We start from the raw sequence: 115,343 nt of genomic DNA, 5'->3' as shown, positions 1-115,343 counted from the left end.
TTTTCTTCCTACTTTCCATAGAGAATACTCCTTTAATATGTCTTAGCTTTTTAATTCCCTCCAAGATTTTTTTCGTCTCATCTTTATGAATCACAGCACTTATTTTTGGTGGAACATTTCCCCATCCTAGGACGACATAGTGACTTTTTTTAAGTTGCTTCCTTATATGGCGTTGATTCGTATTTAGTAATTGTGCAATACCATTAACTTTCTTTATTACCTCACCTAAAGACTTTGAGGAAGGTTCATAAAAAGGAAACAAATTTAAAACAACCACTTCATGAACCTTTTCAAATCGAGCGTCTTCCTTAATTAGTCGATCTACAAAGATTAACATGCTATTTACTGTGTCATCCGACTGTAGTGTGTCGGCCAAGCTAGGATTCATTAGGATAAATGAGAGCACTTCACCATTTGTTTTCTCAGAAAGTGACAAAACAAGATTATGCCTAACACGAATACCATTTTGCAATTTGTACTTACCCATATTCTCAATTTTTACCTTATTTATAAAAATTGGATATCTTCTCATAATACCACCTCTTACCTTTCAGATCCCGATAAAATTTCAGCGATAATTTTCGGTTTCCATACTCGCCCGATTTCGATACCGTCCCCAATTCAGTCAGAGTAAATTCCCAGAAACCTAGTTACCATCGGAACACCAATCAAGTGCATTCCATTTGATTGACAGTAACCACTTGATATTCTAAGGTAAACCGGTGACCTCTGGTGGTAGCATCGATTAAAAAACCTTTTTAAAGTCAAGCGGGAATAGATTTATGTCTTTGCTTGGAGTAATAGGAATAGCAACAACATCTATCTCACTTCCTTGATAAGCTTGATGGATCAATGTCACTAATATAACTATTAACTCCCTCATTCATGGATTTCCCTCCTGTTTGTACAGAGCAAACTTACTAATTATACAATATCTTCATCTAGTTTTTTTAATCACCTATAAATATCGATCGTTATAACCGATCGCCCTCCTGCTGTATTGAAACAATGTTCCCGTTAGTTGAATCTTACGCCCATATATGTATTTTTCTAACCTTTAGGTACTCATCTCGGGCTAAAAAGATTTTATTTATGAAAAGCTCTACCCACTACGAGCTACCTTCATTGTTCTCCAACATAAGATCTGTTACGCTGATATGTTTATTCATAAGAATAGGTAATTTCTCCCCTTGACTCGAAACCAAATATAATTCGTTCTGGTCAAAGATCATTTTAGAGAATCCCCCTTTGTGATAATGAACAAAGGAGTGGTGGTACGAACAAAGACACAAGGCATTGGAATAGTGATCGAGCGTTTCAATATCGGATTTCGTTTCAGCTGTACCAAGTGGTGTAATATGGTGCACTTCGCAATAGAATGTGCCGTCGTTTTTTTCAATCCGTGGTATTTGTGGCTTCTCTTCACCACAAATTTGGCAATGATATTCGTATAGCTTTTTAAGCAATACCACCATTTTTCTGTTTCGGGCAATGCATTCCGCCCAATCCGCTTCATTTTGATTTACGGCCTGTAATTCTTTCAGCTTATCGAGAAGGGCACCACCGAGACCAAGCCGGGACTGATATTCTTCCTTATCCAACCGCTCAAGTCCTAACCTGTTCAAGAACGTTTGGATGGATTCACTTCGGCTCCGTAAAAAGTAGTACAAAGAGCGATACAATGTTCCGTCCGTCGCCAAGTAGACATATCCTCCAAAGGATTGTTCTAAAATCGACTCTTCATACATTGCAAGGCGCTTTTGGTGTTCAGAAGCATAATCGCGGCGTCTCCATTGGAAACCCAACATTTCAGCATATTCTTGTGCGTTCATTCCGAATTCTCGCGCTCGGCGAGATAATCCCGTTTGATCACTGGAACCATGGGGAACACGAAGAACACCATCATCATCAACATGTGCCAATAGTCGTTCGAACCACTCTTCATCCGTAATGGTTTTCCGATCGGTAAGAGGATACACTTCTATCTGTTTTAGATAATTTTCATAATCAAGACTGCGTATTCTACAGTATTGTTTAACATTTAAGGTTTCTACCTTTTTAGGCTTTGTACGGAAATAGGTTTGTCCACCAATGGTTACCTTCTCATACATACGTCGATGGGCATAATTCTTAGAATCCATTCGATCGCGATTCTTAGATCGTAACCATGAAAGTGTCTCATCATCAAAAGTAAAATGAAACCGAACGGATTCTTCATTTCGGTGCAAAAATACTGGCCCTTCTGAAGATCCTGTTAAGAATGCTTTGTTACCATCATCCTCATAATAAAAGAGTTCCCCCTCAACCATAATTTTCATAATAAAACGTTCTTCTTCAGTTAATCGCGTTACCTTCCAGTCTGCCCCACCCGCTGTAGCTTCTTGAAGACGCTGAGACACACGCCCCCTAGACATTCCTAACAATTTCCCCAAGTCGCTTCGATTGATATCATCATAATGTTCGACAAGGTAATGGGCGGAAGAATAATCAAACTCCCCCAATACTGTAAACTGTCTCCCCACATAATCAAATCCCAGGGATCGTATGTACTGCTCCATGGATTGTTCTGGAAAATTTTCCTGTATGTACCCGTAAATCATTCCATAATATGATCGATCTTTTGTGCTGAGCCCTTTTACTACCTTGTTTGGAAATAGGTACATCAGACGATCGTGTACAATCTGAGAATCCCGGTCCATTATAAGTCACCTCATGATTAATTATATCATGTGGTTGATATATTTCAGATTTCATCCTACCTCTATTTTATCCTCTCCATTTCGTGGGAAGAAACAATGACGACTCCCTGTAATGAAAAATTCATCAGTTAATCATAAAGGAACTATTAGTATTAAATCAAAACCTCTCGCTCCAGAGATCATTTGGACAGTACCTATAAAAAGCTCCAAACAGAAGCTATTTATAGAATTGACTAGTGATACGACTGAGTTTATCGAAATAAAATATAGAAAAATATTATATATACTAACTTCTAAAAAACTAGGGCGTGTCTGAAAACTAAAGAAGTTTGTGGTATGATTTGAGGAAAAGGATTGGAGCATCCACTTAGTTGAGTATTTTTTCAATAAAATCAAACACTTTCGTCGCGTAGCTACTCGTTACGACAAGCTACCTAAGTCATTTTTATCGTTTGTATATGTCGCTGCCGTTTTTAAATTGACTCAGTGACGAGTTTTCAGACACATCCTAGTTGATAGCCTTAAAAAGGATAATAAAGTGCAGGCCTGTCGCTGCTGTTCTAGAAAATGAAGTATCAGGCTGTTGATTCTATGCAGTTTTTGAATTATCTTCTCATCAGACTTCGTAAATTAAGCCTTGCTCCGAATGAAATACGGCTTCCGAAACGTCTCTTTTTCGTGTCCACTGCTTCACCGCATCCAGAACCAGGCTTACATCGTTACGATTGGAAATTTGCCAGGCGACAATCTCATTATTTAAAAGATCCTGAATCGCAGACAGGTAGTAAAAATGGGTGCCATCTGAGATATAGGTAATATCGGCGACGAGCTTTTGTTGAGGGGAAGTCGCATGAAACCGGCGCTTCAGTCGGTTAGGATACACCACGGAAGGTGTATCGTTGGAGCGATTTCTCTTCTTTGGATCACAGATTGGATCGACAATTCTTTCATGAGCCGCCATACTTTTTATGGTTACGAGATAACCCGCTTCCCACAAGGTTGTCCGCATTCGGGGGTACCCAAAAATAGGGATATGCCAAGTGGATGGCTACCATATGCTCTTTAATCTCATGCTCTCGCGAGTGTACTTCCCCTAGTCGTGACTGTGTGGCTTACCACTTGTAATAACTGGATCTGGAACTAGTAATAGGCTTGTAATACCGTGTAGGTCGCGCAGCTCCACAATGGCCTGATAATGATCCCGAGGTCTTAATTTCAATAATTTTCTATATTTGGATACCGATTTTTTAGATAGTCCACCTGCGCTTTCAAGTAATCCCGCTCTTCTTCAATGCTGGAAAATGTCGTACGGGATTATCCTTTCATGGGATTGGACAGGCCCTTGCGTGTACCGAACGCTTCTCCATCACGATGCTTCCTTACCCACGCTTTCAGTTGGGTACTGCTACGAATACCCAACATTTCTGCCACTACATTATGGCTGGAAGATCCCTTAAAATATCCCTTGACTGCCTTCATCTTGAAATCTTCGGCATACTGTTGAAATACTTGTCCTTTTCTAGTCATAAAAATACCCCCTCCAAGTTGACTCGTTCCTAATGATAACATTAGGCTTTTTACGAGTGTTTACTTGAAGGGGATAATACCTCTCTCCTCTTATGCAAAAGACGGATTGTAATATGAAGTGCGACAGATAAAGAACACCCATGGAAGATTCGTGTAAAATGGAGTCACCACAACAACCATTACACAGGAGAATCAAACCATGGGCTACTCACATCTTAACATAACTGAACGCAGTCAGCTAGAAATCTTACTTCGCTTGGGATGGTCCAATCGAGAGATTGGCAAGGAACTAGGCAGACATCACTCCACCATTGCTAGAGAGCGAAACAGAGGAAGTCGCAGTAAGACGTACGCCGCAGAAATTGCAGAGGCTAGTTACACGGAGCGGCGAGCATCGCATAAACCAAAGGGGCGCTTTACCCTTGAGTTAGCCAGCGAACTGGTAACGAACCTACAGCAGACTTGGTCACCTGAGCAAATTGCCAAGCATAGGAGAATCAACGGTAAAACGTTCGTTTGTTTCAAGACGATCTACCGTTGGCTATATGCTGGACGCCTTGCGGCAGGTGAAGTAAACGTACTGAGACATAAAGGTAAACGGCGTAAGCCCATGGAGACACGTGGACGCTTTCTCATTGGGAAATCCATTAACCAGCGCCCTAAAGAGGTTCGTAAACGAGAGGCTTTCGGACACTGGTAACTAGATGCGGTTGTATCCAGCCGTGGAAAAAGCCGCGCCTGTGCCGCAACATTCATCGAGCGCAAGACACGGATGTATCTAGCCCTAAAAAGCCAGATCGTACGACTCATTCGATGGAGGTCGCTTTCGGAGTGATCGCTAGCCAGTACCCTCACAACACCTTTCTAACCGCTACAGCAGATCGAGGGAAAGAATTCGCCTGCTACGCTGCCCTAGAGACCTTTCATAAAGTGGATCTCTACTTTGCCGACCCCTATTCGTCCTGGCAACGAGGATCTAACGAAAACGGGAATGGACTTCTTCGGGAGTTCTTTCCAGAAGGTCATGACTTTGGACAGGTTACCGACGAGGAACTCGCTCATGCCATCCATCTCATTAACAACCGTCCTCGAAAATGTCTAGGATGGAAATCTGCTCACGAATCTTTTATGGAACAGGTGTCGCACTTAGCTTGACAAACCGTCGTATATAATCATTTCACATCGCCTTTTTTATTAAAGAAGTATATTTCATCAGTCTTTACATCTTTCAAAATAGCCTTTGCAACTTTCTCTCCTTCTATTTTAGAGACTATTTCAGATGAAATTACATTATAGCGAAATTTTATACTCTTTATTTTCAATTTAGTTTTATTTATGTCGTAAATATAGGCATTTTCAAATTTATAAACATGTTCCAGATTCTCCGCTTCTTCAATAGTCGGTAATTCATTTTGAAGATCATAGTAAGTTTTAATAGCGTTATCATCACCATCATAAATTATAACTTGATCAGCCATTCCTCCTAACATAATTCTATCCCCTTCTCTGTATCTAGTATTTTCTAGTATCCAGCCAGAGTCGTAGTTAGGTTCTTCATGAGTTATTTTCTTGAAAAGAAAAGTTCCTCTGATTTCAAAATCTCTTATTAATCCTTCCCAATCCTTGTCTTCAGGGAACCTCATTTCTTTTAAAGAAATACCATAATATTCTCCGAATTTTTTTGCACCGCTTTGGTATCCAACCTTTGTCACAAAAATCCCTTTGGTATTATTGCCCAGATCATGTACCACTCCAAAAAAATCTCTTATTTTACCAATAGAAACTTCTCTAGTGTAATTTTTACATTCCACTGCAATTCTATGAATTTCTCCAACCATCTCAAATTCCCAATACACATCAATTTGATGTTCACAACCAGATTTCCCAGGAACTTTTACATTATGCTGAATGCTTATTGTCCTGACACCTTCTTCATTATGAAGGGTTTCATAAATTTCCTTTGCAAGTAATTCGTATTGCAAGTGAGGGTTTGGAATCAAAATATAAACACCTTTCTTTCATAATATTTTCTTTTTATTGTAACACCTTCAATACTAGGAAACATTACATGTATAATAACTCCATACAAATATAAATTAATAAAACTGCACAATGTTTCTTGGTCAAGATTTTTTGTGTTCCTGTTGATTCAATTTCCGAGCAGTATGCTTATTTCATTTCCAGAACCCTTGCCCTACTTGACTTTCTTACGCAAATCCCTTTCTACTCAGGAGCGTCGTTTCATCTTGACAGGGTAGGGGTCATGGGTTCGAACCCCATCCGTCCTATATTGAATCATTAGAGAAAACTCTTATCTTATACGGGGTTTCTCTTTTTTGTTATCTTTACCGGTTACTCAAATTCAAAATTATATTGATTTGAGGACGAATTGGGAACGGAATTTCCGTGTTAAAAACCCTGACAGTATCAGCGCTGTACAATAAGATGTTCCAATACTTTTAAACGAAAAGACCTCGTCAGCATAATCACTGACGGGGATTTTATTATTCAATAGTATACGTAGAAATAGTTACTTTATCCGATAGACTTCTAGTTTGCAAATTATGATCATATTTAGGGGAAACGATATGAACAAAAAGGCTAAGACTTTCCCGGGGACTATCAGTCCCGTGCGGTCGCTATAGACTCAATCAGCAAAAAGTTAAACGTTGACGAAGGTCCTCTGCAAGATACCATTCAGGACATGTTCAATGACCACATCGGTCTGATTGAATCAGTGAACAAAGTAGACGGATCGCTCGAGATGTTATGTTAATTGGACACGGTGACAGCACTGCTGCATCAGGCTCTAATTTAATGCTTCTATCGGATCGCCAATTTTGGCTGTAAATCCTGATCCGCCATCCACTGCGGTCGGAAGTGTGCTTACCAAGCTTCGTATTCTAGACGACGGGGTTGACTTCGCAAGTATTGATGCGGCCACTGTTAGAAATGGAATACGATACCGTACCATGGGATCTGATGTGTTTGGCCTAATGTTCACCGCCGGTGACGCCACCGGCAAATAAAGAAACCTTGGAAAGATACCATTATGTAATGAATGAACCCCGTAGCCATTTTAGCTACAGGGTTCTAGGAACTTACTCAAACGGGAACTAGCTATCCATAAATACTACACCATCAATCTCTTCATTTCATTATAACCACCGCTTTGCAATCACAGGACACTTTTTGCTAAAGTACACAAGATTCTTTCTGTATCCATTAAATTCTTGCTTTGGTCTAATCTATCTTTCCACATATTCCCCTGTAATCTCAATCAAATTCCCATCGGGATCTTGGAGCATAAAGCAGCAATACGGCTGCACCACATTGATATATAGAAATTCGGTCACGGTCGCAATATTTAATGACTGAATTCGCTCATACTCTCTCTGCAAGTCAGGAACATTGAAGTTTAAAACCACATTGTTACCATATTGGGTAGTGTGATCTTGTTTATATTTCAAATACGCTTCATTAAAATGAACGGATATATCTTCACTATCCTTGATGAGCCGCTGGTCATATTCCGGATTCCACAGGGCAATGGTATTTCCGCAATGAAATTGCGCCCATCTTTCGAGATTTTTGGATATAGCTTTCATATTCAGCAATGCCTCATAAAAGGCGATAGACCGGTTCATATCCTTAACGACTAAATAGGTACATCCTAATTGCACTCCACATCATCTCCCGTACATAACTTCCAAGTATTTACTTCGAATGATAACGAACATACGATCCTATTGCAAGCTAAAAAAGCCCGACCAATGGGTCCGGCTTTAACTCACGTTTAGCTTCCTATCATAGCTACTCTCTTCTTTCATAAAATCCCCTCAAGCCAACACCCGCAGCACATCATCAATCTTCCTTCTATGCGACAGCACCCCATAATTCATCCAGCTGAGAAAATCCACCTCGTACACGTGGTTATTGCGGACCGCGGGCAGGCTTTGCCAGAGCTCCGTCTGGAGCAGTTCCCTGCCCTCTCCTTCGCCTTTATCGAAGGTAATGAACAGGTGGTCGGCATCCAGCCGGGCCAACATGTCTGGCGGGAGGTTGATGCGTCGCTCTCCCCGGGCTAGCTGCTGCACCAGCGGGTGCGGCTGGAGGCCCAAATCTTGGTGCAGTACACCTGCCGTATAGCCCAGATCTTCGCTGCCATACAGCGTAATCCCGCAAGCTGAAAGCCGAAGAAAGGCTACGGTCTGATCGCGAACGGAACGGGTAAGCAGATGTCTGGCTTCCTTGGCTTTGTGCTCATAGCTACTGATGATTTCGTCCACCTGGCCGGTTCTTCCGAACACCGAGGCCACGGTCATCAGGGTGGAGCGCCAGTCCTCACTGCTCATCATCGGCACCTTGAATAGTGGGGCTACGGTCCGGCATTGCTCCAGTCCCCAGCGTTGGTACCCTTCATCCAGCAGGATCAGCTCTGGCTCATACGGGGAGAGTGACTCCCAGTTTCCGGACGAAATCTCGAACGGCGGAACCTGGTGCAGGCCGAGATAATCTTGCATACCCCACTGGGCGTGTGCACACTGGGCAACGGGAATGATGCCAAGCGCCAGCAGGTAATCCTCCATAAATGGAGCGAACACACGAATATTGTCCTGATGGGTGCGGCGGTATTGTCCTGGCGTAACTCCTACTGCCCCTTTAAAGCGCCGGTTAAAATAATACTCGTTGCTGTAGCCCACCGTCTGGGCAATGTCGTAAAGACGGTCATTCGTCATCAACAATAGTTGTTGTGCACGATCAATGCGCAGGTCATTCAGGTGATCCAGGGGGAATTGCCCCGTGATCTCCTTGAACATTTGGGTGTAGCGGGACCGCCCGATCTTGGCTATGTCTGCCAAACGGTCTACCGTCCAGACCTCGTTATAGTGCTGTTTTAAATACTCAATAGACTGCTCTACAGCACTTCGAACGGTATGCTCATGCTTGTCCGTTGTCCTCTGCCGGTAGAGCAGCAGCAATAGCTCCATAAAGTGAATTTGACCCATAAGACGGGCAGCCTCCCCGCTGCCGGCCTGGTCTTGGTGAAGCGTCTCCAGCAGCAAAAGACACTTAGAGAACGGTTGGCAATCCACAGGTCCAGGCACCACCAGTTCTCCAGCTTCCGCCAAGCTAACCCGCCTATATCCCGCCTCGCTTTGCCTAATCACTTCAAAACCAATCTGATAATAGCGAAGTCCCTGTGCCCCGCATTCCAATCCCCCCGTCATGCCGGGAGAAAGCAGAAATCCGGTACCTTGCTTTAGAGAAAATCCCGTTCCATCTGCAACCAGCCGTCCTTGTCCCTCTACCGCCACCACTAGGGTCCATTCCTGAAAGAATTTAGGCATCTCTTTGGAATCCGCAGGTCTGTTTAGCAGTTCTATTTGGTTCAAAGCGTATAACAACGCCTCCTTGTTTGGTGGCTCCCTATGATCCACGACATTCTTCCGCTCCTTCTTAATTGAGAATGATTTTCACTAATTCAGTGTAAAACAAAAAAGAAAGCTGTTCAACCGAAGTTGAGAGCTTTCTTCTGATATTTGTCTTATTTCACCATGTATTTCAACAGATCGTCCAATTTCATGGAGTTAGCGGTGATGGCGCCTGACTGCCAGTGGGAACGCTCCATTTTGTACACCTTGCCATTTTTGATCGCCGGGATGTTTTTCCACAGGGGACCTTCCAATGTCTTGTAGGCTTCCTGATTCTCCGGGTCATCCCAGGTTCCGTTGGCCGGGAACACGATAATATGATCCGCTTCTAGCTCGGGGATAACCTCTTCTGAAATAATCGCTTGAGAATCCGTCATATTGGCTGCCATAGGAACAGGCTCAAGTCCAAATTCGCTGTAAATAACCCCGGTATACCGGTTCTTAATCCCGAACAAAGCCAGTGTCTTATCAGCAACATTCAGCCGGATCACCGCCACGGTTTCTTTTCCAACCGCCTGTTGCAGCTTAGCCTTTCCGTCTTCCTCCTTCTGTTTGTATTCGGCTAGCACACTCTCCGCTTTCTCAGGAATGCCCAGCACATCTGCAACAGCCTTCAGCGTCTCGGCAGAGTCCTGTAGAACTGCTTCCTTCAACCGGTAGGTCGGTGCTATCTTGGAATACTGATCGTACTTCTCCTTGTCCACGCCCCCATCCACGATGATCAGGTCAGGGTCCTGGTCCAGAAGTGCTTCCAAGTTGCCGCTAAAATCAAACAATGGAACATCCAAATGAAGATAATCCTGTTTGCCCCAGTTCGGATGATACCATTGAACCACCGGTGTGACGCCCAGTGCTTTTAGATAATCTTCAATATATAGACCGACTACGCGCTTCGGATGAACCGGAATTTCCACCTCTCCGAATTCATCGGTTACTTTCCGTGTTGCATTGTCTTCAGTGGTGTTTTCGGTCTTGCCAGCCGTCTCAGCACTTGACTGAGTCTTCTCTGTATTATTCGTTGCAGCTGCTTCTTTAGGCGTATTATTGGCCCCGCAAGCTGTCACCCCAAGTACTGCTACCATTAACAAAGCTGTCCATGCAGCCTTTTGACCCCATCTAAGCATCTTTCTCCACCTCAACTGTAATTGATTATCATTCTCATATGATGACAAGAACAATGGTAACCTACAGCTGATCCTTTGTTCAATGCACTTTTTCTCCCGATTTCTTATACAAACGATTGCTCCCGCTTGACGACGGCGGAGTCCATTATGTTGTAGTTGGGCTGCGCTCTCGTCTTCTGCCAGCCTCAACCACCTGTCAGAACACGAAATTCATACAGCTCCCGGCTGTATGACAGCCCACGGATACGGACACAGTTGGGGGTATACTCGCAGATCCGTCCTCCAAGCTCCAGAATATCCTCAGCTTCTCCGCCTTTGACGGCCACTGCTACAAGCGTCTCGGACAGCGCCAAGGCCAGCAGATCGATATCACTTTCCAGCACTTTATATGTAAAATCCATCTTCTTTTATTCGCTCCTTGACCTTATCGCTCATTTAATAGTAATTATTACTATTAATAATATAGCTGTATTTAATCAGTGCTGCAAGCCTTAAATTTCCTCAACTCAGCATAGCGGAATAAAACAGTTGTTGCCGGACAAGCTATTTACACGTTCATAAACTATTTATAAAGGAGTAATACGCAATGGGCATTCTAAGCGGTAATCCTAAAGACGAACCCATGCACTACGGCGAAATATTCGGGGTGTGGCAATTTTCCGCCAAAGCAAAAATGTCGTTATCCGCCCTGCAGGCCTACCATTATCATGCAGGCGATCAGGATTTGAAGAAAATTATTGATGACTTGATGGATCAGGCCCAAGGGGAGATCAAGGAATGCGACAAGCTCCTTAAAGCCAGCGGTGTCTTCCCTACTCCTACGCTGCCAGATCGGCCTTCCGCCAAGATGGCGGACATTCCAGCCGGAGCCCGATTCTCCGATCCGGAGATTGCCGCTGCGCTGTCCGCCGGGGTGGCCATGAGCCTCGTCGAATGCAGCCAGATTATGGGCATGTCTATCCGTGAGGATGTCGGCGCCCTGTTCATGAAGATTCATGCCTCCATGGCTTCCCTGGGGCTTGCGCTCCTGCGGATCAACAAGCAGAAGGGCTGGCTCATCCCGCCCCCGCTGCAGCTTAAACGGCCGGAACCCGTGCCGGTCTAATCCCCTCACTCTGATCCTGCGCAAGCAGGGTCTTTTTCCATATTGGAAGGTGTTCACTGCTTACACGGCCCCATGGTAATGGCAGGTTCATGATAAGAGTTTTTCTTCTTCCAGAAGCAATTTTTTACCAATGACAAGCATATTCATAAGACATGCCTAAATGTGGAGATGTTGAATATGAGGTCTTGGTCCAAATACGCCATCATTTTGCTGGGAAGTTTGCTTATTGCCGCAGGGACCAACTTTTTCCTTGTCCCTTATAAAGTTCTAGATGGCGGAATTATCGGCATAGCTCTCATTATCAACTATTTGTTTGGTATCAATATCGGAATTGCCATTGTGGTCTGCAGCCTTCCTGTGTTTTTAGTGGCCTGGCTCATCAACCGCAATGTCTTCCTCAATAGCCTGATTGGCCTGTTATGCTCGTCCCTACTCATTGAACTCGTGGCCCCCTTCCAGTACCACTTCCTCTATTATGTAGAACTCGGACCCATCTCAAGTGCGATTATCGGCGGGTTCCTGATGGGATTGGGCCTTGGACTGATGCTGCGTTTTGAAGCTAGCACTGGGGGCACGGATCTGTTGGCCCAATTTTTTACCCGCTATGTACCGCTGAACGTCGGGGTCATCATCTTTGTGACGGATGCCCTGATCATTGGCGCTGGCGGCCTGCTGATCTCCAAGGAGACCTTTGTTCACTCCCTCTTCACCATCACCTCCGGCGCAGTGGCTACCGGCCTGTGTACCTTACAAGACTGAAACGAATGGAAATAAATATGCATATACACGATCATATGTTCGTATTATAATAACAATCAACTATCACCCCCGTCAAAATAACGCCTCTACGTATCTGCTTCTACCGCTTTACTTGGAGAGTGACGAATATGAATAAAGAACGCATCATTATGCTGTCCGACTTAATTAGACTATTATTTCAGGTAGGTGTTAACGTTTATAACGTTAGCATCTACCTCTTTTAAGTTTAATTGTAATCTTTTTAATTGCACTAAAAAAATATAGATTCTAAAGTCTATATAGATAAGGAGGTTTGACTACTCAATAAATAGGGCACATATTCTGTTGGGGGAAAGGGAGAAGTATGAAAGTACAAGAAGTAATATTCCCTGATGTTAACGGGGAGAATAAAATCAGATACATGCTGTTAGATTCTCACGGGAATCCTATTATTCCTGCAATCAAATATCTAAAATACCTGGATGACATCGGTAGAAGGCCGAATACTCTTAAAACTTATTGTTATCATCTAAAACTGTATTTTGAATTTTTAAAGGAAGCTGAGCAGCTATATACAGATGCCAATTTTAGGCTACTTGCTCGATTCATAGGGTGGTTAAGGAATCCTTATTCTAAGGAAAACGTCTCTCCTATGATGCCAGTCACAGCTTTGAGGTCCGAGAATACTGTGAATGCTATTATGACATGTGTTAAAGGGTTCTATGATTTTTTAGAGCGAACCGACAACATAGATCAAGACATCTTGAAAGACATCACAAAAGAATCATCACAAAAAAGGATTACATTCAAACCCTTTCTTCATCACATAACAAAAGATAAAAAAATCGAGAAGAATATTTTAAAGATCAAACCACCAAAAAGGAACATAAAAACACTCACACAAGCACAAATTCAATCAATACATCAAGGGTGCAGCAATATTCGTGATCGTTTAATTCTCCATGTTCTGTACGAAGGTGGATTACGAATTGGTGAGCTACTTTCGTTGTGGATTGAAGACTTCAATATTAGTAACAACAGCATAAGAGTAAGAGAATCAAAATCAGACGCTGGAGAAGGACGGCTCGTTTATGTTTCTGAAAATACAATAAATTTATTTCAAGATTATATCATTGATATTCATACTTCAAATTTTGATACTAATTTTGTTTTTGTTAACCTTAGTGGACCTAATAAGGGAAAACCTTTGAAGTATTGGGCAGTACGTTCGTTCGTCATTCGGATAATAAATAAGTGTGGGGTTGACTTTACGCCTCATATGTTGAGGCATACATACGCAACTGAAATGCACAAATACGGAGTAGATGCTGCTATTCTACGCAAATTACTTGGTCATGCACAGGTTCAAACCACAATTGGAATGTATGTGCATCCTTCGGATGAAACAATAAGAGAAGAATATCAGGCAGCTCAAGAAAATAAACAAAGGAAAAGAAAACATGAAAAATCCAACGATTAAACTGAAACCATCTGCAGTGCATCTGCAACAAATAAATACTGCTATAACCGGATATTATGAGAACGACATCTGGGCGGTACGTGACTTTCCTTTATTGGATGAAAAAGAAATAGAGAAATGGACCCAATGCCCTAGAGTCATCAATTTTGGCTACTTCTCAAATCATGTGATTAAAAATGAAATCAAATATTATTTTTACCATAAGTTATCAAAAGGTGCTTTAACAACAACCACGGTATGGAGGAATTATAGTAGTGTACTGAAAAGCCTGGGTAAATTCTTAAATAGATATTTCCCCTACATGGAATCTATCATAGAACTACCTATTGACGAATTCTCTACACGCTTTCGAACCTTTCTACTTGAAATTGGTAAGCCCGTTTCCAAAAAAAGATATCCTGGTCTCGTAGAAAAAAAATACAATGCTTCTGATCAATCAGATAATACACGAATAACAGTATTGAGATCGATACATGCTTTTTTTGTTGAATTATATGACGAGGTTCCCGAGTTTGAGAAAGATCGATGGAATATACAGAAACTTAATACAGATTTTAATGTCACGTCTACTTCAAAATATCTCAAATTCTCTTCAATTCCAGTACCTTTCAAACAATTGTGCAAAAAGTATATCCACGAACGCGTAATCCTTAAAGAAAATTTGAAAGCTGTAACAGCAGTCGCCTCACTATTCCGTCTTAGTCTATTCCTTAACTTTATATATCAAACACATTCCGATTGGAGCACATTGAGAGATCTTGCCCGAGAAGATATTATCAAGTTTATTAAGTATATTCGTTTTATGCCTATGGGTGGAAATAGCTCAAAAGCTGGTCAAAAACCAACCGAGCATTATGTATATAGATTATTAATTGAATTACAAGTGTTCTTAAACTACATTCAAGTTTTTGAATATGAAGAAGCACCTTTAAAGAGCGTCGAATATTTGATTCTCTCTGAGGACAGGCCAAAACAAAAAAAGAGAAAAGCAGAAACATTAAACTATATTCCCGATTACATCTGGGAACAAGTTATTGAAAACATCAAATTTCTCCCTTCAACCATAGTTCCTATAATCTTGCTCATGGAAGCAACAGGATTTCGGATTTGCGATGTGTTACTGATAAAGTTGGATTGTTTATTAGAACAAGAAGATGGCTTTTGGATTCAGGGAGATCAAATCAAAACAAAGAGAGTTAATCATAAGGTTCCAATATCAAAAGAAATTGCGGATGTAGTAATGGCCCAGGTCCAATATATTAGCACGATGCTCTCTCCCTCTGAGAATCCCAATAATTATCTTTTTCCGAACGTAAAGGGTAGAAAAAAGGGAACCCCTCCTCTTGGTTCTACAGTTTCTCGAAATCTTAATAATTTGGCTTATAAACAGAACATTAGAGATAAGAATGGAGAAATCTATTGGTTTAAAAACCATGCTTTTCGTCATCGTTACGGAGTAACATTAGTCAATCATGGAATGAACATTGTCTATATCCAAAAGCTGATGGCTCATGCTTGTCCTGAAGTTACTCTACTCTATGCAGAAATTCTGGATGGAACATTGCGCAATGAATGGGAAAAAGTACAGAACCATCAAGGTTTGCGATTCAATAATACAGGTGTTCTGCAATCTGTTGAAAAAAAGCAACAAGTTAGCGAAGTTGGGCTAGAACTGAAGTGGATTAAACATAACATGGATTCCATACGATTAGAACATGGGTTTTGCATTAAGCATACAAGCCAACATTGTGATTTTCTCGATACAACCTTAGATCCTCCTTGCATAAAAAATAAGTGCCGGAGTTTTCATGTAGATACCACATTTATTGCTTATTACGAAGATCAAATCCATAAAATTAATGATGATATAAAAGTATATACAAAGGCAGGGCGGTTACGTTCAATTGAAATTATTACTCCCAAGCTAGAGAGATATAAACAAATCGTTCAAGAAATAAAATTAAATAATGGGATTATGGGCTTATCAAAAGAAAAAAGGGAATACACCCAATAATTAACAGAGGAGATATAAAGCTGAACATTCCAGAAAGTACCGTTCAAACCAACATTATTTCGTTCGAGCAGCATAGACAAATCGAAAAACACTTGAAGGGATATTATGAGTCCGATGTATGGAAACTTTGTAATTTCCCTGACCGTAAAGAGGCTTCATCGAGTTCGAGGCGTGAACTTAATTTTCAAATTTTCAAAAGTATCTCATTAAAAACAGAGATAAAGTACTTTTTTTATATTCGATTAACAAAAGATAAAAGAATATCAGTATGGACTGAAGACTCATCTGCCTTAAGGAATTTGGGAATGTTTATTAGTAGCCACTTCCCTAATATTTCATCCATTTTGGATGTGCCCCATGAGAAATTCTTATATCAATACAGATTATTTCTTTCTTCTTTAAACCTCTCAGAAATGAGTTTCTCATATCGGACACGTATCAGTGCTTACATCAAGTTGTATAAGTTTATTCATGAACTCTATGATAGCCGTCCCGAAGTAGAAAAAGATAAGTGGGATGTTCGGAAGTTGGGAATTGGATTTAATAATACCGACGCGAGATATTGTTTAGATTTTCAAAAAATCGCTACTCCCTTTAGAGAATTAGTAAAAACATATCTTTACCAACGTGTTGTTATCCAGCAATCCCTTGCTTGGAGTACTGCTTTTACATCATTCAATTCTTTAAGGTTATTTTTTGATTACGTTACTGTGAATTATCCTAGTTGGGACAGTTTAAATGAATTAAATCGAAATCATATTATAAGATATATCAGTTTCCTTCGAGAAACGCCAATGGGTTTTGGTAGTAACACCGGAAGAAATACGGGTAAGCTGGCTTCAAAAGACCATATCAACAAGTACCTAAATGCACTGGAGGCTTTTATGGCTTATATTCAGCGGCATGAGTTCAAAGAGGCTCCCAGAGCCCTTGTGAAGAGGCTTATTCTTCCCATGGATAGAGCGAAACAAAAGCGGACCCGAAGTGAAGATATAAAATATATTCCAGATCACATTTGGAACCAGGTGATCGATCACATTCATAATCTTCCTAAAGAGATTATCCCCATTATTTTCTTAATGGAAGCAACCGGATTTCGTAGTTGTGATGTCTTACTATTAAAGAAGGATTGCCTGCTACATCAAGAAGAAGGGTACTGGGTTTCTGGAGCACAACGTAAAGTTGGAATTGATAGTCATAAAGTTCCCGTATCTGCAGAAATTGCAGATGTCATTAAAGCACAAATAGAATATGTGGAAAATAGTATTCCAAATGGAAACCCAAACGAGTACCTATTTCCCATCTTATCCGGCAGAAAAAAAGGACAACCCTATCTTACAACTACGATTTCTCATCACTTAAATAAGTTAGCTTACAAATTTAATATCGTAGATGAATCTAGCTCAGTTTTTAAATTTAGAAACCACGCTTTTCGTCATCGTTATGGAATTACTCTAATCAACAATGGAATGAGTATTCTTCATGTACAAAAATTAATGGCTCACTTAAGTCCAGAAATGACACTGATTTATGCGCAAGTTCATGATCGCACAGCTAGAAAAGAATGGGAACGAGTTAAAAATCAAGGAGCCGTCAGACTTGACGTGGATGGCCATATAATCGAGGCGGATCTTGTTCAGCAAGCGGAAGAAAACAAACTTGAACTGGAGTGGATTAGGCATAATCTTGATTCTATTCGTATGGATCATGGATTCTGTATAAAAAGTCCGAAGATCACTTGCAGCTTTCTAAACGATAATATTGAACCTCCTTGTATTAAGAACAAATGCCCCAGCCTTCATGTCGATCAATCGTTCCTTTCGTATTATGAAGATCAAATTCATAAAATAAAATCAGATATAGACATATTCACAAAATCAGGTCGAACTCGTTCCAGCGAGATTATTCAACCCAAGTTGCAGATCTATCAAAAGATCGTATCATCGCTCTTAAAATCTGAAAATCTCTTTGAAGAGCCCTAAAAATAAAGCGAAAGAAAAGGCGGAATTACGATGTCTAATCCTCATCCAAATTACAAAGGACTTCTATCCCATGCTAAATTCAAAAAAGAGACAACCATAAAAAAAGTGGATTCAGCTTTGAAACTAATGATAAAAAAGCAAATGAAGATTAACTTTAACACAGTTTCAGAGGAGGCTGATGTATCAAAAGCGTTTCTCTATAAGGATGCTCAGATCAGAGAACGCATTGAAATCCTCCGCAAGCAACAATTGGGTCTTTCGTCTCCAAAGCAAGTAAAACGAAGCACCAGTGAAGCTTCAAAAGATGTAATTATCGTATCGCTACGTAATCGTATCACCCTACTGGAAAAAGAAAATAAGCAACTCAAAGAGCAGCTAAAAATTCATTTTGGATTAGTCTATAACGAAATATAAATACAAATGTCATAACTCAAAGAAATAGATTCTTTAGGTCTTTGTTCTAAATGAAGAGGTTCCTAGAAGGGATGAGCGGTCACCAGAGGTTCTGAACATCTCCACCCATGATCAATCCCAGGACCCTTCTAAGACCTTCTATGTGCCTTCTGAACACCTTCCGCTTCTCTACAAAGAATAAACCCCTTACAAGAGGGAGTACCCACGTTAGACGGCAATTGGTTGATGTCAGAAGCACATAAAGTTATACACTAAAAAATATAGTGCTAGACTCGGAATATAAAGTTTTAGACGGACACGCCGGATCTATATGCCGCCTTGTGCTTTTGAATTAAATCACTTGCTGCAATCATACCGATGACGACACCTGGTTCTGAGTCTGCTTCCGAATACCTCCCGCCGAGCAGCGATTGGTATGGTCGCCGACGGCCAGCTGAAGAATAAGCTGTAGCTCACTTCAGGTTGTCATTTCAGATACATCGCTTCAACACGATGGCAACGGCGGAGCTGCACTAAGCTTGTCCGTCTATTCCCAAAATGATGTCATTACATAGTTTTCTTCAAAATATAACAGATACCTTTTTTCCAATAGAAGAGTGCTCTGCACACACGATTCGTTGTTTAAACCAGCCCTGTTGGTCAATTACTTTAATTTTCATTTCCGCCCGCTGCTGTAAATGCTTGTCGGATTTTGCAAACAAAAAAGCAGCCACAATAGGCTGCTTTTTTATTTCAAGTCCAAATCAAGCATCTTAATCAAATCCCCAATCAACTTATGCAATGCTCTGACCTCATTGGTCGATCGCTTCTGAAGAGAACCACTAATCAATTCAATTAATCTATCTTTTTCGTTTTGCTCCGTTCGAACTGGAGCTTCAATTATTTCACTGGGCCTAACCCCCAGTGCAGAACATAACTTTTGAAGTGTTTCTAAAGAAATGTTCTTTTCTCCGCGTTCAATCCCACCAATATAGGACTGAGGCTGCTGCACTCGTTCCCCAAGTTGCTCCTGAGATAAACCCCGTTTTTTTCTAAGCGCTTTTACGTTGGAACCTACATAACCGGCTAATTTAGGCAAGTGTTTATCACCTCTTTAAAAGAGTAGGAGAATAAACACCAAAGTTGAATATACTCAAAACATATATATTTCCATTTGAAAATAGTCTTTAAAAAATCTATATTTATATATACATGACTATTTCTCGAGGAGATTTATACACCATGAACATGCTACCAAATCAAGTTGTAATAGAAAATGTACTCCAATGCAAAATGCGCGGCAGAATCGCTTATCAAAGTTACTTTCCGGCTTCGATTGGCGTGCAGTTAACCTATGTCAAGCCTTTTGATTTACCATCCGGAAAAGGCTATCAACGCCCGGTGGATTCCAAAAGATGCGATGACTTTGCAATGTATTTGTCCAAAGGACAAGATGCTTTATTTACGCCGATTTTACTTAATGCAGCTTCTCAGTGGGAGTTTTCCCCCTATGATGGCCAGCGTCCAACCTTTGGGCGGCTTCTATGTAAAGGGAAGGCTTCATTGATGGATGGTCAGCATCGGATGGGTGGAATCCAGAAGTATATTGGAGAAACCCAATCGGATCTGAATGTACCTTTTCTCGCATTTCACTCTTTGGATGAAGATGAAGAAATAAAGCTTTTCGATACGATCAATACAAAGGCAAAGGGTATTGGGCCATCCCTTAGTAAGTTTCTTCGACGGGATTCTGACGATATCAGCTGGATTTCAACGGAACTGATGGTACGAAAAGAAAGCCCCTTTTACAGCATTGGGACGATTATTGGGAAACGAAGCAAAGGTCGACACGTGACGCTGCAGAATCTGTATCGAACTCTTCATTTGTTAACTGCAGATTATCGAGTCTCCAGTCTGTCAAAAGAAGAAAAACTCATTATTGCGTTGACATATTACGAGGCAATTCAGAAGAAATTTTCTGAAGAATGGTCTAATTATAAGGAATACCGACTGACGCATATCGTTTGTCTTGATGCACTTTCATTGGCCGGCCATGATGTGCTACTTAAATGTATGAAAGAAGGAAAAAAACACGTCGATCTTGCAGCCATCCCTAAGTATATCCAAAAACTCTCTGTGGACTGGTCTGCGCAAGGAGCACTAAGATACCTAAAAGGGATGAGTGGTTCCAAAACGCTAGCCATTGATCTTAAAGAACAAATGCTTCCCCGATAAGAGCAGCATTTGTTCTTTATTACTAGGAAAAAATTTATTGATTCCTAAGATATCAACTCAACTTCTTTTTTTATTTCAATCGCTTTAATGAATTTATTTGTTTTTTTGCTTTGGTCGTATAACACAAGTGGTAAATCGGCTTTTGGCATCCAAACTCTTCCAAGTTCTATTGCAGTAGACGCAGCTGTTACCGGAAAGACGTGGATGCAATTATCCTGCCCATGAGTGAGTTTAATCTGATCAAATAGCCCTCTTAGCGTTTGCCGGAATAACATAAGCTGTTCTTTTGTTTTTATGAAGTCATTGTTTGGGGTAGCCATTGTTACAGTCCAAATGGATGTTTCCTCCCCCAGAATTTCAGTGATTCTGGAGGGATCGATAGTAGCACTCAAAGACAAGGCTAACGCGATGGTTGGGTATATTTTTTGCGGTGGATAAACAATGAACTCAAGTGGAGTTTCATCAGCCACCCATCCCCACTTTTGTTCTGGCTCTCTTTGGAGTTGGTAAACATCCGTCGGGAATATATCCGATAACATCGTCCCTAAGAAGGTTAATAATGGCTGAGGAGCAAGGGCAAAAAGGGAGGCGTGTTTGTATTGGCCGGAAGTGAGATCAGGTATGAGCTTCGATTTTACTTGCCGCTTGAGATTCTCTTGTTCCATTTCCCAAAACTTTTCTTCATGATCATAGAACGAACTGTTCTTCCAACTTAATTCAACCGCTCTTGATTCTGCTGGATACCGATGAGGCAGAAGCGCCGGAACTACTTGCTCATAGGAGATAGGGTAACTATGCTCTCCGATATTTGAACCGTACAGAACCACAAGACTCTGCCTTTCTGATTGTACATTTGTGGCCAATTCAATACGTTCCTCATGTTCTTTCTTCATTTCTTGAAGTAGCGATGCTGGGTGGCCAGCGACGTCTGTTACGTCAATCAAGCGATGATGGGCGTCGCAGAGCAACATTACGTTCTCCATTGCTTTTGCTAATTTCGGAGAAAGCTCTTCATCTCCTCTCGGTCCATTCGGACTATCGGCAATGATATGAGCAACGTAAGATCGATTCATGAGTTTTTTTGTTGTAGGGTCGATATGAAGCTGTACATTGCATCCTCTATACTGGCAACGACCTGCTGCTTTTCCCCAAAGCATTTTACAAATATGCGGAGGAACTGCGGTTTCAGACATTCGTTTTTCGCTCCTTAATATAATTTTTGTAATATAAATGACAAGCGATTAGATCAGACTGAAATTCTTCTGGAGTTTGATACTTTTGAAGCTCTAAGAGAGAAGGACCATGGCAGCTTCTTAATTTATTACTGCTTCCACATGGGCATGGTGCATGTCCACGATATCTTCGAAAAGCCAAGATAACTAAAAAATTCAAGATGGCTACTGGTTGTCTGGTTTCAAATAACCTCATATAGTAATTCATTAGACCACTTCCACCATGCGAAAGTTCACCGTACGGCATCGTTCCCTGATGAGTTGCTTGAAAAGAATAGGAATATAAATATGGGATTAGGAGTGAGTGAACAAACCCCAATAAAGTGGGATTGTTTGCAAATGTCATCTTCACTGCAAGTGGTGCTCCGAGACAAAAACTTCTGTCTTCGAACGAGTGAAATGATGGGGGAATCCGTTCCCCCAGATCTCTTGCAACGGGAGGAACGGATGGATAAGAATTGGGTATCTCAATTTCGATAAGAAATGCATCTTCTATGGATTCATGAGTCGAGTACTGGGCGCGAAAATGTATGTTTCCTCGAACAAAGTACTTATTTTCTTCAGGGATAAGTATAAGATCCGGAAAAGCATCAGACAGCTCGTAAAAGTGTTCCCATATAAGAGTGCTGTCCATTATAAAGAGCCCCATGGTCGAGTGGGATTATTCAATTGGACTGTTGGAACAACAATAGATGCAGGTGTCGTGGCAAAACCTAAAGACTTGGCAGCTGTATTAGAGATTTGGCCAAGCGTTGATTCGAAAGATTTGACGACTTTCCCAATATCATTTGTTTCTGTGATTTGGATGAGATCTTTCTTGACCCATTGAGTCCACTGAAAGAAGGTTTTTGCTTTACGGTGATCATTTTCATGCCAACGATCTGCAAAGTTCTCTTCTGGATTCACAGGATTTAAGATTGACCAGGTTCCGTCATCATTTCTTCGTATCAAGTCTTGTTCTAGAATAGCGGCGTTTTGTTTATAGCCAGGCTGCAACAATCCACCAAGTGCATCTAATTGGTCTACAATATTAGAGAGTGCAGCATAGACATTGCCTTCGCCGTTGTACAGTTGAGCAGCAAGTGTGGTAATAATCATGGAGATGGGCTTATCAAAAGAAAATTTGTGGTTGATAAAACGAACATCACGATGCCGTTTCAGGATTTGAATAGCTCGTTGCAAGGGGGTCTTTATGAGGGCATCGGGAACATCTTCAATACGTGCATATATGTCCTGATTCTTTTCGAAGATACTACGTTGTTGGACTGACTTCACTTGCTCGAACGCAGTTTTATTTTTTTCACTGAACCACTGAGCATATCCGTTAGGATTACTCGAACACCATTTATATGTTCGATCCTCATTTTTGTGGGTAATCGCAATCGCCGTTTGTTGATAATTTGGATGGACAGGAAGATTGGTTGCTAAGAACTCTTCAGGTACGGCGGGTAGAACATCTAAATGGAATCCCACTCCGTCATCTTCTGCGTAAAGTAAAGTCCAGCATCGTCTTCCTTCTTCATCGAGCATTTTGCGATACTTTTCATTTTCTTTTAATCGTTGTCCAATTGCCTGTTTAATTGCTTGAGGTGTAGTGTCTGATTTAGGGATCTGGGCTTCACACACCAAATCAATATCGTATTCCGAATCCTTTCCACCGCGGATAGGTCGGATTACTGTTCCAAATCTGAAGGATCCCTGAGGATAAAAGTGGAGCTCGCCGACGCCATCGGTTTGGCCTTCCTCAATCCAACTGCATACAGCCGTATATCGGTCAACAGCTTGTTTGTATTTGGAAGGGGATAGGTCTAATTGGGATGCAATTTCGTCTAGTAGCGATGATATGTTTAATTGTAAATGAGAGTTCATAGAATCATCCTTCTTTTATTATTTTTTGAAAAGTAGAAGGATATACATCTCTGACGACGTATCTTATATATTATAGTTTTGGAGCTATACATATATCTTGAGTTGTGATCCCCACGATCACAACTCAAACCTTCTATTTTCGGGATTTGGTTGAAGGCTTGAGCGGCTTTGATATGATAGATCCTAATTAAGTTAATTTCTCATATTACTCCTCCTTTCGCCATTTTTATTAGCACTTATATCCCTTGAGTGCTAACTATATCCATTATAAGCATTTGCTTGTCCACATTTCAATAGTTTCTGAGAGCATTTGTTCTGTTTTTTTATAATTGGAATACGCTTAGTAATATTTGTGCCAACTCCTAAGCGGATAAATGCAATTTGATCAATTAAATAGACTGCTCTATTTTTAAATGGGAGAGAATACGAGCTGCGCATTTTGTAAAGTGGACACTGATCTCCGACCGCAGTACTTCTCTGACAATACCAAACTGATCTTCATAACCACGACAAACATAACGATGATAAATAATCCCGTCATGGGTTTCATCGCTAAAAATTTTTATATTTCGTTGTCTTAATTCTCGATTGATCTTGGACAAATCCTTCGTGATGTAATTCATTATGATTTGAATGACCTGTTCGAAAAGTTGCTTAAACAAATGTGTTGAGTTCCGAAGGTCCTGTAAACTCTTGTCACACATGGTCAGCATGTAAGGGAACATAATAGCATCCCGAATCATAGTCAGTTCTTCCGTCGTTATTCTCCCGGTCTGCAGATTTTTATTCCGGTTCTCATATTGTTCCTGATGTTCGGTTAAAAGCATTTTTGATTTCCATCTCTCGTTTCCGTCAAGTTTGCTCATTTGAAATGCCCCCCAATTTGGCCTGCTCGTTCTCGCGCCACACCGGCTTCCAGCAATGAAGAGGCGCGCATAATGGCATCACTGCCGTATCGATCCTTAATATGGTCAGTGGCCCGCTCAATCGCATAAGCAGCGTTCCTGTCTTCAAACAGGGTCAATTGATAAACACTGTCGTCCGAGAGTTGCGTTAACGAAATATGTAGATGGCTAATCGGCAACCCTTTCCAGTGATCAATAAAAAGTTTTTGTGCTGCCTGGGCTACTTCATGCGTGAGGGATGTGGGTTGGTGCAAAGTCATCTGACGACCAAACGACGAAGCCCTTTCTCCATCTGTTTCTACAGCGCCTACAGACACAACCCTGCCTTGATAACCATGCCTGCGCGCCCGCCGGCAAACCTCCACAACTAATTCAAGTAAGACAACTTCAATATCCTCCAAACGCCCATATAAGCTGCTTCTTAAGGCTTTCCCATGACTTATGGATTTGAGAGCGCCTCGAATGGAGGAGACTACGGGACTGGAGTCCTTTCCGTTTGCAATCTGCCAGTAGTACTCCGACTGAATATCCGATTGCTTTCGAAACTCTCTGCGCATTCGTTGCTTAAATTCTCCTAACTCTAAACGAGCAACGTCACCTATGGTTGGCAGACCCATCCGGAGAAAATGCATTGTCATGCGAGAGCCAACCATAAACATTTGGTGGACGGGTAACGGCCATAAATCCCTCTCCATATTCTCGAATCCCAGCTTAAACACACCGTCATTTCTTTTTTTCGCAAAATTATCGGTTGCCATTTTCGCTAGAATTTTTGTAGGGCCAATCCCTACCCTAGACCATACGCCAGTAGATAATTTCACTCGCGACTGTATTAAATGAGCAATTTCATCTTCGGATCCAAAAAGAGCAGTAGAACCTGTTACGTCTAGAAATTGTTCATCAATGCTGTAGGGCTCAACTTGATCGGTTATTGATTCAAAAATCTTTGTAATTAATACGGATATCGTGATATACCGCTGCATTCTGGGGCGTATGACTATCAAATCAGGGCAGAGTACTAAGGCTTCTCCAACTCGCTGAGCTGTTGTTACTCCCTTGGCCTTGGCCATAGGACAGGCCGCTAAAATAATCCCCGATTTACGTGCAGGATCCCCAACAGCTACAGGTTTGTTTTGATATTCTGGATGAGCTGCTTTTTCGATGGAGGCATAAAATGATTGCCCATCCACCAAAAAAATAACTTTAGACATACTTATCACCAGCTTTTAGTAATGGTAATTAGTTATTACGATTATATAATGCGAACACACATTCTGTATACATATTATATACCGAACATACATTCTCTATTCAAGTGTAATTTATGGAATTCGTTCTTTAAGTCCCGACTCTGGACGTTTCATTAAATTAACGAGCAGGATTACTGTAAAGTAGAGTATTAATTTCTTTTGACAAGTGTAACTACTAAAAAATAATGTGATATAATAATATCCCGCAGAGAGTTACAAATAAACTATGTTTTAGGAGTATTCCCCCCTGAGTGACCTTACCCCTTTATTAACTATATCCGGTGCATTTGGTGCAGCTTTTGCTGGTCAATATGTAGCTCATAAACTTCCACGCAATCGTGATATTGAAAACAAAAAACCTCGAAGTAAATACTGAAGAGATGAGTCCAATAGAATGTGCCGAAAAGATATTAAGTTTTATTAAGTCCAATAAGGAATACTCGGTATTTAAGAATTAAGTATAAGAAATGTTTGTGTTTCCTAGATGGTGTATCCATCAGATAACACCATATTCAAGCATTGGCCACAAATTGCGTTTTGACCACAATGTTTACATTAGTGTATAGAGAAAAACCATCCCTAACAATGGAATGGTTTCAAGGAAAAAGGTTCCCATTTATTTGCATTTATTGATTCGCCACAAAAGCAATCTGCTAATGCTTGTGTAAATGGAACAATCATGTCTTTGTTCCAGTCAGCTAACCTGTTATCGTGTATCTCTGTCCATAATCGGTGTTTAGATACCCAGTATGTCAACTCTAAAACACCTGCATCTTCCCCTTGTTTAAGGTGGTAATGTATAGACCCTTTCAACGTTGAACGGGTTGTTTTTTGCGTTATGTTTAACCCATATGTATTTATTATTCCCTCTATTTCTTGTATGACAAAGTCAACATCAAGTGATTTTGTTTGTGGCAGTTTGAAACTTATTATTTCATATTTTATCATGTATTCTATGACCTACCATAAGTGCCAATCTCAACGCCATTGTTCAGGAAAATCTATTCCTGCTTGTTTCAATGCCACATACCATTGACCTTCATGAATGGCTTCATGTTGAATTGCAATACTACATATTTCATCTGGCTCGCCTTGCTTCCTAAACTTATACACGTATTTACGAATCTATCTTTATCTTGTATTCCATACTTCTCAGTAATTTGCCTGTACGTCCATTTATCCTCCTCATGCAAACGTACGGCCTTCTTCCTTACTTCCTCTGTATATAATTTATTTGGTTACTCTCTTTTTCTCCCCCCTAAGTATCACAGATTTCCCATATGGGTTTTTCCAATGTCTACTATAAGGGGGCCCTCACATGGGCTTATTTTTATATTCTTTAGCTAGGTTTTTGTCAGTATAGGTTGAGTGGGTGTTATAAGGTAACAAGAGCTATTTAATCTTTTATAAAGATTTTAGTGTGAATTTTTCGGACTAGATGTTTTAGATTTTCAAGAAAAAGGGTGAATCCTGGAATTTCTTTGGCTAGGAAAAGTGAATTATATACATTATAGTTAAATATAGCAATGAAAAAAATTAACCCTAACAAGTTATATTGCTCACTGAAAATGGTTTCATTACCTGTAACCGCTCCATCTTCAATGAGGAGATTTTTCATTGCAATGATAGCAGTACCTAGCCCTGTTAAGTATAAAATAAGTAAATTAATAGCTCTAAACCAACTAGTGAAGTCCGTAGATTTGCAAAAATAAATACAAAAAATATGTACTATCATAGTTATTATAAAAGCAAGGATAGAAGACATCATGGTTCCATAAACTAAAAATTCGATAGTTTGATTTGAAGAAAAAACAAATATGGATTGTACAAAATCTGTACCATACCAAAAAGAGCAGCCATAAATAAAAATAAACAAGCTAAAGAAAAACAAAGATTTTAACATTACCGAACTAAAACGTTGTGAAATCAATAGTATCCCTCTTTTTTTGTTAAGTCTAAAACAATTATACCTCAAAATATTCTTAAGTAGAGCATTATATGGTTGTCATTTCCTCTCTTACTTATTTTGTTATAATGTAATTACCAACCTTCGAAGGAGAATTTTAGATGTACTTACATAGCGTTAAAGTGTGGAATTGGAGAAAATTTGGACGAGCTGCAGATGGTGGCCCAGGAATGGAAGTTGAATTTAATGAGGGGTTAAATGTCTTAGTTGGAGAAAATGATTCAGGAAAAACATCCATAATTGATGCAATTAAAATGACCCTAAACACTAATAGTAACGATAACTTCTGGGTTACAGAACAAGATTTTTACTCTGACAGCAATGCACTAAGAGTAGAATGCATCTTCAAAAAACTCTCAAAGCAAGAAGAAGCATATTTTTATGATTGGTTAACTATAATTCCAAACGATTCAGAACTACGTGTAACTATGGAGGCAGAGATTTATGAGGATGTGAACCAGCATAAGAAAATTAAAAGGGCTGTGAAAGCAGGGCCACAGAATTTCGAGAGCGGAATGGAAGATACTGTAAGACAACTACTAAATGTAACATATTTAAAGCCGTTAAGAGATGCTTCAACTGAATTGAGCCCAGGAAAATATTCGAGAATTGCTCAGGTTGTAAAAAGCTTGAAATCGTTCTCTGGTGAGAGTGAAGGGAAGAAACAAATCGTTCAGAAGTTCTCTGATGCTTTTGATGAATTGAAAGAGGTGTTATCTCTTCCAGTCCTGAGTAAGATACAATCCACTCTTAACAATTTTTTTGAAGATAACAATCCCAAAGAACCACTAATCAAGAACAAACGTATGGAGTTTGCTGAAATTCTGAGGAAACTGGAATTGAATTTAGGAGAAATAGGTACGGGATTGGGTAGTTCCAATTTGTTGTTTATGGCAGTGGAACTTCTTCTCTTAAGCGAAACAGAGGTGGGACCAAGACTCGCTTTAATTGAAGAGATTGAGGCTCATATACATCCTCAAGCACAGCTTAGAGTAATAAAGCATTTTGAAAATAGTGCTCAAGAAACGGGAATGCAATATATTTTCACTTCGCACAGTCCTATCCTAGCGGCTTCCATGGATCTTCAGAACCTTATATTTATTTATAATGATAAAGCTTTTTCAATGCGAAAAGGTGAAACTATGTTGGAAGAGAAGGATTATGAATTTTTAGAGAGGTTCCTAGATGCGACGAAAGCTAATCTTTTCTTTGCGAGAGGGGTCATATTTGTCGAAGGTGATGCTGAGAATCTTCTTTTACCTGTTTTGGCGGAGGTCATAGATCGTCCTTTACATAAATATGGAGTATCCATTGTTAACGTGGGAAGCCTTGCCTTTAAAAGATACTCGTCCATTTTCTTAAGAACAGATGAAAATAAAAAAATGAACTTTCCCGTTTCCATAATCACGGATTTGGATTTAAAGCCGGTGGAATATTACAAGGAATCTCTTTGTTATTTTAAAATTTCCAGACAGCAGAATGAATATTTATTATCAGAATTTTTTAAGGGAAAAGATATAGTGCCTGATTTGGAGAAGACTATTTTCGTTGAAATGAATGAAACGGTAGTAAACACTGTAATCGAAACGTATGCTAAAACAGAGTTTAGAAAACTTCCGAAAGAAGAGAAAAAAAGAATTAGAAAACAAATGAGAGAATATCTTGAACGACTTGAACCTCTCCAAAAGCACATAACATTTTTTGAGGAGTATCAGGTAATTAGGGAAACCGAGATTAATAATAGATATTCGCATGGAGTGGAAGAAACCAAAGTATTTCTTTCTAAGCCATGGACTTTAGAACATTCTATTGCTAAAGGGTTTCTACGTGATCAGATAGAAAAAATTATCCTGGATATCAATTATATTGTGGAAGATAACAAGGAGAGCAAACTAGATGATTGGAATGAACTATCTAGCGAAGCAAGAGCTACCGAAGTATATTCATTCTTATCTAATAACAATAAGATTTCCAAGTCTATTGTATCACAGCAACTTTCTAAATATATAATGGATAACAAAAATGACATAAAGACTAATATTAATTCGGACCCTAACCTTGAACATTTAATAGATGCTATAAAACATGTCACTGGAGGAGAATGAGGTGAACTTTGAAGAACAAGATTATGAGTTTGTAGAGTCGTTATTATTAAACGGAGGAAAATTCAACGATCTCCAAAGAAGATTTATTTCACTTTTCGAAACTAAAACGATCGTAGCGGGCCCTGGAGCAGGGAAAACCACTTCTTTAGTAGCTAAGATAATTTTACTATTTAAGTATTTGGAGAAAACGGGAAGCAAGGAAAGTTTATGCATCATTACTTACACTAATGTGGCAGTGAATGAAATTAATACTTCCTTGTCCAAAGCGGGTCTTGGGGAAATCAAACACCCTCATTTTATCGGGACAATTCATGAATTTTTAAATCATTTTTGTGTGATCCCTTATTTTAGAATGAATCATGGTCACACTTCTTTGTTCTTTGATCAATCTCATTCTGGTAATAAAGAATTTTATAAAAGATATTTGCAAAGAACAGAGAGTTGGATGGACGCTGGGGCTATAGAAAAAATAGCTGAAAAAGTAATGGATAGTAATTTATTCTTCAACATTGAAACTAAGAAGTTTGATCTTCAAAATACAAGTGGTTGGACGGAAAAAAGTTTTTCGAAAAATAAGCATCGAATGCTAAAGGCTAAAATAGCTAGGAAAACGCAAGGCTATTTGGAGTACGATGATACTTTCCTTTTTGCCGAAGCGTTTCTATCCACTGACTATTATCAAGAAATACTAAGAAGACGATTTAAATATGTGTTTGTGGATGAGTTCCAAGATACAAAATCTTCAGGTTCTTCCTTGCTAAAACAGATATTCAATTCAGAAAGTTGTATTTTGCAATTAATTGGGGATCCTTATCAGACAATTATGTATGAACAAGATTCAATGCCAGAGATAATAGAGCAGAATACGTTTCGAATGAATTTGTCTAATCGCTTCGGTAAAGAAATATCTCAATGCTTAAATACAATTTTACCCGAAGCTAATATTCAAGTGCCTGACCACTCTGTTTCCTTGCGTCCTCTTATCTTACTTTATGAATCTGAAGAGGAGATCTACGGAGCATACAGACAATTGATCGCTTCATATGAGGAACAAAATCAAGAGTTTAAGTCTTCAAGTAATGAGGATAAGGTTTTGGTGTTGCAGACCAAGTGGACACCTTTAATAAAAAAAGGGCAAATATACTCTAAAAATAAATCTAAAAAAGCAAAATTTATTAATTCGGAATTGAAAAAATTAGTAATTGATTTCCTATTAAAGAGGCTTGGACAAACTGAAAAAAACACCCATGAGCTAAAAATGTGGTTAAAAAATCATAAGGATATGCATATTCTAAAAGGAATATTCGTTGATTTATTAAAAAAAGGGGATTTTGAGGAAAATAGGAGGAAGCTCCTTGAAGTTATTAACCACATATTACAGTCTAAAGAACAAAAGGAAATAACGATTAGAAATAATTTGTTTAAAGTGGTAGAACAATTACTTTCTTCTGAATCTGTAGTTGAGAAAGTAGATGTTGTAAATGATGATATATACACTATACATTCAGTAAAAGGTGAAACGCTACGATCTGCATTAGTTGTAAATTTTGAGGATGGTCCATTAACCAATATCCTATTTCATAGATATGGTATTACAAACGTTGAAGATTATAGGTTCATTGATCAGAATTTACTTTATGTTGCTATGAGTAGAGTTACACACTTGTTCGTTTTTGCTATACATATGGACCAGTGGAATGATAGTGTTAATGAAAAATTAAAAGATCATTGGGATACAGTTTATACCAGGAAATTAGTGGAGGCACACTGACAGAATTTCATTAAAATATGTCTAAATGTCAGAAGAAAACCAGCTAATAGTTGTCAAGCTACAGTGTGGAAAATATTTTAAAAGCTGATATACTGGTTTTTGAGTACAACAAATAATCCTTCATTGGCGTGAAGGATTATGGATAATTGTGGTAACTAAACGTTGTAGGGCTGGTCTTTATTAAGGATGGCGTACATGTGATGGAGAAGCTTGTTGGCGCAAGCAATCACAACCACCTTGTAGGGCTTGCCCTCTTTTCTTTTCATATCATAATAATCCTTTAATCTGCTATTTCTCCCCACCACGTAGTCCGCATTGTACGGCTAAATAAACAGCTCTTCGAAGTCTTTTTGAACCTCGCTTCGTTATCCGATTTCTAGAGGCCGTAAAGCCGCTCTCCACGTGCGTAATACCTTCCAATATTCCGTACGGTTCGTTCCTTCGTAGAAAAGCCTGTATTACGCTGCTTCCTGTAGCCACATCTAATCCTATAACTGGCTCCATAACACACTCCCTAATTTTAAAGTAGCCGTCACTCCCACGATGGTTCCAAACCCATAGCTTCGCTTGTGATACGAGATCGTAGTCTCAACCAGCTCAAACCTGGTCATTGGGGGCAGTGAGAGAACTGTTTTCACTACGGGGTTGTCCCCAATAAAGTATACGTTCTCTCGGCTACCGCCATCATATGACACCTAAGAAAAAAGGCCAACCAGAAATCTCTGGTTGACCTAATAATACGAAATAAAGTATTAGACTAGATTTGCTGCTCCAAGCGGCTTTTCAATTTTAAAAACCGACAGATTCCATAAAATAAGTATTAGACTGGCTCCAACAAAAAAGACAGCGGCAGCCTTAGACGAGAAAATAAAGTCTTAGACTACCAAGTTACAAATTCAACATCAAATGCTTTTAGTCGCTCATACCCCACATCAATATCATCAACATTAAAACTCAGTGTAATATTACCCGATCCCCAATATCTTGAAAAATCAAATTTCATATCTGATTCTGCAGCTTGTTTCGAATGTATCGTCAATCCAGCACCTTCCGATTGAATTATTGCATGGATATGATCCCCTTCGGCTTTTGCATGTAAAATAACTTCATAAAACTTAGATAAAGTTGTTACCTCCTCTGTAATTAGACATACATCAGAAAAAAACATAACCCATATCTCCTTTGAAAAAGTTTTAGGATCTGACTCAAAAGTTACTACCTAATAGTGTAGAATTCTCGAAGCGAATGAATTATTCCTTTAACAAGTTTCAACTATACTGCCCGTTAGCGTAATGGGGCGTTACCAGTCTAATTCTTTATTTTCTTAGTCTATAACTTTATTTTCCGAGTCTAACACTTTATTTTTCAGACTATACTTTATTTTCTGCTGACACTTGCCATTTGTTTTTGTAAAATTCTTTCAAAAAGAATCAAATATCTACATACATATATCTACAATGATAAAGTTCAACATAATCAACCATTTTTTTAAAAATAGTCTTGATAAATAGACTGTCAAAGCTTCTATGCCTCGGTGGAAAAGGCCTCCAACCCCCAATACAACGGCAAACCACTCGCTGTTGCCGGAGATCCGGCCAGACGCAGCGGTATTATTCTCGCTGCCTGCCCCCTGGCCAAGCAGCAGGGTGTAAGCACCGCAGAGACGCTGAAGGAAGCTCTGGCCAAATGCCCTGAACTCATCGTGGTCCGGCCCCGCATGCAGCATTACATTGATGTCTCCGCCCAAATTACCGGCATTCTGCGCACCTTCAGCGACCTTGTGGAGCCCTACTCCATCGATGAACAGTTTATAGATATTACAGGCAGCACTTCCCTGTTCGGCAGTCCAGAGCAGATCGCTGCCGCGATTCAGGACCAAATCTCCAAAGAAACCGGCGTATATGCGCGGATCGGCATCAGCTACTCCAAGGTCACGGCGAAGATGGCCTGCGATTTGTGGGCCAAAAAGATCAAGGGCGGCCTCTTCACCCTGGCACGACAGCAGCTCCCGGAGCTGCTCTGGCCGCAGCCTATCGGCAACCTGTTCATGGTGGGCCGCCGCATGTCAGCCCATTTTCACAGCATGGGCCTCACGACGATCGGCCATCTCGCCCAAATGCCGCTGGCCGAGCTGAAATGGCGCATGCGCGAGAAGTTCCACAAGAACTGCGATATTGACGCAGAGCTGTACTGGCGGATCGCCAGTGGGATTGACGATAGCCCAGTGCATCCGGCGACCTACGAGGTTCCGCCCAAGAGTGTCGGTCATCAGATGACACTGCCCCGCGATTATCACACGCTAGGAGATATCAAGACCGTGCTCCTGGAGCTGGCGGAGCTGGTATGCAGACGCTGCCGGCGCCTGTCAGTGAATGGCGCCGTCGTGTCCGTTGGCTGCCAAGGTGCCAGCTTCGAAGCGCCGACCGGCTTCTCCAGACAAAGCAAAATGAGTGATCCCACCAATGCCACAAGTCTTGTATACGAAGCGGCCGTCGCTCTCTTCCGGCGACATTGGGACGGCCAACCCGTGCGCCGGGTGAACCTCAGCCTCTCTGAGCTTAGCGATGAGAACCAGTACCAGCTGACCCTATTTGAGTCCCGCCCCCGGTACCGGGAGCTGGAGCGGGCCACCGACAACCTGAAGAACAAGTATGGTGATACGATTATCGGGCGGGCCGCTTCCTTCACTGATTCCGGACTGATTAAGGACCGGGCGGGTAAAATCGGCGGACATTACAAGTGAACCTGTGTATCGTCTACCAAAAACACAAAAACACCGCACTCCCCTGAAAAAAATAGCAGGGGATGCGACATTTTTGTACAATACTTTCGTTAGGACTCTTTAAACTAAGAGTTATACAAGATTGATATTCTTAAAATTAGGGATGATAATCAGTCGTCCCTTTCCTTTTTCCTTATCACTCTCGCTGCCCGGAACGAAAATCCCTATCGTTTGAATATTACCAACCTCGATTGCAAAATCGGAATGCGGTGCAACATCAGTCGTAATGGAAGATGCATTATAGCGAGTTATCACAAGCTGAAGCACTTTCTGGCCCTCGTTCTTCAACTGTACCAAAGCATCAATTCCAAAAGGAACTTCTTCTACAAAGTAACCCTGACCAACCCCAGCTTTCTGATCGATATGCAAATCTGCATGTTTCATCCTACTTGACTCCCTTCCAGTTGAGATAATACATAGTATTCGATGCACTGAAGTTGCGACTAGTTATTCAACTATTATTTAAATAAGTAGTTAAAACAACCATAACTTTAATCTATAGAGCACATATATTTACATTATCTGTACCCAAAACTAAGGAGAGATGTCATATGAACTTGCTAAATAGTCTACTAGGCAAACAAGTTGTCGCAGTGGTTGCAGGAGTTGCCCAGCCTTTAGAAGGGACATTGGTAGATACGGGAACTGATGTTATAGTTATTAGCAGTGGAGTAAAATTTCTGTACATCCCGATTGCCCACGTTAAATCCTTAATAAACAATCTAGAAGCTATCGTAGAACAGAACGATATCCCCGTATCCTTACCTACCAGTCAAGAAACAACCATCTCTCTTCAAACGCTTGTGGAGAATAGTCAGGGGAGTTTTACAGAAATTCATGTTGCCGGAGCCCATGCACTTCACGGTTATATTCAAAGAGTTCTGGCAGATTATTTACTCTTCTATTCTCCTATTTTTGATACGATACTCGTTCATATGAAACATCTTAAATATTTGGTTCCCTATCCCCCACAATTTGTTCCTTACTCCTTGAAACAAGATAAGCTGAATTCAGACCTTTCTGCTGTATCGACAGAGCCCAACTTCATTCAGCAACTAGAAAAAATGGAGGGGAGTTCCATCGTAATAGATCTGGCTGCTCCTTTTCAAAAGGCCGGATTATTAAAAAAAGTCCAAGCTCCAACGTTTGAACTTGTCACTCCAACTGGTGAAAGTATATTTGCACCGCTAGACCATATTCAGACAGTGAACTACCCAAGAAAATAAAGTCGATAAACAACCAATATATAGATGGTGAGAAGAAGTCCAGTTTCAATCGTTCATGCTGCTGTAAGAACGGTTGAAGCTCTTCATCAAGTGAACGCTACAGCGCCCGTGATCATACCCTCTTCACTATAGCCTTTAAACAAAAATCAGTTGGACCCAATAGTATAACAAAAACAAAGTTACGACAGTTGTTAATGGGACTACAATCAAGGAAACTTGTAAATAGTCCCTCCATTTAATTTTAATCTTCTTTTGTCTAAGGATATGCATCCAAATAAGAGAGGCAAGTGTTCCAATAGGGAAAAGCAAGGAACCCATATCACTTCCTATAATATTAGCAAGATAGATCGTTTTTAATGTGATAGGGTCAAGTCCCATTTCGGTTAAGGTAATGGTTCCGATCATTAAAGCAGGATGGTTATTAAAAACATTAGATAGAATCGAAACTAGTCCGCCCATGATAAAGCTCGCCTGCAGTAATCCTTGTTCTACAATGGGGGTACAAATTCTCACAAGCATGGTTGTTAGTCCGGCATTATGAAGTCCGTATATAATAACGTACATAGAGAAAGCGAAAACTAAGATGTGCCACGGTACTTTCTTTAGTATATCGACAGGATTCGTGCCCAGATGGTACCATCTCCATAGGAGTAAAATACTTGAACCAAACACCGCGACCCATTCAACCGGAATCGTAAAGTAAGATGCCACAAAGAGGAGACAACGCAGTACAAAAACAAACAGTAATACTTTCAGCATGAATATTGTCCGCTTTCTCTTGGTTTCAAGAGAAATTCTCTTCTTCAATGGATGAAAGTTGTAAGTGAAAAATCTCTCTTCTATATCATATGTTGCAGCTGGCAATACCTTCGGTAACTTTTTTTTCAATACAAAAAACATTAGGCACGACATAAAAAGTAAACCAATAGTTGCAGGTACAAACATCATTGCTGTATGCATGTACAGACTCATATGAACAATTTTCAATGCGATTAAATTAACAATATTACTTACTCCGATAGGAGCGCTGGAGGCTGTTGCGATCAAAGCACCACTTAATAGATAAGGAATCATTTGGTGGGGTTTTAACCATAGATTTTTTAGTAATAATATTAAAATAGGAGTTGTAATCAAGATGCTTCCGTCATTATTAAATAAAAGAGTCATTAAAAAGCATAGGAGCTGAATATACCAGTACAAGCGATAGCCTGAACCTTTGGACATGATCGCTAGTCGTGCAGCAGCCCAATTAAAAAAACCAAAGCTTTCCAATATGACAGCCATGACAATAGTCGCCATAATGGTAACAGACGCTCCCCCAATCTTATCGATGATGTCTACAACTTCATTGCCAGATACGATTCCAGTAAGCAATATAATCGCAGCTCCGATTGATGCTGGCCATGCTTCATTTATACCGCCTGGTCTCCAAAAAATAATTAGCATGGTCATAGTGAATACAAAGAAAGTCATTGCGATGTCGAAAGTCATGATTACACTCCTCCTTTGTGCCTTTCAAAATATAAGACAAGCGCTACACTTTCTAATCAATATATTTATATTCATTGCACGATAGACGGGACTGGTTATACAGCCAATTCAACAAATATGTATCTTTTAAATTATCTAAAAAGGTACTGTTATTTTAAAATTTTATATTAGGGTTGATATTTTCGGGCGATGAGGCGACAATCGGATATATATCATTCCAGGGGAGGATCACAGAGAGTTGGAAAGTACAGGCACCATCAGCAACAGTTCCACCCATGAAATTATCGACCTTTGTCTGTTAGCGGGCAAAATCATGCTGCAAAGCGGCGCAGAAACCTACCGTGTCGAGGATACGATGATGCGCATTGCCGATTCCCTGGGATTTCCGAATGCGCACAGTTATGTGACACCAACCGTGATCGTATTCGCGACCAGTTGGACGGAACCATCCAAGCTGTTTCGCATTGCTGAACGGACCACCGATTTGCAGAAGGTATCGGAAGTCAATGACATCTCGCGCCGCCTCTGCGAAGGGCAAATAACGGCAGAGGAAGCTCGGAGAAGACTCGGGGAAGTAGACACTGCTGCCCATGCCTATCCCATATGGATGCAGATCGTCGCCGCAGCATTGACAGGTGCGAGCTTCACAGTAATGTTCAAGGGCAGCCTCTGGGATGCACTCCCCGCACTGTTCGTCTCGGGCCTCGGTTATGCGGCAGTGATTTACCTGCACCGGCTCGTCCAGGTCAAATTCTTCGCAGAATTCGGCTCAGCCTTCCTGATCGGCCTATCCACCTTCTTTTCGGTCAAATATGGTGTGGGACGCGAAATGGACAAGATCATTATCGGTTCTGTCATGCCGCTAGTCCCGGGTCTGCTCATTACGAATGCAGTCCGCGACCTCATGGCCGGCCATCTGGTCTCCGGGCTGTCCAAGGGTGCTGACGCCTTTTTAACAGCGTTTGCGATCGGGACAGGTATCGGGCTTGTGCTGTCACTGCTATAATCACCCTGTGAAAGAGGTTAGCGACTCATGATTTTGCAACTGATTACCAGCTTTATTGCAGCCGCCACCTTCTGCATTCTGTTCAATGCGCCACGGCGTGCACTGCTGCAATGCGGAACTTCCGGTATGGTGGGCTGGCTCGTGTACTTATTATTGGATAAACAATGGGATACGGTGATTGCCACCTTCTTCGCGACCGTGGTGGTCGGCGTGGTCAGCCAGATTTTTGCCCGCTCCTTCAAAATGCCTGTCATTATCTTTAGTGTCGGAGGGGTGATCACGATGGTGCCCGGTGGCATGGCTTATGATGCGATGCGCAAATTCGTGGAGAAAGACTACATTGATGCTGTGCAAATTGCTACACAGGTTTTGATGCTCTCGGGAGCCATTGCAACAGGTCTTGTACTGAGCGAAGTGCTGGGCCAGATGTTCCGCCGCAAGAGAAAGCAAGGACTGTAAGGCAGACAATATACACCAAGAGCCGCGCGGGTTGTCCCGGCGGCTCTTGATATTTCTATATAAAGATTATAGTTTCATCAATCTAATCTTCCCAGATCGAAGCTTCCAAATGGTCTACAAAATGACGCAGCCTGCCTGCAACCTTCCGGTTAATCTCGCCCTCTTGGTACATCTGCTGTACCTTGTCACGCTGCTCCTGAATGGCTTTCAGCTTAACCTCCAGCTTCCGGGCATCCATCATACCATCCCGAGTCCATCCGCCGTCTCCATTGAGCCTTGCCACCAGTAGTTCATATCTGTCGATAACATGCTGGGAGGCTTCACGGTTCTCTTCATTCATGTGATCCCGGATTGCCGCAATGGCAGCCCGCGACATGACCGACTTAGCCTTGCAGGAAGCTTCCTTATACTGCGCGGCGGCAGCTTGCCAGCCTTCCTCCAGACCACGCTGCCCTGCAAACATGCCAGAGAACATCCGCCCTACCTCAGACAAGGACATCCGAATCTGCGAGTTCAGATGCTTGGCGAAGAAGGCTTCTGTGTAATCCAGCATCTCCGTCATCTTCTCCGCTACCGCCACCGGAACCTCCTCTTTCTCAAGTAGGATATTCAATGCCTTGCGCTCGGCATGCAGTCCGACAATTCGCGCTTCCATGCCCAGTTGGCGCATTCGTTCCGCTGCAGGATCATCCCCCTGCCCCGGCAGGCTCATTTTCTGAATCTTCTCTCTGAATTCGTTCAAAGCAGGCTGAGCCGAATCCCGGGAATCTCCATCCATCATGCTGCGCATCATCGCCATCCCGGCATCAATGACCACTGACTTCGCAGCCTGTTCCGATCCTTCTTCCGAACCAGCGCCTTCTTCTCCTTTACCCGCCAGAACCGGCAAAAAGATGCTGGCGATCAGCAGCGACATCAGAATGCAGCCTGCCGCCAGGAAGATCATCAGGTTCCGTTCGGGGAATGGCGAGCCATCACCCAGCACCAGCGGAATCGAGAAAGCACCCGCCAGCGTAACCGCCCCGCGCACTCCGGAAATCGAGGTGATCAGCACCTCTTTGAGAGATCTTTTTTCAGCCTTTTCCCCGCGATGCATCCATAACGTAAACCCATACACCCATAGGAACCGCAGAACAATGAGCAGCACAGTAATGGCAAGTACATAACCAAAGACCATCCAGTTATCCACAGCGCTGTCACGGTAGACTACGCTGATGACATCTGGAATGGACACCCCGAGAATAAGGAATACCATCCCGTTCAGAATAAACAGCAGGACAGACCAGGTACTGGCCGACACGAGCTGAAGCTTATATTGCGGCGACACCGCCCGGTCTTTCTCAATCGCATGGATAATACCGCCCGCAACAACCGCAAGGATGCCGGACAGACCCAATTCCTCACTCACGAGATAAATAATAAAAGGAGTCAAAATTTGTAGCAACGTATGTACGGTTACATCTTCCATACCAAGTTTACGAATAAACACACTCAGACGAATAAGCAGGAACGCCAGCACGGCACCCGCTATCAACCCGCCAACCGCAATCAGAATGAAGCTGAATGTCGCTTGGCGCAGGGAAAACACACCGGTCACCGCTGCCGCAATCGCAAATTTGAACGCCACCAGACCAGAAGCATCGTTCATCAGCGACTCGCCTTCAAGCACTCGGTGAATGCTCTTCGGCAGGTGAACACGTCCGGCAATAGCACTGACCGCCACCGCATCGGTAGGCGACAGAATGGCTGCCAGCGCAAAAGCCGCTGCCAGCGGAATGCTCGGGATCATCCAGTTGATCGCATAGCCCGCTACCAGGACGGTTGCAAAGACCAGGCCTAGCGCAAGCATCAATATCGGCGCCCGCAGATTCCACAGCTCAGCCCGCGGCGTGCGTCTCCCGTCATTGAACAGTAGCGGTGCAATGAATAATACAAAGAACAATTCAGGTTCCAGTTCCATATGTATCCCCGGCGGGATCAATACAACAAGTACCCCGAGGCCAATTTGTATCAGGGGAATAGGTACGAACGGTATAAACCGGTTCACAATATTGGATACTGCAATTAACCCAAGCAGCACCAGTACAGCAAGTAAAGTCTCCAAGTTGATCATCTCCTCCAGGTAATCCCATTATTATAGCGTAAACTTGACTTCTGGCAAAATCGCCGGTAGGAGCAGATCCGTTTTGAAGTGGAGCCCCTCCCCCTTACAAGATCAAATCCCCTTAAATGTTCACACTCCCCCTCGGCTGTGTAAAAATCCTTCCCATTTATGCAATGAGTACTCCTTTAATTTACATTGACAAAAATATTTATTTATGATATGATTAAATATTTACATATTGAAATCAATATTCAAAATGCTATGATATGCATTAGCCACACGGCAGCACTCTTATCCATAAACGGAGGGATACCATGCATATCGCCAACGGAATAGACATGCTGGAAATCACGGCACAGGTTATGGGCGGAAGCGATACACTCTACCCTGTCCTGCTCCATGACGAGAAAACTGCGGTTTTGATTGACACCGGATACCCGGGTTTGCTGGAGAGATTCCAAGCAGCCTTCGACAAGGCTGGTGTTTCCTGGTCCAAGCTTGGCACCATCTTAATCACCCATCAGGACCTGGATCATATCGGAAGTCTGCCCGCCATTCTGACCAGCCTCGGAGATGCACCAACTGTTCTGGCTCACGCCTTGGAAAAGCCCCATATCGAGGGTGAAAAAATGCTGCTCAAGCATACGCCGGAGGCGCTCGCTGCCGCTGAAGCTATGCTCCCGCCTCATGTGCCAGAGGAGTGGCGGCAAGCTTTTCTATCCGTGCTGAAGAATCCGCCGAAGGGGAAAGTGGACGACACTCTTGCAGATGGTGAGCAGCTTCCACTGGCGGGTGGAATTACTGTCATTCATACACCAGGGCACAGTCCCGGACATCTTTGCCTCTACCATCAGGCCAGCCGGACGCTTATTGCAGGAGATGCACTGATCGTCCGGGAGGGCGAGCTTTATGGACCAGATAACTCGTCCACCCCTGACATGGCGACAGCCTTGGCTTCCCTATCCAAGCTAGCCGATTATCCCATAGATACGGTGATCTGCTACCACGGCGGGATATATCAGGGGGAAGCCAACCGGAGAATTGCTGAATTGTCCGGAGGACAACAGTAAACACAGGATCAGCAAAAAGGCAGAACCGGAATTAGCCGGTCCTGCCTCTTTTTTTTCAAACTACTCATTCTTATTGCTTCACAATAAATTTGATCCCGATATTCCATGGGTCCTTGATCGCTGGCACGCCGTCTTGCTCTTCCACGGCATATCCTGCCTGACGAACGCGTTCTAAGGCAGCGGCCCGCTCCTCTTCGCTAGGCAGCCACAGGGTGAAATAATCAATGTTCGGTACATCTACCGGCGCTGCTGGCGCACCTTCTCCGGCCCAAATATTCAGTCCGATATGGTGGTGATAGCCTCCGGCCGATATGAACAGCGCTGCATCGCCATAGTGCGCCACCTGTTCGAATCCCAACAGATCAATATAGAATTTCCGTGCCTCATTCAGATTTCCTACGTGAAAGTGTACATGCCCAATTACTGTACCTGACGGAAGCCCACTCCAGGTCAGACCTTCCGAAGCAGCCAGCAGGCCATCCACATCAACAGCATCAGTGGTCATGATATAGTTCCCTTGCGGGTCACGTTGCCAAGTATCCCGGGGGCGATCCCGGTACAGCTCAATTCCGTTGTTGTCCGGGTCCTGGATATACAGCGCCTCGCTGACCAGATGATCTCCCTGTCCCACATGAACTTCAGATGCAATCAGGTTGCGTAGAACAAGGCCCAGGCTCGGACGGTCTGGCACCAGAATAGCAAAGTGGTACAGTCCGGCCGCTGAATTACGGCGCAGCACTTTGGCATTCTCAATCTCGCGCAGAATAACCAGCACAGTCTCCCCGTCAGCCGTCAGTTCAGCTTCGTGCGCTGTCTGCCGCAGCACCTTGAATCCGACAACATTCTGATAAAATGCCAGGGAACGCTCCAGGTTGCTGACCCTGATCTGTACTAATCCAATTTCGGTATCCCCAGGCAATATTGCGGTAGCAGTCATATCAATTCCTCCTAAAAGTACGGTACGAAGTCTATCTCCATAAGTATTGTTTCCAGTTTTCTCAGTTCGCTTACTTCTCATGTATGTTTGTAACCAACAAAGTTACACACTAACTATAATTAGTATAGTAACATTCCATAAGTTTGTCAATTACCTCCACGAAAACATGCAAGTAGCAACGGCTTTTCCGTCCTTTAAGGGACAGTATCCGTTTCAGCGAGAAATATAAGGATGATTTATAGCGCAAAACATATAGATTCTTATATTTTTTAAAAAAAGCATTCCCAGTAGCCATTTCATGACTTTAGAGAATGCAGTAAAAATCACAACGTTTTCCGCACAAATTCCATCGTATACTTTTGCTTGAAGCCAAGGCTGTCATACAGATTTTCAGCATCGTTCCCGACAACACACCAAAGGGTAATGTCTGTGTGCCCACGGCGATAGATCTCGTTGCATAAATACATCACAAACTTTCTGCCAATGCCTTGTCGATGTAAGTCTGTACGGACGGAGACACTGCTAATTTCATTACCGCAAATATGGCTATAAGCGACGATTTCCCCATTCATGATGTAGACAAAGCGATCCTCGGCATCCTCTTTCCATGCACTTCTTTCCTGTTCACTAGGCTGGGCAATCACCGAATCAGGAAATCGTCCGACACGAACGCGCATTTCATGAAAAGCTCTGGCATACAGCGACTGACTGTCCATATAGTCACTGTCCACATACTGTCTCACAGAGTGCTCGTTTAGGGGGAAGGGATCACCGGTGCGCTGCATATAAGCCGATGCAAAGTATGGATCATAGCCTAGCTTGCGTGCAAAGGCATAAGATGCTTCGTGACCGGAACGAAAGGAACTTCTAACCTTTTGGGTGCCACCCGCTCGCAATCTATTCTCCGCATACTTCACCACTTCAAAACCAATTCCCCGCCTGCGAAACTGCGGAGCAACAAATACAGTTAAATAAGACTGAACTACAGGCTCATTCACCTGGGCTAACGCAACCAGCTCATCCTCAATAAACGCGGTGATAAACAGCTCTGGTTCTTCAGCAAGCACCCGGAGGAGGTTTTCACCGGCATCGGCGTCATAGCTTAACAACTCTCTGACAGCATTATATTCTGTGTGACTGAAAGGCTCGTATCGGATATCTGATATATTCGTCAACTTTGGATCCCTCCATTTTTATTGCGGTGTTGTAGAATTATAATTGCGAGTTAAGTTCTCCCATTCCTCAAAAGATAGCTTATCGACGGATATGACCCCAGCACATTCGGACTGCCTCAGCTTAATCAGGAGATTCTTGAAATCATTTGGACAATGACTTGATACGGCAGATGGTAGACCAAAACGTTCGGATAGTACCCACACTCACTGTATTAAAAATGCTCCAAGACAAATTAGGAGTCCCGCTATTAAAACAAGGGCTGGATAATGTCCGAAGGTTTGTACAAGCAGGTGGAGAAGTTGGCCTGGGTGATGACTTTATCGAAGAAGAAAAACCATGGTACAGGCTAGGAATGCCGTGGGAAGAAATCCGCTTGTTAAGTGAAGCCGGCCTTACACCGATGCAAATTATCGTAGCAGCAACTTCCGTCGGTTCAAAGATATGTAACCTATCTCACGAGATTGGAACGATCGAAACTTCTAAGAAGGCTGATCTATTTGTCATTGAAGGAGATCCCCTCGTCAATATAGACAATCTACGAAAGGTGAAATTCGTCATGAAGGAAGGTGAAATTATGTATTCTACTAACCATTAACGATAGTTTACAGTGGCAGTCAAGGACTTTAGGTTTCTTACATCAATCCCGCAGCGAAAAAAAGACCAGCGCTTGTGTCTCACATATCGCTGGTCTTACATGTATCCTTCTCTATTCCATTGCTCAGATAACCGGCATTTCATTGGCAATCTCGGCAAGAGTAACGCCCTGCAGTACACTCTCCATCGCTGTTTGCGCACGGGCAAAGACCGGCACAATCGCTCCGGCGATGTTCTTGCCAACCGGACAGTCAGGGTTCGGATGCTCATGGACGGCAAATAGAGAGCCTTCCTCCACCGCATTTACCGCTTTATAAATCTCAAGCAAGGTAATCTGCTCAGGGTCGCGCGCCAGCTTGGCACCCGCCACTCCCGGGCGCACATCCACAAGACCCGCTTTATTTAACATCCCTGTGATCCGCCGGATCACCACGGGATTTGTGTTGACACTGCTGGCAATCCACTCCGAAGTGCTTTTGCCATCCTTGTTGCTGTCAATCAAAGTCAGAATATGAATAGCAACCGCAAACCGGGTGCTGATGTTCATGTTGATCTCTCCTCACAGTAGCATTCTCAGATAAGGGCGTCATTTTCAATGCAACAGTAATAGTTACATTCTACTCCATTGTCAACCTTATGAGAAGAGTGGGCCCTGGTTATTAAGCACGCGTCAGGATCACTGGCTCGCCTTTGGTCACGATAATAGTATGTTCATACTGCGCCACCCGGCTGTCATCCGCAACACTGAGTGTCCATCCATCCGCTTGCGGATCTACATACTCCGCACCGGTGGAGAGGAATGGTTCCACGGTAATGACTTGCCCTTCTTTTAGAACGGTGGTTACACGAGGTTCATAGAAAGGCAAAATTTCATTCGGCTTATCATGCAGGGATTTGCCAATGCCATGGCTGCAAAGGTTACGGATCACCTTGTATCCACGTTTACGCGCCTCTCTTTCCATGACTCTGCCGATCTCATTGACCTTCATGCCGGCCCGGAGATGGTTAATCACGCTCATCATCGTTTCTTCGGTGCTGCGGCACAAATGCTGAAGCTTTTCATTATAGGGCGGGAGCTGGAAGGACACCCCTGCATCTCCGAAATACCCGTTCAATTCGGCGGAAACATCAATGTTGATGAGATCCCCGGCCTGAATCACTCTGGAGCCAGGAATACCATGGGCCACCTCCTCATTAACACTGATGCAGGTCGCTCCTGGAAAATTGTACGTCACTTGGGGAGCTGACGCCGCCCCGGCCTCTTTCATAATTTTCGCGCCAATCTCATCGAGCTCACGCGTGGTCATTCCCGGCACAACACTCTTTTTCATCTCGGCAATGGTGTGGCCCACCACTTTCCCAATTGCCTTCAGACCTTCCAAATCTTTCGTTGTATTACATATCATTAGTTCACATTCCTCTCACACGCTAAAATCTCTTTATGCTGCATTCCTGCTTTACCCCATCATATGCGGCAATGCTCCATGTTTTCCTTCTACTTTAAGCTGGATCCTGCCATTTACCTTTATGTATGGAGAAAAGAATCCCACAGTCTGCGTCATGGAGCGACCCGCTGAAATTCTGTCCCATTCCATTGGTACAGGGCGTGAAGCTCCTGCCCTACCGAGTTGTCGTAATACGTTGTCTTGAAGCTGGTCTTATCCGCCTGGTCTAGCTTAACGGAATATCTCTCTGGACTGCTGATAAACATCTCGCCAGTTGGCTGGATAGGAAGTTCCCGGATGACATGATCCTTTCCTAGTGAGAACAGCTTGAAGAAGTAACCATTGCTCGAACCATACTGTCCGATAGTGAAATCGGGATCGCCGTCGTCATTGTAATCACCGAACTCCAGCTGAAAGAAGCTCTGGAATTCCAGCCCCTCTTGAAAATGACGACTCAACGGAAACGTGCTCAGCACCTTGTCCTCTGCATCGGTAACAACCAGTTCGAACGTCCCGCTCCAGTTTTTTCCCGAGAACGGCCCTTTCGTAGCCCAATCCTCACTGTATTGCCCTTGAAGAAGACGCAGGTTCAAGTATTCCTCCCGTCCCGTTAGCGGGAACAGCTCATTCCGGGATAAGGTGACTGGCCCTTTTACGGCAACAGCAGCTTGAACGGAGCTTGCAGCCGGTTGTTCAACATCCGAACCCTCCGGCCGGAATATCACGTCCCGGAGCTTGTCGGCATATTTCACCGGGATCGAATAGCCTTTACCGCTGTTAACGGAGGCGACGAGCAGTCCCTTATGCCCCTTCTCTTCTCCAAGGCCGAGGGCATATTCTTCGGTGTATCCATCCCCGTAAACCAGCTTCATTGAAAAATCAGGTTCATAATCAAGTTCGCCTTGAATTCGCTTGCTTTTGTTCATCGCCTCCGCTACAGTTTTGATCAGTGCAGCATCAGAGATGGACTTCGACTCAACGAGCGCTGCTTGCTGTTCCGATTGTTGGTCCAGTTGATGATAGGCCAGGCTGATTTCGTGAATCCACTTCGCATTAATATATCCAAAAGCGTTTTGGCACCCGCTTAACACGATCACAGCAAGTAGTGACACGATTAGAAAGAAACGGCGAATGGAAAATCACCTCCAAAAAAACTGTACAGTCCATTATAAACGATAAACTCCCCGAATGAAATTTTGTCTGGCAAAACATTATCCGCAGGTGCAAAAAAAGACTGAATCGGTCACTTGGGCCGGATTCAGTCTTTGGTTTATGAGTTATATGTAGTTCAATACAACAACCCGTCTAGCCTGTGATTACTCCGCGCCAACCGCCTTCAACCAAGCATCGGCAATAAGGCCATGACCCGCAGGAGACGGGTGAACACCATCCGGCGCCCAGTAGGCAGACTCAGCTGTGGCCGACGCTGCAGCGAACAGGCCGTCCAGTGGAACCAGCAGCGCTCCGTATTCACGGGCAAGCTCACGCACCACATGGATTTTAGGGTCCAAGTCCTCGCGCCAGCCCTTACGGTCTTCCGGCACAGGCAATACAAACGGCTCAACCAGCACCAGCTTCGCATCAAGCGTCTTCTTCGTACGTTCAATCAGATCACGATAGGCAGCTTCGAACTTCTCCACCGATGTCGCATCATTGGAATCGTAACGGCGCCAAGTGTCATTAATCCCGATATAAATGGAGACCCAGGTCGGCTTCAGATCAAGACAATCTTTATCCCAACGTCCCTGCAAATCTACAGCACGGTGGCCGCTAATGCCCCGGTTAAGGAAGGTGAGGTTCTTCTCTGGATAGAGATGTCCAAGCTGACTGGCGATCAATAAAGGATAGCCTGTGCCCAGCGATAAAGCGTCTTCATAATTACGTCCTGCATCTGTAATACTGTCGCCCTGGAACAGGATGACGTCATTTTTCTGAAAATCCATGAATAATATCCTCCTCTGACTGCATCTGTAGCATAGCGCGACCGATCCCGGCCTTTCCTTCCAGCCGATCACCTCTAGCGAAGTCTATTATAGCAGAACCTTATCAAAAATGTCATACGCTTTCATAGTGAAAATATTGCATTTAAGATGCATATATATTGAACTTAGAATTTTCTTGAGGTAAGGTCGTCACTGCGGTGAATGTTTGGACTTCCGGCCGCTGTTAGCGGATCAAATCTGGAGACAGCCTATGCTTACGGGTGCGAGCTTTCCTTTGGAAAGCTTTTAGGCGGTCGCTATCGCTCCTTATAGTTCCAAAATCCCCCTCCATTCCTCTCGCCTTATGTTAAGTTTTTTAGTTCAGTCTATATAGATCTATTTTTCAAAAAAAAAGTATATTTCTTCATTGACGGACAACAAAAGGTGTGATACTTTAAGTAAGTAACTAATAGTAAGTTTATTATTTAATACTAGCTGTTGATTATTAACCACTACATATACCTATCGGAGGCGTTCAACATGAGTACATTTACAGATTTGGTTCAATCCCGTAGATCGGCTAACAATTTTGTGGAAGGCATCAAGATTCCCCAGCAAGAACTGGAGGAAATGTTCTCGCTAGCCCGCTTAGCTCCATCTGCTTATAACCTGCAGCATACTCACTACAAAGTCGTTGCCAGTGAAAAGATGAAGGAACAGATTCGTGAGGCCGCCTACGGTCAATACAAAACCCATACCGCATCCGCCGTCATCGTCGTGCTGGGCGATAAACATGCGTATCTCCAGGCTCCGGAAATCTATAGCGGACTTAAGCTTCTCGGTGCGATGTCCGAAGAGGAATATGATCAGCAAATTGAGTCCATTAACGGTGCTTATATCGGCAATGAGGCCTTCCAGCGCGATGAAGCCATCCGCAATGCCTCCCTATCTGCCATGCAGTTCATGTTGATCGCCAAAGACAAAGGCTGGGATACATGCCCGATGATCGGATTCGATCCGGCCGCTGTAGCACAAGTCCTGAATCTGCCGGACAACCTCGTTCCGGTCTTACTGATCACCATCGGCAAGGACAACCAGCACAAGATTAGACCACGCGGGTACCGCAAGCCGGTTAATGAGTTTGTTGAATTTTTTTGAGCCGATAGCTTGAAGTAATGGGATTAGCTTTAGTAATTAATTAAAAAAGACCCGCAGGCGGAGTGACTTTGACAAAGTCCCCTGCTCTGCGGGTTTTATTGACTTTAGACGCTTCATTACAGCTTAATCGCTTTCCAGCAAGCTTCCAGCGTCTCCTTCTCCCTCTTTTCATCCAGATCATATTTTTGAATATAATAGCCCTTTAACACCGAAGCTACAATCCCATAGGTAATCTGATGACACAACCGGGCATCCATATCGCGGATCAGACCTTGCTTCTGTCCTTCGGACAAGATGGACATGATCTCCTGGATCTCACCCGATTCATCCATATTACGCAATTCCGGTGGTATATATGGCGAGAAGGAATAGCTGTCGCTGAACAGAAATTCCTTGCGGTATTTCATTCCAAAGCGTATTCGATTCCGATGAAGACTGGTAAAGCGCTCATACAGACTGGCAGTGGGGTCATAACCCTCTAGCAGACTATAGCCCATCTTATTTCTTGCCAACCTGTATACTTCGTGGACCAGCTCGTCCTTTGTTCGAAAATAATTAAATAACGTGCCCGAGCCTACCTTTGCCTTTTTCAAGATCTGAGCAATCGTAACCGACTGCAATCCAAGCTCGTCAATCAAATCCAGCGTGGCATCAGTGATATCTTCTCTTTTCCCCAATTCATACATCCTCTCTGTTTCTTGCGCCAACTCAATATTCGGATTAAGCCTTCCAAATGGAAGGTTGATAAGTTCACACGAGTAGTCAAGCACTGGATTCCAACTTCAATTTTAAGGTTTATAAAAATAATAACAGGTTTAGTCTATTAATGAAAAGATGACTTCCGAAATATCGGAAGTCATCTTTTGGGGCCTTATATAAGGCTTGGCTATATCAAATTACCCTTGCACTTTTCTAAAACGCCAGAGAACGCTTTGGAAGTCTCCGTGAAGATCAGGCAGTGGCAATCCGGCATACATAAGCAGATCCCCGCCATATACGCCTCCGCCTTCAACCCACTCATAATCAGCCTCTGGATCAAGGCCTTTCAGACGCAGATAATGAAGCGGATCATTCGGCTCGGCAAGCACACGTGCATACACCACTACAGCTTCGGATTTGTCCTCAGCAGCAATCATCCAGGCTGTTTCATTACCTTCAAAAGGACTAAGCAGTCTGTACTGCTCCCCAAACTGAACCAGGGAACGCAGCTCTTTATAGAGAGCCACTTGTTCTTTCACAGCAGCCTTCTCTTCTTCCGTAAATTGGGTCAGATCCAGCTCATACCCGAAGTTTCCTGACATCGCGATATGCCCGCGCATTTCCAGGGAAGTGGAGCGGTGCACCTGATGGTTCGGAACGGCAGAGACGTGACTGCCCATGGAGCTAATCGGGTAGACTATGCTGGTTCCGTACTGGATTTTGAGTCTGCTGACTGCATCTGTATTATCACTTGTCCAGGTTTGCGGCATATAATACAGCATACCTGGGTCAAAACGTCCGCCACCGCCGGAGCAGCTCTCGAACAGGATATTCGGGAATTCAGAAGTAATCCGCTCCAACATGCCATACAGACCCAGCATATAACGGTGCGCTGTCTCACGTTGTCTTTCCGGTGGCAAAAGCGCAGAGCCAATCTCGGTCATATTGCGGTTCATGTCCCATTTAACATAAGTGATCGGTGCGCTGCGCAGCACTTCCACGATCTGATCGCCAATAGCCTGGCACACATCCTCACGGGAGAAGTCCAGCACCAATTGGGTACGGCCCAAGGTACGGCGACGATCCGGCACATGCAGACACCAGTCTGGATGCTTACGGTACAGTTCGCTGTCCGGGGAAATCATCTCCGGCTCGAACCAGAGACCGAATTGCATATCCAGCTTATTCACGCGCTCTGCCAGATCGCCCAGACCTTCCGGCAGCTTCTTCCGGTCAACGAACCAGTCGCCGAGCGAGCTACGGTCGTTATCACGTTGTCCGAACCAGCCGTCATCCAATACGAACAGCTCGATTCCCAGTTCAGCACCAACACGGGCGATGTTCTCGATCTTCTCCGCATTGAAGTCGAAGTAAGTTGCTTCCCAGTTGTTAACGAGCACCGGACGGGTGCGATCACGGTAAATACCACGAGCCAAGCGGGTACGATACAACTTATGATAGGTTCTGGACATCGCTCCGATGCCATCCGGGGAGAACACCATCACCGCTTCCGGAGTCTGGAACGACTGTCCGGCTTCCAGCAGCCAGTTGAAATCGAATGGATTAATCCCCATAGACAAACGAGTCGTCTTGTAAGAATCCACTTCTACCTGCGCGGAGAAGCTTCCGCTGTATACCAGACTGACGCCATACACTTCACCGTGATCCTCATCTGCACCATGGGACAGCAGGGCTACGAATGGATTGTGGTTATGGCTGCTCGATCCTCTGCGGCTCTCTACTCCCTGCATGCCGGAAGCAAGCGCTCTGCGCTCAATATAACGCTCACGTGTCCATGTTCCGGACAAATGCAGCAGTTCGTAATCCGAAGTACGGAAATCTACGCTCATACTATATCCACGCAGCAATTTGAGAGAGGCCTGTCCTTCGTTCACAAAACGAACAGAACGAGTAACAGCATTCAATTCCTCAAATACTGTATAGGACAAAATAATGCGGAGTCCCGCAACAGCGTCAACCAGTTCAAGCTCCAAGGTCTCTGCTTCATCTTCATGTTCTGTATACGTAGCTGGGAGTCCTTCCAAGGCAGGCTTCCCTTTATAAATACGGTGTTTGTCATACAGAGCCTCAGAGGCGGTGGTTCCATTCTCAGCCTGAATCTGATAGGCCGGATTGCGGAAATCGCCCACTCCGTATGATGGATATTCCTGAGCAAGCGTATCATATGAGAGCGTCATATCGTCCGGGAACGGACTTGGTGAGAAGGAACAACGCTCTGTGCGCTTCAGAATCGATGACAATGCGCCGGAACGAATCTTGCGGCCCCAATATACATGTGCTGGGACTCCGGTATGGAGAAGCTGAATAACATAGCTGGTTTCTTTAGTCTGGAGATGAAAAATACGTTCGTCTGCAAGATATTGAATTCCCATAATACCCTCCGTAGATGTTATGCTAGTAATCAATCAACCTCCATTATATTATGAAATCGCTTCATTTACGATATAGTAATATTTCACTTGGCATATTGCAATATTGCAATGGCTGCCCGTTCACGCCGCTCCGCATCGGGACTCTTCAGTGCTTTTTTCAGAATATCAAGCGCTTCGGCCAGTGTCTCTTCCTCCACATGAACTCCCTTATTCAGGAGATTTCCGGACGTCTCTGTATTCCTAATCCAAAGCTCCAAACGCGCAGCGGCAATCGGTTCCTGGAACATTGAGACTGTTGATTCTTCAGCGAGCAGTGCTTGTACCACAGAATTCAAAGCTGCGTATGGAATGCTGGTCAGCCAGGTTACTCCGCGCCGGTGGCATCTACCATCTTCCGCTGTGTCGAAACGTTCATCATAAAAGTAATCGCCGAGATCGCCCAGGTGTACCCAGTCTCCGTCTGCAACAAGCAGATAATCTCCATCCTGCATATTATGGACAAACATGCCCACGACCTCGGCATGCTCTGCCAGCTCCTGGCCCTGATAACCGTATGCCTGCTGCAGTCTATCATCTAGTTCATCCCGGCCAATCCCCTCCAGATCACCAACACCCGGATAGCCGATGCATACATAATGATCTTCCAAAAAACCCTTTAGCCACTGCTTTTCTGCTTCCCCTGACTTCAGTTGGAATAGATTCATCCCTTGTTGCTCCCCTCTTCGTTGTCTTTCATAGTATCCATGGGCAGTATTAGAGTTTAATGAAGAGTAATTTGAATATCCCCAAATAGCGATTGGAGGCATCCAGACCAGGCAGCTTGAAAATAGAGAACAAAAAGTAGTTTTCCCGTTCTGTGAGCGTGTTCAGCACAGGTTTGCCGATCATATTGGCGATTCCTTCTGCCAGTTTACCTCCGCTCTCTACATTTACATTTTTAATGGCATAATCCACAAAATCCTCTTTACCAGGATTCGTAGCCAACAAAGCAACTAACAGCACAATAAGGAATAAAAAAAATCTGCCTGCCCCACCCCTTTTAGTGCTTCTTCCCGTGTACGGCCGATCAAATTCGTTCATATCCATCCCTCCTTATCTGAACAATAGAGCATTTGGGACAATCTGTAAATCAAAACAACTCCGGTCTTCCACCAATCAATAAGATTCAGGCTGCTCCTTCAGCTCTTGACGTATAAAATTGTATAGCTTGGCGCTGGCTCTTACCAATGGATAATCTGCCGTCTTACACAGGAGTCCGCAGCTCATATCGATCTGGGCTCCAGCCAGTTGTCGGGATACCGTACCGTTTGGTAACGGATTTAGCATTACCGCTGGAATAAGGGCGATCCCAAGACCGGCAGCAACATAATCTTTTAGCGCTACCATGCTACCGATGACCATTGTATGCAGTGGAGCGCCGCCGGATTCCTGCAGGACACTCTCCAGCTTTTTGCGATAAGGGCAATGGGTTGCCGTAATCAGAATACGGTGTTCCCGCAGGTCTTCCGGGGTAATACGCTGATTGGCAGCCAAAGGATGTCCTTCCGGCAAGAGCAGCAAGAATCGCTCAGTGAACAGCGGCTCAAAATAAAGCCCAGTGACCAGCTCCGGGGCAGAACACAATGCCCAATCCAGCTCCCCGCGCAGTAGCTGCTCACTCAGCACCTGTGTGCTGGCGATTTCCACCTCAACCTCCACCTTGGGATAGTCGTTAAGAAAAGTCTTCAACAGATCAGGCAAGCGATAAGTAGCTGTCGGGTCTGTAACGCCCATCCGTACGCTCCCGGCATCACCGGTATGCAGCCCCGCCAAGTCGCTTTCCAACCGCTCTATATCCTTAATAATCTGCCGTCCCTGTTCATGGAATAACCGCCCCGCCTCTGTCAGCACGATTTGTTTGCCACGTTCAAGTAACTGTACACCCAGTTCTGCCTCTAGCTTCTGTATTTGCATAGTCACAGTCGATTGAGCATAATTCAGCTCCTCGGCTGCACGATTGAAGCTACCAGTGCTGACAATCGTCTGAAAGGTTTTCAGTGCTTTAATATCCATCCCGCTTCCTCACCATTCCTCAGTATTGAATTCAAAAAAAATGAACGAACGATTCAGATCATTCAATTATACATAATTCCATCACAGCTATAAAATAATATATATCCACAACACTAACAAGGAGAGAAGCCCCATGGAATTGAAAAATAAAATAGCGATTGTAACCGGAGGCGGAACAGGGATCGGTAGAGCTACCTCTCTGGAACTGGCGAAGCGCGGTGCAGCTGTTGCTGTCAACTATAGCCGCTCCAAGGCCGAAGCGGAGGAAACTGTCCGCTTGATTATGAATCAGGGTGGTCAGGCTTATGCCATACAGGCCAATGTCGCTAATGATCAGGAAGTACGGGACATGGTAGCAGATGTGGTGAAGAGGTTCGGCACCGTTGATCTTCTCGTTAATAACGCCGGGATCACCAGACATATTCCATTTACTGATCTGGAAGCTGCTACCGAAGAGGTTTGGGACGAGCTCTACGACACCAATGTCAAAAGCATGTTCTTCTGTGCTAGAGCAGTGGCAACTTATATGCGACAAAATGGCCAAGGCGCCATCGTCAATGTCGGCAGCATCGCCGGTAAGACCGGGTTGGGCTCTTCCCTGCCCTATGCCGTATCAAAGGCAGCCGTACATGGGCTGACCAAATCTCTGGCCCGAGCCCTCTCCCCTCATATTCGCGTCAACTGTGTAGTGCCAGGAGCTGTCGCAACACGCTGGTGGAACGGGCAAGAAGAGCAAATGCAGAAGTTAGCACCCAACCTGCTCCTGCAGCGTATTGCAGAACCCGGAGAGATCGCCAACTTGATTTGCGCCGCTCTGGAGCAGGAAGCAATGACTGGGCAGATCATCACTATAGACAGCGGCCAAACCTTATAAAGATACATTCATCTAGCCCCCACTACTCCCTATATGTTACATTCAAAGGTAAAGGGAGAGATGACATGGGGATCAGTATATTAAAAATCATAGGAGGGCTCTGTCTTGCCCTCGTGTTGGCGCTTGGCTGTTTTCTGGTCTATGTAACAGTAACCGATTACAAGCCTGCCGAAGTTACACCGCTCACCATCTATAACAACAATGGATCTGCACTGCAGCAAGGCCAGCCTTTACAGGTAACCACTTTTAATATCGGTTATGCCGGGCTGGACGCGGGTCAGGATTTCTTCATGGACGGCGGCCGTATGGCCCGCTCCAGCAGCAAGGCCCAGACGGTAAGGAATCTTGAAGAGATCACGTCCTTTCTGAAGACTTCCACTTCGGATATCTATCTGCTACAAGAAGTGGACCTGAAATCTTCCAGAAGCTACAAGGTGGACGAAGTCTCCTATATTACCTCAGAAATGCCGGACTACAGCCATGTTTTTGCTTTCAATTATAAAACGGCGTGGGTTCCCCTTCCGATCCTGCATCCTATGGGTTCCGTGCAGAGTGGGTTGATAACCTTGGCCAAGCCCAAAAGCAGCAGCCAAATCCGTTATGATCTGCCGGGCAAAGAAAGCTGGCCTTATCAGCTGTTTGAACTGGATCGTGGATTCATCGAGAGCAGGTTCCCGGTTAACAATGGCAAAGAATTGGTCCTAATCAATGTTCATCTGTCCGCTTATGACAAGGGCGGCTATATCCGTAAGCAGCAGTTGGAATATCTCGGTGCTTATATCGAAAGAGAAAGCCAACACGGCAATTATCTTATCATCGGCGGTGACTGGAACCATACCTTGCCTGGTACGGATTCAAAGCTATTCGAGACCACCCAGGGATGGCCGGCATGGCTTCAACCTTTTCCAGCAGACTTTCGTCCTGAAGGCTTTCATTGGGCGGTTGACCCGGCAACCCCTTCTGTCCGCACCCTTGATGTTCCTTACAGCGCGGGCGTGAACTTTCGGGCCGTCATCGACGGTTTCCTCGTCTCGCCGAACGTAGAGGTAACGGCGGTCCATGGCCAGGAGCTGAATTTTGCCAATAGTGACCATAACCCGGTGACGGCGCAGTTTGTGCTGAAATAGGGATAGGTATGCAAAAGGACCCCGCCGGGTCCTTTTGTTTTTTGCATTTCTACGTATGGGAATTCATTGATCTCCCTTTACAGGAGTCCATTTCAATCCGTCTCGTGACATGCTCATTAGACGGCCTGTAGGCATCGATCTCTAGCCTGTCCCTATTTGCTTATTCCGTCTTGAACTGAGCGGACGCCTTCGCTAGATCTTTAGTTAGCAGCTCGATGGTTTCCACCATTTCGGCAAGCTGGTGCACCATCGCAGATTGATCATGCATCGTCGCTGTCACTTCCTGAACAGAAGCAGAGACTTCTTCACCGGAAGCAGACAGGTTCTGCGAGGATTCCAGCATTTCTTCTTTATCCTGCTGCATACGGGATACTTCATCCGCCATTCCAATAATCTGTGCATTGATATCTTGTACATTATTATAAACGGTACGGAAAGCCTCTCTGGTTTTGCCTACATATTCATCTTGCTGGGAAGTGATATCTTTAATTTCCTGTACACTGTGATGATTCTCTTCCACGAACGCCAGGTTCTGTCCGATGATTTCGTTAATTTCGCTCGCCTGTCTCGTGCTCTGTTCCGCCAGCTTGCGAATCTCGGCAGCCACGACTGCGAACCCTCGGCCAAACTCTCCGGCTCTGGCAGCCTCGATGGATGCATTTAAGGCAAGCAGATTGGTTTGCTTCGCGATATTATTGATTGCGCCAGTAATTTTACTGATATTGTTAGAGCTTTCCTGCAGCTTCACGGTGATAGCCGAGATTTTTTGCACTTCCGTTCCATTCTTCTCGCTAATCTTGCCCAGTTCCTGTACGATCAGACCGCTGGTATGGAAGACTTCCACGATTTCATCCGCCCGGTTTTTAGCCGATTGAGCTTTTTCATTCATAGAAACGAATTTCTCGCCGAAGCCGACAAACTTGTCCACGATCAGCTCGGTATCATTGGCCTGTGATTCCATCGCTTTAGCAATCTCCGTCGAAGTCGAAGTCGTTTCGGAAATGGATTGCGCCGCCTGCTTGGAGGCATTGTCCAAGTCCTGAGTGCTTTCATTCAGTACTTTAATCGAAACGTTCATATTGGAGATCAATTCCTTGTTCTGCCTTACCATTTCATTGAAGCTGTCAGCCAGTTCTCTGAATTCACTATCGTAGCGCCCTGTTGCCGTTACCGACAAATCACCGGAAGACAGCTGACGGAACAGCTTGCTAAGTTGGAAAATTGGTTTTGTAATCGAGCGGGAAATCAGGAGTCCGCAAACTATAGTCAGTAGAATCGCAAAAGCTGTAACTACAATCAGCTGGTTCAGCATCAATTCAATCGGCTTCTTGATATCTTTATAGGTGTCGATAACGGCCACAATCCAATCCGAATCCGGAATTTTGTTGTAGCGTACATATTCACCATTATCCTCATCAATCACACCTACAGCGATATCGCCTTCGGACTTGATTTTCAACAGATCCTCAATGTTTTCAATCTTGGTGCCGACCTTCGTCTCATCCTTGGAGTTATACAACTCTATTCCACTGCGGCTCACAATTTCAATCCGGCCTTCCCCGTTGATTTGAATGTTGCCGAGCTTCTCCGTGAAGAAATTGGAGGCTATCGTGGATGCATAGACACCAATCACCTTCCCGTCTGGTCCCTTAACCGGCTGGGAGAAGACAATCACGATTTGGCCCGAGCTCTTGGATTTGATCGCATCACTGATGAATGCCTCCCCTGAGATGGCCTTCTGGTAATACTCCCGATCTGAAAAATTATTACTGATCAGTTCCGTGTTATTCCCGGCGACCATGATCCCTTTGGTATCCAGCAGAATCAGAGACTGAGTGCCCGTAGTCTCCTCCTTGAGCTTGATCATTTTCTCCTTAGCAGAATTCAGTAGCGTGTTCTTGTCAGAGAAAAACTCCTTGTCTGACAGGGTGCCCGATGCTCTGAGTTTCAGGAGATCTTGAAAAAGACTGTCCGTCGAGATCAGGTATGAAGCCTGCTTCTGCAATTGAGCAGCCGTCCACAGTCCTTCCCCGATGCGATCGGCGCTTGCAATAATTTCATCTTTACTTTTCTTCAACAGTAAGTTCGACCCCAAACTGTAAACGGCCATCGCCAGTGCGAACATGGCTACGATGACCAGCCCGGTGATCATTGCAGGAAGTTTGATCCGAAGAGACATGTTTCTGATAGCAAAGACCCCTTTTTTTAACTGTTTCACTTGGTTAAACTCCCTCTTGTTCAAATGTGCATTCATTTTTATGCCTTTTTCTACATTTTTATCGGAAGAAGTTGATCATAATTTAAGAGGAGTTTTTATTTAATACACAAAATCAAAATAAACCCTGACGCCATCTAGGGCATCAGGGTTACGGAGTATACTAAGAATATAAAAGATTGTTAGCGAAAATGTACGCTTATGCTTGGCGGCGTCTGAATAGTCCGATGACTGCCAGAATCAAAGCCAAGATAGAAGCGATTAGAGCAATATAGCCGACTGGAGAAGTAGAAGACGCGGTAGCCGTATCCGTATCCTCACCCATATCCATGTCCATGCCGTGGGAATGGCCGCCTGCCGAAGCAGTACCGGAGATTTCCGTAATAGAATGCGGACTCTCGCTACCTTCTTCACCGGACCATTGTACCAGCGATCCATCTGCATAATGCTGATAAGCATCCCAGGCTACTTTGCCGGCCTGATCTGGATTTTTGGCAGTAAATGTGAAGCGCTGGAACTGTCCGGACTGAATTCCGTCTCCTGTAGCGATCCAGCTTACTTTATTACCGTCAATTGTTACTTTCCAGCCCGGAGTGGCTTCATATTGCTTAAATTCCACGCCTGCCGGCATACGCAGATCGATCTGCACAGTAGGTGAATCCTTCTCTACAGGTACCTTCAAGGTGTAAGTCTCCCATGCGCCTACGCCCGATTGGGATGGGGAAACGGTAACATGCGCACTCGCTACAGCTGCGAAGAGCAGCACAAGTGCGACAGATGGTGCGATCAGAGTCATTAGTTTGAGATAAAGATTTTTCATAAGTGACCTCTCTTCTAAATCATATGATATTTATGATTTTTCTTTGGGAAATTGCACGGAGCGTGATGCTAGTCCCTGTTCCAATGCGTATCTGGTTAGCTGAGTCCGGTTCTGGAGCTGAAGCTTTTGCAAAATATTCTTCAAGTGATTCTTCACCGTATGCTCCGAAATGCCCAGAATAACACCGATCTCCCTGTTCGTAGAACCGGACGATACACAGCCCAGTATCTCCTTCTCCCGTGCGGTTAATGCCTCTCTCTCCTCTATCACAGAGGGAACAGCAAATTCCTTAAGAATCTGCACGGCCAGCTCCCGGCTGAGCGGAACCTCTTCATGCATAATGGACTGCAAGTATTGAATCCAGGTCGACGGAGCGAGGTTTTTCAGCAAATATCCCTGTGCGCCCTGTTTCAAGGCTTCGAATAGATAGGAGATTTCGTCCGAGACGGTGACGATCACGATTTTCACATAGGGATATTCCTGTTTGATCCGCCGAGTGGTCTCCAGCCCGTCCATCTCTGGCATCTGGATGTCAATCAGGATGAGGTCAGGCATCCACTGCTCTGTAAAAGCTATGGCTTCCGCCCCGCTCGCCACCACCCCTATGACTTCAAAGCTGTCATCCATGGATAAAATCTCACTCATCGCTTCACGCGCATGAGCATGGTCATCTACGATCAGAACCCGGAATCGCTTCATGTCGGAACGCCTCCTTTGGTAATCTCCACAACGGTTCCCCCGTCTCCTGAATCTACCCGCAGCCCCCAGCCCATGCCTTCAGCACGTTCCTTCATGATCTGGAGACCATAGCTGCCGCTCACCTCAAACGGGTCATGCTGGAAGCCTTGGCCGTCGTCGGTCACCGTCACTCGCCAATGGTCCTTATCTCCCTGGCCGGAGATCGACACCTTGGCTGCTCGCGTATGCTTGCGCACATTGATGATGGCTTCGCGGATGCATGACAGCAGCTCGGCTTTTTCTTTGGCCGTGAACGCCTGATCCGGCAGCGTCCAATCCAGAGAGACGTCGATCATAACCTCGCCTGCAATTTGTTCCAGCTGGCCTTTGACAGATTGCTCCAGCGAGAAGGGAATCTGGTCTGAGACCGGAATTTTGAGATTGGCTATGGCCTGACGCACATAGCGGTCCACCTCATGTACCGTCTTCGTGATCTGACGTACACTGTCCTCGCTGACCTCGCCATTCTTGCGGTTGTTCTCCAACCGATCGATTTTGACCGACAGCAGAAATAGCGATTGTGCCATTCCGTCATGCAGCTCCTTGGCCAATCTTTCCCGTGCCTCCATGGCGTCCTTGACCGCACGTTCCTGTTCCAGCTCCCGTTGACCCCGCTCCATGATCGAGAACAACGGGACCAGCAGCACGATGCTTAGCAGGAATACAAGCACCGGCGTCAAGTAATTCCCCATATCCATAGAGATGTAATCCATCAGAAACTGATGGCGGACAATCTCCCAGACCCCGACCATGAGCGTCGGAAGCAGCAAGATCATCAGCTTGATTCGTTTATACGTGGCTGTCCCCTCCCAAAACCTTAATATCTACCATATCACCGCAAGGATGTCGTCGGCATGACTCGATAGGGCTATATCCCCTCTATAATTGTTACAATTTTAAGTATTTAAAATGGATCGAAGTTGATTATCTTCTATTCCGATTCATCCACCCTAAGGCGTAATCAACCATTTCTCTCTGCGGTATCAGATAACTCTTAGCTTCTCCTACTAGTCCCTCTTTTACCAAGTTACTATTGGACTTGAAATCATCAAAAATCAGGCCAAAATCATCAGACTCATTATTAATGTCATCATAAGTGGTCCACTGTTCAACTCCATCCACTGACATTTTCACTCCCCAAACTTTCGGTCGAATAAAAGTGTTCTTCTGTCTATACTCCGCTAGATGCAATGAAGTATTTGTATCCGCTGGAACGCCAAGTAATAGAATATATCCCTCTAATTCATAGATCCTGCCCAAGGGAGAGGTCTCGCTTAACCCATAATTCAAGCTATGGTTGTCCGTTATGCTCTTAGCATTCTTCCCCCACGCAGCAAATGAAACATGAGGATGTGAACTTCGGAGCACTCCATTTTGTTTTCTAAACGTTTCAGGGATAAACCCCATATATGAAGTTGGCGTAAGATCAGGGTAATAGATAGGCATATTTTCTTTTATTATTTGTATTTCTTGTTCAGTCAAACCATCGTCATATTCCGTCGGCTCACACAAATGTTCAGTCTGTGTCGGCATAACGATATTTCCATTCAGCCCCACCGCTTCTTCCAATGCTAGTATAACAGTGACAGGTCCCCCTACAACTTTTCCTAAAGCTTTCAGGGAAGCATGGACGATCAGCGTCATGCCCTCTTTAACACCGATTCGTTTTAGATCGTTAATGATTGAATTTCTTGTTTGCAAAGCATGGGATGGTTCCATTTTGGGCTCCTTAGAAATATATTGAAAAATAAAGTGGAGCTTTCTGATAATAGAATATGTTTATTGTATCATCTAATGGAAGGAAGTTACGTAGGTGTAATATAGTTAAAACAAAAAACTCCTGCTATGCAGCAAGAGTTTCTATACATAGATGATTCATATGGAGATTTCATCAATGGGGGGAGCTTGTGTCTACAACTTACAATTCCGAATCTCTAAGTTCAGATCGTAGAACTTTGTGTTTACTTATCTAGGGCATCGCAACCGCCGCAATAGCCTCCACTTCTATCAGTAGGTCGTCGTGAATGAGCCTTCTGACTTCGACTGCTGAACTTGCCGGAGGATTGTTTGCATTAATATATTGATCTCTTACCTCACGGATACTTGCCATTTGTGAAATATCTATCATGAAAAAAGTCAGCTTAATGACATCTGAGAACGAAGCTCCTTCCGCTTCTAAAGCAAGCCGAATGTTCTCAAACACCTGCCCGGTCTGGGCGGACAGATCTCCTTCTCCGACAAGCTTTCCATTTCTGTCCAAAGCAATTTGACCGGAAATATAGAGCATTCTCGCATTTTTGACCTCTACTATATGCGAGTAGCCGAAAGTAGGCGGCAGAGTTTCAGGTCTCGTAAAACGGATAGAATTATTAGATTCCATAGTTATTCTCCTTTTAACTTTTTTCATTGATATATTGGCGATTGAGAGAAGCTTATCAATGATGGCGCTTCCCCATTCTGAACGATCTAATAAATCCCTGCGGATGACAACTAGCCTCTTGGTTATGCATCATACATCATATAAAAACTACAGCACTATATATTTTATAATATTTTCTATCTTTTTCATAATTAAGTATAGGGTAAAAGTATGGCGAACGAAAAAGCCGCCAATTGGCCAGCTTTACTGTTCAAAAATATTCCACATGACCAGGAGCACTTAGAATTCCCCCATCTAACATGCAAATATCTATACCCGGTCTATCTGCCCCAATTGCTTTAATTCCTGCCTCACTAAAATCTTAGAGGACAATCGCCGTGCCATGTATTTAAAGAAAAACATAAGATAAATCAACGACAAAGTATTGGGTTTGGAAAGGGGCTCTTTCATTAATGGGTAGAATTCAACTATTTAAACCGGTATACCGGGTGGAAGAGTGTTTGGACGGGATACGGGAGTGCCTCGAAAAAGGTTGGACGGGATTGGGATACAAAACGGTTGAGTTTGAAGAGCAGTGGAAAAAGTATACAGGATTACCGCAAGCTCACTATGTAAATTCGGCGACCTCCGGACTTCACTTGGCTATCAAAGTATTAAAAGAGAATTATGGTTGGAAAGACGGAGATGAAATCATTTCGACACCATTGACCTTTATTGCGACCAACCAAAGCATATTGTATGAACATCTAAATGTCATTTTTGCAGATGTGGATCAGTATTTATGCCTAGATCCCGATGATGTGGAAAAGAAGATTACCGCCCGAACCCGAGCAGTTATGTTTGTAGGTTTGGGCGGGAACACTGGCCAGTATAAAAGGATTGTAGAACTTTGTGCTAAATATAGGTTGAGCTTAATTCTTGACGCAGCCCATATGGCGGGCACTCAGCTTGACGGAGTCGTTCCTGGAAAAGAAGCGGATGCCGTAGTCTACTCTTTTCAAGCGGTAAAGAATCTGCCAACCGCAGATTCCGGCATGATTTGTTTGCGTGAACCTGAACATGATCTCTTATGCAGAAAGCTTTCATGGATGGGAATCGATAAAGATACTTACAGCAGATCTCAGGGGAACTATAAATGGATGTACGAAATCGGAGATGTGGGGTACAAATATCACGGGAACTCGATTATGGCTGCAATAGGTTTGGTTCAACTCAAATATCTGGATGAAGACAATGCCTATAGAAGAAAAGTTTCCGACTGGTACGATGCCTGTTTTGCGCAAGCCAAGGACAAGGTGAGACCCATTCCGGTGGCAGAGGGCTGCCTTTCCTCAAGACACTTGTATGTTATTGAAGTGAATCACAGAGATGAACTGTTTGAACATTTGAATCATGAGGGGATCTATCCGGGCGTCCATTACCGCGACAATACGGAATACAATATCTTTGCTTCGTCGGCCAACACTTGTCCAAATGCAGGAAGATTGAGTCATACCATTATCTCTTTACCTTTGCATTTGGAAATGACCCAAACAGATGTAGAAACCATCGCTTCCATCATTTTGAACTATTCATAATCCATCCCGTATGCCTTTCCTGGGAAGATAACCATCATGATGATACATTTACTAACGGAAACTATACTAGAAACGGCTGTCAGTGGGCAGCCGTTATTATTTTAGCACATGTGAACAATGCCAGCAGGAATGGACTCTGAGCATTGCGGACTATCACTCAGCGGAAATACCGATTTTCGTAAGTCCATCGACAGGCTTGCCGCCCTGGTTCAGGTGGTTAAGCACCCATTTTATTGACACAGTTCTTTTTCTTTATCCTCTCCGGACTTTTGACCTCCTTCTTTCCCCATCTGTTCTTATCCCCCATTTCTTTGCCCGAGCTGGTACGGCAATCCCGCATGCACGAATGCAGCGTTCGCGCTGCGGTAACGGGCGATATAGCCTTGGTTGACGAATGGACAATGGAGAATGAAAGACCTTACGGAGACGAGTTGGCTTGAAGCTTCTGTACCCGGTTCCGTTATGAATGACCTTTTAAATGCGAAAGCAATTGAAGACCCGTTCTACAGGGATAATAAAGAGGACAGCTATTTCCCGCTCGCATTGAACGATTACGAATATGTGCGCACCTTCACGGTCGATCCTGACTTACTTAGCCACGATAGGCTGGAGTTGTGTTGCGAAGGGTTGGACACGCTGGCCGTGGAAATTAACGGTCAATTGCTCGGCAAATCAAATAACATGATCGGACTTATGTGTCCTTAAAACGGTTATTGTCTCTCATTTCGTAATGTACATAACGGAACTTTCTTTTTTCTTATCCGATTGTTACGAAAATCTTAAGAACTGTTCGACTGCCACAAAGGAACATAACGAACCACGCAAAAAAAGCCCGGGCGTGGGTGAGCGCTTGAACTGTTTATAAATAGAGATAACGGCATATATGGAACATCTGATTTCGTCACTGCCAGTGCCAGCCATGTGATCTACCACGGTTGGTCATTTACATACCCATATTCCTTTGACAAGAAACTACAATGACGCTATCCTTATAAATAGAAGATATTGGATGTAGCTGGATTTGGAATTATCAATAAAGCAAGGTCCAAGGAGGGAAATGTCGTTGTTTGGAACCATACTCTACTTAAATAAGAAATTGATAAATGAATTCAGAGCAATAGCTACAAAGTTACCTAATGTTAAACAAGAAAACACAAAAGTCACTACTGAAAGATCGGCTAGTGGCAAGGCCTCTCTTTTGTCTGCCAGCGCTAAATCAACTGAATCCTACGATGCAATAATTGAAGAAAACCTTCTACTCGAATGTCGAAATTTCGAAAAAACACTCACGGATAATCAATACTATCATGATTACGTTGAATCCGAGGAATTCAATGATATTAGTACAGAAAGTCAGGGGACTATCGTTAAGTTTAAAGGGTATATCTCTGTACCTGAAGCTTTTGACCTCACACAACTTATTATCCAAATGAAACCGATGCTCCTTGATTCTATATCTCGTGATATGGAACCGACTGAACAAGAAGCCTTCAGAACCTTTTTTAGTAAAAAAGATGCGAAAGTTCCTTTACTAATTGAATCTGACGATGCATTATTATGCTCCAAAATTGAATCGCAGTATTTAGAAGTAGAATATGCTGAACTAGAGGACAGTGACGCAATTGAGGTAACAGTTCTAGCCAAGGTTAATTCGAACTCCCTTGTTCCAAAAAGCAAGGCACTATTTGATCCACTTAAAGATTTCATACCTTTGAACAGAACAATGCGGAGATCAATGGAAAAAGACCGTCCTAGAGAATTGCAAGCAATCTGGGTAGATCAAGACTACAAATCAGTAGATATTATTGCAATGTATAGATAGAATTAATTACAGTCTAACCCCATATAAATTCCAGAAAACATTTCAATTCTAATAATTAGAGAAGCTCCTGCTGTTCGTAGGAGCCTCTCCTCAATCTAGTCCAACATATATCTCGTCAGCAACTTAGCGATATTTAAACAGATAGATTTTGTAAGAACCGAATAAACTCTACTGCCGCTCCACTAATGAATACAAAGATAATCCCAAAAAAAATAATATCACCTTTAATCAAAGTCTTAATGTGTTGAAGGGGTTTGTTTGCTAGTATCTCATAGATTAATTTTAAGTAAGTAAACAAATAAAATACTATCATTATTAATCCACCAATTTGAAACGTTAAAAAAAGCGATGCATTGGGATTACTGCTATGAAGGTCCCATAATGTTTTAGGTGCAGAACTCACTTCAATTTCACTAAATTTACTTAATGCATTATTAAGTTGATCTGGTGGGTATATCGGATGACTAGATAGAATAATTAGCCCAGACAGGATAACCCAAACCAATAGTATGTAAACTTTATATCCTTTTGAAAGAGAAGCTTTCAGAGTAACTACCAACAAAGCTGTCAACACCCCAACTATCATAACTACAGAAGATATGCCGATAATAAGAGTTCTAAATTTAACATAGTAAAATATCAGTATCGCTGACACAACTAGTGCTGCAATTCCACCAACAATTTTCATAGCTGTGTCATCATCTTGATTAATTTGCTTGGGCTGGGCTACTGGGGTATCAGTAGCATAATTGTGATTTTCATATATAGTCTTACGTTTATCAACGATCTTTGTATGATTAAAACTACCATTAATATTGCTATTATGACTGTTCCTATGACTTACTTTATTTACTGTAACCAACAAGCCAATACATGAGATAACGATACTTATTATACCTAACCACGTACTTAAATCCATTCATGTCCCTCCGATTACTTCTTTATTCGTTAGAAGTTATAATATCCTATTCCTTTAGGGGAATCCAAAAATTTTTCCCAATTTCGACAAATGATAAGACCCTACCAACGGCAGGAACCTCATATCAATCTAGTTCTATATACCTTACCCAATTACCTTATCAGAATCCACCAAACCATCAATCTCGACACCCATCGTACCAATGAACTGGCCAATCCGTATTTTCTTTTGTCGGACTGTAGCTTGGGTTAAACACCTTGCGCCAGTTTAGGATATGTTGCAAAATAGTAAAGCCCAAACGGTAATATGTTCGGACTCTAATAGGTAAATGCGGCTCCAATATGCTATTTCCTAACCAACAACACACAGCTCTCCACATGTGTTGAGTAGACAGTGTTGAACAAATGTATATGTTATGCCTATCACCCAGCCACTACTATTGGCTCTTTTTGTTTTCTTAATTATGCAGGTAAAAGTGATGAACATTCCTCTTGTATTAGTGAAGCAATTTCACTGACTTGCAAATCAAAAACGCTTTCCCCCTTACTCCGAGACTTTTCAATCACAGAATCGATAATACGATTCTCGGAAAAATAGGAATGATAATCAGAAAATGTAATGGAGGAAAAATCATAATTCCCGTACATCTTTTGAAATATATAAGCTATGGTAGTCTGTTCTAAGAGGGTAACAGCTACTTTATCTTCCGATATCATTGGATACGTAAGTAATAAATAATTAAATACTACATCTGATCTAACAAATGGAATTAATTTGTATGAAATAGCTATTAGAATAATATCCATGATTTGCATGAAAAACTGCCCTATTGCCATTAAAAAAATCTCTGCATCCCCCATCCTTTGTCTTAAAACATCAAGAGACAGAGTATCATTTAAATTCATTTCAATTCGTTCTTGCAGAGAAATAGAGACATCACTCTCATCATTGAGGATTAATTTATCAAGTAAATCTGCTCTGATATCTTGTTGTATCTCCATAAGGGAATGATATTTATCTAAAAATTCTTCCTCTGTTGCACAGGGGTTAACAAAAAGGCTTGAGATAAACGAGTAAGAGCTTTTCTTCAAAAAAGCCATACGATCTTCTTGATCTTCCGAAAAGATATCATCCAAAGGTAGAACTATGAAATAGTTCGAGTACTCTGATAGGACATTTATGCAATCATTTACAACCTTGACTAAGTAATCCCTTACTCTCTTTTGTTTAATCGCAGTGCTTTCGATTAAAAAGAAAGTTCTCATTTTCGAGACAGGATCTGTAAATATACGATATTGCCCACAAGGTGCGAATTCATAGTGCCCATCATTTTTCAGATCAATATACATTGCTCCAGCAAGAAAACTACACTTATCATCTGTACTTATCTTCTTTAGAAAAAAGTCAATTATCTCATGTTTTCTACGCCAAAAAAGTGATACTTCCTCAAAGAAATATGCCAGTTCATTGTTTGTGGTTTCTTCATCCATTAAGCAATCGACATATTTACTTATCAGGTCTAAATATTCCTTTTGAATCTTAATGATCGGCTTCAATTCAATCATCTAGACCACCATACTTATCTATAAAGAAGTCTGGAAATTCATAAAATGAAGATAACTGATTAAATAGTTTCTTCAGAACATACTCACAGTCATGTTCCACGCTTCTAAGTTTCTGCTCAAAAGTAATGTCGGGGACAGTATGATATTTATGAGAAGGATTATCACAAAAAATCATCGCACTTTCTCTAATAGCCCCCCATAATCCATGAGTGAAGTTAGTATCATATTCATAATAAAGATCGTAAAGATCATTTTCACCAATGGCTTCAAATTTCTTTCTTACATTTTGATTATCAAATAGCCTTGTGTCCATATTAGTGAATTCTTCGTCTTTATCTTCGTTAAGCAATGCTTCTAGTACAGGAAGTGCAAAGTGGTGTTTTTCGAGGTCTGGTTCAACTTCTCTAGCTTTGAGAATTACATATTTATACTTACCTATTCCGTATTCCTTAAAAGCCTTCCAAATGTCTGGTTGGTCTTGTTCTTTTAACGACATATATTTTAAAGTCACATACACTTCTGTAATAGTCCTTAAGGCATTTCTACCTAAGATTCCATCTCCAATTTGACTTTCAATCACTTCTTTATAAATTTTCAGTGCATAAGTTGCTATACCCAAGCAGACAGAAAATTTCTCGTCCGTAAGTAGCGATTCTTTATTATTAGCCATTAAGTAATCGATAGTATTAACGGCATCCTCTAAAAAAGACATACTTCCACCTACCTGTTCACCATAATCAATAATAAAAGTTCTACACTTTGTTAATAACCCAAGACTATGCCAAAATTGTTTTGCGAAATCTCCGTTATCTTCTCTAAATCTTAAAGCCATTTCAGATGATCTAATTAGCGGGCGATACAATCTCATTTCTGGATGGTCATGAGATAGTTTAGGATACTCAACTAATGCCTTTGTTATTTCCATTCCTCTAGCAAAATGAATACGATCAGCGAAAACGTTAAACCATAAAATTAGAAACCTAATATCTGTGGCTTCATTTGTTTGATGGAATAGATTTTTTTTAATTACATTTTGTAGGGTACTAGTTTTTTCATCTATTGATGTTTCGCAGTCTGAAAAATACTTATAAAAGAGAGCATATTTATCTGTACGGTATATTATTGTTAGAGGGGATAATACATCTCTAGTAGCCCATTTACATATTACTTCGTAGTAAGTCCTCTGCTTTTTAGGTTCTAGCTCAAAATCTTCGATAGAACAGGAATGCTCAATTCCTTATCAATCTTCGATAATTCCCCTGCAATGCTGCCAACTAAATTTAGTCCATCTTCCCTGCCGTAATGCTCTAGAATCAATGCCAACCATAAATATTCTGGTAACCACTCAATAGCCCATGGAGATAAAGAAAGCTGATCTCCTAAACTGCTATTAAATGGTGGATATAATACGCCTTTTTTGAATGAATGATCAGAGAGTTTACTGAATTGCTTCCCCATACCTATCACATCACAATCGTATTAATTAAGTAACTTTCAACTAAATCCCTTGAATGCCATTTCAACATCTCACGATATAATATTTCGACATATAATTCCAATATCCTCCACGATAATAGGATATCTAAACCAAATCCAGATTGAAATGTTATGTTTGCTAATACATCTTATTATAAAAAGCTAGTCTCTTGTTGCTCCTATAAAAAAGCTTCCGCCAAAACATCAGCAGAAGCTTATTTGAAAAAATTTATTCAAGCGAACATCCCATCAATGGCACCTTCAATCCCCTCGCCAAAATAGCACCTTCTGCTATCTGATCCGCCGTCCACTCACTTATCCCGACATAGAGAACCTTACCTTGACGCACCAGATCCGAAAAAGCCAAGAAGGTCTCTTCAAGGGATACTGTTGCTGCTGTTACAAAAAGAATTCAACGAGCTAAGAAGAAAATGAAAGGCTATATACAGAATCTTAATGTGGATGGCGTCTAATTTGGAAGCGAAAAGATATTTATTTGTTGAAAGCTAGAATACTCCGGTGAGTACTAACCTCTAAGCCTTGTTACCACAACTAACAGTACAATAATTCCGAGCAAAATCAGCCAGCTTACTGGGTGACCGAAATTTAATCCCCAGCCGACTCCGAACCTTTTCTCGACGATTAGGTTTGGATCCTTACGATTGAAATAAATCATACCTAACAGCCATTTATCATCATCATGGACAGGTCTGACATTGGAGTAATCGGCAGATCGCTCCAAGCGGCTTCCGCCCTGACCAGCCCAGAACGATAAGGCAAAGGCGTATAGGATGATAAAGGCTATTATGATTAGGATAATGGGGATAGCCACATTGATGTTAAGCAGAGATATCATGTTTAGTTGCACGACGGAAAACAGGATAACTAATAAGAAGCTTGCTGTAATCATAAAATATGACCAAGTACGGCGGAAAGTTACGTCTTGTCTAATGGAACGGTTCGGATCAGTGGGTTGAACCTGCTGCTTCACTCTGCGAATACTCCAATTCTCAAATATGAACAAAAGTGTTATGAACACTTGTATTATCGTAGGTATAAATACAAAACTATAAGATTTAGCTGCATAGCGGTCTACGTTCCAACTGCTGTTGTAATGGATCGGAATTTGATCAGGAATCAGATCGTAGTTACGTAGCACAGTTACAATACTAACAACAATAATTAAAACATGAATGAGGAACCAATTATTGGACAAGCCAATGTTTCTTTTCCGAAAACCAGTGTCCACTGCCATGATTGATGGTTCCTGAGCAATCGGCAGCATAGGTAGTAAATTTTTCATTTTGAAATGATTGCTAATGTTTATGAATAGGGAGATTACAACCATGGCGAGTGAATAAGTGACAATGATCCAACTTTGTTGCTTGGAATGTTCATCACCGTATATTAGGCAGATGATACAAACAATGAATAGGATGGTATGCAAGGTGGCACTAATCCTAGCATATGACTTCCGCATCTGGCGCAGAGGCTCACTGTGGAATTGTACAGCGCTGACGGTGACCCCAAAACTAATCGTCTCTCTTGTTAAATAAGGCATGCTTACCATGAGTACAATGGTAGGTACAAATACAAAGATCATTACTATAACAGGCATTATCGTTATATCATTCGCCTCCTCTTGCAATTCATTTTCCAACTTATCTAGATCCATAATTTTACTAGTTTCTAATTAACGAACGCATGATTGAGAACAAAACTAATACCCTATTATTACTGCCCCCAAAGAGATCACCCACAGTAATGGAATTGCGCTAATAAGAAAAATATTTAGTGATTTTACCTTTTTCTTTAATAGCCAAGACAAAATTGAACATATTACAACAGCAACAGGATACAAAGAAACTACAATCATTATCGATATACCCCATAATGAGATTCCATTATCAAATACCATAAAGGATAATCCCCAAATAAAAAACCAAGGAAGTAGAGACAATAAATACAAGCCTTGAATGATAATTAAGTATACTTTCATCGATTAATTCCTTTGTTATTATTTATTTTCTAGTCAAGCTTTTAAATTATATTCACGAAGTTCATAAATATAAGGAATGCAATTGATTAAACGAAATCATCGTGTTTAAATAACCTTTTTGAAGCATGTTTTTATTATACTATTAAATGGAAGAATATGACGATCACTAATCTTATATTTTCAAACAAAAAGCCTCCGCCAGTTTCTTTGGCTGAAGCTTCTTAATTAATTGATTCAAGCTAACATCCCATCAATGACAGGTTCGTATTCAACAACTAGCTATACCCTATCGATAAGAAGTGGACTTGTTGTCGATAGGATGATGTTTCCTTGGCTAATCTTTTGTGTAATTTTTGAATTACATAAATCAGATGTTTCTGAATATCCCCACCCAATCGCACCACCACATATAAAAAAGCCACCAATCATCATTCAAACACAGTGATTGGTGGCTTCTTATAATCATATATCATCAGTCTTGAACTTAAGCGAGTCCTAACTTCACCTCATCCAGCTCTTTTCAATCTATAGCTGAACCTCGCTCCTCGACCTTTCCTTATGTAAAATCCTTTTTATATCGGACAGCCAAGTAAATTCCACCAGCTAAAAAGGCCAGCGAATATTTGAACAAGAAAAAGATGTTCCACATATATTCTTTAGGAAAAATCACATCACATAGAACAATTGCCAACAGCATATAGTAACTGCTTTTCAAAAAGATTGTACTTGTCCGTTCGTCGTCTCGCCCAATCATCTTATAAAATACATAGAGCATAATCATACTACCCATGAGCAATAAAAAACCAACTCCAATGAGAATATTCCAATTTCCCGGAGAGTGTTCAGCCCAGGACTTTAAAGAGAGAAAAATTGCATCGTGGATACCTGAGAAAAATTTACTTATCATTTTGATCATTTCCTTTCTCATAAGTAAAAATATCATTTACATCAACGTTAAAAAATTTAGCAATTCGAAACGCTAACAACAGAGTCGGAACATAATTTCCTTTTTCCATGACGAAGATAGTTTGTTTGGAAACCCCAACTTCATCTGCTAATTCTTGCTGAGACATTCTGGCAAGTACACGATATTCATAAACCTTATTTGATATTGAATCACCAAAATCTTTCTTCATGACCATCACCTCTTGAATAAAATTATAAATTAACTTTTTATAAAAGTAAAGTTTACTTATACAAAAACAATAAATACATTTACTTTTGATTATATTGCTTTGATTGTGTAACAACCTAGCAATCCCCTTCTGGACAAAATCAGATTGAATTGGACAAACTTTCTAATAAAAACCTACTTATAATAACAGTAGAGAAAGGGAGAGAATTCAGATGGAACATGTAAGAATGATATCAGGAGTTTTGACAACGATTGAAGAACATCTGTACAGCCGGGATTTAACGCCTGAGTCCTTGGCGAAGCAATATTATACCAATGTCGCTGATTTGCAAAAGGTATTTCAAATACTAACCAACTTCACCATAGGTGAGTATATCCGCAATAGAAGGTTAAGTAATGCCAGTATCATTTTACAAAAGAATGATGCGCCTATCCTTGATATTGCGCTTGAAATTGGCTACGAGACACATGAGGCTTTCTCAAAAGCCTTCAAAAGATTTCATGGTATTTCGCCTAAAGAGGCTCGTACTGAAACCTGTGCTGACAAAATCAAATACTTTGGTCCTCTACATATTAAATTCAGTTTAGAAAATAGCCCCCCATTAGTAGGGAAGATAGAGCAATGTCCGACCATGTACTTCGTTGGCAAGATTATCGATGTTCCCACGGATAGCTTGGAGTATCTACCCATTATCGAGCATACATGGAAGCAAGAGATGAGACGAGGAACACTATATGATCTAAGCGACCAATATCACTCGGATGGGCTTACAGGTATTAGTCTTTCTGAAGACAAGGAAGCACTTCAATATGGGATAGGTATCCTTACACATCTTCCTCCTGAACCATTACCCATGTACGAAACAATAAAACTTGAAGCCAGGAGATGGGTTAAGTTCACTGTAAATGGCATCCACGATGAGGATTTCCGATTAGTTCGCAATCGGGTTTTAACAGAATGGCTGCCAATGTCGAGTCACTCCATCTCCATGCTGCCCGAGATTGAGTATTATCCAAATCTGGATGAGCAGTCTCCAGAAATATGGTTTCCTATATTATGAGCATTGAAAGAAAGGGATTTAACATGATGGAAAAGATAAACGAAACAATGATCGTGGATTTGAATGATCTTTACTTGGCGCAGGCAAAAGAATTGGTAGACCGGATTTTTGGTTACGATGATGAGGATGAAAACCCTTCACAAGAGTTGGAAGCGAGTCTTAGTCAAGAGCTGCTGTATCAATACCGTGATATGGTAGACGATCAGCTTCGTTCATTTCGATATTATGTAGCTGTTGATGGTAATCAGGTGAAGGGCATTATTGGGTTATACGAATTGGAGCATGATTATAAGAGTAATGATTGGGTAGGTTGGTTCTGTGTGGATAACCGCTTCAGGGGGCAGCAGATAGGTAAAAAACTACTTTTCCACGCGATTAATGAAGCACGTATCCGCGGCAAGCAAAATCTATGCCTGTATACATCCACACATGAGAATGAACGGGAAGCTCAAAAATTGTATGAGCAAAACCAATTTTATGTTACTCGTACAGTTCCTCGAAATGGATATGACTTATTGTATAGGCAAAAACACCTGACACATAATGATTAAAAGAGAAGTTCAGCCTGGACCAGTGGATGTATATTTACAACCTTTTTAATTCAAACTATAAACAAAATGTCCGCGTAAGACGCTAATGTTTAAACTAACACACCATTCAGACTGCCAGTTATTATAGAAAGGATATTTTTATGAGCAGGAAAAAACAGCTTAAAATGAAGAAGGTTGGCTTGGAGCATCTGAAGCAGTACAATCAGCTCCTTAGGTATGTTTTTCAGGTAACCTTTCGGGATTTATATCAGATTGGGTGGGAAGAAGATGAAATCATTCGTGCCAAATCGCCTGTTTTGGAGCAGGCTGATGTGCTCGGGTGGTTTGATGAAGACAAGTTGATCTCTCAGGTAGCCGTTTATCCCTTGCAAGTACGCATCTTTAATCAAACCTATGATATGGGCGGGTTAACTGGAGTTGGTACCTACCCGGAGTACGCTAACCAAGGGCTCATGCATAAACTTCTTTATCAATCGCTTGAAAATATGAAAAATCGGGGTCAGTCCATCTCCTTCCTCTATCCCTATTCGATACCTTATTATCGTAGAAAAGGCTGGGAGATTATTTCCGATAAGATCACATACGAAATTAATGATTATCAGCTGCCCAAGAATAAGCCGGTTCCTGGCGAAATCGAACGGACTACAGTAGAAAGCGAGCAAGTGAAAAAAGCCTATGAACGTTTTGCGCTTCAAACCCACGGTGCTTTGTTACGAAATGACTTGCTGTGGAATGAATATTGGCTGTGGGAATCAGATGATATCATGGCAGCTCTTTATTACAACACGGATGATCAGCCGGACGGCTATGTGCTCTATCGTATCTCAGATGAGATTTTTCATATCAAGGATATGATTTTTATCAACGAAGAAGCTCGTAGTGGTCTGTGGAATTTTATTAGTGCACATTTTTCCATGATCTCTAAAGTAAGGGGCAACACCTATACGGATGAACCATTAGCATTTTTGCTGGAGGATGCGGATATCAAAGAAACCATTTCTCCTTATTATATGGCTCGAATCGTAGACTTTAAGCCGTTCATCGCGCAATATCCCTTTAAACCGGATACCGTTGACCGAGAATGGACTTTTATGCTAGATGACCCTATGTTGTCTTGGAATCAAGGTGTATTCAAACTTAAGATCTCTGCCGCAGGCAAAGGCGAAGTTGTGCGAGTATCTGAGAAATGTAGCGATAAAATTGACATCCAGACTATGGTGACTATGCTATTGGGCTACAAACGTCCAAACTATCTACACAAAATCGGCCGTATGGCCTGCACCTCGGAAATCGTAGATATGCTTGAAGATGCTATTGAGCAGCGGATACCCTATTTCTCAGATTACTTTTAAATTTCAAAAACTTTTAGGATCAGTCTGCTTAAAATAATCGTACTAATGATTAGCCGATATATTAAAAAAACGCCTTATCAGGCGTTTTTCAATACATACTCTTCTCCAAATACGCTACCGTCGTCTCTCAACCAACTGCAAATTATAGCTCAAGCTTTCCAGCGTAACAGCAATTAATCCATTCATATAATGCTCATGCGGCTGATCTAACACGATAATTTGTGGCATATGCTCATCAGGAATGACACCCGAGCAACGTTGGTAGATCCCCTCAATATGCTCTTCTTTCGCCAAGTCTCCAGTTAACGCAATCGTCTCAGGGTTGATAACCGCAATGAGCGACATAATCGTCGTTGCTGCCAAAGACACAAATGTATCTTGTTGGTGCAGCCTGGCAAACTGCTCTTGACGCGAGATTCCAAAGGGTAGAAAGGATACCTCTCCCGCAAATTGAGTTGTGCCTCGATGAATATATCCGTCAATCATCATGCCCGATCCAGGAAAGTTATTCCTTGGGAAGGTGACCACTACAATGGTTTTGTCTTCTTCATAATCCTGCTTTTTATAAAAACCATAAACCGTCAGGTTCATATCGTTGTCGACGGTAACTTCGATCTCATACTTTTCTTTTAAACGTGACTCTAAAGGAACATTAATTAACTCATCTATGTCACAGACGTTAATGACCCCTTGGTGGACAAGACCTGGTATGCCAATGCCAACGGCCTTAATCTCAGGATGCTTGCTAATCAGCGATTCGATTACTTGCTCAATAACAGTGACATCAGCCAACTCCACAGCATGAAAGCCAGCATCCACCTGCTCACCCGCTAAGTTTGCTACCCTATAAGTTAAAGAATGCTGATCCCCTTCAGCACTAATATATATGCAAGCGATGTAAGCAAAGTTGGAATTATATATGAAGCGCTTCGCTGGTCTTCCCCCGTTAGGCTGCTCCATTTCAGTTTCGATCACTTCACCTGTTTCAAGAAATTCATTCAAAATATTGCCGCAAGTAGCAACACTTAAGCCTGTTGCGCTGGCAATCATAGATTTTGTGCCTTGCTTCATCATTTTTAGAGCTTGCTTGATTAGTTCCTGGTTAATTTTTTTAACGCGAATCGAATTGTTCGTGATCTGGCTAATTTTGCACACCTCTTTCATAGCTATTATCAAAAGTACACTGAGCTTTCCTACTTGCTTGTATGGAGAAATCTAGGTATCATGGTAACAAACCCTTTTAATAAATTACTTTTAATAACATTTTTAATAATTGAATATACTAATTCCCTTATCAAATGTCAAGTAAGAGTTACGGAATTACAAACTACTGAGTATTACTACATTTAAACCATAGATTGACCTTGGATGCCGGAGGAATAATTATGAACGAAAAAGAAAAAGCAAGCAAAGGATTGCTATATGATAACAACAATGATCCTTTACTTATTAGAGAAAGAACATATGCTAAGGATCTCTGTCACGATTACAATCAATTACGTCCCTCTAGCATAGATGAACGTAAAGCAGTAATTAAACAATTGGTCGGGAAAACGGGTAAGAACTTCCATATTGAACAACCATTCTGGTGTGATTACGGATATAACATTGAGCTTGGTGATAATTTCTATGCTAACCATAACTGCGTTATCTTAGATTGCGCCAAAGTAACGTTTGGAGATAATGTATTTATTGCCCCAAACTGTGGCTTTTACACCGCCGGTCATCCGTTAGATGTTGAACAACGTAACCAAGGCCTAGAATATGCTTACCCAATTACCGTCGGCAATAATGTGTGGTTTGGCGGGAATGTCGTTGTTCTGCCAGGAGTGACCATCGGTGATAATAGCGTCATCGGAGCAGGCAGTGTGATCAACCGCGATATCGCATCAGGCGTGATTGCTGCCGGGAATCCATGCAAAGTTATTAGAGCGATTACCGAAGATGATAAGAAGAAATATTGGAAAAGCTAGAGCCTATTAACCTACCGCAAAACCCTTTTTGAACAATTAAATCATGCTCATATCTATAAATAACAAATACCATTCATTTATTCGAATATATAAGATGCTGGACAGTGAAAAGTTCTACATCACTAAGAAGCCACAAAGCACAAGAAGTCAAGGTCCAACAGCAGCAGCGCTTGACCGAATCCTTCGCGGCTGCGTCCCCCTGTCCCATCCTTTGAGTGACATGGGAGGGGTTCCTGGCTCCTGGATCCTGACTCAGCGTCGGTTTGCTTCCAACCTCGTGAATACGGAAATAGGAGCATTTTTGCACCTTAATTTATCTACAAAGGATAGATAATTTCAATTAAGGGCATTTTTGTATGTTAATTCTTGCCGTACAGCTCCTTTTGAGGGAAAAGTAGGGAAATAAGGTGCAATAATGCCCTTATTTCCCTTTTTTACTCTAAAACGATCAATATAAGGTGCGAAAATGCCGTTATTTTAACCGTTGAATAGATGTTAAGTTCCCAATGTACTTCACAGTTCAGCCTGTTTCTCAGCCTGGCTCTCGGTAAGCTTCCAGTACATACTCAGTTAAGTGCGTTTTATACGGTGTTCGTGTATAAGCCGCATAGGCAGACACTGCTTTTGTAATGCATAGCAGGTTACGATTTTTCGACAAGGGCTTTTTGACTGTCCAGTAAGATGAACAAAAAGAAATTAACAATACGTGAGAAGGAACGAAAGGGGGAATTTGGAGCTATAGAAGAGAAAGCGTTCTCCTGAAAGTTTTTCCGCAGGAAAGCTCGCACCCGTAAGCACAAATTGTGCCCAGATTCCAACCGCTAGAAGCGGTTTATAAAGAAGGAATCTGGGCACAACAACGACCGGAAGTCCAAATATTCACTGAAGAGACGACGAGTCTTACGTTTATAATTTAAGTTTGTCTTATATAGCTAAAAATAATATTTGTTTTTATAAAGGAGAGGTATAACGCCCGTACTGAATGTCCAGTTCCTTGAATGTCGCCCCATGCTGATCCAGGAAAAAGGTATTGACCCCTTCCGCCCCCCACCAGTTGATCCCGAGGAGGACACCGTCTGCTTTTTGCGCAGCAAATAGCACTGAGAACATATCGGGAGTCACCTCTCCGCCATCATCCACCCGCCATACGGAGTAGTCGTCATCCTGAGCGACCGCGGGATAGTCCATAAAAGCAAGGGATTCCCCTTCTTTCAGCACAAGACTGAACAGCATATCTTTATCCTGCCGCACAAACTGGACAACATATAACTCGCGGTCCGGGGATAGATCAGCAATCTTCCCGATACTCTGAATTCCCCGCTTCTTGACTGCACTTATCGCTTTCTGTACGTCTTCACCTACTACTGGAGGGTTCGCGAAATCTTCATTGGCTGGTGTAACATCCAGTAAAGACTTAGTGTTGAAATCCGCTCCCGCAGTCAAATAATAGGTGGCATCGGGGAAGGCGTTTCCTTCCTCAACTGTGAAAAGGTATCCTGGCAAATGCGCAAAGTTATGAGCCATCTCCCGTCCAGTTCCCTCATCGCTGCCGGGCTGCCATTTCACGTACTTCACGCTCAGCACCTGACCGTTATTGCCGATCGCCCGATCCAGCAGTGATAGTGCCTTGTCCTGTCCCTCTTCCTGTGCGGTAACCAGAATCTGCTTGCCCTCCGCATCGGCAAATCCAAAATTCTCGGACAGCTTCCCAGTATCCAGAACCTCTGCGGTTCCGGCGTTCTCCGCAGTCGGGGAAGCTTCTGCCACAGGCTCCGGAGAAGCTGTCTGTGTAGCAGCTGGACTCGAAGACGCTTGCTGAGTAACATTCCCACCGCTTTGTGTGTTCCCTGTATGATTCACAGCAGAGCATCCCGCCAGCATCACTGCCAGCACTGCAGTAAGAGTCATCCCCGCAATTTTCTTCATTCCTATACCTCCGCCGTTAGTAGAATTAGAAAATCCCCATGCTCAGGTAGCGCTCACCGGTATCTGGAGCGATACATAGCACCCGCTTGCCTGGCTCGAGCCGCCGGGCTTCCCGCAGAGCAGTCCATACCGCCGCGCCACCGGACGGTCCGATTAGAATACCTTCCTGTGCTGCCAGTGATCTTACGATATCTAGAGCATCTTCATCCGCCACCTGCACAATTTCATCGTACACCTCAGTGTTGAGAATCGCAGGAACGAAGCCAGGGCTGGTACCAACCAGCTTATGCGGCCCCGGGGTACCGCCCGACAATACCGGTGATCCTTGAGGCTCCACCACAAGAATACGGATGTCCGGTAGCTCCTGGCGCAGCACTTCCCCGGTACCGGTGATGGTTCCGCCTGTACCTGAAGTGGCTACGAACACATCCAGTCGCCCTTCCATCTGCTCCAGAATCTCCGGCGCTGTCGTGATCCGGTGAATATCGGGATTAGCCTTATTCTCAAATTGTTGTGGAATAAAACTGTTCTCTATACTTCGGCCAAGCTCTAGCGCTTTGGCAATAGCGCCCGGCATCCGCTCCGCAGCGGGCGTTAACACAACCTCGGCACCATAGGCTTTTAGAATATTAATACGTTCCTTGGTCATGTTGTCCGGCATAATCAGAATGGCCTTATAGCCCTTCGCAGCTGCATTCATAGCGAGCCCAATGCCTGTATTCCCACTGGTCGGCTCAATAATCGTTCCGCCGGGCTTCAACAGTCCTGCTTGTTCCGCTTGCAGAATCAGGTTGTACGCGGCCCGGTCCTTGACACTTCCGCTGGGATTGAACATTTCCAGCTTGACATAAACCTCCGCATCCCCGGGTCCGGTAAGACGGTTCAGACGCACAACCGGCGTATCCCCGATCAGCTCAGTGATATTATTGACTATTTTTGGGGACATGGTGTAGCCTCCTCATTCCATTTCATTTCTTTTCCTTAACATTCCTATTCCTTCATTGTAACTGGTGAGCAAGGCTGCTGTCGAATCCAAAAGCACCTGTGAAATGGCCGCACGACAAAAAGCCGCTCCCCTATAGAAGCGAGAGACGGCTTTTTGCAACCGACTACTAAACCGGTCAAGTCATGATGCTTTACGGATTCACATTAATAGTGAATGTCGAGGTGTTGTTCTTGATTGGTGTTACGGTGTTCGTAATCTTCAGGTTGTTGAAGGTCACCGAACCGACTGCCGGACCTTGACCCGGCTCAGCGGATTCGTTCGCCCAGATACCAACGCCGGATTTTGCGTCAAACGCGTCACCGCTCTTTTTCGCACCGGAAATCGTGATGTTCGTGAAGATGGTGTCTTTTACTGGGAACTGCGGTGTATTGCCGACATAGTTGGTCTGGAACATAATACCGTGGTACGTTGGATCAATGATATCTACATCGCTAACTCTGATTCCCTGGAACACCTTGGAGGCTGAGAATACCCAGATGGCCGGGAAGGTCTGAGCGCCCCAGAAATGTCCACCCGCCCGCTCAATCGTGATGTTCTGGAAATTGGTGGTCGGGGAAGCCCCGAAACCATTCATCGGATAACCAAAGTCAAGTGAACTGATCGTCACCCCGGAGTAAACCAGCGTATCGGCGATATAAATGTTACGGAATGTATTGCCATAACCACCGTATACCGCGAGACCCGCTGCACGCCAGGTCAGGAGCGAGGTCAGATTCTCATACACATTGTCCTTCATGTCAGATCCACCCGCATCGATGGCCGAGAACAAGGCGAAGCTGTCGTCTCCGGTAGCACGTGCTTCAATGTTGGAGACCAGGTTGTTCGTACTTCCGTTTGTCATATTGATACCGTCGGCAAAAGTATTGCGGATACGGGAATTCTTGATAACCATGTAGTCCGTGTTAGCACCCCAGTACATGCAGACCTGATGCTCGGTCCAGATGTTGTCGATGGTAATGTTGGCCACATTGGAGAAATCAAAGACTTTACCCGGACCGTCGATACGAGTTACATAGTTGCCGAAGTAAGCGAAATTGGCAAAAGTGGAGCCGTTCGCCGTGTCGGTAGCTCTAAATCCGATATCTGTATTCGTTTGATTGGCCGGGGCCACGAAGCGTGTATACCATGGACCTGCGCCAATGATTTTTACAGGCTTGCCGTAGACCTGGAACTTGTTTGAAGTCTGATACGTGCCGGCAGGCAGATAGACACCGACGAGGTTGCCGGTAGTATCCATGCGGAATTTATCCAGTGCGTTCTGCACGTCCTGATGAGTAAATCCGGCAGGCACTACATACTTGGCTGGATCTGGATTCGGAATCGGGGACACCTGTTCCAGGTTGATAAAGTCGATCGCATATTGCGACGTATTGGCAGCATCCTTTTGCAAACGAATCTTGCTTCCTGCCGGGATGGTGCTGTCGAACATAATATTGGCTTCATCATAGATATGGCGTGGTGAACCTGCGCTTGGTGTCTTGCCAGGGTTAGTCTCCGAGCCATACAGCCAAGAATACTTGGAAGTCAGATTGATTGCCTTTGTGAAGACACCGTTTACATAAATGTTAAGTGTAGCATCTGTTCCGCCACCGCTAGGGGAGTCTGGAATGGAGAATCGTGTCACCAGTGTATTCGTGCTGGCTCTGGTGGTGAATTCTACGTAGCTGCCTGTGGTATTCAGAGTGACCGCTCTGCGGCCGGAAGCTTCACCAGCAAGATCGCCGACGTTGCGGTTCGGTGCAAGCTTCACGGCACCACCACCCACAACAGCATCCTCAGCTTCGTACATATCGTAAGGCATATTGGCCCCGCGTCCTACGAAGAGAGATTGGTTCTGGATGTTGTTACCCTGTTTTACAGGAAGCTCATTGGCATCGACAGCAATTTCACTCTTAATGTTGTACTTGCCGTTGCCAGCCGTCCAGGAACCAAGACTGATTGGAGCTGTCGTTTGTCCACTAGCAATTACGCCATTGTAAGAGCCGCTCAGCGTCTTCACTACGGCATTGGTTGTGGCATCCGTAATGGTCAGGGTAACAGGATGTGCACCTGCGGCGGAAGCTATCGTACCCTGGTTTTTGATCGTAATCGTAAAGTTCACCGTGCTACCTGGCGATGGATTGCTCGGTGACCAACTAACTGAATCTGCAATCAGGTCAGAGCTAGCTACTGGCGTAACCGTCAACTGGGACGGACTAGTGTAGCTGTTGTTGGATTTGTCGAGCTCAATAATATCGTTATTCTCATTTACCTTGGCGATTACTGTATAAGCTGCCGCATCCTTAGCTCCGATGTTCACAGAGACATTCGTGGAAGAACCTGCAGCAAGACCTCCAACGGGAGCATTACCGACAAGCGTGGTACCCAGGTAGAAGTTAACACTGGTGGCTCCAGAAGCAGCCGTACCGATATTCTTCACAGTGGCATTAAGTGTGATGGCACTAGTCTCAACCGGCGCTGTCGGAGTCCAGGACAACCCTGTGATCGTCAAGTCCGGATTAGGAGCTGGTGTACCAAAGATTTGGAATTCGGCAACTTGCCCAGCGCTAGAGCCGGAGTTTGTCGTGATTCTGAGTTGAACTTCGCTGGCTGTAGCGTTAACCGGTATGGTCACTGAATTGCCAGTGGCCGGATTAAAAGTATAGACGGTTGCTGGTACAAGACTGGAGAACGTGGTTCCGTTTTGGTCACGACCAAGAACCTGAATCGTTTGTGTGCGCGTTGACCAGGCTGAAGACGGGTTCAGTTTCAATACGACGGAGCTGATATTGGCATTCGCACCCAAATTCACGCTAAGCGTATTCGGATAACTTCCGCCTGCACCTTCCCAGTACGTATTGACATCTCCGTCATTGGCATTGGTCGCCACGAAAGTAAATACAGAAGAAGAAGCGGTGATCGGTTTGTTTAGCGCCAGGTTGGACCCTGGTCCGGTTGTCGGTGTTGGTGTTGGAGTCGCAGAAGGTGTTGGTGTTACGGTCGGCGATGGCGTTGGTGCTACGGTCGGCGACGGGGTTGGTGCTACTGTTGGCGATGGTGTCGGCGCTACGGTCGGCGACGGGGTTGGTGCTACTGTTGGCGATGGTGTTGGCGCTACGGTCGGCGACGGTGTTGGTGCCACAGTTGGCGATGGTGTCGGCGCTACGGTCGGCGACGGGGTTGGCGCTACAGTCGGTGACGGGGTTGGCGCTACGCCCGGCGTGAGATTCAGGTTATCCAGATTTACATTGCCAGTATCCCCGGCATCGTACTTGTAAGCAATCGTGTTAGTGCCGGCATTCAAAGCCAGTGTCTCTACTTTAGTGGACCAAGAGTCCCAGTTCGCCAGATTCGGCAAAGAAGTCTGTTTGATCTTCGTCCCGTTGACATACACGCTGATCGTTTTGGTACTGCCGGTGGCATTGGCATAACGCAGTGCTGCGTCATAGCTGCCGGCTGTAGGCACATTCACTGTGAAGGTAGTAGTGGCACCTTGCGCCAGGTATCCATCCACAAATCCTGATCCAGTGTAACCACTGTGATCCGTGTTCACCTTCGCACCACCGGACAACGCAGCCGCTTCCGCTTCATACGTTCCCGAAGGTGTCGCAGTTGTACCATAGACTTCAAACTCGGAGATTTGTGCGGCTGGCCAGCCAGTATTAGCTGTGATGTTCAGTCGCACATATCTTACGCTTGTCGCGGTAAAATTGATGGTCACCGTATTGCCATTGGCTGGATTAAAAGCATAGCTGGTACTAGCGACCAAATTGCTGTAATTGGAATCGTTGCTGCTACCCTCTACCGCCAGTGTCTGATTTCTTGCCCCCCAAGTGGCAGGCAGCTTCAGCACAACCTGGTTCACATTGCTGGCTTCACCCAGATCCACTTTAAGCCACTGTGGAAAAGCATTGCTGCTGCTCTCCCAATACGTTCCCTGGTTGCTGTCGTTGGCGTTAGATGCCACATATACATCACCGACGGAGCTAGCAGTAATCGTCTTACCCTGAGCCAGATTTCCGGCTGCTGAACTCACAGATGGGAAAAAGGCTAGCTGGCCTACAAATAATGCAGCAATCAGGCAGTACATCAGGACTGACCTTCTCGTTGAAGCTTTGCGACCTGTTATCATTAACAGCCAACCTCCATATTTTTTATGGTGAAGCATGAACCCTCTGCAACCTTCTGAACTGCACGCAGCATTCGAAAACAAAACATGTCCTTAGATACGAAATCTCGAAATCTTGCAAATCCCCATCTCGTATACGCTTTCAAAACTGATCTTTTATCATCTACCGCCTCCTCCAGGATACTGAAATCGCAGAGAAATACATGTGAAGCAGCATTCTAGTACTAGTAGAAAGCTCATAGTAATCCTCTTAGACACAGAATAGCTGCATCTTCGCATAAAAAAGAACGATCCCCTTGCTTGCGTAAACATGCATAACTGCAACTCAACACGCAATATAAGAAGACCGAACCTCAGAGGGTGACTATAAACTAACTAATAATGGTAACAATATAAGATATAGTAATCTTCCAGTCGATGGCAATTTCTATGATTTGTGTGTGGTATCTTACGATTTCGATAAAATATGCCAATAGTCTTACTTCAATAGACTGACCTTTCACATATAGAAAAGCAAAAAGACCGCTTCTTCCGGCCGCAGCCTGATTTAAAGCGATCTCTGGCAGTCACTTATGCCGTTCTATTCGTACAGACTGCCGCTTGCTAGCTCAGCCAGTTTACCTTCATCCAGAATACTTAGGCGACCATGCTTCCGTTCGATGATGCCCTGTTCAATAAATCTGCGAACAATCCGGTTCAAATGCCGGTAGCTGGTACCTAGCAATTCCGCTGTTTCTGTCAACGTGGAGGTGCGAATCTCATCTACGTATCGTACCCCCTCACGGTCCGTGAACAGTGACAACAGATAACTCGCAAACCGATTCTCGACCGGATACAAGAGATTCAGCGCAGAAGTCTGTCCCAGCGTGTAGAGCTTATGGCTCAGTTCTCCGTATAGAAAACGCAGCAGCACCGCATTATGCTCTATTTCCTTCAGCAGCCGTTTACGACTGGCAAGCAGGAGCAGGCTATCTCCCACCGATTCGACCTGGTTCTTCACAGGATATTCCCTTAGCAGCTCTACATCTCCGATAATCGACATCGGCCGTGCAAAACGTACTAGCATTGACTTCCCGTTTGGCAACAGCGTATGAATCTTAAGGTTCCCCTGTACGAGGATGAATAGATATTCCAACTTGTCTCCAACCGAACAGATCGCCTCGCCATCTCCGTACAATCGCAGCTCCATAGACTCGATCATCGGACTGCCAAAAAGTTCGTCAAGACCGTTTTTGTCCGCCAGTTGGCGAACAGCCTCCCGGTCATATATCATTTGCATTCGCCATATCCCTCCGATGCTCCAGTGTAATGTAGAATGCCCCGTAAAAAAAGGACATATGTCCTTTTTGGCGAATTATTTTCTCTCTGCTGTAAAATACGCTCTCAGTTCATGTTCTGCCCTATACCGCGCTACATTAAACGACTGCCATTTGTCAGTCGCCTGGCTGACTTCCCATTTGTTACGCAAATCATTATCGAGTATACCATTCTGACTACGACTGAAATCAATTAGGGTCGGAATCGCTTGCGGCGATAATGTAAACAAGTAATTGGCATCCAGCTTGCCACTAGTGAGATATCGTTCAATATTCTTGTTCGCAACAATTACGTCCAAAGAGATATAGTTCATCACGACGTACGACACCAGCCCCAGCACAATATAACATTTTGCCAGTGAAATCTTCTTACTGCCAATCCGTAGAGCTGCCAGACCAAGCAGCAGGCCCAAGAAAATCATAAAAGCATGCACCAGAAAACGCGTGTAGGTATATCCATACGCTTCCTCATATAAGGACAGCCGGGTAAAAGCCGAATACAGCATGACGCCGGAACAACCTACCAGGATGTATAGTAGAAAACGAGTGATTTTTCGCAGTAAACCTTGCCCCTCGCTTGAAGGCAGAAGGCATAACAGAAGCATTATGAAATTGATTCCTGTCACCATCACCAACTCGAAAAAACCGCTCCGAGCATAATCAGCATACGTACTGCCCGTTGGCAGAATTCCCTCCCAGGCACCGAACAGATAGGAGAACTGTACGAACACAAACAGCACATAGACCGTATTAATCGAAATTAGAATCGTCGCCATGATCACGGGATCTATTCTGAAAACCGGCGGTTCCGTTGTCTCCATATTTAGCTGCTGTAGCGCAGGATTTTGGGCATTCCAGCTGTAATCCTTGGGATCAACAAAGCCCCAGACAAAACCGAAAAAGCCAAGTCCGAACAACAGTACCCACAACACCCGTACAAAGCCCTCGCCCAGAGACAAGTTACCCAAGAGATTAGGAAGCTCCTGCATCAGATGAAGGAAGACACCGTCGGCAGAGGAGAGCAGCGAGACCACAATCAGCAGGATTGGACATGAAATGGTCAAACCAATCAACACCTTAATTAGAACCTGCCTCCGCTCGTCCTTCATTTTACCACCCTGTTTGCTGCGCAACTGAGCAAAGGCTGTGCCCCAATGCCGAAAACTTTGCGGAAACAAATGTTCCAGCATTTTGCCGATCAGCTTTCCGTCACTCCATGAGAGTCTGTCTGCTCCCAGCATATATGTCATATGTAAAAGAATCAGGATCGGGATGACTAGCAAATTGAATGCGAAGAAGAACATATCCTGGAACAATGCATACGTTAGCGAGAGTAAACCTATGGCAGCCAGCCATAGGTAGCTGAACCACGAGAATGGGCGTCTTTGCTCCCTAGCATAGTACAGCATAAAAACGTAGAACAAGGTCACAAAGATCGGATATGAAATGCCTGGTTGTGCGCCAGAGAACAGATACTGGTGAAGAATAGCCAGCAGAAATGCAGCACCCAATACGACAAGTGGGCGGACCCGCCTTACTTGGTTTTCGAACATGGTAAATACCTCCAGTTTATGACTTTCTAATCCTTATTTTAGATGTTAAAATAAGAAGATAAATAGAAAAAATGAAATTATTATTTCCTATTATCAAAGGAGGCTCTCTTTCGTGAAGCTGCACAGCCATTACTTGAAGCTCCATTCACGCTACGGAAGCGCCGCCGAAGCAACAGTTACCCTGGACGAGCTGGCACAGACCTTGGGCTGCACCCACCGTAACGCCTTGCATGTCGTGAATAAAATGGTCCAGCAGAGCTGGATCGTCTGGACATCCAGCCGCGGACGGGGGCGGCGCTCCACGCTGCGCTTTCTGCTGCCTTCCGAGGAGATCGCTCTGCAATCAATGAAGCAGGCGATAAGCCGCAAGGATATCCTTAGCTCCATCGAGGGCATTCGGGATCATGCCCGCTCCTCGTCACTTCAGGACACCCTTCAGGGCTGGCTGCTGGACTATTTCGGCCATCATTCCGAGATGCGCAGCGATAAGCAAATTGATACCTTACGTCTGCCCATCACACAACAACTGCATACCTTTGATCCGTTATATATGAATTTGCTGGCAGAGTCTTTTGTGTCCAGTCATGTATTTGATGGTCTGCTGCGCCAGAGCGGAGAACAGAACATGATCAGTCCGGGGCTAGCCCATGCGTGGGAAGCTGATGAGAGCCGGACGACATGGACTTTTTTTCTGCGTAAAGAGGTCCTGTTCCATCATGGCAAGGTGCTGGGTGCCGAGGATGTTGTCTATTCCTTTGAGCGGTTGATGCAAACTTCACAGCGAACGCTCTACAGCTATATTTTCAAGGAAATTCAGGCGGTTACCGCTATTAGTCCGACAACTGTACAGATACAGCTTAAGAAGCCTAATGAACTCTTCCTCCCCTTCTTATGCACCAGCCGGGCGGCAATTGTGCCCCGGGACTGGGAAGGCGCGCGTGGTGCAGACCTGGGGCGTCAGCCTGCCGGGACAGGACCGTTCAAGATCACGGAAATGCATGAGAATCTATGTGTGCTAGAAGTGTTTCCGTATTATTTTCAGGGACGGGCTCACCTGGATCGTGTAGAGATTATCTATGTACCGTGGGAGTTCGATGCCTCTTCTGCCGATTCCGGTGCCGCGTTCCATGTGATCCAGAACCCATCCGCCACCGAGTCTTCCAGTTGGAGTCGTATCCATTCCGAATCTTCCACGCGCAAGTTTGTGACCTGCAATACACACAAAACAGGACCGCTGAGCGATCCATTGGTCCGAGGTCATCTGATTTCCTGTCTGCAAGGGACGGCAACTGGCAATATCCCGCGAAGTTCCCTATCCCACATGGGCCCATTGCAGATTGCCACCATCCCCCAATATGCTGGCGATGCCGAAGATATTGCCGTTAAACTGACTGCTTCCGGCTATTCCTGCAGAGTTGTCACCGTGTCCCCGGAGGAATTCAAAGGGTCTATCCGTCTGGAATCAGATCTTATTGTCTTCTCCCTATTCCGTGATCAGGATGAGCAGCTGCGGCTGTTCGACCTTTACCAGACCTTGTCGCGGCATCTGGAGGCGCACACGCGAGGCGACATCGAAGGCATGCTTCACAGAATCTCCCGGGAACCCGATCCGCATGTCAGAGCCGAGATCTTTCAGCGGATTGAGCAACGTCTGACGGACGAGCATCATCTGCATATTTTATATGAAAAACCTACCCAAACTGCCTACCTCCCCTCGGTTCGTGGCGTCACCTTCAACAGCCAGGGCTGGGTGGATCTACGTCATCTCTGGTTTCCTCCGGAAGACTTGAAAGCCCGGTAACTGCTAGTTACCGGGTTTCTTCATGGCTGGGAATAGGGTCCTATTCCCGGCCGGGCAGGCTAAATACCAACCCTTTGTCTATCAAGTTAGCGGACACCGGCGCCTTGCCAATCTCTCTGGCCCATACCGACAGCTGTCCCATATGATGAATCTCGTGAGCAATCACATGACGGAGCACCTCACCCCAAGCCAGGGAGCGCACCTGCCCGTCTGGCAGCAAATCATCGAACATCTTCCGTTCCAGCTCTTCCCGCCAACCTAATACGAATCCCTCTACATCTTGGCGGAAACGGGCATCCAGCGCCCTCACCTGTGCCAGACTCTGGTACAAATTGAAGTCCTCCAGGAAATCCGGCTTGCCCTGAATGGTCTGGATCCAGCTCCATTCAACATCAGCGACATGGAACAGTGTCTTCAGAATGCTTCCTACACCGCCTGTCCTTACTTTGAGTAGCTCCTCCTCAGGCACATCTTCACACCAACGGTACCACTGCTCCCTGACCATCCAGTTATATCGAAATAATGTCTCCAGATCGAACGCCTCCATGATAATAATATTCTGAGTGTAATATGGCGGGAGTTTTCGTAGTATGGAAAAAATAGCTTTAAAAAATCAATCCCACGTATGTTCTCCTTATCCTCTCATCGTCTCTTACGGCACAAAGCAGCTACGCAGCCACTTCTGGTTAACCCCTAGCTTAAATGCTTCCTATAGCCCTCTACTTTCTCGTCGCGGAAGCCCAGCCTTTCATAGAAAATATGCGCTTCCTTCCGCTGTTCGCCTGAGACCAGAATCATGTAATAGCAGTCTCGCTCACGGGCTATTTCTTCAATGCGCACCATCAGCTTCTTACCAACGCCTTGACGGCGGGCACGTGACGAGACCACAACATTCTCAATCACCATAAATGGTTGACAATCCCCAACAAGGTCATAACACAGAATACCCATTACCGAACCTACCAGCTCTCCATCTATAAAAGCACCCAGCAAAATGTACCGGTTGTCAGCCTTCACCAGCTTAAAAATTTGCTCTAGCTTGCCCCGATCTGCCGCTCTCCCCACCAGTTCATGATACAGATCGTTTAACGCATCCAGATGCTCTAATTCTATTTCCTTAAGAATAACCATGTTTGTCCTCCGTCGATTTATTTTTTAGGGACTTTCAGTTCGAATTGCTCCTTCTGACCATCCCATTCAACCTCAACTTGAATTACGGCGTCCTCTTGCTCGATAGATCCGTTACTTACAGACCCAGACTTCAAATCAGCAAAGTGAACTGGACCCTCGATAGTACTACTGCCTTCCCCGGTAGTTCCTTTATAGCTGTATTTCAATTCCTTAATGTCACCGAGATCGGTTTGCTTCCCCTTGTACTTGAGCTGGAAAATGCGCTCATTCGAAGAACTATACTGCGGTCTCTCGTTTTTCCTTTCGGTCAGCGTTGTTGATGCTTTCTGCACATACTCCGCTGCCCACTGCTTCCCCTCACCTTTAAACGTATAATTATACTTATGAGTCTCTGAATTACAGGACGCAAGTAGTAATAGCGTTACCGCCCCCATCAACAATACACGCAGTGCCTTCATCATCATACAGACCTCCTGTCTTATTTGATTAAGACCACATGTCAGCCGTTCGTAAGATCGCCCAAATGTGATTACAGTGATTAGTATAATTTTACAACAAAAAGAACTTTACCTTCCAGTTCTATTGTCCGCAGGAGTAAACTTAGATAATACCAGGATCTGACCAATTTATCATGCCGCGTGATATGCGTACAGACTGTTTCTCTTAAGAAAGGATTGATAAGATGAATGACTTTGAATTCCCCTCCTTGCAAACTGCTAGATTGACCCTAAGACTATTGACACTTGAAGACAGTCAGGAGGTATATAAACATTTTGCAGATGAGGAAGTCACGAGGTTCATGGATATTTCGCCCTGCAAGAGCCAGGAAGAGGCTGAAGAAATCATCCAATTTGGGATAGATCACCCGGGATGCCGCTGGGGAATATTTGAGACGATCACCGGCACGCTTATTGGCACTTGCGGTTATCATTGTTGGGTAACTAAGAGCAACGGCGAAGCCAAAGCGGAAGTCGGTTATGACCTGTCAAAAGCATACTGGGGGCAAGGATTTATGACAGAAGTCATGGCTCCCGTGATTTCATTTGGTTTTGAAAAAATGGGGTTGTCGATGATTGAAGCCACAGTGGAACCCCAGAACGACCGATCTATACAGCTGCTGAACCGGTTGGGTTTTACTAGGCACCAAGAACTCGTAGATCAACTTGTATACTTTCATCTGAACGCACCACTATGTGAGACCTCTCCTGCTGACTCCTAGGCTCCAGTTACACAGCAAAGAAGGACAGCCCTATCAGCTGCCCTTCCTTTATCTAAACCCCTTAGTGCTACTCTTTCTTCGCTTCTGCAGAAAAGTCCGGGGGAATCCGGCGGGCTGTATCCGTTGCAATCGCCGCCTTTATCACAGCTGAACGAACCTGCTCTACCACCTTGTCGTTAAAAATACTGGGAATGATGTAGTGCTCATTCAATTCGTCCGTCTGCACCACAGAAGCAATGGCTTTAGCCGCTGCCAGCTTCATATCCAGATTAACCGCTCTGGCCCTGCAATCCAAAGCCCCGCGGAAAATACCTGGGAAACACAGCACATTGTTAATCTGGTTCGGGTAATCACTTCGACCAGTGGCTAGCACCCGCACATGCGGTTCAGCCAGATCCGGTTCAATCTCCGGCGTAGGGTTCGCCATTGCAAAAACGATGTTATCCTCAGCCATGCTTTTGAGCAAATCGACAGTCAATATCCCGGCTCCGGCCACCCCGATGAACACGTCTGCACCCCGGATCGCCTCCGGCAAGCCGCCGGTAATCCCTTCGGGATTCGTTTGTTGGGCCAACCGACTCCACTCTGCGTTGCTGTATTGTTTTTTAGCCGAGAGGATGCCTTCCCGGTCTACCGCAAAAATATTTCGCGCCCCTGCTGCCAGGAGCAGATTACATATGGAAACACCTGCCGCACCAATCCCTACCACTACAATTCGTGCAGTTCCAATATCCTTATCCACAACCTTGAACGCGTTGAGCAGACCCGCGAGAGCCACAACAGCCGTGCCATGCTGATCATCATGAAAAACAGGAATATCCAGCTCTTCCTCCAGCCTTCGCTCAATATCAAAGCAGCGCGGTGAACTAATATCCTCCAGATTGATTCCGCCAAACCCAGGAGCAACCGCTTTCACGATTTTCACAATTTCATCCGGGTCTTTCGTATTCAGACACAAGGGGAATGCATCAATGTCTGCCAGCTGTTTGAACAGCATGGCCTTGCCCTCCATCACCGGCATCGCCGCTTCAGGTCCGATATCGCCAAGTCCCAGCACCGCGGTGCCGTCGGTTACAACAGCTACTGTATTTCTTTTCATCGTCAGGGAATACGCTTTGTTAGGATCTTCGTGAATGGCCATGCTGACCCGGGCTACACCTGGGGTGTACACCTGCGACAGATCCTCGCGGTTCTTGATCGGCATCTTGGGTGTAACCTCAATCTTACCGCCAAGATGAGCCAGGAAGGTCCGGTCAGATACGTTGATCACTTTGATGCCAGGCATGTCCGATAACACACCGACAATCTCGCCGTTCGCCGCATCCGGCACATTCACCGTAATATCACGGGTCGACACATCCTTGCCTGCACGTATGACGTCAATCGCTACAATGTCGCCACCCACTTCAGCAATTCTGGATGCTACATCACCAAAAGACGCAACCGATTTCCGTATTTCCAGTCGGATAATCATTGTTGTCGCTATCGACATACATTCTGCCCCCTTGTCTCAAAGTCTGCTTCCACTGTACAACACTCATATTATAGGAGATAGATTCCCATTACAATAGATGGAAATTCGTATGCCCTAGCCACTGGCTGATCATTGTCAGGATATCCAAAAGACACGACATTAAGACGCAGTGTAACCCACTCCAAGCGACAAATGCGCCGAAAGTCTCAATTTCATTCTGCAGAGTATTGGAGTAACTGGAATTATTCCTGTTATTTTCGTTAAATTCTCTTCTTATCAAAAAGTAACTGGAAAAACTCCTGTTAATCGCCTCAATACTAGAGCATTACGGGATTAAAGAGGTTTATAACGGGAGAAATTCCATTTATTTATGATAAATAAGGTGAAACGAAGTAATTAACGGTATAATTTCCCGCTATCCAATTCCCTCTTAGGCTCGAACGTGAGCTCAGGTGATTGTTCCGGCGAAATGTGGACTAGAGGTCGGTGTTTTGTGCATTACAACTATCGATCTGGCAAGCCATGGATAAACCTAACGTTCTAACGGTAAACTTTGCTATAATTTGAGCAGTCAAGAACCTACATAACATACATACACCAGGAGGAATACCATGACGCTCCCCGCTTCTGAATTGCCTGCATATCTTGAGAAATATATTTCCTTTTTAATCATCGAAAAGAATCTATCATCTAAATCGATCAAAGCCTATACTTCCGACCTCAACATGCTGCACTTCTGGCTCATAGAGAACGATATAGAAGGGATCTCAAGCGAGAGCCTCCACCTCTATTTTCATAGCTTCAACAGTACAGGTACGCTCAAAGACTCGACCATTAAGCGCAAATACATATCTATCAAGGCCTTTTTTTTATTTTTAGTCCAAAAAGAGTGGCTAGATCAATCCCCTCTTCAGAATTTCGGAAAAAAGTTCAAAATGGCCAGACGAATTCCGAAAACACTGGCCGTAGAGGAAATCGAACGATTGCTTCACTCCCCGCAATTGGACCGTGAAACCTTAACGACTCCTTTTCGCCAACGTTTATCCATCCGTAATGATGCGATAATCGACTTATTATTTTCAACAGGAATGCGTATTGGCGAACTGACTCAAATTCATTTGCAGGACATTGATCTCAAGAATAGAGTGGTGGTCATTTTCGGAAAGGGACGCAAAGAGAGGTTGTTGTATTTGTCCAGTACGGAGCTTATTGAGAAGCTAAATGAGTGGTTGAACGTGCGAGAACTGTTCCGTCCCCAAGTCGATACCCTGTTCGTGAACAAATACGGCCAAGCATTATCTATTTATGGTGTTGAAGATATTTTTACGAAATACAGGCAGCTCGCTAACATTAATGAAAAAGCCACACCGCACTACCTGCGCCATTCTTTCGCAACTCAACTGCTAGAAAACGGAGCCGATCTGCGCGCTGTCCAAGAAATTCTGGGTCACTCCAGCGTAAGCACCACCGAAATCTACACTGAAGTATCTGTCAAAAGAAAACGGGACGTCCTCTCCCAGTTCAATCCCCGGAACCGAATTATTACCTCCAAATAACTACGAATTATTTGGAGGTACTGTCATAAGTTAATTTGAACCAACGACTAAACGGTATATTAAAAGTTGTTTTAAGACAGCTATATGAAGTGATATATCAATACAATGAGACTTATTATCTATAGTATAGAGGTGTCCAATGATTTTTTTGTGTTTTTCTGGAAAAGACCGCGAAACAGTAGTAAGATCTATTCTCTATCATCTGGAGAATTATGGAATAAATGTTTGGTATGATTATCATGAACATTATCTTGGTGATAATAAATTTGATAATTATGTAAGAGGAATCAAAGAAAGTAAATACGCTATTATTGTAATATCAGAACACTTTTTTGAAAGCTCTGGTGCTATTGAAGAAATTGAAGTTATCTATAAAGAATTCCAAAGAAGAAAGATACATATATTCCCTATTTTTTATAAGATTAAAGCAAAGGATCTTCCTAGTAAGTATGATTGGTTAAGCGACTTAATTTACAATGAAGTCGATAATACTACCGGTACCTTAGCAATATGTAATCAGATAATATGCAAATTTTTAAAAGATACAATTTCTTTTTATAAATACGCAGATCTAGCTGATTGCTATCATAAATTGAATGAGCAGGTAGGAAGAATTGATAATAGTAAATATTTATCTGAACTAATTAACACATATTATAATATTGATCGTAACAATTTAAACGGTCGCATAACTATCTTGTATTCTTTGTTTCTTTATATTTCAAATTTGAGGGATGTCTGCGTCCCAAAATATGTAACAAAAAGCATAAGCTATTTATTTAATCTTACAAAACTTGACTTAATATCTGATTTTAAGGAATTAACCATTGTAGAGTACGCATTGGTAATTTATTTAAATCAAATTATAAACATACCTCTTCAAGGATTTGAAGAATAACTTTTGTAATACAGCTTGGATTATTCTCAGTTTTTAAAATATCAATATATCTTTCTAGATAAGGATACAGTGTGATGTTATTTTTTACTTCTTCCCATATCTCAGCTGCGGAATAAGACGTCACACCAATTGGAATTATTATTTTCTTATGTTTCTTTGCTATTTCAAATTCTTCTTTTACTCCGCGTGAATTTACATATCCATCTTGATATGGACTCTGTCCAAACATAAAAATTGCGACGTGGCAGTTTGTTATCAACATTTCTCGATGAGCATATTGTTCTGCTGGTGACATGCTTGATAGAAAAGGCCGCATTAGTAAATGTTTTTCAATCTTCATATTATGATTTAATAAATGCTGAATACTTGTGCCGGCCAAATAATTTCCCATTTTTCTTCCATATCCTGTGTAAATATAATACTTATTTAATAGTAATCCTTCGGATAATTTGTCACAAAGTTCATAAGCGAAAAGATCTTCCTTCGAGGGAAGCATTTCGAAGGTTCCAGAAAAGAAAATATTTTTCTTTTTGATAGTTTTATTTAGCTCATTTAAAACAATTGGTAAATCGTCATAATTATCAATGAGTAAAACTCTTATTTTATATCTTTTTTCTAAATCTTCTATAAAATAATTAAAATTGGTATTTTTTTCATCTTTCATAATCGCATAATGATAGTTTGCAGAATTACCCAGACATTTATTAATTGTGTTGAGACATGAAAGCACTAAAGTATCAGAAAAACTATATCCTAAAAAAAGAAAAGTGTTGGACACTAACTCCTTTTTAAAAAATGTTAATAATAACTCATGGGTACTATTATAAGAGTCTAAATCATTCTTACTAATTACAATTCTATCAAGATTTGAAACATCGCCGTTTAGTTTATAAATATTTACTCTATTGTTGCGGCTTATGTTTGCTAGGTCTTTATCGTTATTTACGCTATTTGATTGAATATTTCTTTTGTGTAAGTTCTTCTCAAGCACTGTATCATAATTAGTAGTCCAAACTGTTGAAAAGTTAAGATTTAATAATTCATCTATTAATGAACTCTCATGATTTAATATATTAATATTATCGTTTACTATTTTTTTAAGAGCACTTTCACCAAACGTATTAGCATAATATTGCGCTAGTAAATACAAGTCTGTAGAATCAGTGATTTCAATTCCTAGTTGCCGCGCACATGGCTGTAATAGTGACTTCCAGGAGGGATAACCCGTTGTCGCTGATACCCCTGATCCCAAAAACAATGATGCTTCATCAGCCAGTGTCTGTTGTGAGTAAAAATCCAAAAATTGCTCTTTCGTTAGCCTCATCTACGCACCTCAAAATAAATAATTAATGTTTGCCGCATAATAGGAAGTACCTCCAAATAATTCGTAGTTATTAGTCCATAGGATTACACTTGAGCACCTCATAGAGGTAAAAGATAAACAACATTTTCTAACTATAATTCTTTATATTCGTCTCAAAATTACAAATCCCTCCTGTAACGAACTTATATTAATCAAAAATATAACAAATGCAGACAAAATAAGACAGCAGAACCTTACAGTCCTACTGTCTTGATGTGTCCTTCAGCCTATCTCCTTCATACTCTACTCTTTCTAACCCAGCACCTTCCGCAGAACAACATTCCCCTCCCCACCGGGACCAAAGACATCAGGTATGGTGGCTACAGGGCCAACTCCGTTTTTTCCATAGAAGGAAATGTGTCGTAATCTTCAACATACCTCAGCATAAGCAGGCAGTAGGCTACGCGAGACTTCACTATCTCTTCTACATGTTGCAGCAGGATACTGCCGATCCCTTTTCTTCGATGCTTCTTGCTCACACAATATCAAGTACCTCAGCCCTGGGTGCTAAGTGTTACACTCCTCGGGGGCGCTTCGTAATGAAAAGCAGTGATAATTCCGTACGCTTCATCCAATTTCCCCACATGAAAAGCAAAGAACATAGAGAGCTTAACTATAATCATGCTCGCTAACTGCCCTACTTAACAGTCTTCTCAAACGTGTACAAACCACCATTTTTCGGAATAGTAAATGCTTCCCCCTGGTACCCTCTTCGCAGCAGCTCCTTACGAAGAACCTTCATAAACGCGCCGTGAGTCACGAGCAGTGTAGCTGCATTCTGATCCTGCTCCATCTGATCAATGACATTTCTTGCTCTTAATATTGTCTCTCTCCTGCTCTCTTGCTGAGAGCGATGTGACCCATACCAAGCTAGCCTTCCAATTATCATCCACCAGCTTAAAGGCAGCCTTATAGGGAGTTTGGTGAATGCACGAACATCGATTTCCCTAAGTTGGTCTGTTATAACAATTTCTCCAGTGTACATCGTTTTGGCTGTTTCAGCCGCTCTATATAGATTGCTCGACAAGCATCGATTCCAGTCCGCATCAAGAACATCTACGACCCGAGGCCTTTCTATACTGCACGTGTTATATTCATCCACCCAAGCGTTAAATTGCTGCGCGCTCATCCATGTTCCCTCTGTCTGCAGATCAACTTTGAAATGTCTGAGCAGTCCAATTTTCACATTCCCGCTTATCGTTGCCACCTCATCCCCAACAGAGTTCGTGTAGCCGCTCAACAATGGCTTCTTTTCCTAGATCTTTATGTGCAGTATGCAAAGCCCCCCAATTTCAAATGGGTTCCGGTCCCTTACTAAGCACATTCCACACCGCATCATAACAGGATTTCTTAAACACAGCATGCAGCTCATCCCGATCCGACATCAGCCATTGAATCAGACAACCGTCAATAACGGCCCGGATCACCGGAGCCGTTGTGTCAGGGGAGAGATGGGGGGCAAAAACTCCCTCCTCCTGACCGATCAGCAACACTTCTGTGCTAATACTGGTACAGTTGTCATAGAAACGCTGGTTGATCTCACGGTACACAGAAAGACGGCTGGCCCGGGCCAGGAAATCCAGATATACCCGGTAAAAGGACCGGTTCTTCTCCGGAGAGACGAACACGGAATCAATATACGCTCCCAGTTTACCGGCAGCCGTCGTCTCTTGCTGAACAGCTGCGCGTTCTTTTTCATAGATTCTGGCGGTCAGCCACTCCAGGAGCTCCGTCAGCACAGCTTCCTTATTCTCAAAGTAGTAGTGCACTACCCCCTTGCTCACCTCGGCATGATCCGCTATGACTTGTAAGGTCACGGCATCATATCCGTATTCGGCCAACGCCCGAAAGGCTGCGGAGAGGATTTGCTTGCGTTTTTCCTCAGATTTCTTATAACGTACCATAATACCTCCATTAAACAGGCAATAATGCATATTATATCACAGACATAAAAAAGTTGACCGGTCAGAATAAATATTATATAACTGTCTTACATTTCACTTCGAGCAAAGGAGTCCTTCGTACATGAACTCACAACTACCAGACTCATTTCAAGCCCTAATGGTTGATAAGACCGCTGACTCATTCTCTGTCGGTATCCAATCCCTTACCTTGGCAGACCTGCCTGCCGGAGAAGTTGTCATCAAGGTCGCTTATTCCAGTGTAAACTATAAGGATGGTTTAGCCAGCATTCCTGATGGAAAAATCCTCAAATCCTATCCATTCATCCCAGGTGTGGACTTGTCAGGTTATGTAGTCTCGTCTAGTGACGAACGTTTTACCGAAGGCCAGCCCGTGATCGCTTGCGGCTATGGCATTGGCGTAACTCATTTTGGCGGCTTTAGCCAGTATGCACGTATTCCCGCTGACTGGATCACCCCCCTCCCGGACGGGCTTACCTTAAGAGAAGCCATGATCTATGGAACCGCCGGCTTTACAGCAGCCTTGTCCATTCAAGGACTAGAAGCTCATGGGCTATCTCCTGAGAAAGGAAAAGTGCTGGTCACTGGAGCCACCGGTGGTGTAGGCGGAGCTGCTGTGGCAATGCTGGCTGCCAAGCAGTACAGCGTCGCAGCCAGCACTGGCAACAGCGCAGCTGGAGACTATCTCAAAGCGTTAGGCGCTGAGGAAATCCTCTCCCGTGAGGATGTGCTTGGGGCTTCTACGAAACCCCTGGATAGACAATTATGGCAGGCCGCCGTCGATTCTGTCGGCGGAACTACATTGTCAGCCGTCCTGAGCAAGCTCGCTTACAAAGGTTCTGTAGCCGCAAGCGGTTTGACCGCAGGAACCGCCTTGCCGACTACTGTGCTGCCATTTATTCTGAGAGGGGTTAACCTGCTCGGTATTGACTCCGTGTTCTGTGATGCACAGACAAGAGCAAGCGTCTGGGGACGCATGGCAACCGACCTGAAGCCTGAGCACCTGGATCTTCTGGTTGACCGAGAAGTGACACTGGAGGAACTGCCAGGAGCGCTGGAGGATATTTTGAAATTCCGGACCCGTGGTCGTGTGCTTGTTACTTTATCCTAAAGTTCATATATACAAAATAAAGGGCGTCTCCGCAGCCGTGTTCTGGCTTAGGGGACGCCCTTTGATATCTGAGGATTAGACGGATTCAGAACCTCCGACATATTGTACAGTCGGCTGCTGTTGTGCATACGGCTGCTGCCGAGAACTCTCCCCATACAATTGATGGGTATATACTGGCTGCCCATAAGACTGTGGTACTTGTGCATAGGGTTGAGGCGCTTGCGCATAAGGCTGAGCTGTCTGGTTCCATCCTTGTTGCGGTGCATTCCAGTGAGGCTGCGGTGTCTGTGCCCATCCCTGTTGAGGCCCATTCCAGTGAGGTTGAGGAGATTGCCCATATTGCTGAGGCATAGTTCCGTAAGGCGATTGAGCATGAGGTTGTGGATTCGGCATCGCATTCTCCTTTTTACCCTTGACTGCCCCTTTTACACAGCCCACCGGTGGACCGATGAAGGTTCTCTTTTGAATGGGAGCGAGCGCATCTTCTACTTTAGCTTCATCCAGGCAGTAGGTATGGGCAAGCACCTTCGTCGGAGTAAGCTTCAGAATATCCGAACCCAGAATAACCTCTGGAACCGGCGCATCAAAAATAGCCAGCAAATGCGTATCATCCATCGTAGCCACCTCATAATGCCACCAGCCTTGCGGAACATTGGCTACCTGACCAGGGGTGAGCGGGAAATGCAAAAGCTCATTCGTAAACGGGTTAATCAGTGAGACTACAGCCGCGCCACAGATACAATAGACCAACTCTGCCGCATTCTGATGATAGTGGGGCTCTACCACATTTGATTTACTGAGGAAGATATCCAGCAGTGAAGTGTTCTCCAGCGTGTTCAATTGTTGAACAGACAGTACATTGATAAAGTTCCGATCGTCTTTTTTGAATAATAGGTTTTTGTTCACATCCGCACTAAACTGTGTCCCTGGAGACGTGTAATCCATATAAGAAGTCAAAATACATTCCTACCCTTCTGTCATCCCAATTTTGGACTCTCTGTGGTAAGATATGTGTTTGCCTAGGCCCAGGTGCGGATTTTTTATGTTGACCCGTCCATCAGTTAATCCTGGCAATTACCCGGGAAATTGCGGAATCCGACCGAATTCGCAGCGGCAGGGCCATCACTTCAAACTTCTCCTTGCCTAGCAGTGCATCTACATTCGTCAGATTCTCCAGGATTAGTACATCGTTCGACAGCAGATACTTATGGATTTCAAAAGGAAATCTGTCCGGTGAGGGCATGTCCATACTCCCCCAAGATCAATAGTTGTTTAATACATCAAGATTGCTCTGGTTCACTGCCGGAAATAATCGTTCTATTTCTCCCCGTATTTTTGGCATAATATAGCGCCTGATCTGCATTCCTCAGCAGCATCTCGCTGGACTGTGCATGGGTAGGATAGTGGGCAATCCCCTGCGATACAGTTATTGGCGTCGCGGTTGGAGCCTCGCTTGCTGCCAGGGCTAAACGGAAGCGTTCAGCCACAATGTAGGCATCCTCCGCTTTGGCATCAGCCAACAAAATAATAAATTCCTCTCCACCATAACGGCTGCAGAAATCCCCTGGTCTGACGGATGCTGCTAGAACCGTGGCAACACGCTTCAGTACCTCATCCCCTGTCAGATGGCCATAGGTATCGTTAACAAATTTGAATTTGTCCACATCCATCACAATTAAGGAGAACGGAGTACCCTCCGCAATCCACTCTTCCATTACAAGCTCCAGAGCCCTTCGGTTCGCAAGACCTGTTAAGGAATCCGTCATGGCATGGCGGGTTAATCGATCCGTCTGTTTCTGCATAACCGTTAGGGCTGTAGTGAGTGTCTTGGTCAGCAAGTCAGCTTCTCTGTTCCAGTGGGAAATGGCAGTAGGGATTTCGATCTTCCCCTTCCCGACTTTGCTCACCAAATTCGCAAGATAGACGAACGGGCTGGCCAGCCTGCGAGCCACTACAATAACAACGACCAACAATAGAATGAAAGGCAGCAGAGTGTACCAAAAGATTTTTTCCATATGACCTATAATCTGCTCGTGTATCACCTGAGTAGGGGACACCACCACAACTCCCCAGCCGCTGGCGGGAACATTGACATATCCGGCTAGCATTTTCACACCTTTGGTATTAATAATCTCTTGTTCGCCGCTGTGACCTTTCATTAGCTCCTGAACAGCTTTATTAGTGCTGGTATCCTCACCGATTCGCGTTTTATCCGGGTGATACAGCATATGCCCCGTAGAATCCACAATATAAAAATAGGACCCGTTCTCATCCCGCTTGTTATTTTCAAAGATCATACTGAAGATATTATTATCCTCAAGGTATATAGTTCCACCCAGTATTCCCTTATATCGTCCCTGCTTGTCGAATAAGGGCTGGCTCACGAACACAGTCATTTTCGGGGTATTTTTCGTAGTATACGGCTGTGAGATATAAGTCTTCTTGGCAGCCAAAGCATCCAATACTGGTGTGCTAGTAAATAGTAGCCCGGCGGTTCCCAGCGATTCTGGAGACACATTACGGATCATCCCGTTCTCGTTCACCAAAGCTATCGAATTGAAATAACTGCTGCTTTGGCGCATTAACTCAAGATAATGATTGTATAAATCCTCCGTTGGTCCATCTTCCCTCATAAGATTATGCGCACTGTATTCCAAGGTACTGAGCATGGACTGGAAAAGAGACTCTGTCGTTTGACTCATCCGACTTGCGCTCGAAAAGTTCAAATCCAGTGTAGTTTCAGTCAGAGACTCCTTCTCAGATTGGTAAGATGCAATCAAAAGAATAGCTGAGGTTAGGACAAAGACCATTGTTACCAAGCCAATGAGAAGCGCTGTAAGGCCTATTTTTTTTCTGCGACCCAAATGGGCTTCTTGGTGTAAAGGCATCCGGCACCCCCTGTGTTTTTACGTAACGCTTACTATAAAATAATGATTAATATTATTATAAACGAAAGTTTCACATGAACGGTAAGAAAAAAATGCTATATCCATCTTCTACTCTGCTCAGCCGCGTTAGCCAAAAATGCAAAACAGCGATCCCCCCATACGAGAGAATCGCTACTCTGCTCACTATTGTGATTGTTTGAATGAAAATGGCTGTTATTCGCCTAAAAGCTTGAGGAAGCCGGAAGGCAAGGAAATTTTCTGATTATTAATAATAATCCGCTTCAGGTCTTCTATCATGTCGTCCTCACCCTGTGCGTCCTTGATTTCCTTAATCTCGCGGTGTAAACGTTCCATCTGCACATCCAGCATGTTCGCAGATTCGGCAGCCTGTTTCAACTCGCGGGTGAGCCGTTCCGGAACGGACTGGTTGTATTTATAGAAGATTTTATGCTCCAGGCTAGCCCAGAAATCCATAGCAATGGTACGAATCTGCACTTCGACACACACCAGTTCCTGACCGTCAGACATAAATACCGGAACCTGAATCAGCAGATGCAGGCTTTGATAACCGTTAGGCTTGGGATTCTTGATGTAATCCTTGATCTCCAGCACCGTCAAGTCGTCTTGCTTCTGCAGCATCTCGCTAACTTGATAAATATCAGAAATAAAAGAGCAGGTAATGCGGAGGCCCGCGATATCCTTGATATCATTCTTCACAGCGGCCAGTGAAATCTCGCTATTCTTGCGCAGCATTTTATTCATAATACTCTCAGGAGACTTCAACCGTGATTTCGTATGCTCGATGGGACTATAGTCATGCAGCGACTGGAATTCCTGCTTCAGTATATCAACCTTGGTCTCCATTTCATCCAGAGCGAACTTGTAGAGCAGCATAAACCGGGTAATTTCGTTGCGGAATCTCTTCATTTTCTCAATTTGATCTTCGGTCTTCATGGAAATCTCCTTCATCAGGTTATGAATTAATCATAGCCAATCCGTTACCGGAATTCAAATTTGGAAAAATCAGGGGATAAAAACAATAAAACTGCCCTTCCGGTCGTTGGACCAAAGGACAGCTTTATTGTCATAGCAAACTAGATAAAGACTTCTTCAACAGACAGATTGCGTTCTTTGGACAAGTCTCTGAAGGATTCATCCACCTTCACGAGCGGTCTGAACATGTCCAGCGGATTGTTCATGATAATGGTACCCATCTCTCCATTGCTAAGCTGTACAGTCTTACCAACAAAGTTAGGCAACAGATGTCCTGTCAACGCTTGTACTGCATTTCCGTTCAGCTTGCCAAATCCAAGCTCATGCACCTTACGCAGCACTGTAATCAGACCTTGCTTAGGTTGGTTGGCTCGGGCTGTCGTCAAACCCATATAAGTATTGGCGACAGCGACAATCCGTGTATACGGGTGAATGTCGTTCTTGTGCATATTGCGCGGATAGCCGGTGCCATCTTCAAACTCATGATGCTGGAGGGCCACTAGAGCGGTAATTCCGTCTTTCATCGATTCACGAATAATCTCATAGCCATATGTAGTGTGGCGTTTCAATTCTTCCTCTTCAGAAGGAGTCAAGACGCCTGTGTTATGCAGAATCGCAGCCGGAACCTGGCTTTTACCAATATCATGCAGATAACCTGCTCTGCTGATCTCATAGCGTTCTGCCTTGGAATGTCCCAACCAGGAAGCAATATAATACGATAATAATCCGACTTGCAGGGAATGATTGTATGTATCAATATCGTTACGGTCGAACAAAAGCAGGAGCGAAACGACATCCTTTTGCTCATCTAGACTTTCAAGCAAGGGTTGGAGCGTATTATCAACCATGCTTTGCGTAAAACTTCCCTTGGCAAGTGCCTCCAAAAAGATGGATTCATAATTCTGGATCGCAAGATCCAGATTGGCTTTCAGATCCTGCTCTAGATTATTGACTTGCACTCCCTGTTGCATGGAGCGTGGCTCAATATCCACATAATCAATCTTGTGCCGGATGAGGATGGTGATTTCTTCACTTTGGACGACAGTCCCTTTCGGGAGCACGTGCAGACCAACACTATTGAAAGTGTCTGTCAGAAGACAGTCGCCGTGTTTTAGATCCGTGACATGAACTTTCAAGAATCAGCACCCTTTCTTATGTATAGGAATTTTTTCCTTTTGCCTTTACTTGATCATAGTCTATTTGCGTTTGGCCTGACAATATGGGAAAAGTCACATTAACGCCGTCAACTAGTTCCAAAGTATCCCAACTTTAGCATCACTAAATTTACCAAAGAGAGGAATTAGCCTTACCTCGCGCTTTTCCATGTTTTATTGACAAAATTCTTTGTGGTAAGCTAAAGCGGAACCGTCCATTAGCCCTACACTTTATGTATAAAGGAGTTTTATTTATGTTCGAACATTTGGTTCTCTTTAAATTCAACGGCAACTATGATCCAGCGACAGGGCCCCAGCTTGTGGAGACTTTATTGTCTTTTAAAGGAGATATTCCGGGAATTGTGCAAATTACGGCCGGGGTGAATGAGACTGAAGAAGTGGATAACATACATGGTTACACACTGGGACTTCGAGTAACTTTTGAAAATAAGGACGCCCTTCGCCAATATGGCCCGCATCCCAAACATCAGGCGTTTGTGCAAATGCTGACAGGCATCCTCGATAATGTCATAGTAGCAGACTATCCAATAACCAAAATTCGCTCTCAATCTAAGACGACAAACGTGCAGTAGTTGTTAAGCACCAAAGATTCCATTGCAATCCTGCTCTACAATCTTAAGTTGTTTCTCAAAATCAGTATCAGGCTTAATATTGTCCAGAACATGCCAATGGTTCTTCAGATCCCGCCAGTAAATGCGCCAACCCTGATCACTCCTGCAAAATTGGGCAATTCCCCATTCTATCCATTGTCCATTCAGAAAAATCGGCCGCTCATCCAGCAGCGTTACCGTATTCTCATGTATCCGATACTTGAGTTTACGCTGCGGGTTGGAGCGCCCGGAGTTTTGGGCCTTGATATAGTGATCCATGATCTTCTCTATACGTTTCTTTGTAAAGTGATCCAGCATTTTATTCTCACCTCTTAACAAGCTTCCAGAGGTTATCTTATTATATTTACATAAACATAATCTGAACCGGGAACTCCGTTAACGCTGAAATAGTAGGTGGGTTGGGATTTCCGCAATTACTTTTCCAATCAACTTATCCTTGGCGACAAACGGATTCTCCCACAAATGGCCATCATAACTGATATTCCGGTTATCCCCAAGGAAAAAATAGTGGTCCGCCGGAACGGTAACCGGTCCAAAGCTATAGTTCATCGGCTCTTTCAGATAAGGCTCATCCACCTTGAGGCCGTTTCTGTACAGAGCCCCCTCCTTGATCTCTACCGTATCACCAGGAAGTCCGATGAGTCGTTTGACATAACGTTTGTCTTCATCACCAGGCACCGGTGGGTAGAACACAACAATATCGCCATGCTCCAGTGAAGTCATCCATAATAGTTTCTCGACAATGAGACGATCATTAATCTGAATGGTCGGAATCATCGACCCGGTAGGAACCTTCATCGCTTCAGCAACATAAGTTCTCAGGAATAAGGAAACGACAAGGGCAATCAAGAGTGTCGGTACCCATTGCTTCGCATATTTCTTCATAATTATTCACCTCATCAATTCGTATAGATAACTCTTGTTTTCAGTCCCCAAAACAATCAATAATGCGGCTCATTTCGTCTTCCACATCCAGCACAGCGTCCTGCGGAATATGAATAACGACCAATCCGCCAAAAATCTGCTCCCAGCTTCCACCGGCGCTATTTACCCGCTGCTTGAAAGCTGCCAGAATCGGTGAATAAGCAGTATCCTGGGTTAGCAACCAGGCGTATCGTTTTAAATTGGATTTATGGACAGTCTCCTGATAGTAGTAGACTCCCTGTTCTTCCTTTAGGCGAATTACATCCCCCATAGACACCCCCGGATTAAAAATCGGTGTCTCCTCAATTCGGTACATGTCCCGGTCCACCGGGGTAACATCCAGAACCTCAATCTCAAACCCTCGTTCATCAAAGCATATATGCAGCTCCAATGGCTTCGGCATCAGCATACCTCAATTCTCTCTCTTAAATATCAAATCCATATATGATAGTTTACCTTATTCAGCCCAAGAAACACAAAACTTCACTACTTCTTCAAATTCTTATCTATAATCTTTTCGAGCCATTTCCAGGGCAAAAGCGTCTTGCCCCATCTCAGGATACGCGTTCCTTTCCCGATGGGATAACGTAGCCTTGGTGAAGACATCCCTGCAATCCGCCCGATCAAATCTGCTACCTGCTGTGGGTCAGGAGCCGATTCAGCAGTCTTTCTGGTGTAGTGCAGCACGGCATCAAGCCGCTCACTGTATGGCGAATCTGGGCTGCTGTGAATGCTGTCCAGTCCTTTATCCCAGATGGGGGTACGGAATGAGCCCGGCTCAACAATGACGACCTTGATCCCAAACGGTGACATCTCATGGCGCAGGCTTTCACTGAAACCTTCCACTGCGAATTTGGATGCAGCATATGGCGCATATCCGGGGAACCCGGACAGACCGCTGATGCTTCCAACGTTGATAATCGTCCCGCTCTTCTGTTCCCGCATCAGTGGCAGCACAGCCTTGGTAACGGCAATAAGGCCGAACAGGTTCGTATCTATCTGTCCGCGCCACTCCTCCATCGTTACTTCTTCCACGAATCCACCTACAGCGTATCCCGCATTGTTCACTAGTACATCTATTCTGCCAAAAGTTGCGGCCACTTTGCCCACGGCCGTATCAATAGAAGCTTGGTCTGTTACATCCATATGTATAAAGTACAGCTTATCGAGCACGCCCTCCTGTCGGGCCTGTTGCTCAAGCTCACTGCTGCGGCTAAGATTCCGCATAGTTGCAGCTACCTTGAAGCCTTTCTTAGCAAGCGTAATCGCTGTCAGCAGCCCAAAGCCGCTGGAACTACCAGTTATTAGGGCTACCTTTTCCTTCGAACGTTCCTGGTAGGGAGTCATTCTGCTCCTCCTTCATTGAAAGGTGTAATTTATGTTAACAAAAGTATATTTCATGATTAAATAGAAAACAAATGTTCTATATTTTGATTGACTATCCATTAATTTTCAAGTTATAGTAAAAGCATCAATTATGATAGATTTGCGGGCGAAGCACCTCGCAGGACAGGCAGAAATGCCTTTCTTGGGGGTGCTTTTTTTGTGCCTACTACTATTCAGAGAAGAGGTTGAGATCAATGTGGGAGCCAATGATTGTAGACAAAGTACGTGACAGAAAGGGTAATCGCTCAGCAGTTAATACAAAAACAATGGTATATCGAAAGTTCGCTGCTGCTATTTTGCTAACGCTGTCCCTGTTTTTTCTGCATCTGCCTCAAGCCCAAGCGGCGACATCAGACTGGGACATGGCGCTGGAACGTATTAGCAATCTGTACAACGACTATTCTACCTTACAGGAGAACATCACCCAGAACACGGGAACGCTCCAGAAGCTGCGCAAGCAGAACAATGATGACTTGAAGGCAATCCAGGGGAAGCTCAAATCCACCGATCAGGCCCAAATCGACAACTTGAAGCTGCAGGTTGATGCAGCACGCAAGAAACATGCGCCACTGCTCGAAAAGTATAATACACTAGGACAACAGGCTACGGCTGCACGTAATGCCAAGGATCCCAAGACTGCCGCGGTACTTGATCTGCAGCGCAACAAGCTCAAAGCAGCGGCGACAGCGGCACAGGCCGAGATCAAAGCGAAATCCGCAGCATTGACGACAGCCCGGAAGCAGACCACTGACAAGACCCAGCCAGCTAGAGAAACTATTGCCGCTATATCAGCGCTTCGGAAGGTGGCCACCACCGGGAGTAAAGAGCTTACTGCTGCACAAAGGCTTCGCGCAGAAGCTCATAAGCGGTATCAGACAGGAATGAAGCAAGGTGACGCACCCGCTGCTGCAGCAGGAATGGAGACCTCTTTTGCCCAGATGAAAATCATCCAAGCCTTGCAGCTAAAGCTGATAGGCTGGGAGAAACAAATCTCTACCCTGCTTCGCACTGCGGAGTTGAAGCTTCCGAAATAAACACCAGGAATGATGGACTGATGGGCTGCTGATACCAACCACCTTGTATTATTAGATCAGCTTGACCAACATGCTAATGAAGAGCGCAGCAGGATACAACACAACTTGGCCGAGTAAGGTGCCCAGGAATCTGGAGCCCATCAGTACAACGTATATTTTTCCAAGCTGATCCCGATATTCTACATGCTGAGTAGCCTTATGCGTAATAATCCCCAGCTGCGGGTCAATGAATACTGTAAGCATAATCGTCGCCAGCCCATTAATGAGTCCTGAAGCTTGTGAGGCTGTTGTACTGAACTGTGGAACGAGATGTGCAGCGTAGAGTGAAGACAAGACACCAACGGTGTAGAACGCCGTAACGAAGATATTCATAATAATAAAACGTTTAGGAATGCCCAGATACCTGAAGCTGTAGAGTCTTACTTTCGGTTTTTTTATGTATTTTCGGGTATTCTTGAGCTGGCTTATCGTGACACTGTTCAGTAACTTCGGAATAGAACCTTCGATTTCCAGCTTGGAGATGACCCTTTCGAACAGACCTACAAATGTCGGAAAGACACCTATAGCAATCAAAGTGCCCAGCGATGAAGCGAGCATAATGATCATTAAATAGTTAAGCAGCGGGAAACCCGGATTCACTTTGGCATAATCGACGAATTTAGCTGTCAACGGGGCCTGGATCATATTGGCCGTTCTGGATACCAGAACAATGATTCCGGTCAGAGATAGGGCAATCGCAATCTTGTTCAGTCTCACTCCGGCAAATCTGATCGAATAAGATAGGGTCTCCGCGGTATGGATGATCAAGGTGAGCAGGCATACAATAATTAAGCTGTTCGTCATGTTCTCATTCATCTCCAATGCTTGACTTTATAGCGTTGCGAGATTGCTCTATCCAGAACAAAGACGACAGTAATTCCGATAGTATACCTGAGTAGATCAATCCACAGGAACCCTTTTCCTAATACCAGGCCTCCCAGTACAGTTGCGCGTATGTTGTTTATCCAGTCCGCTTGATACAGCTGGCTGAACTCAATGCCGTAGCTGAACAGCAGGCTTAGCCAGAAGGAGAACAAGAGCTGTCGTCTCGTCCATAGCATTCGGAAACCAAGGTAGACCATACTCCCCCATAACGCATCGCCAAAATGTCTGGAGACGAACGGTGGTAGCTGCTCCGCAAACGCCCTGGAACCAAGGCCAAGCACGATGACGAGCAGAACGGCGGAAAGGTAGATTATTTTAGTTCTCCACATGACAAGAATACCTATAAATATATATTTTCATTATTGCCTCCTACTACTCTATGTCGCTGACTTCTACTAACAGACCATGCTTTATTCAAATATTGGCTTTGAGGATGAACTGCTTTTGGCAAAAATCTCTTTCGGATAAGGAATTGCTAGCTCCGGCAGTTCTTCTTCCTTAAAAAATTTCAGTTCCTCCGCCTCTCCTTCCAGTCCCACAAGCGTTCGATTGATCATTGAACATTCAAATACCATGGCCAGATACTCCACCTGATGACCATTGCTATACTCGTATCTGAATTTTTCACCACCAAAAACGCCGATCATCCGGTCCGGATTAACCATTAGTCCTGTCTCTTCATACACCTCTCTGCGTAGAGAACGCACAGGCTTCTCTCCTGGTTCGATGGCACCTGCAGGCAGGCCCCACATTGTCTCGCCCGGTTTGCGAATACACAAGATCTCGTCTTCTTCATTTCTTATAACTGCCGCTACAGAGGGAATCAGTAGCAACTCTGGTCCGATCTTTTCCCGTAATCCTCGATAATACTCAGACATTGGCATGATTAATCATCCTTTGGGTTTATGACGTGACCTTGATTGAACTACTATATATGTATATTAGACAAAGCCCTGTCATTGACCTTGTTCACCCTTAACTTTTTCTTCCATCGCTTCAAGAGCGTACAATACACGCACCTGTTGTAATGAATTTGCATAGTCGAGGCTGAATACTGCCACAATAGATACGAACCACGCCTATCATTTCATACCAGGGAGGATTATACAATGAGTCCAGTTAAACCGGATAAAAACCTAATCAACACAGTAAGTGATCTTGAGACGACACCTGTGACAAGCCAGCAGGCCCAGCAGCTCGGACAAAAGAAGAAGGATCACCGGAAAGAAATGATCAGTAGCGATGATCAAAAATTCCAGAAGAATGAACAGAATACGTATAAGTAATGTGAAAAAAGGGAGCTCTGTACCTCTGTACAGGGTTCCCTTTTGATTGCCAAGCCGGGCGTTTTATTGTATGAAGACTATTCGCCCTTTATGGTATTGTTTCGTAGCAATTCGTTATCCCTCTCCAAGCTCCAATTCTTTCTGACCCCGAGCTCGGGTCCAACAGGTCCATAGCAAATCTGCACTAAATAACAGCATGACTAACGGCATGGCTATCCCCCATACTACCCCCACCTGACGGTACAACACCACCATGAGCGGCTGAAGCACATACATACAGGCAATGGATAGCATCCACCAGTATACAGAAAAACGCAGGCAGATATGTCCATGAAGCTGGTAAGACATACCAGAGTAGTCCCACCATTGCTTGTGAAAGACTTTTTGCAGCAGCCAACCACTAACGTATTCAACCGCTGACGGTATCAGCAAGGCACATATCAGGTGTAGTGGAAGCGATACTCCCAGCTCCCGAGCAGCCAGCAGCAACAGCGGAGCCAAGCCGTACATCGGTTTGAACGGACCTCGCAGAAATCCTTCCTTGCGAAAGGTTCCCTGACTATATAAATTGTAAGTTCCTTCGAGTACCCAGCCCAGGAAAGAATACACCATAAAGTAAAAAAAGTACTCACTGACCGCGGCAACTGGCCCATAGTTATACAATGAGATAAACGATGCACTTGTGAAAATTGAAATGGATCTCGCCCCCTGTTTGTACATCTAATGCATGAACATCGGGACATAGTATGCCTTCCTTAGAATGGAAATATTCTGCACTGCCTTCACTTTCGTACAAAAAAGACATATCCCTGAATAGCAGGCTTCTACAACGTTTCATACCAATCCTTTTTGCTGTAAGCACAACAAAACAGACCATCCATATGGACGGCCTGCTTAGCGGTTCTTAGCCCTGATTGTTCGGAAGCGGGTCAGGATGCGCGGATTCCGCGGGCTTGGCGACCCAATCGTCCGCCTGCGTCTCGATATCGACACCATTCTCAATCTTCTTGATTTCCGCCAGTGAATCACCGGCTTTATTTTTCTTATTGCGAATGTCCGCTTCGTCCTGAATATGATCCGTCATGTGGAATCCTCCTTTTGGGCTGTGCGATGTTGGTTCTTAGTTATCGTTACCCGATGAGGTTGTTTCCAATCATGACACCAGCTTTTTCATAGGCTCATTCGCTGTAGACTCTGAACACAATATCCTGCTCGTAATTTCCGCTTCCGCAGCCGTATAATGCCAGCCGGCCTCGCCTTCGGTTCACTTCTGCAGCCGTAAGTCTGAATGTCCAGTCCTCTTGATCCCAACAAATATCAGCCAGCGTCACCTCGGAAATCTGCTGTCCATCCATAAATGTCCCGCTGGCGTTGATCCGCAGCACTTTTAGCAGACCGCGCCGATGACCCTCATTCTTCCAATAATCCGGGGTCAGGCGATCTCTCAGTTTGCTTGACTCTCCAGGTCCGGTCCATCTCCCCAAATCTCTGTTGTTCAGCGTAAAAGTAAGATCTATCGGCCATTTTTCGTTCACATGAGCCACCTCGGAGCCGATTTCCATGGAGATTTCAATCTCCTGCATCGCTTTGTCCCTGAAAAGATAATTGGGTACTTTGTATTCTACATAACCCTTATCAAGCCATAGGACACTGGCATCGGCATGGCACGAATCCCGAAACCTCCGCGCATCATCATCACAATAGCCCACCACTTTATCCGAGCCTATAATTCCGCAGCCGGGAGCGGCCTCTAGATCGCTGTAATGTCCGACAGGAACGGACACCTCGACGACTTTTCGGGCAACCGCATGGGAACCATCCAGTTTCACCAGAAAATAGTTCGCAGACAGCGAACAGTACTTATAGGTACCGCCGGCGATCCGCTTCATTTTGGAGCTGACAATGCCCGCTTTCTGCAATTTGACCACATGAGAGCTAACAATTGCGCTGCTGAGATGAAGCTCCGCAGCGAGCTCCTTGATATGCATTTCCCGCTCACCCAACAGATCTACAATTCGCAAACGCACTTCGCTGGCGAGCGCTTCATACACCCGCAGAGATTGGGTATCTGTCGTTAAGTACATGTGAAGACCTCCATATTCATGATGGTCATGAAATTATATATCAAGGAACAGAATAAATACATAATTTTGGATAAAGATTGGAAGGTTTCATAAAAAAAACAGGCACAGAGTTATCTGGCCTGTTCTTGATATCATTTCTTACACCCACTGGATTACCTGTCCGGCGTCTTGCCGAGTCTGCACGCGCGGCTCGTTAAGTCGATAGCCGAACGCCACCATACAGGATATTCCAAAGTGGCCCTCGTCCATAATTCCTTCTGCGGACAGGATCTCTTCAATTTTACGTTTGTTAAAGCCCTCAATGGGGCAGGAATCCACTCCGATTTGCGCTGCAGCCGTCATCATATTGCCTAGCGCTATATAGGATTGTCGGCAACCCCATTCAAATAATGCCCGTTCATTATCTACCAGTTCAAAATCAGTTTTCAGGAAAGCACCGTACCTGTTTTTCCTTACCTCCATGGCCTCAGGTGGCAAATTTTTAACATTTTGCATTAGTCCACTGAGATAATCGGAGTCAGGATGCAGATCTTTAGGCAGTCTGGACAAAATAAGTACGAAATGGCTAGCCGTCCGCAGCTGTTTCTGCGCTCCCCAAGCATAGTCATACAATTTCTCACGGAGTGCCGGGTTCTGAACCACCACAAATTTCCATGGTTCAAAGCCAAAGGAGCTTGGGGACAATCGTCCAGTCTCTAATATAAATTCAAAATCCTCATCGTTGATCTTTTGGCTGCTATCAAATTCTTTAGTCGCATGTCTGAATTTGTAAGCTGACAGGATTTCTTTTTTCACAGATGTTGTTTCCACAATTATTCCCTCTCTTCTTCTCATTGAATTGACGTATAACCGATCACAGTTTTAATATTAAGTTATATACTTCGTTTTTATAAGTACGCACATTAATGTGGTGTAGTATACAAAATGATACCAAGGGGAGAAGAACTCATGCCTAACCGAAAAAGCCGCTTTAGCGAGGATATCTCACTGGACACAGGGCAGGCTTGCCCTGTAGAACATACACTGAATGTCATCGGTGGCAAATGGAAGGGAATTTTGCTGTATCATCTAATGGATGGGACCAAACGATTCAGCGAATTCCGCCGAATCTGTCCGGGAATTACCCAGCGGATGCTGACCCTACAGCTTCGTGAATTGGAAGAAGACGGTGTAGTGCATCGTGAAGTGTATCAGCAGGTCCCTCCCAAAGTGGAGTATTCGTTGACCGAATTTGGAAGAACCTTAACTCCGATCATCATACTTATGAGGGATTGGGGCAAGGAATATAAAATAAAGCAGCTTTCAACAGAAAGCTGCCAAATAGACACAGAAGCCGGCCATTGAGGCCGACCTCTGTGTCGAGAAACCCAGGTTATTTAAAGAACTTGGGTTTCTTTTTTTGCATTTCAGACAAGAGCCTGTCGGAGGTACTTGCCATCCTGATTCAGAATCCTTCATTACGGCGCCAGAATAACCTCTACTAATTGCCGAATTAATTGTTCCAGCTCATTCGAGTTTTTGGCGACGATTTTGAACCCGCGCAAAGAGCTTGTTAAGAGGTAAGCCAGCTGCTGCGGATCCAGCCCTCCACGTTTCTCATTACTTTCGAAGTGTTCTTGAATCAGTGCGGCCAATACATCTTCAAACTTCCTATAGCTCATATCTAACGCTTCGCGGGCAAATTCATAAGAGCTGTCCGAAATTTCCCTGATTTCTGGCGAATGCA

The 115,343-nt window shown here is 43.8% G+C and carries 111 protein-coding genes and 4 pseudogenes (2 of these 115 only partly in view); 37 read left to right on the top strand and 78 right to left on the bottom strand.

The features are described 5' to 3' along the window. From AC3Y23_RS18580 to AC3Y23_RS18560, 5 genes are all read right to left on the bottom strand, one after another. Positions 1-532 carry the 5' portion of a DUF1643 domain-containing protein gene (locus tag AC3Y23_RS18580; protein ID WP_379201650.1) on the bottom strand. Its footprint begins 80 nt before the window's first position, so 532 of the gene's 612 nt are visible here — the first part of the coding sequence; the start codon lies at positions 530-532; its stop codon lies off the left edge, out of view. A gap of 213 nt (positions 533-745) precedes the next feature. Further along, the gene (locus tag AC3Y23_RS18575; protein ID WP_379201648.1) at positions 746-883 is read right to left on the bottom strand and encodes a hypothetical protein; all 138 of its coding nucleotides are present in this window, start codon (positions 881-883) and stop codon (positions 746-748) included. Positions 884-1,109: 226 nt separating this feature from the next. After that, positions 1,110-2,699: an HNH endonuclease gene (locus AC3Y23_RS18570; RefSeq protein WP_379201646.1), complete on the bottom strand. Its 1,590-nt coding sequence runs from the start codon at positions 2,697-2,699 to the stop codon at positions 1,110-1,112. A 616-nt stretch (positions 2,700-3,315) separates the two neighbouring features. Further along, positions 3,316-3,660 carry a DDE-type integrase/transposase/recombinase gene (locus AC3Y23_RS18565; RefSeq protein WP_379201644.1) on the bottom strand — a complete coding sequence of 115 codons (345 nt, stop codon included), beginning with the start codon at positions 3,658-3,660 and terminating at the stop codon, positions 3,316-3,318. A 353-nt stretch (positions 3,661-4,013) separates the two neighbouring features. Further along, complete coding sequence (locus AC3Y23_RS18560) at positions 4,014-4,226, bottom strand: transposase (protein ID WP_379201642.1); 213 nt, start codon at positions 4,224-4,226, stop codon at positions 4,014-4,016. Positions 4,227-4,425: 199 nt separating this feature from the next. On the opposite strand from AC3Y23_RS18560, the pseudogene AC3Y23_RS18555 reads away from it, so the two are divergent. Beyond that, positions 4,426-5,381, top strand: a pseudogene (locus AC3Y23_RS18555) (IS30 family transposase). 17 nt (positions 5,382-5,398) lie between these two features. Here AC3Y23_RS18555 and AC3Y23_RS18550 read toward each other — a convergent pair. After that, complete coding sequence (locus tag AC3Y23_RS18550; RefSeq protein ID WP_379201640.1) at positions 5,399-6,226, bottom strand: restriction endonuclease; 828 nt, start codon at positions 6,224-6,226, stop codon at positions 5,399-5,401. Positions 6,227-7,066: 840 nt separating this feature from the next. On the opposite strand from AC3Y23_RS18550, the gene AC3Y23_RS18545 reads away from it, so the two are divergent. After that, on the top strand, positions 7,067-7,255 hold the full coding sequence (locus tag AC3Y23_RS18545) for a hypothetical protein (protein ID WP_379201638.1): 189 nt from the start codon (positions 7,067-7,069) through the stop codon (positions 7,253-7,255). Between the two features lie 219 nt (positions 7,256-7,474). Here AC3Y23_RS18545 and AC3Y23_RS18540 read toward each other — a convergent pair whose 3' ends face one another. From AC3Y23_RS18540 to AC3Y23_RS18525, 4 genes are all read right to left on the bottom strand, one after another. After that, positions 7,475-7,909 carry a VOC family protein gene (locus AC3Y23_RS18540; protein WP_379201636.1) on the bottom strand — a complete coding sequence of 145 codons (435 nt, stop codon included), beginning with the start codon at positions 7,907-7,909 and terminating at the stop codon, positions 7,475-7,477. 156 nt (positions 7,910-8,065) lie between these two features. After that, complete coding sequence (locus AC3Y23_RS18535) at positions 8,066-9,622, bottom strand: helix-turn-helix domain-containing protein (RefSeq protein ID WP_379201634.1); 1,557 nt, start codon at positions 9,620-9,622, stop codon at positions 8,066-8,068. A 152-nt stretch (positions 9,623-9,774) separates the two neighbouring features. Continuing rightward, positions 9,775-10,785, bottom strand: coding sequence for an ABC transporter substrate-binding protein (locus AC3Y23_RS18530; RefSeq protein WP_379201632.1), 1,011 nt, complete (start codon positions 10,783-10,785; stop codon positions 9,775-9,777). A gap of 185 nt (positions 10,786-10,970) precedes the next feature. Next, entirely contained in the window at positions 10,971-11,186 is a 216-nt protein-coding gene (locus AC3Y23_RS18525) for a hypothetical protein (protein WP_379201629.1), read from the bottom strand. Positions 11,187-11,371: 185 nt separating this feature from the next. Here AC3Y23_RS18525 and AC3Y23_RS18520 point away from each other — a divergent pair, with 185 nt between their 5' ends. The 6 genes from AC3Y23_RS18520 to AC3Y23_RS18495 all read left to right on the top strand — a co-directional run bounded on the left by AC3Y23_RS18520 (position 11,372) and on the right by AC3Y23_RS18495 (position 18,518). Continuing rightward, positions 11,372-11,890 (top strand): DUF3231 family protein, encoded by a 519-nt coding sequence (locus tag AC3Y23_RS18520; RefSeq protein ID WP_379201627.1) that lies wholly within the window; start codon positions 11,372-11,374, stop codon positions 11,888-11,890. 177 nt (positions 11,891-12,067) lie between these two features. Then, the gene (locus tag AC3Y23_RS18515; protein WP_379201625.1) at positions 12,068-12,649 is read left to right on the top strand and encodes a YitT family protein; all 582 of its coding nucleotides are present in this window, start codon (positions 12,068-12,070) and stop codon (positions 12,647-12,649) included. 343 nt (positions 12,650-12,992) lie between these two features. Continuing rightward, positions 12,993-14,108 carry a phage lytic cycle repressor MrpR family protein gene (locus tag AC3Y23_RS18510; protein ID WP_379201623.1) on the top strand — a complete coding sequence of 372 codons (1,116 nt, stop codon included), beginning with the start codon at positions 12,993-12,995 and terminating at the stop codon, positions 14,106-14,108. Beyond that, a complete protein-coding gene (locus AC3Y23_RS18505; protein WP_379201621.1) occupies positions 14,089-16,122 on the top strand; it encodes a tyrosine-type recombinase/integrase in 2,034 nt (677 codons plus the stop codon). Before AC3Y23_RS18510 ends, AC3Y23_RS18505 begins: the two co-directional genes overlap by 20 nt. Before the next feature lie 305 nt (positions 16,123-16,427). Next, entirely contained in the window at positions 16,428-18,104 is a 1,677-nt protein-coding gene (locus tag AC3Y23_RS18500; RefSeq protein WP_379201619.1) for a tyrosine-type recombinase/integrase, read from the top strand. Positions 18,105-18,134: 30 nt separating this feature from the next. Next, positions 18,135-18,518, top strand: a complete 384-nt coding sequence (locus tag AC3Y23_RS18495; RefSeq protein WP_379201617.1) for a DUF6262 family protein — start codon at positions 18,135-18,137, stop codon at positions 18,516-18,518. A 727-nt stretch (positions 18,519-19,245) separates the two neighbouring features. Here AC3Y23_RS18495 and AC3Y23_RS18490 read toward each other — a convergent pair. After that, positions 19,246-19,596, bottom strand: coding sequence for a helix-turn-helix domain-containing protein (locus AC3Y23_RS18490; protein WP_379201615.1), 351 nt, complete (start codon positions 19,594-19,596; stop codon positions 19,246-19,248). Between the two features lie 143 nt (positions 19,597-19,739). Between AC3Y23_RS18490 and AC3Y23_RS18485 the strand changes: the two genes are divergently transcribed. Further along, complete coding sequence (locus AC3Y23_RS18485) at positions 19,740-20,732, top strand: DGQHR domain-containing protein (protein ID WP_379201613.1); 993 nt, start codon at positions 19,740-19,742, stop codon at positions 20,730-20,732. Positions 20,733-20,776: 44 nt separating this feature from the next. Here the strand turns inward: AC3Y23_RS18485 and AC3Y23_RS18480 are convergent, their stop codons facing one another. From AC3Y23_RS18480 to AC3Y23_RS18465, 4 genes are all read right to left on the bottom strand, one after another. Further along, a complete protein-coding gene (locus tag AC3Y23_RS18480) occupies positions 20,777-21,925 on the bottom strand; it encodes an SAVED domain-containing protein (protein ID WP_379201611.1) in 1,149 nt (382 codons plus the stop codon). A gap of 672 nt (positions 21,926-22,597) precedes the next feature. Beyond that, positions 22,598-23,833, bottom strand: coding sequence for a nucleotidyltransferase domain-containing protein (locus AC3Y23_RS18475; RefSeq protein ID WP_379201609.1), 1,236 nt, complete (start codon positions 23,831-23,833; stop codon positions 22,598-22,600). 389 nt (positions 23,834-24,222) lie between these two features. Next, positions 24,223-24,699 (bottom strand): YhjD family protein, encoded by a 477-nt coding sequence (locus tag AC3Y23_RS18470; RefSeq protein WP_379201607.1) that lies wholly within the window; start codon positions 24,697-24,699, stop codon positions 24,223-24,225. Next, on the bottom strand, positions 24,696-25,949 hold the full coding sequence (locus AC3Y23_RS18465; RefSeq protein WP_379201605.1) for a DNA polymerase IV: 1,254 nt from the start codon (positions 25,947-25,949) through the stop codon (positions 24,696-24,698). Before AC3Y23_RS18465 ends, AC3Y23_RS18470 begins: the two co-directional genes overlap by 4 nt. Positions 25,950-26,344: 395 nt before the next feature. Between AC3Y23_RS18465 and AC3Y23_RS18460 the strand changes: the two are divergent. Beyond that, positions 26,345-26,472: pseudogene (locus AC3Y23_RS18460) on the top strand (chloramphenicol phosphotransferase CPT family protein); the annotation flags it as partial. A gap of 95 nt (positions 26,473-26,567) precedes the next feature. Here AC3Y23_RS18460 and AC3Y23_RS18455 read toward each other — a convergent pair. Then, positions 26,568-26,936, bottom strand: coding sequence for a hypothetical protein (locus AC3Y23_RS18455; protein ID WP_379201603.1), 369 nt, complete (start codon positions 26,934-26,936; stop codon positions 26,568-26,570). Between the two features lie 448 nt (positions 26,937-27,384). Further along, entirely contained in the window at positions 27,385-27,918 is a 534-nt protein-coding gene (locus AC3Y23_RS18450) for a hypothetical protein (RefSeq protein ID WP_379201601.1), read from the bottom strand. Positions 27,919-28,055: 137 nt separating this feature from the next. Here AC3Y23_RS18450 and AC3Y23_RS18445 point away from each other — a divergent pair, with 137 nt between their 5' ends. Both AC3Y23_RS18445 and AC3Y23_RS18440 read left to right on the top strand, forming a co-directional pair. Continuing rightward, the gene (locus AC3Y23_RS18445; RefSeq protein WP_379201599.1) at positions 28,056-30,059 is read left to right on the top strand and encodes an ATP-dependent nuclease; all 2,004 of its coding nucleotides are present in this window, start codon (positions 28,056-28,058) and stop codon (positions 30,057-30,059) included. A gap of 1 nt (position 30,060) precedes the next feature. Beyond that, positions 30,061-31,830: a UvrD-helicase domain-containing protein gene (locus AC3Y23_RS18440; RefSeq protein ID WP_379201597.1), complete on the top strand. Its 1,770-nt coding sequence runs from the start codon at positions 30,061-30,063 to the stop codon at positions 31,828-31,830. A 155-nt stretch (positions 31,831-31,985) separates the two neighbouring features. Here AC3Y23_RS18440 and AC3Y23_RS18435 read toward each other — a convergent pair. Together AC3Y23_RS18435 and AC3Y23_RS18430 are read right to left on the bottom strand one after the other, a co-directional pair. Then, a pseudogene (locus AC3Y23_RS18435) lies at positions 31,986-32,235 on the bottom strand (transposase); the annotation flags it as partial. Between the two features lie 475 nt (positions 32,236-32,710). Beyond that, positions 32,711-32,998, bottom strand: a complete 288-nt coding sequence (locus AC3Y23_RS18430) for a VOC family protein (RefSeq protein ID WP_379201595.1) — start codon at positions 32,996-32,998, stop codon at positions 32,711-32,713. 339 nt (positions 32,999-33,337) lie between these two features. Between AC3Y23_RS18430 and AC3Y23_RS18425 the strand changes: the two genes are divergently transcribed. Next, on the top strand, positions 33,338-34,573 hold the full coding sequence (locus tag AC3Y23_RS18425; protein WP_379201889.1) for a DNA polymerase IV: 1,236 nt from the start codon (positions 33,338-33,340) through the stop codon (positions 34,571-34,573). Positions 34,574-34,684: 111 nt separating this feature from the next. Here the strand turns inward: AC3Y23_RS18425 and AC3Y23_RS18420 are convergent, their stop codons facing one another. Beyond that, positions 34,685-34,996: a hypothetical protein gene (locus tag AC3Y23_RS18420; protein ID WP_379201593.1), complete on the bottom strand. Its 312-nt coding sequence runs from the start codon at positions 34,994-34,996 to the stop codon at positions 34,685-34,687. Between the two features lie 167 nt (positions 34,997-35,163). On the opposite strand from AC3Y23_RS18420, the gene AC3Y23_RS18415 reads away from it, so the two are divergent. Next, the gene (locus tag AC3Y23_RS18415; RefSeq protein WP_379201591.1) at positions 35,164-35,838 is read left to right on the top strand and encodes a hypothetical protein; all 675 of its coding nucleotides are present in this window, start codon (positions 35,164-35,166) and stop codon (positions 35,836-35,838) included. A gap of 135 nt (positions 35,839-35,973) precedes the next feature. On the opposite strand, the gene AC3Y23_RS18410 is transcribed toward AC3Y23_RS18415, so the two are convergent. After that, a complete protein-coding gene (locus AC3Y23_RS18410) occupies positions 35,974-37,329 on the bottom strand; it encodes an arsenic transporter (protein WP_379201589.1) in 1,356 nt (451 codons plus the stop codon). Between the two features lie 238 nt (positions 37,330-37,567). Between AC3Y23_RS18410 and AC3Y23_RS18405 the strand changes: the two genes are divergently transcribed. Together AC3Y23_RS18405 and AC3Y23_RS18400 are read left to right on the top strand one after the other, a co-directional pair. Then, on the top strand, positions 37,568-38,335 hold the full coding sequence (locus AC3Y23_RS18405; protein WP_379201587.1) for a threonine/serine exporter family protein: 768 nt from the start codon (positions 37,568-37,570) through the stop codon (positions 38,333-38,335). A 27-nt stretch (positions 38,336-38,362) separates the two neighbouring features. Then, the gene (locus AC3Y23_RS18400) at positions 38,363-38,794 is read left to right on the top strand and encodes a threonine/serine exporter family protein (RefSeq protein ID WP_175374499.1); all 432 of its coding nucleotides are present in this window, start codon (positions 38,363-38,365) and stop codon (positions 38,792-38,794) included. 82 nt (positions 38,795-38,876) lie between these two features. Here AC3Y23_RS18400 and AC3Y23_RS18395 read toward each other — a convergent pair whose 3' ends face one another. Next, positions 38,877-40,898: a Na+/H+ antiporter gene (locus AC3Y23_RS18395; RefSeq protein ID WP_379201584.1), complete on the bottom strand. Its 2,022-nt coding sequence runs from the start codon at positions 40,896-40,898 to the stop codon at positions 38,877-38,879. Positions 40,899-41,212: 314 nt separating this feature from the next. On the opposite strand from AC3Y23_RS18395, the gene AC3Y23_RS18390 reads away from it, so the two are divergent. Further along, positions 41,213-41,968 (top strand): MBL fold metallo-hydrolase, encoded by a 756-nt coding sequence (locus tag AC3Y23_RS18390; protein WP_379201582.1) that lies wholly within the window; start codon positions 41,213-41,215, stop codon positions 41,966-41,968. 70 nt (positions 41,969-42,038) lie between these two features. Here AC3Y23_RS18390 and AC3Y23_RS18385 read toward each other — a convergent pair whose 3' ends face one another. Continuing rightward, positions 42,039-42,905 carry a VOC family protein gene (locus AC3Y23_RS18385; RefSeq protein ID WP_379201580.1) on the bottom strand — a complete coding sequence of 289 codons (867 nt, stop codon included), beginning with the start codon at positions 42,903-42,905 and terminating at the stop codon, positions 42,039-42,041. Positions 42,906-43,228: 323 nt separating this feature from the next. After that, entirely contained in the window at positions 43,229-44,080 is an 852-nt protein-coding gene (locus AC3Y23_RS18380; RefSeq protein ID WP_379201578.1) for a GNAT family N-acetyltransferase, read from the bottom strand. A gap of 146 nt (positions 44,081-44,226) precedes the next feature. On the opposite strand from AC3Y23_RS18380, the gene AC3Y23_RS18375 reads away from it, so the two are divergent. Further along, on the top strand, positions 44,227-44,676 hold the full coding sequence (locus AC3Y23_RS18375) for an amidohydrolase family protein (protein WP_379201576.1): 450 nt from the start codon (positions 44,227-44,229) through the stop codon (positions 44,674-44,676). A gap of 123 nt (positions 44,677-44,799) precedes the next feature. On the opposite strand, the gene AC3Y23_RS18370 is transcribed toward AC3Y23_RS18375, so the two are convergent. The 4 genes from AC3Y23_RS18370 to AC3Y23_RS18355 all read right to left on the bottom strand — a co-directional run bounded on the left by AC3Y23_RS18370 (position 44,800) and on the right by AC3Y23_RS18355 (position 48,063). Continuing rightward, positions 44,800-45,222 carry an Rrf2 family transcriptional regulator gene (locus AC3Y23_RS18370; protein WP_379201573.1) on the bottom strand — a complete coding sequence of 141 codons (423 nt, stop codon included), beginning with the start codon at positions 45,220-45,222 and terminating at the stop codon, positions 44,800-44,802. Positions 45,223-45,334: 112 nt separating this feature from the next. Continuing rightward, a complete protein-coding gene (gene map, locus AC3Y23_RS18365) occupies positions 45,335-46,081 on the bottom strand; it encodes a type I methionyl aminopeptidase (RefSeq protein WP_379201571.1) in 747 nt (248 codons plus the stop codon). A gap of 152 nt (positions 46,082-46,233) precedes the next feature. Next, positions 46,234-47,232, bottom strand: a complete 999-nt coding sequence (locus AC3Y23_RS18360; protein ID WP_379201569.1) for a YhfM domain-containing protein — start codon at positions 47,230-47,232, stop codon at positions 46,234-46,236. A gap of 204 nt (positions 47,233-47,436) precedes the next feature. Further along, a complete protein-coding gene (locus AC3Y23_RS18355; RefSeq protein WP_379201567.1) occupies positions 47,437-48,063 on the bottom strand; it encodes an SGNH/GDSL hydrolase family protein in 627 nt (208 codons plus the stop codon). Positions 48,064-48,582: 519 nt separating this feature from the next. Between AC3Y23_RS18355 and AC3Y23_RS18350 the strand changes: the two genes are divergently transcribed. Next, positions 48,583-49,200: a nitroreductase family protein gene (locus tag AC3Y23_RS18350; RefSeq protein ID WP_379201565.1), complete on the top strand. Its 618-nt coding sequence runs from the start codon at positions 48,583-48,585 to the stop codon at positions 49,198-49,200. Positions 49,201-49,316: 116 nt separating this feature from the next. On the opposite strand, the gene AC3Y23_RS18345 is transcribed toward AC3Y23_RS18350, so the two are convergent. From AC3Y23_RS18345 to AC3Y23_RS18325, 5 genes are all read right to left on the bottom strand, one after another. Beyond that, entirely contained in the window at positions 49,317-49,877 is a 561-nt protein-coding gene (locus AC3Y23_RS18345; protein WP_379201563.1) for a TetR/AcrR family transcriptional regulator, read from the bottom strand. Positions 49,878-50,096: 219 nt separating this feature from the next. Beyond that, on the bottom strand, positions 50,097-52,292 hold the full coding sequence (locus tag AC3Y23_RS18340) for an alpha-galactosidase (protein ID WP_379201561.1): 2,196 nt from the start codon (positions 52,290-52,292) through the stop codon (positions 50,097-50,099). Between the two features lie 83 nt (positions 52,293-52,375). Further along, the gene (locus AC3Y23_RS18335) at positions 52,376-52,996 is read right to left on the bottom strand and encodes a hypothetical protein (RefSeq protein ID WP_379201559.1); all 621 of its coding nucleotides are present in this window, start codon (positions 52,994-52,996) and stop codon (positions 52,376-52,378) included. Between the two features lie 49 nt (positions 52,997-53,045). Continuing rightward, positions 53,046-53,372 carry a hypothetical protein gene (locus AC3Y23_RS18330; protein WP_379201557.1) on the bottom strand — a complete coding sequence of 109 codons (327 nt, stop codon included), beginning with the start codon at positions 53,370-53,372 and terminating at the stop codon, positions 53,046-53,048. 75 nt (positions 53,373-53,447) lie between these two features. Beyond that, positions 53,448-54,344 (bottom strand): LysR family transcriptional regulator, encoded by an 897-nt coding sequence (locus AC3Y23_RS18325; RefSeq protein WP_379201555.1) that lies wholly within the window; start codon positions 54,342-54,344, stop codon positions 53,448-53,450. Positions 54,345-54,477: 133 nt separating this feature from the next. Here AC3Y23_RS18325 and AC3Y23_RS18320 point away from each other — a divergent pair, with 133 nt between their 5' ends. Together AC3Y23_RS18320 and AC3Y23_RS18315 are read left to right on the top strand one after the other, a co-directional pair. Continuing rightward, entirely contained in the window at positions 54,478-55,218 is a 741-nt protein-coding gene (locus tag AC3Y23_RS18320; protein ID WP_379201553.1) for an SDR family NAD(P)-dependent oxidoreductase, read from the top strand. Between the two features lie 65 nt (positions 55,219-55,283). Continuing rightward, positions 55,284-56,345, top strand: a complete 1,062-nt coding sequence (locus AC3Y23_RS18315) for an endonuclease/exonuclease/phosphatase family protein (protein WP_379201551.1) — start codon at positions 55,284-55,286, stop codon at positions 56,343-56,345. A gap of 160 nt (positions 56,346-56,505) precedes the next feature. Here the strand turns inward: AC3Y23_RS18315 and AC3Y23_RS18310 are convergent, their stop codons facing one another. From AC3Y23_RS18310 to AC3Y23_RS18285, 6 genes are all read right to left on the bottom strand, one after another. After that, entirely contained in the window at positions 56,506-58,563 is a 2,058-nt protein-coding gene (locus AC3Y23_RS18310; protein ID WP_379201549.1) for a methyl-accepting chemotaxis protein, read from the bottom strand. Between the two features lie 196 nt (positions 58,564-58,759). After that, positions 58,760-59,380 (bottom strand): YcnI family copper-binding membrane protein, encoded by a 621-nt coding sequence (locus AC3Y23_RS18305; protein ID WP_379201547.1) that lies wholly within the window; start codon positions 59,378-59,380, stop codon positions 58,760-58,762. A 30-nt stretch (positions 59,381-59,410) separates the two neighbouring features. Beyond that, positions 59,411-60,079, bottom strand: a complete 669-nt coding sequence (locus tag AC3Y23_RS18300; protein WP_379201545.1) for a response regulator — start codon at positions 60,077-60,079, stop codon at positions 59,411-59,413. After that, positions 60,076-60,894: a sensor histidine kinase gene (locus AC3Y23_RS18295; protein ID WP_379201543.1), complete on the bottom strand. Its 819-nt coding sequence runs from the start codon at positions 60,892-60,894 to the stop codon at positions 60,076-60,078. Before AC3Y23_RS18295 ends, AC3Y23_RS18300 begins: the two co-directional genes overlap by 4 nt. A 148-nt stretch (positions 60,895-61,042) precedes the next feature. Next, positions 61,043-61,837, bottom strand: coding sequence for an AAC(3) family N-acetyltransferase (locus tag AC3Y23_RS18290; protein ID WP_379201541.1), 795 nt, complete (start codon positions 61,835-61,837; stop codon positions 61,043-61,045). Positions 61,838-62,087: 250 nt separating this feature from the next. Then, positions 62,088-62,498 (bottom strand): RidA family protein, encoded by a 411-nt coding sequence (locus AC3Y23_RS18285; RefSeq protein ID WP_379201539.1) that lies wholly within the window; start codon positions 62,496-62,498, stop codon positions 62,088-62,090. Between the two features lie 452 nt (positions 62,499-62,950). On the opposite strand from AC3Y23_RS18285, the gene AC3Y23_RS18280 reads away from it, so the two are divergent. The 3 genes from AC3Y23_RS18280 (at position 62,951) to AC3Y23_RS18270 (ending at position 65,897) form a co-directional block, all read left to right on the top strand. After that, positions 62,951-64,075 carry a DegT/DnrJ/EryC1/StrS family aminotransferase gene (locus tag AC3Y23_RS18280; RefSeq protein ID WP_379201537.1) on the top strand — a complete coding sequence of 375 codons (1,125 nt, stop codon included), beginning with the start codon at positions 62,951-62,953 and terminating at the stop codon, positions 64,073-64,075. 408 nt (positions 64,076-64,483) lie between these two features. Continuing rightward, positions 64,484-64,780, top strand: coding sequence for a glycosyl hydrolase 2 galactose-binding domain-containing protein (locus AC3Y23_RS18275; RefSeq protein WP_379201535.1), 297 nt, complete (start codon positions 64,484-64,486; stop codon positions 64,778-64,780). Between the two features lie 358 nt (positions 64,781-65,138). Then, complete coding sequence (locus tag AC3Y23_RS18270) at positions 65,139-65,897, top strand: DUF6414 family protein (RefSeq protein WP_379201533.1); 759 nt, start codon at positions 65,139-65,141, stop codon at positions 65,895-65,897. A gap of 133 nt (positions 65,898-66,030) precedes the next feature. Here AC3Y23_RS18270 and AC3Y23_RS18265 read toward each other — a convergent pair whose 3' ends face one another. From AC3Y23_RS18265 to AC3Y23_RS18230, 8 genes and pseudogenes are all read right to left on the bottom strand, one after another. After that, a complete protein-coding gene (locus AC3Y23_RS18265) occupies positions 66,031-66,816 on the bottom strand; it encodes a hypothetical protein (protein ID WP_379201531.1) in 786 nt (261 codons plus the stop codon). Between the two features lie 461 nt (positions 66,817-67,277). Then, on the bottom strand, positions 67,278-68,381 hold the full coding sequence (locus AC3Y23_RS18260) for a hypothetical protein (RefSeq protein WP_379201529.1): 1,104 nt from the start codon (positions 68,379-68,381) through the stop codon (positions 67,278-67,280). Continuing rightward, positions 68,374-69,213: a DUF5677 domain-containing protein gene (locus AC3Y23_RS18255; RefSeq protein WP_379201527.1), complete on the bottom strand. Its 840-nt coding sequence runs from the start codon at positions 69,211-69,213 to the stop codon at positions 68,374-68,376. The genes AC3Y23_RS18260 and AC3Y23_RS18255 overlap by 8 nt, the downstream gene beginning before the upstream one ends. Before the next feature lie 365 nt (positions 69,214-69,578). Further along, complete coding sequence (locus tag AC3Y23_RS18250; protein ID WP_379201525.1) at positions 69,579-69,848, bottom strand: hypothetical protein; 270 nt, start codon at positions 69,846-69,848, stop codon at positions 69,579-69,581. Between the two features lie 256 nt (positions 69,849-70,104). Beyond that, a pseudogene (locus AC3Y23_RS18245) lies at positions 70,105-70,248 on the bottom strand (aldo/keto reductase); the annotation flags it as partial. 135 nt (positions 70,249-70,383) lie between these two features. Then, the gene (locus AC3Y23_RS18240; RefSeq protein WP_379201523.1) at positions 70,384-71,517 is read right to left on the bottom strand and encodes a DUF1648 domain-containing protein; all 1,134 of its coding nucleotides are present in this window, start codon (positions 71,515-71,517) and stop codon (positions 70,384-70,386) included. An 895-nt stretch (positions 71,518-72,412) separates the two neighbouring features. Next, on the bottom strand, positions 72,413-72,763 hold the full coding sequence (locus AC3Y23_RS18235) for a DUF2178 domain-containing protein (protein ID WP_379201887.1): 351 nt from the start codon (positions 72,761-72,763) through the stop codon (positions 72,413-72,415). Further along, positions 72,753-72,992: a helix-turn-helix transcriptional regulator gene (locus AC3Y23_RS18230; protein WP_379201521.1), complete on the bottom strand. Its 240-nt coding sequence runs from the start codon at positions 72,990-72,992 to the stop codon at positions 72,753-72,755. Before AC3Y23_RS18230 ends, AC3Y23_RS18235 begins: the two co-directional genes overlap by 11 nt. Before the next feature lie 211 nt (positions 72,993-73,203). On the opposite strand from AC3Y23_RS18230, the gene AC3Y23_RS18225 reads away from it, so the two are divergent. The 3 genes from AC3Y23_RS18225 (at position 73,204) to AC3Y23_RS18215 (ending at position 75,955) form a co-directional block, all read left to right on the top strand. Beyond that, on the top strand, positions 73,204-74,052 hold the full coding sequence (locus AC3Y23_RS18225) for an AraC family transcriptional regulator (protein WP_379201519.1): 849 nt from the start codon (positions 73,204-73,206) through the stop codon (positions 74,050-74,052). Beyond that, positions 74,049-74,603, top strand: a complete 555-nt coding sequence (locus AC3Y23_RS18220) for a GNAT family N-acetyltransferase (protein WP_379201516.1) — start codon at positions 74,049-74,051, stop codon at positions 74,601-74,603. Before AC3Y23_RS18225 ends, AC3Y23_RS18220 begins: the two co-directional genes overlap by 4 nt. A 140-nt stretch (positions 74,604-74,743) precedes the next feature. After that, positions 74,744-75,955 (top strand): GNAT family N-acetyltransferase, encoded by a 1,212-nt coding sequence (locus AC3Y23_RS18215; RefSeq protein ID WP_379201514.1) that lies wholly within the window; start codon positions 74,744-74,746, stop codon positions 75,953-75,955. 114 nt (positions 75,956-76,069) lie between these two features. Here the strand turns inward: AC3Y23_RS18215 and AC3Y23_RS18210 are convergent, their stop codons facing one another. Then, positions 76,070-77,119 (bottom strand): ROK family protein, encoded by a 1,050-nt coding sequence (locus AC3Y23_RS18210; protein ID WP_379201512.1) that lies wholly within the window; start codon positions 77,117-77,119, stop codon positions 76,070-76,072. Positions 77,120-77,340: 221 nt separating this feature from the next. Between AC3Y23_RS18210 and AC3Y23_RS18205 the strand changes: the two genes are divergently transcribed. Next, the gene (locus tag AC3Y23_RS18205) at positions 77,341-77,928 is read left to right on the top strand and encodes a sugar O-acetyltransferase (protein WP_379201510.1); all 588 of its coding nucleotides are present in this window, start codon (positions 77,341-77,343) and stop codon (positions 77,926-77,928) included. Positions 77,929-78,879: 951 nt separating this feature from the next. Here the strand turns inward: AC3Y23_RS18205 and AC3Y23_RS18200 are convergent. The 5 genes from AC3Y23_RS18200 to AC3Y23_RS18180 all read right to left on the bottom strand — a co-directional run bounded on the left by AC3Y23_RS18200 (position 78,880) and on the right by AC3Y23_RS18180 (position 87,837). Further along, the gene (locus AC3Y23_RS18200) at positions 78,880-79,854 is read right to left on the bottom strand and encodes a hypothetical protein (RefSeq protein ID WP_379201508.1); all 975 of its coding nucleotides are present in this window, start codon (positions 79,852-79,854) and stop codon (positions 78,880-78,882) included. Between the two features lie 25 nt (positions 79,855-79,879). Further along, positions 79,880-80,800 (bottom strand): cysteine synthase A, encoded by a 921-nt coding sequence (gene cysK / locus AC3Y23_RS18195; protein ID WP_379201506.1) that lies wholly within the window; start codon positions 80,798-80,800, stop codon positions 79,880-79,882. A gap of 190 nt (positions 80,801-80,990) precedes the next feature. Beyond that, a complete protein-coding gene (locus AC3Y23_RS18190) occupies positions 80,991-84,971 on the bottom strand; it encodes a discoidin domain-containing protein (RefSeq protein ID WP_379201504.1) in 3,981 nt (1,326 codons plus the stop codon). A 577-nt stretch (positions 84,972-85,548) separates the two neighbouring features. Then, positions 85,549-86,247: a Crp/Fnr family transcriptional regulator gene (locus tag AC3Y23_RS18185; RefSeq protein ID WP_379201502.1), complete on the bottom strand. Its 699-nt coding sequence runs from the start codon at positions 86,245-86,247 to the stop codon at positions 85,549-85,551. A 75-nt stretch (positions 86,248-86,322) separates the two neighbouring features. Then, the gene (locus AC3Y23_RS18180; RefSeq protein ID WP_379201500.1) at positions 86,323-87,837 is read right to left on the bottom strand and encodes a DUF4153 domain-containing protein; all 1,515 of its coding nucleotides are present in this window, start codon (positions 87,835-87,837) and stop codon (positions 86,323-86,325) included. Between the two features lie 112 nt (positions 87,838-87,949). Here AC3Y23_RS18180 and AC3Y23_RS18175 point away from each other — a divergent pair, with 112 nt between their 5' ends. Then, positions 87,950-89,638 carry an ABC transporter substrate-binding protein gene (locus AC3Y23_RS18175; RefSeq protein WP_379201498.1) on the top strand — a complete coding sequence of 563 codons (1,689 nt, stop codon included), beginning with the start codon at positions 87,950-87,952 and terminating at the stop codon, positions 89,636-89,638. Positions 89,639-89,678: 40 nt separating this feature from the next. Here the strand turns inward: AC3Y23_RS18175 and AC3Y23_RS18170 are convergent, their stop codons facing one another. The 3 genes from AC3Y23_RS18170 to AC3Y23_RS18160 form a co-directional block, all read right to left on the bottom strand. Next, entirely contained in the window at positions 89,679-90,170 is a 492-nt protein-coding gene (locus tag AC3Y23_RS18170) for a DinB family protein (protein ID WP_379201885.1), read from the bottom strand. A gap of 161 nt (positions 90,171-90,331) precedes the next feature. After that, positions 90,332-90,769 carry a GNAT family N-acetyltransferase gene (locus tag AC3Y23_RS18165; protein WP_379201496.1) on the bottom strand — a complete coding sequence of 146 codons (438 nt, stop codon included), beginning with the start codon at positions 90,767-90,769 and terminating at the stop codon, positions 90,332-90,334. A 17-nt stretch (positions 90,770-90,786) separates the two neighbouring features. Next, positions 90,787-91,233, bottom strand: a complete 447-nt coding sequence (locus AC3Y23_RS18160) for a hypothetical protein (RefSeq protein ID WP_379201494.1) — start codon at positions 91,231-91,233, stop codon at positions 90,787-90,789. A 257-nt stretch (positions 91,234-91,490) separates the two neighbouring features. Here AC3Y23_RS18160 and AC3Y23_RS18155 point away from each other — a divergent pair, with 257 nt between their 5' ends. Further along, on the top strand, positions 91,491-91,988 hold the full coding sequence (locus AC3Y23_RS18155) for a GNAT family N-acetyltransferase (RefSeq protein WP_379201492.1): 498 nt from the start codon (positions 91,491-91,493) through the stop codon (positions 91,986-91,988). Positions 91,989-92,055: 67 nt separating this feature from the next. Here AC3Y23_RS18155 and AC3Y23_RS18150 read toward each other — a convergent pair whose 3' ends face one another. Beyond that, a complete protein-coding gene (locus AC3Y23_RS18150; RefSeq protein WP_379201490.1) occupies positions 92,056-93,480 on the bottom strand; it encodes an NAD-dependent malic enzyme in 1,425 nt (474 codons plus the stop codon). 593 nt (positions 93,481-94,073) lie between these two features. Between AC3Y23_RS18150 and AC3Y23_RS18145 the strand changes: the two genes are divergently transcribed. Both AC3Y23_RS18145 and AC3Y23_RS18140 read left to right on the top strand, forming a co-directional pair. Next, complete coding sequence (locus tag AC3Y23_RS18145) at positions 94,074-95,018, top strand: tyrosine-type recombinase/integrase (RefSeq protein WP_379201488.1); 945 nt, start codon at positions 94,074-94,076, stop codon at positions 95,016-95,018. A gap of 139 nt (positions 95,019-95,157) precedes the next feature. Beyond that, complete coding sequence (locus AC3Y23_RS18140; protein ID WP_379201486.1) at positions 95,158-95,916, top strand: toll/interleukin-1 receptor domain-containing protein; 759 nt, start codon at positions 95,158-95,160, stop codon at positions 95,914-95,916. Here the strand turns inward: AC3Y23_RS18140 and AC3Y23_RS18135 are convergent. The 4 genes from AC3Y23_RS18135 to AC3Y23_RS18120 all read right to left on the bottom strand — a co-directional run bounded on the left by AC3Y23_RS18135 (position 95,882) and on the right by AC3Y23_RS18120 (position 99,183). Further along, positions 95,882-97,240 carry an SIR2 family protein gene (locus AC3Y23_RS18135; RefSeq protein ID WP_379201484.1) on the bottom strand — a complete coding sequence of 453 codons (1,359 nt, stop codon included), beginning with the start codon at positions 97,238-97,240 and terminating at the stop codon, positions 95,882-95,884. The genes AC3Y23_RS18140 and AC3Y23_RS18135 overlap by 35 nt on opposite strands. Before the next feature lie 359 nt (positions 97,241-97,599). Then, positions 97,600-97,758, bottom strand: a complete 159-nt coding sequence (locus AC3Y23_RS18130; protein ID WP_379201482.1) for a GNAT family N-acetyltransferase — start codon at positions 97,756-97,758, stop codon at positions 97,600-97,602. Positions 97,759-97,916: 158 nt separating this feature from the next. Beyond that, positions 97,917-98,519 carry a histidine phosphatase family protein gene (locus AC3Y23_RS18125; protein WP_379201480.1) on the bottom strand — a complete coding sequence of 201 codons (603 nt, stop codon included), beginning with the start codon at positions 98,517-98,519 and terminating at the stop codon, positions 97,917-97,919. A 52-nt stretch (positions 98,520-98,571) separates the two neighbouring features. Further along, positions 98,572-99,183, bottom strand: coding sequence for a TetR/AcrR family transcriptional regulator (locus tag AC3Y23_RS18120; protein ID WP_379201478.1), 612 nt, complete (start codon positions 99,181-99,183; stop codon positions 98,572-98,574). A 121-nt stretch (positions 99,184-99,304) separates the two neighbouring features. Between AC3Y23_RS18120 and AC3Y23_RS18115 the strand changes: the two genes are divergently transcribed. Then, positions 99,305-100,312, top strand: coding sequence for an acrylyl-CoA reductase family protein (locus tag AC3Y23_RS18115; RefSeq protein ID WP_379201476.1), 1,008 nt, complete (start codon positions 99,305-99,307; stop codon positions 100,310-100,312). A 75-nt stretch (positions 100,313-100,387) separates the two neighbouring features. On the opposite strand, the gene AC3Y23_RS18110 is transcribed toward AC3Y23_RS18115, so the two are convergent. From AC3Y23_RS18110 to AC3Y23_RS18090, 5 genes are all read right to left on the bottom strand, one after another. Further along, the gene (locus AC3Y23_RS18110) at positions 100,388-101,257 is read right to left on the bottom strand and encodes a cupin domain-containing protein (protein ID WP_379201474.1); all 870 of its coding nucleotides are present in this window, start codon (positions 101,255-101,257) and stop codon (positions 100,388-100,390) included. 112 nt (positions 101,258-101,369) lie between these two features. Next, on the bottom strand, positions 101,370-101,555 hold the full coding sequence (locus AC3Y23_RS18105; protein ID WP_379201472.1) for a cyclase family protein: 186 nt from the start codon (positions 101,553-101,555) through the stop codon (positions 101,370-101,372). A gap of 37 nt (positions 101,556-101,592) precedes the next feature. After that, positions 101,593-103,200: a sensor domain-containing diguanylate cyclase gene (locus AC3Y23_RS18100; RefSeq protein ID WP_379201469.1), complete on the bottom strand. Its 1,608-nt coding sequence runs from the start codon at positions 103,198-103,200 to the stop codon at positions 101,593-101,595. Between the two features lie 213 nt (positions 103,201-103,413). Continuing rightward, entirely contained in the window at positions 103,414-104,154 is a 741-nt protein-coding gene (locus tag AC3Y23_RS18095) for a GTP pyrophosphokinase (RefSeq protein ID WP_379201467.1), read from the bottom strand. 140 nt (positions 104,155-104,294) lie between these two features. Continuing rightward, entirely contained in the window at positions 104,295-105,329 is a 1,035-nt protein-coding gene (locus tag AC3Y23_RS18090; protein ID WP_379201465.1) for an HD-GYP domain-containing protein, read from the bottom strand. A 272-nt stretch (positions 105,330-105,601) separates the two neighbouring features. Here AC3Y23_RS18090 and AC3Y23_RS18085 point away from each other — a divergent pair, with 272 nt between their 5' ends. Next, positions 105,602-105,940 carry a Dabb family protein gene (locus AC3Y23_RS18085; protein ID WP_379201463.1) on the top strand — a complete coding sequence of 113 codons (339 nt, stop codon included), beginning with the start codon at positions 105,602-105,604 and terminating at the stop codon, positions 105,938-105,940. Positions 105,941-105,943: 3 nt separating this feature from the next. Here the strand turns inward: AC3Y23_RS18085 and AC3Y23_RS18080 are convergent, their stop codons facing one another. The 4 genes from AC3Y23_RS18080 to AC3Y23_RS18065 all read right to left on the bottom strand — a co-directional run bounded on the left by AC3Y23_RS18080 (position 105,944) and on the right by AC3Y23_RS18065 (position 108,250). Beyond that, positions 105,944-106,276, bottom strand: coding sequence for a DUF3024 domain-containing protein (locus tag AC3Y23_RS18080; protein WP_379201461.1), 333 nt, complete (start codon positions 106,274-106,276; stop codon positions 105,944-105,946). Between the two features lie 78 nt (positions 106,277-106,354). Continuing rightward, positions 106,355-106,864, bottom strand: a complete 510-nt coding sequence (gene lepB, locus AC3Y23_RS18075; protein ID WP_379201459.1) for a signal peptidase I — start codon at positions 106,862-106,864, stop codon at positions 106,355-106,357. Positions 106,865-106,904: 40 nt separating this feature from the next. Next, the gene (locus AC3Y23_RS18070; protein WP_379201457.1) at positions 106,905-107,306 is read right to left on the bottom strand and encodes a DUF4265 domain-containing protein; all 402 of its coding nucleotides are present in this window, start codon (positions 107,304-107,306) and stop codon (positions 106,905-106,907) included. An 83-nt stretch (positions 107,307-107,389) separates the two neighbouring features. Next, complete coding sequence (locus AC3Y23_RS18065) at positions 107,390-108,250, bottom strand: SDR family oxidoreductase (protein ID WP_379201455.1); 861 nt, start codon at positions 108,248-108,250, stop codon at positions 107,390-107,392. Between the two features lie 245 nt (positions 108,251-108,495). On the opposite strand from AC3Y23_RS18065, the gene AC3Y23_RS18060 reads away from it, so the two are divergent. Beyond that, entirely contained in the window at positions 108,496-109,323 is an 828-nt protein-coding gene (locus tag AC3Y23_RS18060; protein ID WP_379201453.1) for a hypothetical protein, read from the top strand. A gap of 51 nt (positions 109,324-109,374) precedes the next feature. Here AC3Y23_RS18060 and AC3Y23_RS18055 read toward each other — a convergent pair whose 3' ends face one another. From AC3Y23_RS18055 to AC3Y23_RS18045, 3 genes are all read right to left on the bottom strand, one after another. After that, complete coding sequence (locus tag AC3Y23_RS18055; protein ID WP_379201451.1) at positions 109,375-110,166, bottom strand: lipid II flippase Amj family protein; 792 nt, start codon at positions 110,164-110,166, stop codon at positions 109,375-109,377. An 8-nt stretch (positions 110,167-110,174) separates the two neighbouring features. Beyond that, complete coding sequence (locus AC3Y23_RS18050; RefSeq protein WP_379201449.1) at positions 110,175-110,576, bottom strand: ribosomal maturation YjgA family protein; 402 nt, start codon at positions 110,574-110,576, stop codon at positions 110,175-110,177. Positions 110,577-110,657: 81 nt separating this feature from the next. Further along, positions 110,658-111,131, bottom strand: coding sequence for an NUDIX domain-containing protein (locus AC3Y23_RS18045; protein WP_379201447.1), 474 nt, complete (start codon positions 111,129-111,131; stop codon positions 110,658-110,660). 225 nt (positions 111,132-111,356) lie between these two features. Here AC3Y23_RS18045 and AC3Y23_RS18040 point away from each other — a divergent pair, with 225 nt between their 5' ends. After that, positions 111,357-111,533, top strand: a complete 177-nt coding sequence (locus AC3Y23_RS18040; RefSeq protein WP_175374447.1) for a hypothetical protein — start codon at positions 111,357-111,359, stop codon at positions 111,531-111,533. A 114-nt stretch (positions 111,534-111,647) separates the two neighbouring features. Here AC3Y23_RS18040 and AC3Y23_RS18035 read toward each other — a convergent pair whose 3' ends face one another. From AC3Y23_RS18035 to AC3Y23_RS18020, 4 genes are all read right to left on the bottom strand, one after another. Further along, on the bottom strand, positions 111,648-112,253 hold the full coding sequence (locus AC3Y23_RS18035; protein WP_379201445.1) for a putative ABC transporter permease: 606 nt from the start codon (positions 112,251-112,253) through the stop codon (positions 111,648-111,650). Positions 112,254-112,437: 184 nt separating this feature from the next. Beyond that, entirely contained in the window at positions 112,438-112,617 is a 180-nt protein-coding gene (locus tag AC3Y23_RS18030; protein ID WP_379201442.1) for a hypothetical protein, read from the bottom strand. Between the two features lie 94 nt (positions 112,618-112,711). Next, positions 112,712-113,617, bottom strand: a complete 906-nt coding sequence (locus tag AC3Y23_RS18025; protein ID WP_379201440.1) for an ArsR/SmtB family transcription factor — start codon at positions 113,615-113,617, stop codon at positions 112,712-112,714. A 138-nt stretch (positions 113,618-113,755) separates the two neighbouring features. Next, positions 113,756-114,427, bottom strand: coding sequence for an NAD(P)H-dependent oxidoreductase (locus tag AC3Y23_RS18020; protein ID WP_379201438.1), 672 nt, complete (start codon positions 114,425-114,427; stop codon positions 113,756-113,758). 138 nt (positions 114,428-114,565) lie between these two features. On the opposite strand from AC3Y23_RS18020, the gene AC3Y23_RS18015 reads away from it, so the two are divergent. Continuing rightward, on the top strand, positions 114,566-114,961 hold the full coding sequence (locus tag AC3Y23_RS18015; protein ID WP_379201436.1) for a winged helix-turn-helix transcriptional regulator: 396 nt from the start codon (positions 114,566-114,568) through the stop codon (positions 114,959-114,961). A gap of 113 nt (positions 114,962-115,074) precedes the next feature. On the opposite strand, the gene AC3Y23_RS18010 is transcribed toward AC3Y23_RS18015, so the two are convergent. Further along, positions 115,075-115,343, bottom strand: the 3' portion of a protein-coding gene (locus AC3Y23_RS18010; RefSeq protein ID WP_379201434.1) for a TetR/AcrR family transcriptional regulator. Its footprint extends 289 nt past the window's final position; 269 of the gene's 558 nt are visible here — the last part of the coding sequence; the start codon falls outside the window, past its right edge; its stop codon occupies positions 115,075-115,077.

The organism is Paenibacillus sp. MAHUQ-45 (genome assembly GCF_058133325.1).
The sequence above is the reverse complement of the archived record's forward strand: the minus strand, read 5'-3'. Positions and strand labels throughout refer to the sequence as shown.

Coding starts and splice junctions, on each gene's coding strand:
- AC3Y23_RS18420 (WP_379201593.1), bottom strand. CDS start 34,996: ATGAAACATGCAGATTTGCATATCGATCAGAAAGCTGGGGTTGGTCAG.
- AC3Y23_RS18110 (WP_379201474.1), bottom strand. CDS start 101,257: ATGGATTACACGTCTCCAGGGACACAGTTTAGTGCGGATGTGAACAAA.
- AC3Y23_RS18230 (WP_379201521.1), bottom strand. CDS start 72,992: ATGAAGAAAGATTTTGGTGATTCAATATCAAATAAGGTTTATGAATAT.
- lepB (WP_379201459.1), bottom strand. CDS start 106,864: ATGAAGAAATATGCGAAGCAATGGGTACCGACACTCTTGATTGCCCTT.
- AC3Y23_RS18560 (WP_379201642.1), bottom strand. CDS start 4,226: ATGACTAGAAAAGGACAAGTATTTCAACAGTATGCCGAAGATTTCAAG.
- AC3Y23_RS18035 (WP_379201445.1), bottom strand. CDS start 112,253: ATGTACAAACAGGGGGCGAGATCCATTTCAATTTTCACAAGTGCATCG.
- AC3Y23_RS18570 (WP_379201646.1), bottom strand. CDS start 2,699: ATGGACCGGGATTCTCAGATTGTACACGATCGTCTGATGTACCTATTT.
- AC3Y23_RS18055 (WP_379201451.1), bottom strand. CDS start 110,166: ATGACGAACAGCTTAATTATTGTATGCCTGCTCACCTTGATCATCCAT.
- AC3Y23_RS18050 (WP_379201449.1), bottom strand. CDS start 110,576: ATGTGGAGAACTAAAATAATCTACCTTTCCGCCGTTCTGCTCGTCATC.
- AC3Y23_RS18465 (WP_379201605.1), bottom strand. CDS start 25,949: ATGTCTAAAGTTATTTTTTTGGTGGATGGGCAATCATTTTATGCCTCC.
- AC3Y23_RS18150 (WP_379201490.1), bottom strand. CDS start 93,480: ATGTCGATAGCGACAACAATGATTATCCGACTGGAAATACGGAAATCG.
- AC3Y23_RS18235 (WP_379201887.1), bottom strand. CDS start 72,763: ATGATAAGTAAATTTTTCTCAGGTATCCACGATGCAATTTTTCTCTCT.
- AC3Y23_RS18350 (WP_379201565.1), top strand. CDS start 48,583: ATGAGTACATTTACAGATTTGGTTCAATCCCGTAGATCGGCTAACAAT.
- AC3Y23_RS18275 (WP_379201535.1), top strand. CDS start 64,484: ATGAAAGACCTTACGGAGACGAGTTGGCTTGAAGCTTCTGTACCCGGT.
- AC3Y23_RS18400 (WP_175374499.1), top strand. CDS start 38,363: ATGATTTTGCAACTGATTACCAGCTTTATTGCAGCCGCCACCTTCTGC.
- AC3Y23_RS18065 (WP_379201455.1), bottom strand. CDS start 108,250: ATGACTCCCTACCAGGAACGTTCGAAGGAAAAGGTAGCCCTAATAACT.
- AC3Y23_RS18210 (WP_379201512.1), bottom strand. CDS start 77,119: ATGAAAGAGGTGTGCAAAATTAGCCAGATCACGAACAATTCGATTCGC.
- AC3Y23_RS18040 (WP_175374447.1), top strand. CDS start 111,357: ATGAGTCCAGTTAAACCGGATAAAAACCTAATCAACACAGTAAGTGAT.
- AC3Y23_RS18205 (WP_379201510.1), top strand. CDS start 77,341: ATGAACGAAAAAGAAAAAGCAAGCAAAGGATTGCTATATGATAACAAC.
- AC3Y23_RS18305 (WP_379201547.1), bottom strand. CDS start 59,380: ATGAAAAATCTTTATCTCAAACTAATGACTCTGATCGCACCATCTGTC.
- AC3Y23_RS18315 (WP_379201551.1), top strand. CDS start 55,284: ATGGGGATCAGTATATTAAAAATCATAGGAGGGCTCTGTCTTGCCCTC.
- AC3Y23_RS18165 (WP_379201496.1), bottom strand. CDS start 90,769: ATGGTTATTCTTAAGGAAATAGAATTAGAGCATCTGGATGCGTTAAAC.
- AC3Y23_RS18200 (WP_379201508.1), bottom strand. CDS start 79,854: ATGAAGAAAATTGCGGGGATGACTCTTACTGCAGTGCTGGCAGTGATG.
- AC3Y23_RS18220 (WP_379201516.1), top strand. CDS start 74,049: ATGAGCATTGAAAGAAAGGGATTTAACATGATGGAAAAGATAAACGAA.
- AC3Y23_RS18525 (WP_379201629.1), bottom strand. CDS start 11,186: ATGGATTTTACATATAAAGTGCTGGAAAGTGATATCGATCTGCTGGCC.
- AC3Y23_RS18480 (WP_379201611.1), bottom strand. CDS start 21,925: ATGTCTGAAACCGCAGTTCCTCCGCATATTTGTAAAATGCTTTGGGGA.
- AC3Y23_RS18355 (WP_379201567.1), bottom strand. CDS start 48,063: ATGGATTTTCAGAAAAATGACGTCATCCTGTTCCAGGGCGACAGTATT.
- AC3Y23_RS18340 (WP_379201561.1), bottom strand. CDS start 52,292: ATGGGAATTCAATATCTTGCAGACGAACGTATTTTTCATCTCCAGACT.
- AC3Y23_RS18430 (WP_379201595.1), bottom strand. CDS start 32,998: ATGTTTTTTTCTGATGTATGTCTAATTACAGAGGAGGTAACAACTTTA.
- AC3Y23_RS18080 (WP_379201461.1), bottom strand. CDS start 106,276: ATGCTGGATCACTTTACAAAGAAACGTATAGAGAAGATCATGGATCAC.
- AC3Y23_RS18260 (WP_379201529.1), bottom strand. CDS start 68,381: ATGATTGAATTGAAGCCGATCATTAAGATTCAAAAGGAATATTTAGAC.
- AC3Y23_RS18225 (WP_379201519.1), top strand. CDS start 73,204: ATGGAACATGTAAGAATGATATCAGGAGTTTTGACAACGATTGAAGAA.
- AC3Y23_RS18415 (WP_379201591.1), top strand. CDS start 35,164: ATGAACTTGCTAAATAGTCTACTAGGCAAACAAGTTGTCGCAGTGGTT.
- AC3Y23_RS18390 (WP_379201582.1), top strand. CDS start 41,213: ATGCATATCGCCAACGGAATAGACATGCTGGAAATCACGGCACAGGTT.
- AC3Y23_RS18295 (WP_379201543.1), bottom strand. CDS start 60,894: ATGATCTTGCTGCTTCCGACGCTCATGGTCGGGGTCTGGGAGATTGTC.
- AC3Y23_RS18520 (WP_379201627.1), top strand. CDS start 11,372: ATGGGCATTCTAAGCGGTAATCCTAAAGACGAACCCATGCACTACGGC.
- AC3Y23_RS18290 (WP_379201541.1), bottom strand. CDS start 61,837: ATGGAACCATCCCATGCTTTGCAAACAAGAAATTCAATCATTAACGAT.
- AC3Y23_RS18180 (WP_379201500.1), bottom strand. CDS start 87,837: ATGTTCGAAAACCAAGTAAGGCGGGTCCGCCCACTTGTCGTATTGGGT.
- AC3Y23_RS18265 (WP_379201531.1), bottom strand. CDS start 66,816: ATGGATTTAAGTACGTGGTTAGGTATAATAAGTATCGTTATCTCATGT.
- AC3Y23_RS18515 (WP_379201625.1), top strand. CDS start 12,068: ATGAGGTCTTGGTCCAAATACGCCATCATTTTGCTGGGAAGTTTGCTT.
- AC3Y23_RS18135 (WP_379201484.1), bottom strand. CDS start 97,240: ATGAGGCTAACGAAAGAGCAATTTTTGGATTTTTACTCACAACAGACA.
- AC3Y23_RS18045 (WP_379201447.1), bottom strand. CDS start 111,131: ATGCCAATGTCTGAGTATTATCGAGGATTACGGGAAAAGATCGGACCA.
- AC3Y23_RS18255 (WP_379201527.1), bottom strand. CDS start 69,213: ATGGCTTTAAGATTTAGAGAAGATAACGGAGATTTCGCAAAACAATTT.
- AC3Y23_RS18285 (WP_379201539.1), bottom strand. CDS start 62,498: ATGGAATCTAATAATTCTATCCGTTTTACGAGACCTGAAACTCTGCCG.
- AC3Y23_RS18185 (WP_379201502.1), bottom strand. CDS start 86,247: ATGCAAATGATATATGACCGGGAGGCTGTTCGCCAACTGGCGGACAAA.
- AC3Y23_RS18485 (WP_379201613.1), top strand. CDS start 19,740: ATGAACATGCTACCAAATCAAGTTGTAATAGAAAATGTACTCCAATGC.
- AC3Y23_RS18470 (WP_379201607.1), bottom strand. CDS start 24,699: ATGAGCAAACTTGACGGAAACGAGAGATGGAAATCAAAAATGCTTTTA.
- cysK (WP_379201506.1), bottom strand. CDS start 80,800: ATGTCCCCAAAAATAGTCAATAATATCACTGAGCTGATCGGGGATACG.
- AC3Y23_RS18120 (WP_379201478.1), bottom strand. CDS start 99,183: ATGGTACGTTATAAGAAATCTGAGGAAAAACGCAAGCAAATCCTCTCC.
- AC3Y23_RS18510 (WP_379201623.1), top strand. CDS start 12,993: ATGAAAGTACAAGAAGTAATATTCCCTGATGTTAACGGGGAGAATAAA.
- AC3Y23_RS18145 (WP_379201488.1), top strand. CDS start 94,074: ATGACGCTCCCCGCTTCTGAATTGCCTGCATATCTTGAGAAATATATT.
- AC3Y23_RS18330 (WP_379201557.1), bottom strand. CDS start 53,372: ATGAACGAATTTGATCGGCCGTACACGGGAAGAAGCACTAAAAGGGGT.
- AC3Y23_RS18385 (WP_379201580.1), bottom strand. CDS start 42,905: ATGACTGCTACCGCAATATTGCCTGGGGATACCGAAATTGGATTAGTA.
- AC3Y23_RS18105 (WP_379201472.1), bottom strand. CDS start 101,555: ATGCCCTCACCGGACAGATTTCCTTTTGAAATCCATAAGTATCTGCTG.
- AC3Y23_RS18320 (WP_379201553.1), top strand. CDS start 54,478: ATGGAATTGAAAAATAAAATAGCGATTGTAACCGGAGGCGGAACAGGG.
- AC3Y23_RS18500 (WP_379201619.1), top strand. CDS start 16,428: ATGTTTATTAGTAGCCACTTCCCTAATATTTCATCCATTTTGGATGTG.
- AC3Y23_RS18030 (WP_379201442.1), bottom strand. CDS start 112,617: ATGACGGATCATATTCAGGACGAAGCGGACATTCGCAATAAGAAAAAT.
- AC3Y23_RS18475 (WP_379201609.1), bottom strand. CDS start 23,833: ATGAACTCTCATTTACAATTAAACATATCATCGCTACTAGACGAAATT.
- AC3Y23_RS18280 (WP_379201537.1), top strand. CDS start 62,951: ATGGGTAGAATTCAACTATTTAAACCGGTATACCGGGTGGAAGAGTGT.
- AC3Y23_RS18410 (WP_379201589.1), bottom strand. CDS start 37,329: ATGACTTTCGACATCGCAATGACTTTCTTTGTATTCACTATGACCATG.
- AC3Y23_RS18325 (WP_379201555.1), bottom strand. CDS start 54,344: ATGGATATTAAAGCACTGAAAACCTTTCAGACGATTGTCAGCACTGGT.
- AC3Y23_RS18025 (WP_379201440.1), bottom strand. CDS start 113,617: ATGTACTTAACGACAGATACCCAATCTCTGCGGGTGTATGAAGCGCTC.
- AC3Y23_RS18370 (WP_379201573.1), bottom strand. CDS start 45,222: ATGAACATCAGCACCCGGTTTGCGGTTGCTATTCATATTCTGACTTTG.
- AC3Y23_RS18060 (WP_379201453.1), top strand. CDS start 108,496: ATGATTGTAGACAAAGTACGTGACAGAAAGGGTAATCGCTCAGCAGTT.
- AC3Y23_RS18085 (WP_379201463.1), top strand. CDS start 105,602: ATGTTCGAACATTTGGTTCTCTTTAAATTCAACGGCAACTATGATCCA.
- AC3Y23_RS18095 (WP_379201467.1), bottom strand. CDS start 104,154: ATGAAGACCGAAGATCAAATTGAGAAAATGAAGAGATTCCGCAACGAA.
- AC3Y23_RS18100 (WP_379201469.1), bottom strand. CDS start 103,200: ATGCCTTTACACCAAGAAGCCCATTTGGGTCGCAGAAAAAAAATAGGC.
- AC3Y23_RS18070 (WP_379201457.1), bottom strand. CDS start 107,306: ATGCCGAAGCCATTGGAGCTGCATATATGCTTTGATGAACGAGGGTTT.
- map (WP_379201571.1), bottom strand. CDS start 46,081: ATGATATGTAATACAACGAAAGATTTGGAAGGTCTGAAGGCAATTGGG.
- AC3Y23_RS18455 (WP_379201603.1), bottom strand. CDS start 26,936: ATGATAAAATATGAAATAATAAGTTTCAAACTGCCACAAACAAAATCA.
- AC3Y23_RS18215 (WP_379201514.1), top strand. CDS start 74,744: ATGAGCAGGAAAAAACAGCTTAAAATGAAGAAGGTTGGCTTGGAGCAT.
- AC3Y23_RS18445 (WP_379201599.1), top strand. CDS start 28,056: ATGTACTTACATAGCGTTAAAGTGTGGAATTGGAGAAAATTTGGACGA.
- AC3Y23_RS18015 (WP_379201436.1), top strand. CDS start 114,566: ATGCCTAACCGAAAAAGCCGCTTTAGCGAGGATATCTCACTGGACACA.
- AC3Y23_RS18505 (WP_379201621.1), top strand. CDS start 14,089: ATGAAAAATCCAACGATTAAACTGAAACCATCTGCAGTGCATCTGCAA.
- AC3Y23_RS18495 (WP_379201617.1), top strand. CDS start 18,135: ATGTCTAATCCTCATCCAAATTACAAAGGACTTCTATCCCATGCTAAA.
- AC3Y23_RS18335 (WP_379201559.1), bottom strand. CDS start 52,996: ATGAATCTATTCCAACTGAAGTCAGGGGAAGCAGAAAAGCAGTGGCTA.
- AC3Y23_RS18565 (WP_379201644.1), bottom strand. CDS start 3,660: ATGGCGGCTCATGAAAGAATTGTCGATCCAATCTGTGATCCAAAGAAG.
- AC3Y23_RS18160 (WP_379201494.1), bottom strand. CDS start 91,233: ATGATGATGAAGGCACTGCGTGTATTGTTGATGGGGGCGGTAACGCTA.
- AC3Y23_RS18190 (WP_379201504.1), bottom strand. CDS start 84,971: ATGATAACAGGTCGCAAAGCTTCAACGAGAAGGTCAGTCCTGATGTAC.
- AC3Y23_RS18140 (WP_379201486.1), top strand. CDS start 95,158: ATGATTTTTTTGTGTTTTTCTGGAAAAGACCGCGAAACAGTAGTAAGA.
- AC3Y23_RS18115 (WP_379201476.1), top strand. CDS start 99,305: ATGAACTCACAACTACCAGACTCATTTCAAGCCCTAATGGTTGATAAG.
- AC3Y23_RS18300 (WP_379201545.1), bottom strand. CDS start 60,079: ATGAAGCGATTCCGGGTTCTGATCGTAGATGACCATGCTCATGCGCGT.
- AC3Y23_RS18530 (WP_379201632.1), bottom strand. CDS start 10,785: ATGCTTAGATGGGGTCAAAAGGCTGCATGGACAGCTTTGTTAATGGTA.
- AC3Y23_RS18575 (WP_379201648.1), bottom strand. CDS start 883: ATGAGGGAGTTAATAGTTATATTAGTGACATTGATCCATCAAGCTTAT.